Source organism: Polynucleobacter sp. AM-25C3 (assembly GCF_018882335.1).
In the GTDB taxonomy this organism is placed as follows: domain Bacteria; phylum Pseudomonadota; class Gammaproteobacteria; order Burkholderiales; family Burkholderiaceae; genus Polynucleobacter.
In genome coordinates, this window is sequence record NZ_JACVOS010000006.1 from 57,672 (window position 1) to 146,917 (window position 89,246).

The 89,246-nt window shown below is 46.5% G+C and carries 92 protein-coding genes, 1 tRNA gene and 1 pseudogene (1 of these 94 only partly in view); 43 read left to right on the forward strand and 51 right to left on the reverse strand.

Annotation, left to right across the window (positions count from 1 at the left end; genetic code table 11):
* On the forward strand, window positions 1-770 hold the 3' portion of the coding sequence (gene prmB, locus ICN12_RS05590; RefSeq protein ID WP_216271400.1) for a 50S ribosomal protein L3 N(5)-glutamine methyltransferase. It extends 127 nt beyond the left edge of the window; 770 of the gene's 897 nt are visible here — the last part of the coding sequence; its start codon lies beyond the left edge, outside the window; its stop codon occupies window positions 768-770.
* 33 nt (window positions 771-803) lie between these two features.
* On the opposite strand, the gene radA is transcribed toward prmB, so the two are convergent.
* Genes radA through ICN12_RS05605 form a run of 3 tightly spaced genes read right to left on the reverse strand, consistent with a single transcriptional unit; the run spans window position 804 to window position 4,561 of the window.
* Entirely contained in the window at window positions 804-2,165 is a 1,362-nt protein-coding gene (radA, locus tag ICN12_RS05595) for a DNA repair protein RadA (protein WP_216271402.1), read from the reverse strand.
* A 45-nt stretch (window positions 2,166-2,210) separates the two neighbouring features.
* Window positions 2,211-2,720, reverse strand: a complete 510-nt coding sequence (locus ICN12_RS05600) for a hypothetical protein (RefSeq protein ID WP_216271404.1) — start codon at window positions 2,718-2,720, stop codon at window positions 2,211-2,213.
* Window positions 2,717-4,561: a potassium transporter Kup gene (locus ICN12_RS05605; RefSeq protein WP_255537719.1), complete on the reverse strand. Its 1,845-nt coding sequence runs from the start codon at window positions 4,559-4,561 to the stop codon at window positions 2,717-2,719. The genes ICN12_RS05600 and ICN12_RS05605 overlap by 4 nt, the downstream gene beginning before the upstream one ends.
* Window positions 4,562-4,813: 252 nt before the next feature.
* Between ICN12_RS05605 and ICN12_RS05610 the strand changes: the two genes are divergently transcribed.
* The 4 genes from ICN12_RS05610 to ICN12_RS05625 all read left to right on the forward strand — a co-directional run bounded on the left by ICN12_RS05610 (window position 4,814) and on the right by ICN12_RS05625 (window position 6,965).
* Window positions 4,814-4,890: transfer RNA gene (locus ICN12_RS05610), tRNA-Met, on the forward strand.
* A gap of 181 nt (window positions 4,891-5,071) precedes the next feature.
* Window positions 5,072-6,040 carry a tripartite tricarboxylate transporter substrate binding protein BugE gene (locus tag ICN12_RS05615; RefSeq protein WP_216271407.1) on the forward strand — a complete coding sequence of 323 codons (969 nt, stop codon included), beginning with the start codon at window positions 5,072-5,074 and terminating at the stop codon, window positions 6,038-6,040.
* 70 nt (window positions 6,041-6,110) lie between these two features.
* Window positions 6,111-6,602 carry an acyl-CoA thioesterase gene (locus ICN12_RS05620; protein WP_216271409.1) on the forward strand — a complete coding sequence of 164 codons (492 nt, stop codon included), beginning with the start codon at window positions 6,111-6,113 and terminating at the stop codon, window positions 6,600-6,602.
* A gap of 144 nt (window positions 6,603-6,746) precedes the next feature.
* On the forward strand, window positions 6,747-6,965 hold the full coding sequence (locus ICN12_RS05625; protein WP_216271411.1) for a hypothetical protein: 219 nt from the start codon (window positions 6,747-6,749) through the stop codon (window positions 6,963-6,965).
* Window positions 6,966-7,014: 49 nt separating this feature from the next.
* On the opposite strand, the gene ICN12_RS05630 is transcribed toward ICN12_RS05625, so the two are convergent.
* The 8 genes from ICN12_RS05630 to ICN12_RS05665 are packed head-to-tail and all read right to left on the reverse strand — an operon-like array spanning window position 7,015 to window position 14,049.
* Complete coding sequence (locus ICN12_RS05630) at window positions 7,015-7,644, reverse strand: DUF6803 family protein (RefSeq protein ID WP_216271413.1); 630 nt, start codon at window positions 7,642-7,644, stop codon at window positions 7,015-7,017.
* Between the two features lie 58 nt (window positions 7,645-7,702).
* Entirely contained in the window at window positions 7,703-8,038 is a 336-nt protein-coding gene (locus tag ICN12_RS05635; RefSeq protein ID WP_216271416.1) for a hypothetical protein, read from the reverse strand.
* A 57-nt stretch (window positions 8,039-8,095) separates the two neighbouring features.
* Window positions 8,096-8,488 (reverse strand): type II toxin-antitoxin system HicB family antitoxin, encoded by a 393-nt coding sequence (locus ICN12_RS05640; RefSeq protein ID WP_216271417.1) that lies wholly within the window; start codon window positions 8,486-8,488, stop codon window positions 8,096-8,098.
* A complete protein-coding gene (locus tag ICN12_RS05645; RefSeq protein ID WP_216271419.1) occupies window positions 8,489-8,680 on the reverse strand; it encodes a type II toxin-antitoxin system HicA family toxin in 192 nt (63 codons plus the stop codon).
* Window positions 8,681-8,735: 55 nt separating this feature from the next.
* Entirely contained in the window at window positions 8,736-11,225 is a 2,490-nt protein-coding gene (locus ICN12_RS05650) for a DNA internalization-related competence protein ComEC/Rec2 (RefSeq protein ID WP_255537710.1), read from the reverse strand.
* Window positions 11,226-11,229: 4 nt separating this feature from the next.
* The gene (locus tag ICN12_RS05655; RefSeq protein WP_216271421.1) at window positions 11,230-12,090 is read right to left on the reverse strand and encodes a TatD family hydrolase; all 861 of its coding nucleotides are present in this window, start codon (window positions 12,088-12,090) and stop codon (window positions 11,230-11,232) included.
* The gene (gene lolD / locus ICN12_RS05660) at window positions 12,087-12,797 is read right to left on the reverse strand and encodes a lipoprotein-releasing ABC transporter ATP-binding protein LolD (RefSeq protein ID WP_216271423.1); all 711 of its coding nucleotides are present in this window, start codon (window positions 12,795-12,797) and stop codon (window positions 12,087-12,089) included. Before lolD ends, ICN12_RS05655 begins: the two co-directional genes overlap by 4 nt.
* The gene (locus ICN12_RS05665; RefSeq protein WP_216271533.1) at window positions 12,790-14,049 is read right to left on the reverse strand and encodes a lipoprotein-releasing ABC transporter permease subunit; all 1,260 of its coding nucleotides are present in this window, start codon (window positions 14,047-14,049) and stop codon (window positions 12,790-12,792) included. The genes lolD and ICN12_RS05665 overlap by 8 nt, the downstream gene beginning before the upstream one ends.
* A gap of 70 nt (window positions 14,050-14,119) precedes the next feature.
* On the opposite strand from ICN12_RS05665, the gene ICN12_RS05670 reads away from it, so the two are divergent.
* The 4 genes from ICN12_RS05670 to lysS all read left to right on the forward strand — a co-directional run bounded on the left by ICN12_RS05670 (window position 14,120) and on the right by lysS (window position 19,551).
* Window positions 14,120-15,079, forward strand: a complete 960-nt coding sequence (locus tag ICN12_RS05670) for a hypothetical protein (protein ID WP_255537711.1) — start codon at window positions 14,120-14,122, stop codon at window positions 15,077-15,079.
* Window positions 15,080-15,081: 2 nt separating this feature from the next.
* The gene (gene recJ, locus ICN12_RS05675; RefSeq protein WP_216271535.1) at window positions 15,082-16,827 is read left to right on the forward strand and encodes a single-stranded-DNA-specific exonuclease RecJ; all 1,746 of its coding nucleotides are present in this window, start codon (window positions 15,082-15,084) and stop codon (window positions 16,825-16,827) included.
* Between the two features lie 28 nt (window positions 16,828-16,855).
* Window positions 16,856-17,960 (forward strand): peptide chain release factor 2 gene (gene prfB / locus ICN12_RS05680; protein WP_216271428.1). Its coding sequence is split into 2 segments (ribosomal slippage): window positions 16,856-16,927 and window positions 16,929-17,960, totalling 1,104 coding nucleotides; the frame shifts between segments, so codons are not numbered across the junction.
* A 34-nt stretch (window positions 17,961-17,994) separates the two neighbouring features.
* Window positions 17,995-19,551: a lysine--tRNA ligase gene (gene lysS / locus ICN12_RS05685; protein ID WP_216271430.1), complete on the forward strand. Its 1,557-nt coding sequence runs from the start codon at window positions 17,995-17,997 to the stop codon at window positions 19,549-19,551.
* Window positions 19,552-19,628: 77 nt separating this feature from the next.
* On the opposite strand, the gene ICN12_RS05690 is transcribed toward lysS, so the two are convergent.
* The 3 genes from ICN12_RS05690 to cysK all read right to left on the reverse strand — a co-directional run bounded on the left by ICN12_RS05690 (window position 19,629) and on the right by cysK (window position 21,375).
* The gene (locus tag ICN12_RS05690; RefSeq protein ID WP_216271537.1) at window positions 19,629-19,754 is read right to left on the reverse strand and encodes a DUF3149 domain-containing protein; all 126 of its coding nucleotides are present in this window, start codon (window positions 19,752-19,754) and stop codon (window positions 19,629-19,631) included.
* 76 nt (window positions 19,755-19,830) lie between these two features.
* Window positions 19,831-20,283 carry an OsmC family protein gene (locus tag ICN12_RS05695; protein ID WP_216271432.1) on the reverse strand — a complete coding sequence of 151 codons (453 nt, stop codon included), beginning with the start codon at window positions 20,281-20,283 and terminating at the stop codon, window positions 19,831-19,833.
* A 117-nt stretch (window positions 20,284-20,400) separates the two neighbouring features.
* Window positions 20,401-21,375, reverse strand: coding sequence for a cysteine synthase A (gene cysK, locus ICN12_RS05700; RefSeq protein WP_216271434.1), 975 nt, complete (start codon window positions 21,373-21,375; stop codon window positions 20,401-20,403).
* Window positions 21,376-21,540: 165 nt separating this feature from the next.
* On the opposite strand from cysK, the gene ICN12_RS05705 reads away from it, so the two are divergent.
* Window positions 21,541-22,575 carry a sulfate ABC transporter substrate-binding protein gene (locus ICN12_RS05705; protein ID WP_216271436.1) on the forward strand — a complete coding sequence of 345 codons (1,035 nt, stop codon included), beginning with the start codon at window positions 21,541-21,543 and terminating at the stop codon, window positions 22,573-22,575.
* A gap of 19 nt (window positions 22,576-22,594) precedes the next feature.
* Window positions 22,595-23,443 (forward strand): EAL domain-containing protein, encoded by an 849-nt coding sequence (locus tag ICN12_RS05710; RefSeq protein ID WP_216271439.1) that lies wholly within the window; start codon window positions 22,595-22,597, stop codon window positions 23,441-23,443.
* 13 nt (window positions 23,444-23,456) lie between these two features.
* Here ICN12_RS05710 and ICN12_RS05715 read toward each other — a convergent pair whose 3' ends face one another.
* From ICN12_RS05715 to ICN12_RS05725, 3 genes are read right to left on the reverse strand one after another with little or no spacing between them, the layout of a single operon-like run.
* On the reverse strand, window positions 23,457-23,954 hold the full coding sequence (locus ICN12_RS05715) for a disulfide bond formation protein B (protein ID WP_216271440.1): 498 nt from the start codon (window positions 23,952-23,954) through the stop codon (window positions 23,457-23,459).
* Window positions 23,955-23,991: 37 nt separating this feature from the next.
* Window positions 23,992-24,477 carry a methyltransferase family protein gene (locus tag ICN12_RS05720; RefSeq protein ID WP_216271442.1) on the reverse strand — a complete coding sequence of 162 codons (486 nt, stop codon included), beginning with the start codon at window positions 24,475-24,477 and terminating at the stop codon, window positions 23,992-23,994.
* Window positions 24,478-24,517: 40 nt separating this feature from the next.
* Entirely contained in the window at window positions 24,518-24,790 is a 273-nt protein-coding gene (locus tag ICN12_RS05725) for a hypothetical protein (RefSeq protein ID WP_216271443.1), read from the reverse strand.
* Between the two features lie 150 nt (window positions 24,791-24,940).
* Here ICN12_RS05725 and ICN12_RS05730 point away from each other — a divergent pair, with 150 nt between their 5' ends.
* The gene (locus ICN12_RS05730; RefSeq protein ID WP_216271445.1) at window positions 24,941-25,717 is read left to right on the forward strand and encodes a ferredoxin--NADP reductase; all 777 of its coding nucleotides are present in this window, start codon (window positions 24,941-24,943) and stop codon (window positions 25,715-25,717) included.
* 10 nt (window positions 25,718-25,727) lie between these two features.
* Window positions 25,728-26,522 (forward strand): sulfite exporter TauE/SafE family protein, encoded by a 795-nt coding sequence (locus ICN12_RS05735; protein WP_216271447.1) that lies wholly within the window; start codon window positions 25,728-25,730, stop codon window positions 26,520-26,522.
* A 20-nt stretch (window positions 26,523-26,542) separates the two neighbouring features.
* On the opposite strand, the gene ICN12_RS05740 is transcribed toward ICN12_RS05735, so the two are convergent.
* Complete coding sequence (locus tag ICN12_RS05740) at window positions 26,543-26,806, reverse strand: hypothetical protein (RefSeq protein WP_216271449.1); 264 nt, start codon at window positions 26,804-26,806, stop codon at window positions 26,543-26,545.
* A gap of 210 nt (window positions 26,807-27,016) precedes the next feature.
* On the opposite strand from ICN12_RS05740, the gene ICN12_RS05745 reads away from it, so the two are divergent.
* Entirely contained in the window at window positions 27,017-27,181 is a 165-nt protein-coding gene (locus ICN12_RS05745; protein ID WP_216271561.1) for a hypothetical protein, read from the forward strand.
* Between the two features lie 83 nt (window positions 27,182-27,264).
* On the opposite strand, the gene ICN12_RS05750 is transcribed toward ICN12_RS05745, so the two are convergent.
* The 3 genes from ICN12_RS05750 to epsC are packed head-to-tail and all read right to left on the reverse strand — an operon-like array spanning window position 27,265 to window position 30,907.
* Entirely contained in the window at window positions 27,265-29,031 is a 1,767-nt protein-coding gene (locus tag ICN12_RS05750) for a family 2A encapsulin nanocompartment cargo protein cysteine desulfurase (protein WP_216271451.1), read from the reverse strand.
* Window positions 29,018-29,938 (reverse strand): family 2A encapsulin nanocompartment shell protein, encoded by a 921-nt coding sequence (locus ICN12_RS05755; protein WP_216271539.1) that lies wholly within the window; start codon window positions 29,936-29,938, stop codon window positions 29,018-29,020. Before ICN12_RS05755 ends, ICN12_RS05750 begins: the two co-directional genes overlap by 14 nt.
* 60 nt (window positions 29,939-29,998) lie before the next feature.
* Complete coding sequence (epsC, locus tag ICN12_RS05760; protein WP_216271453.1) at window positions 29,999-30,907, reverse strand: serine O-acetyltransferase EpsC; 909 nt, start codon at window positions 30,905-30,907, stop codon at window positions 29,999-30,001.
* A gap of 159 nt (window positions 30,908-31,066) precedes the next feature.
* Between epsC and ICN12_RS10895 the strand changes: the two are divergent.
* The 9 genes and pseudogenes from ICN12_RS10895 to ICN12_RS05810 all read left to right on the forward strand — a co-directional run bounded on the left by ICN12_RS10895 (window position 31,067) and on the right by ICN12_RS05810 (window position 39,930).
* A pseudogene (locus ICN12_RS10895) lies at window positions 31,067-31,729 on the forward strand (RBBP9/YdeN family alpha/beta hydrolase).
* A gap of 43 nt (window positions 31,730-31,772) precedes the next feature.
* A complete protein-coding gene (locus ICN12_RS05775) occupies window positions 31,773-32,780 on the forward strand; it encodes a sulfate ABC transporter substrate-binding protein (RefSeq protein ID WP_216271459.1) in 1,008 nt (335 codons plus the stop codon).
* Between the two features lie 154 nt (window positions 32,781-32,934).
* Window positions 32,935-33,771 carry a sulfate ABC transporter permease subunit CysT gene (cysT, locus tag ICN12_RS05780; protein ID WP_216271461.1) on the forward strand — a complete coding sequence of 279 codons (837 nt, stop codon included), beginning with the start codon at window positions 32,935-32,937 and terminating at the stop codon, window positions 33,769-33,771.
* Window positions 33,771-34,646 (forward strand): sulfate ABC transporter permease subunit CysW, encoded by an 876-nt coding sequence (cysW, locus tag ICN12_RS05785; protein ID WP_216271463.1) that lies wholly within the window; start codon window positions 33,771-33,773, stop codon window positions 34,644-34,646. The genes cysT and cysW overlap by 1 nt, the downstream gene beginning before the upstream one ends.
* Complete coding sequence (locus ICN12_RS05790) at window positions 34,643-35,728, forward strand: sulfate/molybdate ABC transporter ATP-binding protein (RefSeq protein WP_216271464.1); 1,086 nt, start codon at window positions 34,643-34,645, stop codon at window positions 35,726-35,728. The genes cysW and ICN12_RS05790 overlap by 4 nt, the downstream gene beginning before the upstream one ends.
* 27 nt (window positions 35,729-35,755) lie before the next feature.
* A complete protein-coding gene (locus ICN12_RS05795; protein ID WP_216271465.1) occupies window positions 35,756-36,697 on the forward strand; it encodes a CysB family HTH-type transcriptional regulator in 942 nt (313 codons plus the stop codon).
* A gap of 144 nt (window positions 36,698-36,841) precedes the next feature.
* Complete coding sequence (locus ICN12_RS05800) at window positions 36,842-37,597, forward strand: phosphoadenylyl-sulfate reductase (protein WP_216271466.1); 756 nt, start codon at window positions 36,842-36,844, stop codon at window positions 37,595-37,597.
* 48 nt (window positions 37,598-37,645) lie between these two features.
* Complete coding sequence (cysD, locus tag ICN12_RS05805; RefSeq protein ID WP_216271467.1) at window positions 37,646-38,569, forward strand: sulfate adenylyltransferase subunit CysD; 924 nt, start codon at window positions 37,646-37,648, stop codon at window positions 38,567-38,569.
* Window positions 38,569-39,930 carry a sulfate adenylyltransferase subunit 1 gene (locus tag ICN12_RS05810; RefSeq protein WP_216271468.1) on the forward strand — a complete coding sequence of 454 codons (1,362 nt, stop codon included), beginning with the start codon at window positions 38,569-38,571 and terminating at the stop codon, window positions 39,928-39,930. Before cysD ends, ICN12_RS05810 begins: the two co-directional genes overlap by 1 nt.
* A 223-nt stretch (window positions 39,931-40,153) precedes the next feature.
* Here the strand turns inward: ICN12_RS05810 and ICN12_RS05815 are convergent, their stop codons facing one another.
* The 10 genes from ICN12_RS05815 to uvrB all read right to left on the reverse strand — a co-directional run bounded on the left by ICN12_RS05815 (window position 40,154) and on the right by uvrB (window position 49,392).
* Entirely contained in the window at window positions 40,154-40,522 is a 369-nt protein-coding gene (locus ICN12_RS05815) for a Rap1a/Tai family immunity protein (protein WP_216271469.1), read from the reverse strand.
* 18 nt (window positions 40,523-40,540) lie between these two features.
* Window positions 40,541-41,656 (reverse strand): DUF3300 domain-containing protein, encoded by a 1,116-nt coding sequence (locus tag ICN12_RS05820; RefSeq protein WP_216271471.1) that lies wholly within the window; start codon window positions 41,654-41,656, stop codon window positions 40,541-40,543.
* Between the two features lie 49 nt (window positions 41,657-41,705).
* Window positions 41,706-42,044 carry an ISC system 2Fe-2S type ferredoxin gene (gene fdx, locus ICN12_RS05825; RefSeq protein ID WP_216271473.1) on the reverse strand — a complete coding sequence of 113 codons (339 nt, stop codon included), beginning with the start codon at window positions 42,042-42,044 and terminating at the stop codon, window positions 41,706-41,708.
* Between the two features lie 18 nt (window positions 42,045-42,062).
* The gene (gene hscA / locus ICN12_RS05830) at window positions 42,063-43,928 is read right to left on the reverse strand and encodes a Fe-S protein assembly chaperone HscA (protein WP_216271476.1); all 1,866 of its coding nucleotides are present in this window, start codon (window positions 43,926-43,928) and stop codon (window positions 42,063-42,065) included.
* An 18-nt stretch (window positions 43,929-43,946) separates the two neighbouring features.
* Entirely contained in the window at window positions 43,947-44,486 is a 540-nt protein-coding gene (gene hscB, locus ICN12_RS05835) for a Fe-S protein assembly co-chaperone HscB (RefSeq protein WP_216271478.1), read from the reverse strand.
* Window positions 44,452-44,775, reverse strand: coding sequence for an iron-sulfur cluster assembly protein IscA (iscA, locus tag ICN12_RS05840; RefSeq protein WP_216271480.1), 324 nt, complete (start codon window positions 44,773-44,775; stop codon window positions 44,452-44,454). Before iscA ends, hscB begins: the two co-directional genes overlap by 35 nt.
* Before the next feature lie 20 nt (window positions 44,776-44,795).
* Window positions 44,796-45,182, reverse strand: coding sequence for a Fe-S cluster assembly scaffold IscU (iscU, locus tag ICN12_RS05845; protein WP_216271482.1), 387 nt, complete (start codon window positions 45,180-45,182; stop codon window positions 44,796-44,798).
* 58 nt (window positions 45,183-45,240) lie between these two features.
* Window positions 45,241-46,500, reverse strand: a complete 1,260-nt coding sequence (locus ICN12_RS05850) for an IscS subfamily cysteine desulfurase (protein ID WP_370624950.1) — start codon at window positions 46,498-46,500, stop codon at window positions 45,241-45,243.
* A gap of 51 nt (window positions 46,501-46,551) precedes the next feature.
* Window positions 46,552-47,121 (reverse strand): Fe-S cluster assembly transcriptional regulator IscR, encoded by a 570-nt coding sequence (gene iscR / locus ICN12_RS05855; protein ID WP_216271485.1) that lies wholly within the window; start codon window positions 47,119-47,121, stop codon window positions 46,552-46,554.
* Window positions 47,122-47,238: 117 nt separating this feature from the next.
* A complete protein-coding gene (gene uvrB, locus ICN12_RS05860; RefSeq protein WP_255537713.1) occupies window positions 47,239-49,392 on the reverse strand; it encodes an excinuclease ABC subunit UvrB in 2,154 nt (717 codons plus the stop codon).
* 172 nt (window positions 49,393-49,564) lie between these two features.
* Here uvrB and ICN12_RS05865 point away from each other — a divergent pair, with 172 nt between their 5' ends.
* From ICN12_RS05865 to ICN12_RS05885, 5 genes are read left to right on the forward strand one after another with little or no spacing between them, the layout of a single operon-like run.
* Complete coding sequence (locus tag ICN12_RS05865) at window positions 49,565-50,764, forward strand: amino acid aminotransferase (protein ID WP_216271487.1); 1,200 nt, start codon at window positions 49,565-49,567, stop codon at window positions 50,762-50,764.
* Between the two features lie 42 nt (window positions 50,765-50,806).
* Entirely contained in the window at window positions 50,807-52,105 is a 1,299-nt protein-coding gene (locus ICN12_RS05870; RefSeq protein WP_216271489.1) for a polyhydroxyalkanoate depolymerase, read from the forward strand.
* Between the two features lie 54 nt (window positions 52,106-52,159).
* A complete protein-coding gene (gene rsxB / locus ICN12_RS05875; RefSeq protein ID WP_216271491.1) occupies window positions 52,160-52,852 on the forward strand; it encodes an electron transport complex subunit RsxB in 693 nt (230 codons plus the stop codon).
* Window positions 52,852-53,508, forward strand: a complete 657-nt coding sequence (nth, locus tag ICN12_RS05880) for an endonuclease III (RefSeq protein WP_216271545.1) — start codon at window positions 52,852-52,854, stop codon at window positions 53,506-53,508. Before rsxB ends, nth begins: the two co-directional genes overlap by 1 nt.
* Window positions 53,501-53,926, forward strand: a complete 426-nt coding sequence (locus ICN12_RS05885; protein ID WP_216271547.1) for a DUF1841 family protein — start codon at window positions 53,501-53,503, stop codon at window positions 53,924-53,926. The genes nth and ICN12_RS05885 overlap by 8 nt, the downstream gene beginning before the upstream one ends.
* A gap of 548 nt (window positions 53,927-54,474) precedes the next feature.
* Here the strand turns inward: ICN12_RS05885 and ICN12_RS05890 are convergent.
* From ICN12_RS05890 to clpB, 6 genes are all read right to left on the reverse strand, one after another.
* Window positions 54,475-55,278, reverse strand: coding sequence for a DUF2092 domain-containing protein (locus ICN12_RS05890; protein WP_216271493.1), 804 nt, complete (start codon window positions 55,276-55,278; stop codon window positions 54,475-54,477).
* Between the two features lie 105 nt (window positions 55,279-55,383).
* Window positions 55,384-56,031, reverse strand: coding sequence for a hypothetical protein (locus tag ICN12_RS05895; protein ID WP_216271495.1), 648 nt, complete (start codon window positions 56,029-56,031; stop codon window positions 55,384-55,386).
* Between the two features lie 381 nt (window positions 56,032-56,412).
* A complete protein-coding gene (locus ICN12_RS05900) occupies window positions 56,413-56,853 on the reverse strand; it encodes an HIT family protein (protein WP_216271497.1) in 441 nt (146 codons plus the stop codon).
* 105 nt (window positions 56,854-56,958) lie between these two features.
* Complete coding sequence (aceA, locus tag ICN12_RS05905) at window positions 56,959-58,257, reverse strand: isocitrate lyase (RefSeq protein WP_216271498.1); 1,299 nt, start codon at window positions 58,255-58,257, stop codon at window positions 56,959-56,961.
* Window positions 58,258-58,547: 290 nt separating this feature from the next.
* The gene (locus ICN12_RS05910; protein WP_216271499.1) at window positions 58,548-59,786 is read right to left on the reverse strand and encodes an MFS transporter; all 1,239 of its coding nucleotides are present in this window, start codon (window positions 59,784-59,786) and stop codon (window positions 58,548-58,550) included.
* Window positions 59,787-59,835: 49 nt separating this feature from the next.
* Entirely contained in the window at window positions 59,836-62,430 is a 2,595-nt protein-coding gene (clpB, locus tag ICN12_RS05915) for an ATP-dependent chaperone ClpB (RefSeq protein WP_216271500.1), read from the reverse strand.
* 94 nt (window positions 62,431-62,524) lie between these two features.
* Here clpB and ICN12_RS05920 point away from each other — a divergent pair, with 94 nt between their 5' ends.
* Complete coding sequence (locus tag ICN12_RS05920; RefSeq protein ID WP_255537714.1) at window positions 62,525-62,788, forward strand: GIY-YIG nuclease family protein; 264 nt, start codon at window positions 62,525-62,527, stop codon at window positions 62,786-62,788.
* 37 nt (window positions 62,789-62,825) lie between these two features.
* Here the strand turns inward: ICN12_RS05920 and ICN12_RS05925 are convergent, their stop codons facing one another.
* From ICN12_RS05925 to ICN12_RS05955, 7 genes are all read right to left on the reverse strand, one after another.
* On the reverse strand, window positions 62,826-63,467 hold the full coding sequence (locus tag ICN12_RS05925) for a hypothetical protein (RefSeq protein WP_216271501.1): 642 nt from the start codon (window positions 63,465-63,467) through the stop codon (window positions 62,826-62,828).
* Between the two features lie 78 nt (window positions 63,468-63,545).
* Window positions 63,546-64,010: a molybdopterin synthase catalytic subunit MoaE gene (gene moaE / locus ICN12_RS05930; RefSeq protein ID WP_216271502.1), complete on the reverse strand. Its 465-nt coding sequence runs from the start codon at window positions 64,008-64,010 to the stop codon at window positions 63,546-63,548.
* Window positions 64,011-64,268 (reverse strand): molybdopterin converting factor subunit 1, encoded by a 258-nt coding sequence (gene moaD / locus ICN12_RS05935; protein WP_216271503.1) that lies wholly within the window; start codon window positions 64,266-64,268, stop codon window positions 64,011-64,013. It abuts the gene before it with no gap.
* 18 nt (window positions 64,269-64,286) lie between these two features.
* Window positions 64,287-65,531, reverse strand: a complete 1,245-nt coding sequence (locus tag ICN12_RS05940; protein WP_216271551.1) for a molybdopterin molybdotransferase MoeA — start codon at window positions 65,529-65,531, stop codon at window positions 64,287-64,289.
* Window positions 65,532-65,568: 37 nt separating this feature from the next.
* Window positions 65,569-67,011, reverse strand: coding sequence for a threonine synthase (thrC, locus tag ICN12_RS05945; RefSeq protein ID WP_216271504.1), 1,443 nt, complete (start codon window positions 67,009-67,011; stop codon window positions 65,569-65,571).
* 6 nt (window positions 67,012-67,017) lie between these two features.
* Window positions 67,018-68,328 (reverse strand): homoserine dehydrogenase, encoded by a 1,311-nt coding sequence (locus ICN12_RS05950; protein ID WP_216271506.1) that lies wholly within the window; start codon window positions 68,326-68,328, stop codon window positions 67,018-67,020.
* The gene (locus ICN12_RS05955) at window positions 68,325-69,584 is read right to left on the reverse strand and encodes a pyridoxal phosphate-dependent aminotransferase (protein WP_216271508.1); all 1,260 of its coding nucleotides are present in this window, start codon (window positions 69,582-69,584) and stop codon (window positions 68,325-68,327) included. The genes ICN12_RS05950 and ICN12_RS05955 overlap by 4 nt, the downstream gene beginning before the upstream one ends.
* A 79-nt stretch (window positions 69,585-69,663) precedes the next feature.
* Between ICN12_RS05955 and ICN12_RS05960 the strand changes: the two genes are divergently transcribed.
* The 11 genes from ICN12_RS05960 (at window position 69,664) to ICN12_RS06010 (ending at window position 80,139) form a co-directional block, all read left to right on the forward strand.
* Complete coding sequence (locus tag ICN12_RS05960) at window positions 69,664-70,041, forward strand: Mth938-like domain-containing protein (RefSeq protein ID WP_216271510.1); 378 nt, start codon at window positions 69,664-69,666, stop codon at window positions 70,039-70,041.
* The gene (locus ICN12_RS05965) at window positions 70,041-71,735 is read left to right on the forward strand and encodes a glycosyltransferase family 39 protein (RefSeq protein ID WP_216271512.1); all 1,695 of its coding nucleotides are present in this window, start codon (window positions 70,041-70,043) and stop codon (window positions 71,733-71,735) included. The genes ICN12_RS05960 and ICN12_RS05965 overlap by 1 nt, the downstream gene beginning before the upstream one ends.
* A gap of 16 nt (window positions 71,736-71,751) precedes the next feature.
* Window positions 71,752-72,924 carry a DegT/DnrJ/EryC1/StrS family aminotransferase gene (locus tag ICN12_RS05970; RefSeq protein WP_216271513.1) on the forward strand — a complete coding sequence of 391 codons (1,173 nt, stop codon included), beginning with the start codon at window positions 71,752-71,754 and terminating at the stop codon, window positions 72,922-72,924.
* Window positions 72,925-72,955: 31 nt separating this feature from the next.
* Entirely contained in the window at window positions 72,956-73,927 is a 972-nt protein-coding gene (locus ICN12_RS05975; RefSeq protein ID WP_216271514.1) for a glycosyltransferase, read from the forward strand.
* Window positions 73,928-74,800, forward strand: coding sequence for a formyltransferase (locus ICN12_RS05980; RefSeq protein WP_216271515.1), 873 nt, complete (start codon window positions 73,928-73,930; stop codon window positions 74,798-74,800).
* Between the two features lie 21 nt (window positions 74,801-74,821).
* Complete coding sequence (locus ICN12_RS05985; protein ID WP_216271516.1) at window positions 74,822-75,868, forward strand: bifunctional UDP-4-keto-pentose/UDP-xylose synthase; 1,047 nt, start codon at window positions 74,822-74,824, stop codon at window positions 75,866-75,868.
* Window positions 75,869-75,890: 22 nt separating this feature from the next.
* Complete coding sequence (locus ICN12_RS05990; RefSeq protein ID WP_216271517.1) at window positions 75,891-76,808, forward strand: polysaccharide deacetylase family protein; 918 nt, start codon at window positions 75,891-75,893, stop codon at window positions 76,806-76,808.
* A gap of 64 nt (window positions 76,809-76,872) precedes the next feature.
* Window positions 76,873-77,340 carry a peroxiredoxin gene (locus tag ICN12_RS05995; RefSeq protein WP_216271518.1) on the forward strand — a complete coding sequence of 156 codons (468 nt, stop codon included), beginning with the start codon at window positions 76,873-76,875 and terminating at the stop codon, window positions 77,338-77,340.
* Window positions 77,341-77,576: 236 nt separating this feature from the next.
* A complete protein-coding gene (locus ICN12_RS06000; RefSeq protein ID WP_216271519.1) occupies window positions 77,577-79,253 on the forward strand; it encodes a PhoH family protein in 1,677 nt (558 codons plus the stop codon).
* Window positions 79,183-79,764 carry a C40 family peptidase gene (locus ICN12_RS06005; RefSeq protein ID WP_370624954.1) on the forward strand — a complete coding sequence of 194 codons (582 nt, stop codon included), beginning with the start codon at window positions 79,183-79,185 and terminating at the stop codon, window positions 79,762-79,764. Before ICN12_RS06000 ends, ICN12_RS06005 begins: the two co-directional genes overlap by 71 nt.
* Before the next feature lie 105 nt (window positions 79,765-79,869).
* On the forward strand, window positions 79,870-80,139 hold the full coding sequence (locus tag ICN12_RS06010; RefSeq protein WP_216271520.1) for a hypothetical protein: 270 nt from the start codon (window positions 79,870-79,872) through the stop codon (window positions 80,137-80,139).
* A gap of 86 nt (window positions 80,140-80,225) precedes the next feature.
* Here ICN12_RS06010 and dnaB read toward each other — a convergent pair whose 3' ends face one another.
* The 6 genes from dnaB to ICN12_RS06040 form a co-directional block, all read right to left on the reverse strand.
* Window positions 80,226-82,721: a replicative DNA helicase gene (dnaB, locus tag ICN12_RS06015; protein ID WP_370624955.1), complete on the reverse strand. Its 2,496-nt coding sequence runs from the start codon at window positions 82,719-82,721 to the stop codon at window positions 80,226-80,228.
* 35 nt (window positions 82,722-82,756) lie between these two features.
* Entirely contained in the window at window positions 82,757-83,209 is a 453-nt protein-coding gene (gene rplI, locus ICN12_RS06020; protein WP_015421571.1) for a 50S ribosomal protein L9, read from the reverse strand.
* A 13-nt stretch (window positions 83,210-83,222) separates the two neighbouring features.
* Entirely contained in the window at window positions 83,223-83,495 is a 273-nt protein-coding gene (gene rpsR / locus ICN12_RS06025; protein ID WP_011902267.1) for a 30S ribosomal protein S18, read from the reverse strand.
* A 13-nt stretch (window positions 83,496-83,508) separates the two neighbouring features.
* On the reverse strand, window positions 83,509-83,808 hold the full coding sequence (gene priB, locus ICN12_RS06030) for a primosomal replication protein N (RefSeq protein ID WP_255537716.1): 300 nt from the start codon (window positions 83,806-83,808) through the stop codon (window positions 83,509-83,511).
* A 53-nt stretch (window positions 83,809-83,861) separates the two neighbouring features.
* The gene (gene rpsF / locus ICN12_RS06035) at window positions 83,862-84,236 is read right to left on the reverse strand and encodes a 30S ribosomal protein S6 (protein ID WP_216271521.1); all 375 of its coding nucleotides are present in this window, start codon (window positions 84,234-84,236) and stop codon (window positions 83,862-83,864) included.
* A gap of 134 nt (window positions 84,237-84,370) precedes the next feature.
* On the reverse strand, window positions 84,371-85,447 hold the full coding sequence (locus tag ICN12_RS06040; protein ID WP_216271522.1) for an asparaginase: 1,077 nt from the start codon (window positions 85,445-85,447) through the stop codon (window positions 84,371-84,373).
* Between the two features lie 61 nt (window positions 85,448-85,508).
* Between ICN12_RS06040 and lexA the strand changes: the two genes are divergently transcribed.
* On the forward strand, window positions 85,509-86,228 hold the full coding sequence (gene lexA / locus ICN12_RS06045; RefSeq protein WP_216271523.1) for a transcriptional repressor LexA: 720 nt from the start codon (window positions 85,509-85,511) through the stop codon (window positions 86,226-86,228).
* Window positions 86,229-86,313: 85 nt separating this feature from the next.
* Here the strand turns inward: lexA and ICN12_RS06050 are convergent, their stop codons facing one another.
* A complete protein-coding gene (locus ICN12_RS06050; RefSeq protein WP_216271524.1) occupies window positions 86,314-86,772 on the reverse strand; it encodes a hypothetical protein in 459 nt (152 codons plus the stop codon).
* Window positions 86,773-87,049: 277 nt separating this feature from the next.
* On the opposite strand from ICN12_RS06050, the gene wecB reads away from it, so the two are divergent.
* Both wecB and ICN12_RS06060 read left to right on the forward strand, forming a co-directional pair.
* Complete coding sequence (gene wecB, locus ICN12_RS06055) at window positions 87,050-88,147, forward strand: non-hydrolyzing UDP-N-acetylglucosamine 2-epimerase (RefSeq protein ID WP_216271525.1); 1,098 nt, start codon at window positions 87,050-87,052, stop codon at window positions 88,145-88,147.
* A gap of 2 nt (window positions 88,148-88,149) precedes the next feature.
* Window positions 88,150-89,124: a glycosyltransferase family 2 protein gene (locus ICN12_RS06060; protein ID WP_216271526.1), complete on the forward strand. Its 975-nt coding sequence runs from the start codon at window positions 88,150-88,152 to the stop codon at window positions 89,122-89,124.
* Window positions 89,125-89,246 lie beyond the last annotated feature (122 nt).

Here is an 89,246-nt window from a genome sequence, read left to right on the forward strand (position 1 = left end):
TCGCCAGCAAACAACTGGATCTCAGCCCTACTGATGCGCTAGATCACCTAGACCAAACTATGGGTGCCCAGCAAATTGGCAAGGCATTTGAAATTACAGAAACCCGCATTTCCACTCGCAAGCCTTTAGCCTATATTTTGGGCGAAGCTTGGTTAATGGGTGTGCCTTTTTTCTCCAGCGAGCAAAGCATTGTTCCTCGCTCATGGATCGCTGAGTTAATTGTGGATGGCTCACTAGAGTCTTGGCTGCCTGCCGATGGCAAAGCGCTGGATCTGTGCACTGGCAATGGCTCTTTAGCCGTTTTACTGGCTATGACTTGCCCAGATATTCATGTGAGCGCCTGTGACATTAGTCTGCCGGCCCTAGCGGTAGCCGCACGCAATCTTGATCGCCATGGCCTGACTTCACAGATTGAGCTTTTTGAAGGTGACCTTTGGGAAGCGTTGCCAGAGCCGCATGATGACAATCGCTTTGATCTCATTATCTGTAACCCGCCTTACGTTAACGCCAACTCCATGAATGCATTGCCAGCTGAATATCATGCAGAGCCTGCTCTTGCATTAGCTGGTGGTGACGATGGTATGGATCTGATTCGCAAAATCATTGCCGGCGCCCCTGACTACCTCTCTGAGCGTGGCGCCATTCTGATTGAGATTGGCAATGAGTATGAGCACTTTAAAAAAGCGTTCCCCCAGATTCCAGCAATTTGGATGGAGGTCTCTGCTGGGGATGAGCAGGTGTTACTTATTCAAGCCGAGGACCTGCGCTAAGCAGCCATCTAAAGACTTAGGTCGGCAATTTACTCAGAGTTCCGCAGCCGCTGCAATTGCCTGATCAATCCGTTCGACCGGTATCACTCTTAATCCTGGAATCTTGGTCTTAGGCATATTCGCCTTGGGAATAATCGCCACAGTAAAGCCAAGCTTTGCGGCTTCTTTTAAGCGTTCTTGACCGCGCGGGCATGGACGAATTTCTCCAGCCAAACCAACCTCACCAAATACGATTAACTCTTTAGGTAAAGCCTTATTACGGATTGAGGATTGAATTGCTAAGAGCACAGCCAAGTCAGCCGCTGGCTCCGAAATCTTCACACCACCTACCGCGTTTAAGAAGACATCTTGATCAAAGCACGCTACGCCTGCATGGCGATGCAAAACCGCCAAGAGCATGGCTAAACGCGCTTGCTCTAAGCCAACCGCTAAACGGCGTGGGTTTGGAATATGTGCTGTATCCACCAGCGCCTGAATTTCTACCAAGAGAGGGCGACTACCCTCTTGCGTAACCAATACACAAGCACCGGGCACCATCTCCGCATGCTGCGATAAGAAAATAGCGGATGGATTGGCGACGCCACGTAGACCTTTTTCAGTCATGGCAAATACGCCCAACTCATTGACTGCGCCAAAACGGTTTTTAATCGAGCGCACCAATCTAAACGAAGAATGGGTGTCACCCTCAAAGTAGAGCACGGTATCGACAATGTGCTCAAGGACGCGAGGACCAGCTAAGTGACCGTCTTTAGTTACGTGACCCACCATCAATACACAGATACCGCTAGACTTTGCAGCCCTAGTTAACTGGGCCGCACACTCCCGCACTTGCGCAACCGATCCCGGGGCAGAACTCAATACTTCTGAATACAAGGTCTGAATAGAATCTACCACCAATACCTGGGGCCTTACCGTATCCATGATGGATAACAGTTTTTCTAACTGAATCTCAGCCAGCACTTCCAATTGAGGTGCGTCTAATGCAATACGTTTTGCTCGCAATGCAATCTGAGCGGCCGACTCTTCGCCGCTGCTGTAGAGGACATTCATACCTGCGGCACTCATCTCGGCAAGGGCTTGAAGCAACAGAGTAGATTTACCAATGCCTGGGTCACCACCCAACAAGACCACTCCACCAGGCACCAAGCCACCACCCAGTACGCGATCAAACTCTTCTACACCCGTACTGAATCGTGGCAGATCTTCTGCACTAATGGCGGAGAGTTTTTGGCGAGGCAACGATTGCGCTAAGCCCTGAAAACGGGTATTTGAGCTCACTTCAGGTAAGCCCTCTTCCAGCGTATTCCAGGCCTGACAAGATGGGCACTGTCCCTGCCATTTGGCAGAGGTACCGCCGCAGGACTGACAGATATAGATGGTTTTAATCTTGGCCAATGTATTACCTAGTAAATTAGTAAGTGAGTAAAGCAGTAAAAAAGATTAATCGAGCTGAGTGCCCGCTTTGTTTTCTTGAGCGCGCTTAGGCGCATCTTTGCGACGTTGCTCTAGATCTGCTGCACGAGCGGCGGCGGCTTTTTGTTTTTCTTCAAATTCTTTTTGATTGGCAGCACGCTCAGCAGCTTTTTCAGCTGAGGCACGCTCAGCAATCTTAGCCGCATCTCGTTGATCCTTAATGCTGGCACGCAACTTTCGTTGCACTTCATGCAACTCCACCTCTTGCTTGCGTATGGGATCAATCTCTTTGCGGTAATCGGCACGAGAGTCTTTCAGGCAGCTATTAACCCAATACTTTTGATAACACTCGGAGTTCGTTTTATCCCAACGGTATTTAGCCCAATCGCGCTGCAGCTCCAACTCTTGCTCAATCTTATCGAGCTGCTCCAACTGAGCCTCTTCGGCAGGCGTAGCAAGAACTAAACTGCTGAAGGAGCAAACCAGCAGGAAAGCACCTAATGAAACTAAGGAGCGCAAAGAAACTGGCTTTCTCAAATCTCAACCTTTGCACCCAGCTCAACCAAACGGTTAGCAGGAATCTTGAAGAAGTCAGATTGACGGCCGGCGTTCTGATACATCCAGCAGAACAGACGCTCACGCCACATTGCCATGCCTGGAATGGCGGATGGAACGATCGTATCGCGGGAGAGGAAGAATGAGGTATTCATTAAATCAAATTTCATGCCGAAGGTCTTCTCAATCAAATCAATGATGGAGCCCATATCTGGAGTTTCTTTAAATCCATAGATGGCACGAATAACATGGATATTGCCGCCAAGATCCCTCATGGTGAGGCGCTCAGCATCGCTGACATAGGGCACATCCCAAATACTGACCTTGAGGAAGAAAACCCGCTCATGTAGAACATGATTGTGCTTCAGATTATGCAAGAAAGAAACCGGCAAGTAATCTACGTGCGCAGTTAAGAATACGGCAGTACCCTCAACTCGATGCGGCGGATGCTTGAGCAAGGATTCAATAAAGCTTCCCAACTGAATACCCTCTTCCATAGCGCGCTTGCGCAAGATCTGACGACCCTTAAACCAAGTAATGAGGCAGGTGAAGCACAGCAAGCCGAGCGCCAATGGGTACCAACCACCATCTTTGATCTTAATTAAATTAGCAGTCCAGAAAGCAAAGTCAATAATTAAAAAGGAAATGGTGATGAACGCAACCAGTAAAAAATTCATCTTCCATTCACGGAACATAACCACTGCCAGTAGGATGGTTGTAATCAGCATGGTTGAAGTCACTGAAATGCCATAGGCTGCCGCCAAATTCAGGGATCCCTTAAATGCGATGACTGTTGCAACCACCATAAACAGTAACACCCAATTCACAATCGGAATATAGATCTGCCCCTGCTCTGAATCCGAGGTGTGCAAGATATTCATGCGAGGCATAAAGCCTAGCAAAATTGCCTGACTAACCAATGAGTAAGCGCCAGAGATCACAGCCTGAGAGGCAATTACTGTTGCTGCTGTGGCCAAGCCCACTGTTGGCCATAAAGCCCAATCAGGCACCATTAAATAGAATGGGTTTTTAATGGCTTCTGGATCTGAAAGCACCAAGGCGCCTTGACCCAAATAGTTAATTAATAAGCTCGGTAGAACCACAATCAACCATGCATAGCGAACTGGGGAGCGGCCAAAGTGACCCATGTCCAAATACAAAGCCTCAACTCCGGTCACTACAAGCACTACAGCTCCCATCACAATGTAAGCTGTTGTAGGGTGATCAATAACAAAATTAATGGCATACGCTGGGTTAAAGGCCCCAATGATTTGAGGAGCATCTCCAATATTGATTGCTCCCAATAAGGCAAGGACTAGAAACCAAACCAAAGTAATGGGGCCAAATAATTTACCAACCGTTGCAGTACCGTATTTCTGAATCAGAAATAAAGCCGCCAAAATAATCAGCGATATCGGAATAATGAATTTATGCAATGCTGGGGCTGCAATCTCAATGCCCTCAACCGCTGACAAAACAGAAATTGCAGGTGTGATGACAGACTCGCCCAACAACATGCAAGCGCCCAACATACCCAGGATCATGAAAAAGAAATAGCTCTTTGACTTGTTGTCGAAGGAGCGCAGCGCCAAGGCCATTAAAGACAGAACGCCGCCCTCACCTTTGTTATCTGCGCGCATCACAAACAATACGTATTTAATGGTAACAACCAAGATCAGCGCCCAGATCATCATAGAGATCACGCCAAAGAGCGCCTCTGGGGTGTATGCAATACCGTGATGCGGATCGAAACACTCTTTCAGCGCATAGAGTGGACTAGTACCGATATCACCAAAGACCACTCCAATTGCCGCGAGCATCATGACGCCGAGGCTTTTTTTATGCTCGCCGCCCGTTCCGTGAACCTCAACAGGGTTCAAAAGTGTGGAGCTGGAAAATTCTGGATTGCTAATGGACATCTCAAAACCTTAAGGTGATGTTGCACGGCAATATGTTACTCCTTATACAGGCTGACTTAAGGCTCATATTTACCCCTCAAAACCCCTTATTCCAGCTCTATTTAAAGGAATACCTCGACAGGGAGGCCTAAAAAATGGTAGAATTTCAGCTTCAGACGCGGGGTGGAGCAGTCTGGCAGCTCGTCGGGCTCATAACCCGAAGGTCGTAGGTTCAAATCCTGCCCCCGCAACCAAACAGTAGAAGGCTTCTAGGTCAATTGACTCAGAAGCCTTTTTGCTTTTCTGGAGGCCTGAGGTGTGATCTGCGCCCCAAATTAGGGAAAAGATCATTTTCAGTGCCCTAGGTCGTCTACTATTCTCAATACAGGGAGGAATCATCAATTCCCATGAATTGCCTATTTTGGAGATTAAGTAATGACATTAGTAAGCAAATTGATTGCGATAGCCTGCGGCTCTCTAATTGGCTTTGGTGCAATAGCCCAAACCTACCCTAGCAAACCCATCAAGATCATTGTGCCGTTTGCGCCTGGTGGTAGCACCGACATCATTGCGCGCAGTATGGCTGACCCTTTGAGCAAGCAACTAGGCCAATCCGTGATTGTGGAAAACAAAGCTGGCGGTGGTGGCTCTGTTGGTGCACTAGAAGTAATACGCGCGCCTAAAGATGGTTACACCTTAGGCATTGCAACAGTGTCTACTACGGCGTCCAATCCAGCGATTAATGCCAAGATTGGTTACGACCCGCTCAAGGATTTCACACCCATTACCAATATTGCCGCGACACCGAATGTCATTGTGGTGAACCCATCCTTTCCTGCGCGAGATTACAAAACCTTTATTGAAGTCATCAAAAAGAATCCCGGCAAATATTCTTATGCAAGTTCTGGCACCGGCGGCATTGGTCACATGCAAACAGAGCTCTTTAAGAGTCTGACTGGTACCTTTATTGTGCACATCCCATACCGCGGCGCAGGTCCTGGCCTCATTGATGTCGTAGCAGGTCAAGTTCCCATCATGTTTGATAACTTACCTTCTGCCCTCCCCTTTATTAAAGATGGCAGGCTTATTCCGATTGTGATCGCAGCGCCTAAGAGACTTGCGCAGTTACCAAACGTTCCGACATTTGCAGAGGTGGGCTTAGCGCCAGCTAACAGAATGGCTTACTACGGCCTACTAGGTCCAGCGGGCTTGCCTAAAGATGTTGTCGATAAGATTTATGCGGCAGCTCAAAAAGCTGTTTTAGATCCTGCCGTGAGAAAACGCATTGAAGATACTGGCTCGATCATTAACGTCAATGGCCCAGAAGCCTTCTCCAAAGAAATGGCTACAGAGTACGCAACCTATAAAGATGTAGTAACCAAACAAAAACTAGAGATAGAGTAATCGACTTGGTCGGTACTCAAATCCGAACTTAAATCAGTACTCAAGCTTGAATTATTCAAAAGGAACCTCGTTGAACTTACCAAATCATCAGCTCACCATGACCATCTTGATGACGCCTGATAAAACGAATTTCTTTGGCAACGTTCACGGGGGCGATGTTTTAAAGCTCCTAGATCAAGTAGCTTATGCCTGTGCCAGTCGATATGCTGGCAGGCATGTAGTTACCCTCAGCGTAGATCAGGTGACCTTTCGTCAACCGATTCATGTAGGTGAATTACTGACATTTTTAGCTTCTGTGAATTTCACAGGCAATACCTCGATTGAGGTTGGTATCAAAGTGATCGCAGAAGATATTCTGACTCAAGAAACTAGGCACGTGAATAGCTGCTTTCTGACGATGGTGGCAATGGATGAGAACCGCAAACCGGTTCATGTGCATACATTTATGCCATCTACTGCCGATGAAGTGCGACGCCACAAAGCCGCAGAACTCAGAAGAGAGATGCGTCGCCAGTTCGAAGAAAAGTTTACTCAAATCCGAAAAAGCGAAGCGGTTTTATAGCTAGCCATCAAAAGTTGTTTTCTGCCTTGCGTAAAATTGCGGGGTCTTCCCGCTCCCGGCCAACTAAATCCAAGTTGGTGCAGATACTCCGCGAAAGCGTGCAAGGAGTAATTTGATGCTAATTTTTAGTACTTAAGATACGGCATGCGCATCAAAATTACCAAAGGCTTAATACTTAGCGCCTACTCCACAACAAGAAACAATCTTGCAGAGATTTTATTTCCTGCGGGAGAGTATTTGGCAACACTCACCCCAGAAGGTCAAATTGAAATCCTCAACTCGGGTGCCAGCAAGGCACAGTTTTCTTTCTCTCAATTTAGAGAAAAACTTTCTCTTGGAGAGTTTGTTCTTTTAGAGGCTTAACAATAAAAAACCGCCCGAAAGCGGTGTAACAAATACTGTTGATCAATATTTAATGTGGATGGCCTTGTGAGTTCATCGGTATTTTCCCACCATTCATCATTTGCTGATGCATCTTTTCATGCATTGCCTTCATATCTCCATGCATTGCTGGATCGCAATATTCATGATTGGCTCCACCGCTAGCGCCACCCATCTGATGGGTATCAGCCCCTTTGTAACCGAGCAAAGAGGGGTCAAGCATGCCAGCAATCATCGCAATATGCCCAAACACCAGAAACAATGCAACGCAAATTGCATGAATCTTGAGCTTACCCATTTGGTCTAAGGCTTTATTCACAAAGCCAAACTCTTGCAAGGCGATCCAGATTAAAGGCAGGCCTCCAATTAGGTAGCTACCTACCGCAATCACATCAATAATTGTACGCCACTCATTGTTTTTGGTAATAGGCAGCACTGCAGTGGCCATCAAATAAGCAATGATGCCAATGAAATACAAGCCCACCGCGGTTCCCGCAAAGCGATTGAGATGATAGACAAAGCCATCAAACTTACGCGTAAAAAGGATATATAGCTCGGTGATTGCTAAAGTCTCGGCGAGCACCACCGGTATAGCCATAAAAATCAATAGGTTCCAAGGCTGATTGTCAGCCAACAACTGCATATAGTGAGTCATGTTCATTACGATTCTCCAAAACGGAAATTATCAAAAGGCATATAAATGCCACAATCAAAAGTGATTACAGATAATTTCTGGGAGGTTTGTAAATAGACTCGGCAATATTGGATAAAGGTATTGCAATATCGCTCAGCAAGTACACGTCCACTTGCGTGAATTGAGAGAAAGCTGGCGAAGTAATCAGAATCGCCACTACCGCACAGCAAGAGTGAATAGCATTAGTGCTAGCGCTTGATTTGCTGCTTTCATGATGGCTGACTGATGCGCCCTCTTGGCAATGGTCATGACCAGATGCCACGACCGAAATGCTCGCCTTGTTTAAATCCACGGGCATCGTCGCAGCATTGATTGTGCTGACAAAAAAACTTAGAAAGAGTAGTGCAGCGATCTTCTTCATACTTCCAGTTTACGCTGAATATCCCAGTTAAGAGCTATCAATGCTCAATTGAGGACTTCAGGCAGTTAAAGCCAAATGAGCAATAAATGCAGATCTGTTTTCTCCTGCTTTTTTTGCTTTTGCGTCCAATCTAGCTAACACTCTTTTTGGGAGGGTGATATTGATTCGCTCTATATCGTCCGATAACAAAGCTGGATCAACCTCAACAATTGCCCACACCCACCCTTTGTATTCTTTTTGCTTTTGCAACTCCTTTAAAGAACTTGGCTTCGGTATTTCCTGATCCCCATCTAAGGCCATCTCAATCCAAAGCTCTATAGCCTCTTTAGCTTTTTCTATGGCTTCATCCAAGCCGCTATCGGCAGCAGAAAAACAGCCGGGCAAGTCCGGAACAATTACACCCCATGCATTTTTCTCATTTCCTGGCTCTATAGCTATTGGATATTTCATTTAAGACCCCCTCTTTAAATCAGCATGTTTCAATATTTTTTCTACTAAACCTAGTCCCAAGTCTTTTCTTGGGTGCGGGATGGAGATGTGTCCAGACTTTGTTTTATGACTAAAAATATGATGTGATCCTTTAGTTCTGCTTAATGTCCATCCATCTCGCTTTAATAGCTCAATTAATTTTTTGCTTTGCATTGATCTCCTTTTAAATTATACATTTAATACACACCATACACACTTTTTAATGGGATCATGGGGGCCCTCGATTCCATAAGCGCTTGCTATGCCGTCGCCAAAAGAGCGGTTCACCCGCGCTAAGATCCGGTTTAGATAGAAATTCCCATATCTGCGCACCTGTAGCGGGGGTTTGATAAAAAGGGATATTCATAGCTTGATATCGAGCGCTGACGGTTGGATGTGGATGGCCATAGCGATTGCGATACCCATTTTGTGCAAAGGCTATATCTGGAGTTAAAGCTGATAAGAGTTCTTGGGATGAAGATGTTTTACTTCCATGGTGTGGCGCCATAAATATCAGACTCTTATCTCTTAAAACATCAAGGGATGCTTGAGTTAAGCGCTCTGTCATTTCAGCCTCACCCTGCTTTTCTACATCGCCCGTTAACCAGAATGCTGTTGTGTGATTGCGCACCTCAAGTACGCAACTCACTTCATTGGGCTTTCTGGGATGGTGATCCTCAAATACGGTGTGCTCATGAGGATGCCAAATATGAAATTCCACTCCATCCCATGACCATCGCTGACCAAAGCGACATGGAATGCTAGGCACCTGTCTTATCGCTAGGTTGCTCAATAGTGGGTTGGTACTTGCCAAAGACCCCATCATGGAATCAAAAGCAATTTCTTTAAGCAGAGTTGCGGCTCCGCCAATGTGATCGCTGTCACTATGACTGATCACCATGCGATCAATGTGGGTGATCCCTCTTCCCCTCAAATACGGCAGGATGATTCTTTGGCCAGCGTTATCTTTACCCTGTATAGGACCAGTGTCATAGAGCAATCTTTTTGTTTTGGTTTCAATCAGGACTGCCGTGCCTTGGCCAATGTCTAATACCGTTGCCCGAAATTCTCCATTGGCCAAATTCATAGTTGCAATTGGTTGAATAAATAGACCGCTACATAGGGCAAGCCCAGCTGTTCTAGATACCCAACTCTGTCGAATAGATCCAGGTCGAATCGCTATGACGATGCCGATAGCTGACAAAATTAGCGCCCACCATGCAGGTTGATTGGACCAAGCAATTGCCCATTTCCAGTTAGCCATCCAAGCAAGCATGATTGCTAGGTAGTCCATCGTGGCATGCGCTGGTACCAACAACCATTTACCAATGAAATCAGGCAACAAAGCACCAGCAATAGCCAGAGGCGTCACTATATAACTCACTACGGGGATAGCAACAGCATTGGCTAATGGAGAGACTATCGAGACTTGGTAGAACCAATATAAGGTCAATGGTAAAAGCGCGATAGTAACGACGGCTTGCACCCGACAAGCCTCACGAAGAGCATGAATGACCCTATGTCGCCAATCAAGCTCAAGCTCTCTACCAGTAGGGAGGCCAAGTAATCCATCCGAATCTTGCATCGCATATAAGATCGCTGCTACCGCTCCAAACGATAACCAGAACCCTGGCGTATAGGGCGCCATTGGATCAATCAATAGTACAAAGGCTAAAGCCCACCACCAAATGTCAAAAGATCGAGGGGTTCTGCCAGACCATAAAGCAAAGGCTACTACCCCCACCATATACATCGTTCTTTGGGCTGGTATCTGAAAGCCTGCCAACCAAGCGTAAACAAACGCTGTCAGAAAGCCAACCGCAGCAGCAACTTTGCCAACAGGTATAAAGAGTGGCAGTGAATTTCTGCGCCATAAAAATGCTGCAAGCATGGCACCAAACCCAGCCAGCATAGTGACATGGAGCCCTGATATAGAAATCAAATGCCCAATTCCGGTAGCATTAAATACGCGCCAGTCCTCTTGGTCAATCGCATTTTGATCGCCCATCACCAGAGCCGCTATCACCCCACCATAGCGCGCATCCTTTGGAAGTAAATACCGGATCTTCTCTCTTAACTTCCAGCGCTGATATTCCATTGCAAGAGAAAACTCAGTAAGACCAATATCTTTCTCAAGCAATAAGTCACCAGACCTCACAGACCCACTAGCGCCAAAGTCCTGATGAAACGACCAACGCTCGAAATCAAAGGTATGCGGGTTTAGTGATCCATATGGTCGCTTGATCTTGACTTTGAACTCCCAACGCTGACCTGGAATGACCTGCGGAATATCTTGAGGATTACGCCAAGCAGGTTGCCAACTCAAATACACCTGCTTAGGAAATGATTCAATTCTGTCGCGACCCAAAAAGGCATGATCTACTTCAAATGAAAATTTCGCGCCACTGGAAACGCTTTGCGGCAAAGCATTTACTCGACCCTCCAGCAAAAGATCTTTGCCCTCATATTCAACGGGCAAGATATTGTTTAGGCGGTTTTGTGCGTAATGCGCATTCCAAGCAAAACCAAGAACGAAAAACAACACCCCAATAGATATCTTGCTTGCATGAGGGTATTTAAGTACCCGCCAATTACAGTAGCCACCAAGAATACAAATCAATAAGAGAAATACGCAGATGCCTAGCCAGTCTTCTGGCACCGCAGGCAAAAATAAAAGGAGCGATCCCCCGGCGATGAACGCCGCAATATTGATGCGCAAGTTCTTAAGAGGCGGATTGTGGGTTTGAGTTATTGGCCATTAATGATGACCAACGGGGTAATACTTGCGGGGCATTTTCCCAAACCGCCTTTGAAAATGCCTCGTCACTCATGCCGCGAATATCCGCTAATTGCAGTGCAATTCTGGGAAGCAAGGCTGGCTCATTAAATGCACCGCCCTCCTCTTTGAGCCATGCCGGTGGGATATCGGGCGCATCCGTCTCAGTAACAATGCTATCGAGTGGCAGCTCTTTTAAAAGACGACGAATCTGCAGTGCTCGATCATAGGTTGCTGCGCCACCAAATCCTAGCTTGAAACCCAGTTCAATAAATTGCTCAGCTTGCTGATGACTACCATTAAAGGCGTGAGCTATTCCGCTGGGGACTTTTCTTTTTCGTAGAGCTTTGAGGATGGCATCTTGTGAACGGCGTACATGCAAAATTACTGGTAACTGATGTTGCTCAGCCAAATCTAATTGCGCATGAAAGAAATGCTCTTGAAGCTGGGGGTCAAGCCCTTCAACAAAGTAATCGAGACCAATCTCTCCAATACCAACAAAGCGAGGATCGCTCAAGGATTTCTCAATGTAGGATTTCAGAAGATCAATGTCGCTCTCTTGAGCTTGCTTGATATACAGCGGATGAATGCCTAGCGTGTAAACCAATCCGGGAATTTGCTTGCCGTACTGGTTTACCAAGCATTTGGCTTGTTCCCAATCAGCAGCTTGAACGGTAGGCAGCAAAATTGCTTTAACTCCCCTACCCACCGCTCTTGAAACGATCTCTGGAAGGATGTCTCCAAACTCTGGAGCATCTAAATGGCAGTGGGTATCAACCCAAGCGAGGCTTTTGCTAGCGTCGCTCATTGCGCAAAAGTCTTTAATACTCCGCGCTCTAAATGCAAAATCCGGTCACAACGTTTGGCGCGTATAGGATCATGAGTAACAATCACAAATGCAGTGCCTTGCTCACGAGCAATATCCAACATCAAGTCAAATACCCCATCCGCGGTTTCAGTATCGAGATTGCCTGTAGGCTCATCGGCTAATACACAAGAAGGATTACCTACTAGCGCACGCGCTACTGCAACACGCTGACGCTCACCGCCAGACAACTCGCCTGGTGTGTGCTGCACTCGTTTGCCCAAGCCAACTGCATGCAACATCGTGTTTGCACGCTCCATGGATTCATCATTGCTAAGTCCACGAATACGTAAAGGTAAGGCGACATTCTCAACAGCACTGAATTCATCTAAGAGATGATGGAACTGGTAAATAAAACCCAAGCTCTGATTGCGTAATTGATCCAACTTACCAACAGATAATTTATGGAGATTTTCTCCGGCCAGCATGACAGTGCCAGCACTTGGAGTATCTAAGCCACCCAATAGATGCAATAGGGTACTTTTACCTGAGCCAGAAGAACCGACAATCGCTACCTTCTCAGAGGCGCTGACCTCTAAATCAATTTCTTTCAGCACGTCGACCGCTGTTGGTCCTTTGCCGTAGGTCTTTGCAAGACCAGATGCACTCAGAATGACTGTATTAGCCAATGCATTGTTTAAATTATTCATAACGCAATGCCTCCGCAGGCTGAACTTGCGCTGCACGTCGACTTGGATACAGAGTTGCCAACACTGATAAACCGAAAGCCATCAAACCGACGGTGACGACATCAGATAGACGAACATCAGAAGGCAACTCACTAATGAAGTAGACATCCCGTGGCAAGAAGCGCACGCGAAAGATAGCCTCGATTGCCGGAACAATCACATCGATGTTTAAGGCAATCAGAAGACCTAAGCCGACACCAGCTAGAGAGCCTAGCAAACCAATCGCCAGCCCTTGCACTAGAAATATCCGTTGAATTAATCCTGGGCTCGCGCCCATCGTTCTTAAGATTGCTATATCAGCCTGTTTTTCATTGACGGTCATCACCAAAGTAGAGACCAAATTAAATGCAGCCACCGCAATAATGAGCGTCAAGATGATGAACATCATCTTTCTTTCGGTTTGCACGGCGGCAAACCAATTGCGGTTAGAGCGTGACCAGTCTGATACCCAAAGAGCTTGTGGAACTACCTGGGCTAGCTCAGAAGCAATCTCAGGCGCACGTTGCATGTCATCCACCTTCACACGCAAACCGGATGGGTCTTGTAAGCGCAATAGAGCCGCAGCATCTTTCCAATGCAGAATGGCAAGCGAGCTGTCGTATTCATAATGGCCACTATCCACAATCCCGACTACTTGCAAGGTTCGCATTCTGGGCATAGCACCTGCTGGAGTCAGATCACTCTCCGGCACGATGAGGTTAATGCGATCACCCACGCGTGCACCAACCATGTTTGCCAACTGGGCACCCAAGGCAACGCCAAAAGCACCCGGCTTGAGATCTTCAATACTGCCTGCGACAAATTGCTTGGGCAAATCCGAAACCTTGCCCTCTTCACTTGGCAAGACTCCACGAATCGCTACGCCACGCATGACATTCTCACGACTAAGTAAACCTTGCGAACTGACCATTGGAGCAACACCAACCACATGGGGCTGTGCAGCTACCTTGAGGGCAATCGGCTCCCAATTAGTCAAACCATCTGGGGCGGTGATTTCTATATGAGAAAGAACAGAAAGCATGCGATCGCGCACTTCCTTCTGAAAGCCATTCATGACAGAGAGCACTACAATGAGGGCGGCAACGCCTAGGGCGATGCCTGCGGTCGAGATTCCAGAAATAAAGGAGAGGAAGCCATCGCGCTTACCCACCGTCTTACGACGCTTGGATCGGGTGTAGCGCAGGCCAATTTCTAGCTCAATAGGAAGTCTCAACATAGCCACAGTTTAGTGAATTGCACGGGCAAACTGATGGATTCTGTAAATGCCACCTAAAATCAGGGGAATGACTGTCAATTCCACCCCCCAGCACAGCCCACTGCGGCGCTTTACCCTCATGCTGCCTGGGGAGGACAAATTTGACCCGGACCAAGATGAAAGCACCCCTCCCAAGGGGCTGCCCCAAGAGCGCTTCCTACTCGGAGATAAGTTACCGATTGCCCCCGTCTTATTGCTAGGCCAAAGTGGCTTGCCAGTAAACCCCAACGAGGTCATAGCCTGCCTTCAACCAGTTCACTTTCATGCCACTCGAGATCATCTGATTTTGATGGCCCAAAGTCAGATTGATCTGACTGCTGAAGAATCCACCAAATTACTCCAAGTTGCCCTTCCCTTTATTGAAGAGGATTTTGGCAACAAAGTCTTGTTTCAAGGACAGCGTGATTGGTTTATTCCAGCCGGACCCTTTGCTAACTTGGCAACACACTCAATAGATCAGGCCCATGGCCGTAATATCGACTGGTGGATGCCACGCGATACAAGCGAGTCGGGGATCGCTAAACTCTGGCGCAAACTCCAAAATGAAATTCAGATGCTGTGGCACATTGATCCCGTCAATGAAGCACGCGAGCAAAGCGGGCTACCGAGCATCAATTCGCTGTGGATTAGCGGTATCGGCAAACTAGAAGATATTCGGACGCCAGATTTATTCCAAAGCGTTACGCGGATCTATGGCGAACATCCCCTGCTATCCGGATTAGCAAAGCATCTCGGCATTCCCCAACAGGGTGAGATTGATTTTTCAAAATTAGTGGGCAGCTTTGCTTACCTAGATAGACCAGAGAACGCCTGGGATCGATTGAAGAATGCCTTACTGAATAAAGAGCTAGATGAGATTGAAGTCATCGACTTTCCCAAAGGTAAAGCACGCCACAGAATTTTCACAGCCAAAGACTTGTATAAAAAATCGTGGGTCTTCTGGAAAAAATCTGAGCCTTTGACTTGGAAAGAAATGATTGCATCATGACGATGAGCATATTTTCACAACGTCCTTTCTCTGATCGCACCGCCACCTGGTTGCAGCAAACTGGTTTACATCCATTGTTAGCAAGATTGTTTGCAGCCCGAGGTATCGACAAGCCAGATGAGCTCTCTTTAGATCTCAAGCAACTACTCTCACCAGTCGAGCTCAAAAATTGCATCAGCACTGCCGCTCTGCTGGCCGATATTCTGGAGCGCAAAGAGCCGATGCTGGTGGTAGCTGACTATGACTGTGATGGTGCTACTGCTTGTGCAGTTGCTCTGCGTGGCTTGAAGATGTTGGGCGGTCCGGAGACTGCCATTCAATTCTTGGTACCAAACCGCTTTACGATGGGTTACGGCTTAACGCCAGAGGTAGTGGAATTAGCCGCCCTACAAAACCCAAAACCTAAATACCTCATTACCGTTGATAACGGCATTGCCAGTGAAGCTGGTGTTGATCGAGCGCGAGAGTTAGGCATGGAAGTCATCGTGACTGACCATCACCTGCCAGGCGATCGGCTGCCAAAAGCCACTGCGATCGTAAATCCCAATCAACCCGGTTGCATCTTCCCAAGTAAGGCGCTTGCAGGCGTTGGTGTGATGTTCTATTTGCTTGTAGCGCTGCGCGCTGAGCTACGCAAACGCGGCAAATTTACCGCTGAGACCCAGCCTAAGATTGAGAACCTATTGGATCTCGTGGCTTTGGGGACGGTAGCAGATGTTGCGCAACTGGATCGCAATAACCGCATCTTGGTTTCGAATGGATTAAAGCGTATTCGTGCCGGGGTTTCGCAAGCCGGTATTCAAGCGCTCTTTCAGGCAGCTGTACGCGATCCACGCAAAGCCAATACCTTTGATCTAGGTTTTGCTATCGGCCCTCGCCTGAATGCAGCAGGCCGCCTCGCAGACATGACTTTGGGCATCCGCCTCCTACTCAGCGATAAGACGGATGAAGCTATTGAGTTGGCTTATGAACTTGATCGCATTAATCGAGAGCGACGTGTGATTGAGGGTGGAATGCAAGAGGCAGCGCTCGCCCACCTCGCTGAAGATCAACTTGCAGGCACTATGGCAGAACGCTCGAGTATCTGCCTTTGGAATCCAGAATGGCATCAAGGCGTTGTTGGCATTGTGGCCTCGCGCCTCAAAGAACGTTTTAATCGCCCTGCAATTGTATTTGCTCCCGCGGATGGCGCTACTGGAGAAGAATTGCGCGGCTCCGGCAGATCGCTTACTGGCTTTCATCTGCGCGATGCACTGGATATTGTTTCTAAACGTGAACCTGGCTTGATCCTCAAATTTGGCGGTCATGCGATGGCAGCTGGCCTGAGTATCAGAAAGGCCGATTTTGAGAAGTTTGATGCATTGTTTCAGCAGGTTGCCAATGAATTACTCAATGATGAACTGCTAGAGCGTCGCCATATTCACGATGGTTCTCTCGCCCTATCAGAATTCACAGCAGAAACTGGCGATCTGCTTGCCGAAGAAATCTGGGGCCAAGGCTTTCCCCAGCCGATTTTTTATGGAGAATTTGAGGTTGGCCAACAAAGCCTCATGAAAGAGAAGCATCTTCGTCTGCAGCTTCGCCCCATTGGGGATGGTCAACTGGCTAGCAAACCATTTACCGGGGTTTGGTTTAACCGGACCCAGCCATTACCAGCCAAGGCCAAGCTTGCCTACCGCTTGGTGACCGACCGCTTTCAGGGTCAGGCTCGCGTGCAACTCATGATTGAGGCCCACGACGAGGGCTGAGCAGTAATAACCCCCTTATAATCAGGGGATGGAAGCCGAACAACTCAATACTATTTCAAATACCCTCTCCGATCTGCTCACCCGTGAGCAAGCACTTCGGGGGTATCTTTGACTTCGAAGTAAAGTCACGCCGCCTTACTGAAGTTAACTCGATTCTTGAAGATCCCACCATCTGGGACGATCAAAAGAAAGCACAGGCCCTGGGCAAAGAAAAGAAATTGCTCGATGGTGTTGTTGCCACTCTCACTGATTTAAATAGCAATCTCACTGGTGCCCTCGAGTTATTCGATATGGCCAAAGAAGAAAGCGATTTTGAAACTATTAGCGCCATAGAACAAGATGTCGAGAGCTATAGCAAGATCATTCATGATCTCGAGTTCCGTCGCATGTTCCACAATGAGATGGATCCGTGTAGTTGCTTTATTGATATTCAAGCAGGTGCTGGTGGTACTGAAGCTTGCGATTGGGCCAGCATGCTCTATCGCCAATATTTAAAGTATTGCGAGCGCAAAGGCTACAAAACTGAAATTCTGGAAGAATCTGATGGTGACGTTGCTGGTATTAAGAGCGCCACTATCAAAGTCGATGGTGAATACGCTTACGGACACCTGCGCTCAGAGACAGGTGTACACCGCTTAGTGCGTAAATCACCATTTGACTCTTCCAATGGTCGCCATACTTCTTTCGCCAGTATCTATGTGTATCCAGAGATTGATGACTCGATTGAGATTGACGTTAATCCAGCCGATATCCGTACGGATACCTATCGCGCCTCTGGTGCGGGTGGTCAGCACATTAACAAAACTGACTCTGCCGTACGCTTAACCCATCTCCCAACCGGGATTGTGGTTCAGTGCCAAAACGATCGAAGTCAGCATCGCAATAGAGCAGAAGCGATGACGATGTTGAAGTCACGCCTGTATGAACACGAGATGCAAAAGCGTCGTGTGGAACAGGACAAATTAGAGGCCAGCAAAACGGATGTGGGCTGGGGTCACCAGATCCGCTCCTACGTGCTTGATCAGAGCCGCATTAAAGATTTACGTACGAACGTTGAGATCTCTAATACCCAAAAAGTGTTGGATGGTGATCTTGATGCCTTTATTGAAGCCAGCCTGAAGCAAGGCGTCTAATTCATTACCCCTATTCCAGTTATTAATACTCCATATGAACGATCAAGTGAACTCCAATCCTAGTCAAGCCTCCGTTACCGAAGTCGTTGATGAAAATCACATCATTGCCGAGCGCCGTGAAAAGTTAGCCAAGTTGCGTGAAGGTGGTGTGGCATTTCCGAATGATTTTGTACCGACTCACTTAGCTGCAGACTTACATACTCACTACGACAGCCTCACTAAAGAAGAAATGGCCGCCAAAAAGGTGCATGTCAAAGTAGCCGGTCGCATGGTGCTTAAGCGGGTGATGGGTAAAGCCAGCTTTGCAACCATTCAAGATCGCAGCGGTCAGATTCAGTTCTACATCAATGATGAAATCAGTGGTGCAGATATCCACGGTGCATTTAAACACTGGGACATGGGTGACTTTATCTCTGCTGAAGGCAATTTATTCAAGACCAATAAGGGCGAGCTCTCCGTTGAATGTAGCAATCTGCGCTTACTGAGCAAGTCTTTACGCCCGCTTCCAGATAAATTCCATGGCCTTTCTGATTTAGAGACCAAGTATCGTCAACGCTATGTTGATCTGATCGTCAATCCAGAAAGTCGCAATACCTTTAGAGCACGCAGCAATACGATCGCTTCTTTGCGTCGTCATATGCTTGATGCAGACTTTATGGAAGTCGAAACACCGATGCTCCATCCGATTCCAGGTGGCGCTACCGCTAAGCCATTTATTACGCACCACAATGCTTTGGATATGCAAATGTTCTTGCGCATTGCGCCAGAGTTGTACTTGAAGCGCTTAGTGGTAGGTGGCTTTGAGCGCGTCTTTGAAATTAACCGCAACTTCCGCAACGAAGGCGTTAGCCCGCGTCACAATCCAGAATTCACGATGATGGAGTTCTATGCAGCCTATACGGATTACCGTTGGTTGATGGACTTCACAGAAGGCTTGATTCGCGCAGCAGCAATGGATGCGCAAGGTACGGCCGTTCTGACGCACCAAGGCCGTGAACTCGATCTGAGCAAGCCTTTCCAACGCTTGACGATTACTGAAGCCATCCTGAAATACTGTGGTCAGTCTAATAAAACTTACGAGCTCGCTCAATTAGAAGATGCTGCATTCATTCGCGCTGAATTAAAAAAAGGTGGCGAGAATCCAGACTCCCCCGCTCTTAAGAACGCCGGCATTGGTGCGCTCCAATTGGCTTTATTTGAATTGGTTGCTGAAGCCCATCTTTGGGAGCCAACCTACATCATTGATTACCCAATTGAAGTTAGCCCCCTCGCCCGTGAATCCGATACGCGCCCTGGCATTACCGAGCGCTTTGAACTATTCATCACTGGTCGTGAAATTGCTAACGGCTTCTCCGAGTTAAACGATGCTGAAGATCAAGCCAATCGTTTCCGTAAACAAGTGGAGCAAAAAGAAGCGGGTGACGAAGAGGCAATGTACTTTGACCATGACTTCATTCGCGCGCTAGAGTACGGCATGCCTCCAACGGGTGGTTGCGGTATCGGCATCGATCGTTTAGTCATGTTACTCACCGATGCACCCAATATTCGTGATGTGATTTTGTTCCCACATCTGCGTCGCGAAGAAGAGTAAGCAAGCTCCACTCGCTAGAAATGAAAAAGCCGCAGACTCTGCGGCTTTTTCTTGGCTGGGCATTTCACTGAGAAAACCTACTCTCCAGCGGACATCTTCCTCAGGAAGAGTCGAGTAAAAAATATAGCCATACCGATAATAGTTACTATGACGGCTAAACTTAACTGGCCTTCAAATGTGCCAAATAGCTCTCTTAACATCATCTTCTCCTCTTGAATTTCCTCCCACCACTCTAGGCTTTTCAAGGATTGGGGATTTGACCGAAATCAAAAGAATGTGCTATTTCGCTGGGAAGAGTTGCGTATTTTCACTATCAATGACTGTCACATTCACCGGAATTCCAGCACTAACACTAGAAGAAACAGTACAGAAATCTTGGAACTGCGCCAATACGCGATCTAGATTCTCCAGAGTAGTGCCTGGAACACCAATACGGATCTCGACCTGAATTGCCAGAATGCGTAAACGGTTTTCTGCATTCCTACCAATCTCACAACTAGCCTTGGTTTCAATCGGCTCAGGATTTTGCTTAAATTTTCTTAAAGCAAATAGCAAAGAGTCGGAGAGGCAGTTGGCTACACCAGCCAATAAGAACTGAGAAGGAGTTGCGCCTTGCGATCTTCCAAGTGGTGGCGGTTCATCGCCATAAATGGGGTCTCGCTCTTCGTTGTAATAAATCGCAAATTGATAATCAGATTGCTGTACTAGTCGTACGGATGGCTCGCTACTCATATATCTCCTTATCCTGAGCGTTTGAAGGAAATATACCTGAAAATCATATAGAGAATAGCGGGATGCCCATAAAAAAAAGGCCCTGTAGGGCCTTATTGGGTTTGCCACTAATGGCACTTATGCGGGCAAACCTTGTTCATCAAATACACCTTCAAACAATGCTGAGCTTAAGTAACGCTCTGCGGCGTCCGGCAATACAACCACAATGGTCTTGCCGGCATACTCGGGTTTCTTGGCAAGACGAACCGCCACAGCAGCAGCAGCCCCGCAAGAGATACCCACTAGAATCCCCTCTTCTTTTGCAATGCGGCGTGCAAATTCAATGGCCTCCTCATTGCTAACAAGCTCAACCCTATCCACCACAGATAAATCTAAATTATCCGGAATGAATCCAGCGCCTATTCCTTGAATCTTGTGAGGGGCCGGTTTAATTTCTTCACCATTCAATTTTTGGGTAATAACTGGACTTGCAGTGGGTTCAACTGCTACCACCTCAATAGCTTTTTTCTTAGTATGTTTGATGTAACGGCCAACACCAGAAATCGTGCCACCCGTTCCAACACCGGCGACAAAGACATCAATCTTGCCGTCGGTGTCATCCCAAATTTCAGGACCAGTAGTCTTTTCATGAATGGCTGGATTCGAAGGATTACTAAACTGTTGGAGTAACACATACTTACTGGGATCGGATTCGGCAATCTCTTTTGCCTTGGCAATTGCGCCATTCATGCCTTTTGGACCTTCAGTCAAAACAATCTTGGCACCCAAAGCTGTTAATAATTTGCGTCGCTCCAAACTCATCGTTTCTGGCATGGTCAGAGTCAAAGGAATTCCACGCGCAGCAGCTACAAATGCCAGAGCAATGCCAGTATTGCCGCTAGTTGGCTCAACCAGCTCTTTGCCAGGACCAAGCAAACCCTTTTCTTGTGCATTGTTAATCATGGAAACCCCAATACGACATTTCACCGAATAAGCTGGATTACGTCCTTCAATCTTGGCCAGCACGGTTGCCTTCGCGCCATCTGTAACACGGTTTAAACGAACCAATGGTGTTCGGCCGATAGTTTGGGAGTTGTCAGTAAAGTAAGTCATGGTTATTCCTGCTGATGGTTTAAGAGTTAATTGATACCGACTATCTTAGGGCATGGGTATTGGCATGTAAAACAAACTCTGTGAATAAGCTTATCAACTAAAAGACTAATGAAAATCTTAGATTAGTCTAATATTTAGTGATTAATTTCACTTATAAGATCATCCATGAGATCCGCTCTATTTATACCCCTAATTTCCTCCGCCCTCGCCATCATCTCGGCAAATGCAGCTGCCCAGGCACAAAACCCAAACACCCTATTAAATGTCTCATACGATGTATCCCGGGAGCTTTATAAAGAAATTAATCCTGCCTTTGCAGCGGACTGGAAAGCGAAAACTGGAGTGCAGCCCACGATTAATCAATCCCACGGCGGATCCAGCAAACAGGCTGGCGCGATTATTGGCGGTCTGGAAGCTGACGTTGTCACAATGAACCAGTCCCCTGATATTGACATTCTGGTTGAACGCGGAAATCTCGTGAGCCCAAACTGGAAAAATGCATTTCCAAAACAAGCCTCACCATACTCATCAGTTACTGTTTTCTTGGTACGAAAAGGCAATCCAAAAAATATCAAAGACTGGTCTGACCTAGCCAAGCCAGGCACACAAGTCATCATCCCTAACCCAAAAACTTCTGGAAACGGCCGATACACTTATTTGGCAGCCTATGGATATGCCCTGCAAAAGACAAAGAGTGAAAAACAGGCAAAAGAATTTGTAACAGATATTTTCAAAAATGTTCCAATATTAGATGGTGGCGGACGCGGAGCAACTACCACCTTTAGTCAACGCGACATTGGCGATGTATTGATAACTTTTGAAAATGAAGCAGAATTAATTGGCAAAGAAGTTGGTCCTGGCAAATTTGAGGTCGTCTACCCATCCATTACGATCGAAGCTCCAGCACCCGTTGCAGTAGTTGATAAGTATGCTAAGAAGCATGGGACTGAAAAGCTTGCCAAGGCTTACCTAGATTACCTCTACACTGAAACTGCGCAAGATATTATTGCTAAGCATTACTTCAGACCGCGTAACCCAACGCCAGCTATCACCAAAAAATATGCAGCTAATTTCCCAGAAGTAAAAACATTCTCAGTCGATACAGTTTTCGGTGGCTGGAAGAAAGCTCAGAAAGAGCAATTTGATGATGGCGGCATCTATGATCAAGTCGTGATTGAAGCATTCAGCAAGAAACGTTAAGAATCTCAAAGGCCGCTAAATGGGTATCCCCAGTAAAACCCGTCTATTTATAGATAGCCTAAAAAGTGGCCCTAGCAATGGTAATCGCCCACTCTTTCTTAATGAAAAGGGGGCGATTGAGGCCAAATGGAATAACCTGACGCTGTCCAGCGTCTTTCAGCCCATATATAAATCTAATGAATTAACAAAGGCTTTTGCTTACGAGGCTTTTGTACGATGCGAACATGCAAACGGAAATCAAATTGGCGTTAATGACTTATTTTCCAAGAACGCAAACCAAGATGAGATTACCGGCCTAGATAGACTCTGCAGAACTCTGCACCTTTTAAACTTCACACTTCACGATGAGGAACATGCACTACTTTTTCTTAACGTAAACGAAGGATTAATCTCAGCGGTGGGCGAGAACCATGGTGCCGCCTTCAGAAAAGTGATTGATGCGCTAGGATTTTCACCAAGCCGTATCGTTATTGAGCTTCCAATTTCACTAGTGAAAGATAGTAAGCGACTTCACTTCGTATTACAAAACTATCGACTTAACTCTCTTGAGGTAGCGGTCAATATTGAAGCTAAAGATGATCTTGCTAGCCTTGCTGAAAGAGTGAATATTCGTTACATCAAAATTGCGAGATCCTCATTACAGACACACGGAAATCTCACCGAGGAACTTGAAAAAATTTCACAACTAAGTGATTCAGCAAATATCATAGTCACTAAAAATGATGCTCTACTTCAAGAGGCCGCCAATCCAAAAATATTACTTCAGGGCAATGCCTATCGAATTGCATCCGGATTTCAAGAAAATGCTTTGACTGACGCTAGCACTACCTCCCCAAGACTGTTCATATCATTGCATGTAGGCGGTTAATCACAGCTACAACTCAAGCCGATTCAGCACCCAGATTCCTCCTTGGAAAAAAGCTCACAAGCAAGGTTACCAAGATAATTGCAAACCAAACTAAAGACCACTCAGGCACTTGTAATCCCAGGATTGCCGGCAACTTTGCAGAACACATCCCGTCAGCTTTAAACAACCAGGGCAATCCTTTAGCTAATTGAAATTGATTGATCCAAGTTTCTAAGGGATCAATGCCGCAAGATGTTTCTGGATGTGAGACTAACCAGACTTGACGCCCTGCTATCGAAAGACCATAAGCCGCACAAAGCGCCGCCAATAAATGGAAAAGCTTTCTGAGAGGATTAAAGCCAGCAGCCAAAAAGCAAAATATGCTGATACCCAAGTATCCAATTCTCTGCAGAATGCAAAGTGGGCAAGGTAGAAAACTCACCCCTTGATATCCAACTTGTTGAAGTATGACGGCAAAGATCACCAGCCCGAGGCTTAGTAAAGAGAGATAAAAGTATTTGGCTTGGCTCATTTGGAAATGATAACCAAAGCGAAAAAGATTATGTTTTTTAATAAATGCATGGAATTAATTTGTTGACTCTACCCTGATAATCTCGGTAGGCTGGAAAGCGCTCTACCAGCCAAATCTCTTCGCGCCTTGCCTTAAAGTCAAACAAGAAAAATAATCCAATGACATATGCCAAAACATAAATGCCGGGAAATACAAATAACCATGCAAGCGCGGCTAGTAGTACTCCAAAATAGATGGGGTGTCGAACAAAACGATATAGCCCGGTCTGAACTAATTCAGCATCGTCTTTAGGGCAAGGTAAAGGCGTGAGATTTTTTCCGAGATTGATCACGGCAATCACCATAACCAAACAGGCTAGCAAGCCAATTGCAATGCCGCACGATTGAAGGATGGTTTTTAGTGGTCCCTCACTAACTAAAGAAGAGCCTTGAGGTCCAAACAGTATCAGACCAATTAGGACGGCCTGAACAACAACATACCATGCACCTCTATCAAAGATTGATCTATGGGGTGAGGGATTCATTATGTGGTCTCATAAGGATAAGACCACAGTCTAGCTTGCTTTAGTAGGTTAAAGCCTTATTAAAATGCTCGTCAATGCTAGCGCTATCTTGAGATAGAACGTGTTGGGCAATTAGGAACACTCCAGAAATAAAGCTAATGCAAACCAAAAGGCCAAACGCATGATATTGATTTAAGCCACTTTGATTCAAAACCTCAAGGTAGCGATTACTTTCAAGAGCAAGGTGTGTGGAGAGGCTCAATAGAGCTAAACCCAACAATATCTGGGTGATGGTCAGAAATAAGGGCTTTGCAACTGTAGTCTTTGTGGACATAAGTCCTCCTTGGAATAGGTATGGAGCGATCTTATGGGAGCCATGTCTACTTGTAAAAGACTCCTTTTTTATATGCTAAATACTTTTTTATCTATAGAACCCTGTCAAGAATGAGGATAATTGAGGTTTTCTCCCTACTATTAAGCACTTATGGCAGCCTATAACACTGAAACCGTCCTCACCGTTCATCACTGGAACGACACCCTCTTTAGCTTTACTACCACCAGAAACAAGGGCTTACGCTTCCGTAGCGGCCACTTTTTGATGATTGGCCTAGAGGTTGAAGGTAAGCCATTGGTAAGAGCTTATAGCGTTGCCAGTCCAAATTATGAAGAGCATTTAGAGTTTTTAAGCATCAAGGTTCAAGACGGCCCCCTTACCTCACGTCTTCAGAAGATTCAGGTTGGCGACCCGATCTTAGTGAGCGAGAAGTCTGTTGGCACATTAGTGATTGATGACTTAAATCCAGGAAAGCATCTCTACCTGTTCAGCACCGGTACTGGACTTGCCCCATTCATGAGTATCATTCGCGATCCGGATACGTATGAAAAGTTTGAGAAGGTTGTTCTTATTCACGGTGTACGCTTAGTCAGTGAATTAGCTTATGGCGATTACATCAAGAATGAATTAACTCAAGATGAATACATTGGCGAGATCATTCGTGAAAAATTGATCTACTACCCAACTGTGACACGTGAAGCGTTTACGCACACTGGTCGCTTAACCACCGCCATTGAATCTGGTCAGCTCTTTAAAGATATTGGCCTGCCTCCATTAGATCCGGCAGTCGATCGCGCCATGATTTGCGGTAGCCCGTCCATGCTGAAAGAAACTGCTGAGATGCTCGATGCCAAAGGCTTTAAAGTATCCCCAAGCCTTGGCCAACTAGGCGACTATGTCTTTGAACGTGCATTCGTAGAGAAATGATCTAAGTAGCATGTTGGATTTTTTTCTGGAGTCAGCACACTTCATTTTGTCTGGCGCTTTAGTAGGCATGCTCGTAGGACTTACAGGCGTGGGCGGTGGCTCTTTGATGACTCCGATCCTAACGCTAATCTTCGGCGTAGCTCCAACGACTGCGGTTGGAACCGATCTAGCCTTTGCTGCCATCACCAAAGGTATTGGTACGGCGGCCCATCGCTTACACGGTAATGTGAAATGGAATATTGTAGGTCTGCTTTGCGTGGGAAGTCTCACCACTGCAACGCTATCCATCCTTTTCCTGAAGCAAGTTGGACCACTCTCAAAGGAATGGACGCATTTCATCACCTTTTCGATTGGGGTATCAGTCCTACTCACAGCCCTCTCGCTAACGGTCAGAGCGAAGATTTTGCGTTGGGTTAAAGACAACCCACATCGCATGCTCCAAGGGACCCCTTTAAAAGTGGCTACCATTTTGATTGGTGGAGTCATCGGCATTTTGGTGACCATCTCCTCGATTGGCGCCGGGGCTATTGGGGCAACCTTAATTCTTCTACTCTACCCACACCTCAAAACTGCAGAAGTCGCAGGCACCGATATTGCTTATGCTGTTCCATTAACAGCCCTAGCAGGCCTAGGGCATTGGTGGCTTGGTAATGTTAACTTCAGCTTACTATTTGGGCTGCTCATTGGCTCCGTCCCGGCGATTTGGTTGGGCGCCAAGCTCTCCAGCACTCTGCCTGAAAAATTTACTCGCACCGCACTAGCTACCACCTTGTTACTAGTTGGCATCAAACTAGTAACTGCTTAAGCCAGCTCAGCAGCGATGCCCTAATAAGGGGGGTGTTCATAGAAATTTTCAGCCACACCCTCTTTCGCAAGATGCTTCCCAATCAAAACAATGCCGACCACAAAGCCTGCAAATATTAATCCGGCATATGCATAATCCTTAAAAGAGCCACCCTTAAGGAACAAGGTGGCTAAAAAATCACCCTTAGCCCCCAAATAGATCGAAAGGCATAGCAGTCCTAGGCCAAATATGGCGCTCAGCAATGAGACGGCAAACCCCGGTAACTTTTGATTTTGCTCTGACATAACCACCTCCATATTCAAGATGACTCCAGCATATGGGGGTTATTATTTTTTTAGAACCAAGAAAAAGTTCTATGTAAATACCGAGCATTGCTTAAGAAATTCCAGCTCTATATGCAAAATTAACATATCGATATCACAAAAGATTACTTGTAGTCAGTCTTAAGCCCCTGTACATTATTCCTAACGCACCTCAAAACCCAAGGAAAATTAATGTCACCCGTAAGAGAGCTCTACAACCCCGTAATTACCAAATTACTGCGTGAGCATGATCGGCTGGGTCACGACCAGGTTGAGGAGCGCAAAAGCTTTCAGCGTCGCATCTTATTCCTAATGAGCACTATTAAGTTCTCAGAGTATGAAGATTCTTTTGCATAATGCCAAATAACTAAAATTCAATAAGAAAGGCCGCTACATAGCGGCCTTTCTTATTACTACAGATACTTTAGATAATTAACGCATCAATGCTGTGAGCGAATGCGATGCAATACCGCGATCATCGCATCTACCTCTTGGCAGGTATTGTAAAAAGCCAGCGATGGTCGAACGGTGGTTTCCACCCCCATACGACGCAAAATAGGCTGTGCACAATGATGACCAGAACGCACTGCAATCCCCTCCTTATTCAAAGCTGCGCCAATATCTTCAGTTTTAATGCCTGGAATTACAAAAGATAAGACGCTAGCTTTATCTTTAGCAGTACCAATCAATCGAATACCTGGAACTTCTTTTAATGAGCGTGTAGCATAAAGGAGAAGTTGATGTTCATATTGATCAATCAGATCGATGCCAATTGAATTGACATAGTCCAAAGCCGCTCCAAGACCAACAGCATCTGCAATATTGCCTGTGCCGGCCTCAAATCGACCTGGAGCATCGTGGAACTGAGTATGCTCGAAAGTCACATCTTTGATCATGTTGCCACCACCCTGCCAAGGCTGCGTGGCGTTGAGCAAGTCTTCTTTACCGTATAGCGCTCCAATTCCAGTGGGTCCGAATACCTTATGCCCAGAAAATACAAACCAATCCGGGTTCAGGTCTTGTAGATCAACCCTCATGTGAGATATCGACTGCGCACCATCCAACAGCACCTTAACACCAGCGGCATGAGCTATTTCAATCACCTTCTTCGCGGGCGTAATAGTGCCCAAGGCATTTGAAACATGTGTAAAGCTCACAAGCTTAGTGCGATTGTTAAATAGCTTTTGATACTCATCCAAAAGTAATTGGCCATCGTCATCTACCGGAATCACGCGAATACGTAAGCCTTTTTCTTTGGCCAACAGCTGCCAAGGAACAATATTGGCATGGTGCTCTAAGTTACTGAGAATAATCTCATCACCCTCTTTGAGGTTTTGACGGCCCCAGCTTTGAGATACCAGGTTAATCGCTTCGGTTGTACCTCGCGCAAAGACAATCTCGTTAACCGACTTGGCATTGAGAAATGCCCTAACCTTTTCACGAGCACCTTCGTACGCATCGGTCGCACGAGCAGCTAATTCATGGGCAGCGCGATGAATATTTGAATTCTCGTGCTCATAAAAATAACTGATGCGATCAATGACGGACTGGGGCTTTTGGGTAGTGGCGGCATTATCAAACCAAATCAACTGACGGCCATTGACTCGCTCGAAGAGGATTGGAAAATCTTTGCGAACTAACAGCGGATCAAGCGTGGTGTTTTGCGTCTTAGCAACTAGGACCTCATTAAGAAAGACTTGATTAACTAAGGGATCATTACCTGGATTAGCTAAACTGCCCAACAAAGAGTTCGGAATAAATTGCTCGGCACCAAAACTTCTACCCAAAGATAGCGAGCTTGGATTTTGGGCAAGCGCATCATGATCAGCTTGTTGCTGCGCACCACCTAAAGCTTGTTGTGGTACAGCCGATACATCCAGCGAAGTTGGCGATTGAAATGAATGACTCGTCGCTCCAGTTAGCAAATTGCCACGCGGATCACCCAAACTGAGCGAGCTTGGGTTTTGTGCAAAGGAATCATGTCCAACTTTATGCTGAAAACTAGCAAGCACTTGCTGGGCAATAGCCGCTAAATCCAAAGATGCATTTGGTTGGAATGAATGGCTTGCTACTCCGCTTGGCAAATTGCCGCGTGGATCACCCAAGTTACTTGGCTGATGTTGAAAATCAGAAAAATTCTGATTTGCCAGATCGGCCAATACCTGAGGGTCTAATTGACCCGCTTGATATTGATTATTTGTACTCATGGTATTTACCAACCTCTACGCCATCGAGAACTGCAAGCGCATCATCAGTTAATACAGCTAAAGAGCAATACAAGGAAACCAAATAAGAAGCAATTGCCTTGTTATTAATGCCCATGAAGCGCACTGATAAACCTGGGCTTTGCTCACCTGGCAAGTTCGGTTGATATAAACCAACTACACCTTGCTTTTTCTCGCCACTACGAACCAAGATGATGGAGGATTTTCCGTCTTGAATCTTCACCTTGTCCGATGGAATCAGTGGTACGCCACGCCAAGTCAAGAACTGACTACCAAATAGACCGATAGTTGGCGGAGGAACACCGCGACGAGTACACTCACGACCAAATGCAGCGATGGTTTTGGGATGGGCCAAGAAGAATCCAGGCTCTTTCCAAACCTTAGTTAGCAACTCGTCTAAATCATCTGGTGTAGGTGCGCCAGTGCGGGTTTTGATGCGCTGATCTGGAGCAACACTTGCCAATAAGCCATACTCGGCGTTATTGATCAATTCACCTTCTTGACGCTCTTTAACAGTCTCGATGGTCAAACGCAATTGTTCGCTGATTTGATTGTATGGACTGCTATACAAATCAGAGATGCGTGTATGCACATCCAATACGGTATTTACAGCACTTAAAAAGTACTCTCTTGGGTTGGAATCATAGTCCACGAAGGTTTGTGGCAAGACACGCTCATCATCACGACTAGAGCAGTCTGTTAATACTTCGGAAGGATTGATTACCTTATTAAGGCGATAAATACCCGCCTCAACCGGAACCCAACCCAATAGTTGAGTTAACCAACGAGGAGAAATTGTCGATAACTGAGGTACCGTTTTGGTTGCGTTGGCTAATTGCCGCGCTGCTAAATCGCCTAATGCTGTTGGGCTTTGAATAACTTCTGCTATAACTACTCCTTTAGTGGTTGATAAAAAACTTGTAAATAAATAAGTTAACTACTGAATTACCTAGTGACCAAGCGTTTGTGCTTGAGAAATATTGCTATCTGATGTGACGCTTTTGGTTAGCCAAACATTGCCTCCAATAGTTGACCTAGCGCCAATCGTGATGCGCCCTAGAACCGTTGCGCCCGCATAAATAACGACATCGTCTTCTAAAATTGGATGGCGTTCAGCGCCTTTAATCAGGTTGCCATCATCATCTTCTGGAAAGCGCTTGGCTCCGAGGGTTACGGCCTGATACAGGCGAATGTTCTTCCCCAAAATGGCCGTCTGACCAATGACAACACCGGTACCATGATCAATAAAGAAGCCCTCGCCAATCTGAGCCCCTGGATGAATATCAACGCCTGTTTTTGAGTGTGCAATCTCAGAAATAAAACGCGCAAGCAAGGGGGATCCAAGCTTGTAAAGAGCGTGCGCTATCCGATAATGAATCGCCGCACTAACCCCGGGATAACACAACAGAATTTCTGAAACGCTGGTTGCTGCAGGGTCTCCACTGAGCGCTGCTCGAATATCACTCACTATTAAGGCTCGAATAGAGGAAAGCTCGGCTGCAAATTGACTGGTTAGATCATGTGCCAGAGCATCAAACTTAGCCTCTTGCTCTAAATCATTGCTAGAAGAAAAATATAAGCCCCGACGGATCTGCTCAGACAATTGATTCAGGGCAATACCTAAAGCATTCCCAACAAAATAATCAATGCTCTCATCAGTTAAATCTGATCGACCGTAATGCGTTGGAAATAGAGATGCGAATATTCCACCCAAGATTTCCTCAAGAGCATGCCTAGATGGAAGCTCTCGCACTCTACCGAGATGTCGGATTTTATGGGTCTCTTCTCGAGACTTTCGAAGATCTGCGACCACCTGCGGTAGTTGGTATGGATGGTTCTCGTATATTTTTGTAGTCATAAAGCATTTGAATCATGAATAAACATATCAAATTTATGACTAAACAATTCATAAATGAACCAAGAAAAATATCTAAGCATTCCTAGATATCGATAGCAGAATTTCTTATTTCTCAAGCAATAGGCTTGAGCCTACAGTTGCATCTCAAAGAGAAAAATCATGTCCAATACAAATACTTTAATCATCCCCGGATATCTTGGTAGCGAAGAGGCTCATTGGCAAACTTGGTTTGAAAATCAAATTCCAGGAGCGCAGCGCGTAGAACAGAATTGGGACCGCCCCGTTTTACAAGAGTGGGCCTATAACATTACTGCAGCCCTTAATGAGCTGAGCTCTCCAGCCTGGTTGGTTGCCCATAGCTTTGGATGCTTAGCCTCTATTTTGGCGGCGATTGAGTCCCCCGAAAAGGTAAATGGATTGATGTTAGTTGCACCAGCCGATCCAGAAAGGTTTGATGGATCAGGCATTAAACGCTAGCATGGGCATGGCGCATCTGAAAGCATCCGAGCTAATATTCCAGCTCATCCGCTGCCGGTGCCCAGCCTATTAATCGCCAGTGATAATGACCCTTGGATGCAATCCTCAAAAGCGCGCCTTTGGGGTGACTGCTGGGGCAGTCAAACCCTGACCCTGCATGCGGCCGGCCACATCAATACGTCTTCTGGATTTGGTCCTTGGCCGGATGGATTGAAACTTTTTAATCACTTCCGCTCACTACCGCACACCCCAGAAACTCCTTTAGAAACAATTAGATCTGAAGGAAGTAATCCGTTAATTCAATTTAGAGATAAACAAAGCACTTTTTCTTGCTTCTCAGCCTAAAGCTTAGCCAATACAGTAAACCCATTAACAAAAAGGATATTCAATGAAACTCATTAAATTAAGCAAATTAGTCGCATGGCTCCTTCTAGGAATAGGCCTCGCATCAACGAGCTTTGCACAGCAGACTACTATTCTCAACGTCTCTTACGATCCAACTCGCGAGTTGTATCAAGACTTTAATAAAGCATTTGGCGCCGAATGGAAGAAAAAAACCGGTGAGGATCTCTCTGTTAAGCAATCGCATGGCGGCTCCGGTAAACAAGCGCGTGCAGTATTAGATGGCTTAGATGCCGACGTCGTCACTCTCGCATTAGCATACGACATCGACATCTTGGCTGAAAAAGGCTTAATTCCGAATGATTGGCAAAAACGTCTTAAGCACAATTCCTCTCCATACACTTCAACCATTGTGTTCTTAGTGCGCAAGGGCAATCCAAAAGGCATCAAAGACTGGAATGACCTTGTAAAACCTGGTATTGAGGTCATCACACCTAACCCCAAAACCTCTGGCGGCGCACGCTGGAATTACCTCGCAGCCTGGGCTTATGCCTTGAAGCAACCCGGTGGCAATGAGGCTAGCGCAAAAGAGTTTGTAAAAAAACTGTTTGGTAACGTGAAAGTACTTGACTCTGGTGCACGCGGATCAACCACTACTTTTACAGAACGCGGTATCGGTGATGTTTTGCTTGCTTGGGAAAATGAAGCTTTCTTGGCTGTAAAAGAGTTGGGTCCAGATAAGTTTGAAATCGTGACTCCATCCCTCTCCATTCTTGCAGAACCACCAGTGACTGTAGTTGATAAAGTGGTTGATAAAAAAGGAACTAGAAAAGTAGCTACCGCCTATCTTGAGTATCTCTATACCCCAGAAGGGCAAGATATTGCTGGTAAACATTACTATCGCCCAATTGATCCAAAAGTAGCGGCTAAATATAGCAACCAATTCTCCAAAGTAAAATTAGTCACTATTGACAATACTTTTGGTGGCTGGCAAAAAGCCCAAAAGACCCATTTCAGTGATGGTGGTACTTTTGATGAAATTATTGTGAAGTAATAGCCATATTCGTTTGATGCATTAACCCAAAACAGCCCAGACATCAGACTCTGGGCTGTTTTTCCTTCATCTCCGGCTCTTATATGCATTTTGCATATAAGTTAATGATCTTTTCTTGTTTCCCTTTTATGGTGCTAACCCCTAGACTCTTTTGATGTCTACCGCAAAGAAAAATAGTATCTTCCCTGGTTTTGGCTTGTCGCTTGGTTACACCATTGTCTATCTGTCCATCATCGTCTTAATTCCGCTCTCAGCAGTCATCTTCAAAACCACCGACCTCACCTTCGGTGAATTCATTGATGCAGTCACCGCCCCAAGAGTAATGGCCTCGTATCGCCTCAGCTTTGGCATGGCCTTATTTGCTGGCCTGATCAATACTTTTTTTGGACTTTTGCTGGCCTGGTCTTTGGTTCGCTATACCTTCATCGGAAAAAATTTGGTGGATGCTTTGGTCGATTTGCCGTTTGCATTACCTACCGCCGTCACCGGCATTGCACTCGCAGCCCTGTATTCAAAAAATGGCTGGATCGGAAAATACCTTGAGCCCTTGGGTATCAAGATTGCATTTACCCCATGGGGTGTATTGGTTGCTCTTATTTTTATCGGACTGCCATTTGTAGTCCGAACGGTGCAACCCATCCTCGAAGAAATCGAACTAGAACTAGAAGAGGCTTCGGCGAGTCTAGGCGCTAGCCGCTGGCAAACCTTCAGAAGAGTTGTTCTTCCGATTCTCTTCCCGGCCCTGTTAACAGGCTTTGCTTTGGCGTTTGCAAGAGCAGTTGGCGAGTATGGCTCGGTAATTTTTATTGCTGGCAATATTCCAATGGTTTCAGAAATTACCCCCCTCATGATTATTACCAAGCTTGAACAGTATGACTACGCAGGTGCTACAGCAATTGCGTCTGTCATGTTGGCGATCTCCCTAATCTGCCTTCTGGCAATCAATGGGCTTCAAGCATGGACTGCCAAACGCACTGGGAGGACACGCTAATGACTAGCATGACCCGCTTTGAGCGCAGTGGAGCGACGAGAGATTCTGTGCTCGTTAAATCTGTTGTTCTGATTTTATCTTTGGGCTTCTTTGGCATCTTCTTACTATTGCCATTGTTTTCAGTATTTGCTGAAGCACTACATAAGGGTTGGGTATATTACTTCAATGCTCTCACTGAACCCGATACATGGTCCGCAATCAAGCTGACTTTGCTGGCCGCAGGTATTTCCGTGCCTTTAAATCTCGTCTTTGGCGTTGCAGCCTCATGGGCAATTGCGAAATTTGATTTCAGGGGTAAGCATTTGCTCATCACCTTAATAGATATCCCATTCTCAGTATCTCCGGTTATTGCTGGTTTGATTTATGTATTGATCTTTGGTGCCCAAGGCTGGTTTGGATCTTACTTAAGTGATCATGACATCAAGATCATTTTTGCAGTGCCTGGCATTGTGTTGGCAACCATCTTTGTGACCTTCCCCTTTGTAGCGCGCGAACTCATTCCTTTAATGGAAGCACAGGGTCGCGAAGAAGAAGAGGCAGCCACAGTACTTGGTGCCAACGGTTGGCAAACTTTCTGGTATGTCACATTACCCAACATTAAGTGGGGCTTGTTATATGGAGTGATTCTGTGTAATGCGCGCGCCATGGGAGAGTTCGGTGCCGTATCCGTGGTCTCAGGCCACATTCGGGGCTATACCAACACCATCCCATTGCAAGTCGAGATTCTATACAACGAATACAACTTCGTTGCCGCCTTCGCAGTAGCATCATTGCTTGCTCTCTTAGCTCTTCTTACCTTAGCTGCCAAAACGTATGTTGAATGGCGCCTTAAATCCGAAACAAACGCTCCACCCGCAATTGAAGGACCACTATGAGTATCGAAGTCAAAAATATTAATAAATCGTTTGGGAACTTTGTTGCCCTAAATAATGTCTCGCTCGATTTTCCTTCTGGTGAATTAGTCGCCTTGCTTGGCCCTTCTGGCTGCGGTAAAACAACTTTATTGCGCATCATTGCTGGACTTGAAACGCCTGATAGCGGAACCGTGATTTTGGATGGTCTTGATACCTCAACCACTTCAGTTCGCGATCGCCAGGTTGGCTTTGTGTTTCAACATTACGCACTCTTCAAACACATGACTGTGTTTGATAATGTGGCCTTTGGTCTAAATGTGAAGAATCGTAAAGAGCGTCCTAGCAAAGATGAGATTGCACATAAGGTGCATGAACTTCTGAAGCTAGTGCAATTAGATTGGTTACATGATCGCTTTCCTGCGCAATTGTCTGGCGGGCAACGTCAACGCATCGCCCTGGCTAGAGCTTTGGCTGTTGAACCAAAAGTTTTACTACTTGATGAACCCTTCGGTGCGCTAGATGCCAAAGTACGCAAAGAATTGCGTCGTTGGTTACGAAAATTACATGATGAACTCCACATTACCTCCATCTTTGTCACCCATGACCAGGAAGAGGCTCTTGAAGTGGCAGACCGCATTGTCCTCATGAATCAAGGCAATGTTGAACAAATTGGCAGCCCAGATGAAGTCTATGATCACCCCGCTACCCCCTTTGTCTATGGCTTTCTAGGCAATGTGAATCTATTTCACGGGCGCGTAGAAGGCGAAGGCATTCAAGTTGGTAAAGACAAACTCAATCACAATCAATCGGATTCTATTTCACAAGGCGCTTCTGTTTTGGCATTCGCTCGCCCACATGAACTCGACATCGTGGCAGAGAATCAAAGCACGGATGGCGTGCTCGCAAAAATCGATCGCATTCTCTCTTTTGGACTTAATTCTCGAATTGAGTTATCCGCCCTCTCAACTGCAGATGGTGGCAATGCCCATCAGTTCTATGAGGTTGAACTGCCTAGACTTGAGGTGGCAAAACGCGATTTAGCCGAAGGTCAGCAAGTTCGCATCATTCCTTCTCAGTTGCGCGTATTTGAAAACAATCACTAATTTAGATTTTTGAGCAGATAATTCAGTATGAACTTCCAACAACTCCGCATCATCCGTGAAACCGTTCGCCGCAACTTCAATCTCACTGAAGTCGGAAATGCCTTGGCTACATCACAGTCGGGTGTGAGTAAACATATCCTCGATCTAGAGGATGAGCTAGGAATCGAGCTCTTTGTACGAAAAGGAAAAAGGCTTCTGGGCCTTACAGAGCCTGGCAAAGAGCTGTTAACTATTGTTGAGCGCATGTTGCTTGATGCAAAAAATATTAAGCAATTGGGTGAACAATTTAGCCAAAGCGATAAAGGCCAATTAACGATTGCCACTACCCACACGCAAGCACGTTATGCACTACCCAATGTGGTGAGCCAATTTAAGCAACGTTTTCCGAAAGTTCATCTAGCACTCCATCAAGGCAGTCCACAAGAAATCGTGGAGCTATTGCTAGAAGGCCGCGCAGATATTGGAATTGCTACTGAGGCTTTAGAAGGCATTCCTGAGTTGGTGACTTTCCCCTACTACTCCTGGCACCACACTGTTGTTGTTCCAAAAGGCCATCCGCTTGAGAGCAGGGAAAAGTTAACGATTGAAGACATCGCCGAATATCCTATCGTCACTTATCACGAAGGATTTACGGGTCGCAAATCCGTAGATCAAACATTCGCTAAAGCTGGCATTACTCCAGACATCGTCATGTCTGCCCTTGATGCCGACGTGATCAAAACCTATGTCGAGCTGGGCCTTGGTATTGGCATCATTGCCTCGATGGCTTATCAAGCGGATCGCGATACCAAACTGAGCTTATTGGATGTTGGTGACCTTTTTGAAACCAATACAACCCGCATTGCCTTACGAAAAGGCTACTTTTTACGTGGGTTTGCTTATGAGTTTATTGAGCTATGCTCACACAAGCTAGATGAGGCTAAGGTGAAGTCTGCCTTAAAACCTGAATCCCACCTTGATTTAGACTAGTCCTTTTGCCCGCCTGGAGCTAAAAGTCATTACTTTTGCATCTAAAGAGATGACTTATATATATTTGTAAGTAATAAGAATAGCCAATAAACTGCTGAGTCTAGCTTGGGAGTGCATATTTGCACCCAAGCCTAAAAAATCAAAATGACTCTGCAAATTATCCAAAATCCCCTCGAAAAACCCACTTTTTGGTCCATTCCAGAAAGCAGCCTTACTGCCTCTCAATTGGCCGACAAGACAGCCACCCTCAAGCAACGTTTACTTGATATCACTGCGCGCTTTTCCGATGTTCGCTTTGCTACAAGTTTGGCTGCAGAAGACATGGTAATTACCGATGCGATTGCCCAATCCAAAACCAACATTCAATTATTTACCTTGGCCACCGGTCGACTTCATCAAGAAACCGTGGATATGGCCAAGACCACTGAAGATCATTACGGGCTTCCGATCCAAAAAGTTTATCCAGAAGATGCTGATGTGGAAGCCTTTATCGATCAATACGGCATGAATGGCTTTTACGATGGTGAAGTAGCCAAGAAAGCCTGCTGTGGGGCTCGCAAGATTAAGCCCTTGAATGCCGCCCTGCTTGGTGCCGATGCTTGGCTTACTGGCCAGAGACGCGAACAATCAACCACTCGGGTTGAGCTTAACTTTGAAGAACATGATGGCGCACGCGGTATTACTAAATTCAATCCCTTGTTTGATTGGACTGAAGCGGATATCTGGGCTTATATCAAGCAAGAGAATGCCCCCATTCATCCGCTGCATTTAAAGGGTTACCCCAGCATTGGCTGCGAGCCTTGCACGCGTCAAGTCAAAAAAGGCGAAGACATTCGTGCGGGTCGCTGGTGGTGGTTGCAGAGCGACAGCAAAGAATGCGGCCTCCACATCAACAAATAATTATTTAATTAATTCAGTAGCAAAACTTAGTAAAGAACGAATTACAGAATGCAAGAACAAAAATTATTAGATGACCATTTGGATTGGCTTGAAGCTGAGTCGATCTACATCATTCGTGAAGTGGTAGCACAGTGCGCCAATCCCGCCATGCTTTTCTCGGGCGGAAAAGATTCAATCGTCATGTTTCACTTGGCTCGCAAAGCGTTTCAGTTTGGCGATCGCCCAGTCAAATTGCCTTTCCCTATTCTGCACATCGATACTGGCCACAACTACCCCGAGGTGATTGCGTATCGTGACGCCGTAGTTGAAAAAACCGGTGTAAAACTGATTGTTGGTCACGTTGAAGATTCCATCAAAAAAGGCACTGTACGTCTGCGCAAAGAAACCGATTCTCGTAATGCTGCTCAAGCAGTCACTTTGCTTGAGGCAATTGCTGAATACGAGTTCGACGCCCTCATGGGGGGCGCACGCCGAGATGAAGAAAAAGCGCGGGCTAAAGAACGCATCTTCTCTTTCCGAGATGAATTCGGTCAATGGGACCCTAAAGCGCAACGTCCAGAACTCTGGAATCTCTATAACGCTCGCATTGCCAAAGGTGAAAACATGCGCGTGTTCCCAATTTCCAATTGGACTGAACTTGATATCTGGCAATACATCGCTCGTGAGAAATTAGAACTACCCAGCATTTACTACACTCATCAACGTGAAGTGGTGAAGAAAAACAGTCTCTTAGTTCCCGTTACCAATATCACCCCTAAAGCACCTGGTGATATCAGCGAAGTATTGAGTGTGCGTTTTCGTACCGTGGGCGATATTAGCTGTACCTGCCCAGTACTCAGTACCGCCGTAACCCCTATCGACATCATTGCTGAAACTGCCATTACTGAAATCACTGAACGTGGCGCAACGCGCATGGATGATCAAACCAATGAGGCCTCAATGGAGCGCCGCAAGAAAGAAGGTTACTTCTGATGACTACTAATCAAACGCATTCTGAAAATTCGCACCAAAACGTAGTGCGATTCATCACAGCGGGTAGCGTAGATGACGGTAAGAGCACCCTCATTGGCCGCTTACTCTACGACACCAAATCCATTTTGGTAGATCAGCTTGAGTCATTATCGAAAACCAAGCATGCACGCGTCACTTCATCAGATGCAGGCGTGGACTTAGCGCTATTAACCGATGGACTAGAGGCAGAGCGTGAGCAAGGCATCACCATTGATGTTGCTTATCGCTACTTCTCCACCCCAAAACGCAAGTTCATCGTAGCCGACGCTCCGGGTCATGAGCAATACACGCGCAATCTGGTGACAGGTGCATCACAATCGGATGTCGCAGTCATTCTGGTAGACGCTACTCGAGTTGATCTCAACTCTAGCCCCGCTACCTTATTGGCGCAAACTAAGCGCCATGCTGCAATTGTCCATTTGCTCGGCCTACGCCATGTTGTCTTTGCTGTAAACAAAATGGACTTACTCAATTTTGATGAGAAGGTATTCAACACCATCAAAACAGCAATTGAAGACTTAACGAAAAAAATTGGCTTGCCTGCGCCGACTTTAATCCCCATGTCAGCGCTCTTAGGTGCAAACGTGGTCACCGCCAGTAAAGATACGCCTTGGTACCAGGGTCCTACATTACTGCAGTGGTTAGAGAGTCTAGATACCAGCCCGCAGTCAGAGAAAACTGCTTTACGCTTTCCGGTTCAGTATGTTGCCCGTCAAGATGGCAGCGCTTCCGATGACTTGCGTGCTTACCTTGGTCAAATTGAGTCCGGAAGTATTCGTGTAGGTCAAAAAATTAAAGTACTTCCTGAGAATCGCGAAGCTACTGTTGCCAAAATCTATTTAGGCAATCGTTCTAATCGCGATCAAGCCAATACCAATAATGAAGTTGAGTCTGCTCAAACAGGTGAAGCTGTAGCGATTAGCCTGGCTGAAGATATCGATGTTTCTAGAGGTTGCTTGTTTATTAGTGCCGAGGACGCTACGCCACCAACGCTGAGCAAACAAATTTCTGCTGATCTTTGCTGGCTAGATATCGAGCCGCTATCTTTGAGTCGGAAGTACGCTTTACGTCACACGACTAGTACCATTGGCGCAAAGGTTAAGGGCATCCAGCAAGTGCTGGATGTACAAACGCTATCCCATGCTTTAGAAACACACCCTCTCAATGCCAATGAAATTGGTCGCGTAGATTTTGTGTTGCAAAAACCCATTGCCGCTGATTTATTTAGCCAGTCTCAGAAAACCGGCGCCTTCATCTTGATTGATGAAGCTACCAATCATACGGTTGCCGCAGGTATGATTCGGGAAGCGGTAGCTCAGTAAGCCCACCTTCTTCACCGTTAAGGCCTCGCTTTGCGGGGCCTTATCTTTTGGAGGAAAGAAAAAAGCCACCCCGAAGGATGGCTTAAAAGAAAATCTATGGAGGTACTACTAAAGAATGAACAACAACTTCATCGTATTCCTTTAGAAGCCACCCCTAAGGCGATATTGCCTACTTAATGTGCTAAATGCCTCATATTGGTGCATTGTCTATGCTGGCCTTAGCCTATTTGCAAGGGTACTTTGCCTCAAAGAATCGGACCAGGGTCTTAGCGGCACGCTCCTGATTGAACTGGGGATTACTTTGATTCCAAATCAGAAACTCTTGGAGGATTGCTTCTCTTGTGCCAGTTTCGGATGAGAAGCAAATACTGGATTTACGTTTTGGATTTTGGCCAGCCAAATAGGCCTGGTATACACCTTCACCAAATCCAAAGCAAAAGTTCTGGCCATCAACATCATTGAGGTTTTTGCATAACTCAACCAATGCAGCAGTAGATGAGTCATTCTTGGGTAAGTTAACCTGAGAAAAAGCATTTGTCTGTAACAGCAAAGTTGCGCTAATAACTAACAGGGTTGAGTGAAATAATTTCATAGTGATCTTCTTTATAGATTAGCGTCTAAATCCACCCATACGTCCAGCACCAAAACCGCCACGCCCACCAAATCGGTCATCACTCATTCGGTCGTTACGCGCCTGCTCTCGCATAGCATTTTCTTGAGCTGCCTCACGATATGTATTTGGATTGGTGCGGTCCTGTTGGTAATCATTTCTGGCTTCCTGATTTAGGCGGTCAGCTTGAGCGCGCTCTTGTGGCGTAGCATTTTTCTGAAAGGCGTTATCTGCTCGTTGCCCCGCCGCTCTTGCCGCCTGTCGATCTTGCGGGGTCGCATTATTTTTCCAATCATTGAGAAGGCGCTGTTGATTCTGAATACTGCTTGGACCAATTAGCCCCCTAGTCGATCTTCCAGAAGAATTCGTATTGTTCACATTAATCGTACCGTCAGACCAGCTAGGTGTGGACCAAAATGCACCGCCTACTGCCATCCCAAGACCAAATGACATCATCCCCCAAGCAGGGTTATAGGCAGGATATGGCGGGTAATCTGGGTATGGCCAGGCTCCATAAACAACAGTGGGGTTATAACTCGGTACATAGACCACTTGAGTATTAGCGGGGCCAATTAACACATTCGCGTTGGCATCGGTAGTCACAGTAATTTGCTGATTTGACTTAAGGGTTCCGGCCTGAACGGCACGCTTGCGTAAAGCCTGTACCGCCTTCATCGTATCTGCTGGTTGCAACTTGTAAGCATTACCAAGATTTTGGGTCCACTGCAATTTACTGCCCATCATATTAAATGCTTGCGGGAATGGAATGAGTGACTTCACACTATCGTTCCATGATTGCGCCTTGAGAGCATCTTGCAATGCGGCACCACTAAGACTGGAATTACTATTGCGCCAGTTATAGGCTTCAGCAACTTCTAGCGGATAAGTAGATGCCAATAGCATTAATGACAGCAAGGAATCTGGATACAGTGCAATCGGGGAAACCAAGGACTGCAATTGCTCAGATGAAATTAACTGCGGTGAATTGTTATAGCCACCACTTTGGGTATAGGACTGTGGATAGGCCGTATTTTGATAGGGATCGGCATTATTTGAGCAGGCACTCAAGAGCGCCGCAAATCCAATCAAGTACCCTGCTTTATGTTGAATATTCATACACTCATTAATCCTCTTGTATTCCTAGAGTTTAATACTGTGCTGGGAATTAGTGATTTTCTTTGGCGTGATTAATAGAATACTTTGGAATCTCAATCACCAAATCCTCGCGAGCCACAATGGCCTGGCAAGATAAACGCGACTTTGGATTCAGGCCCCATGCGCGATCTAGCAAGTCCTCTTCATTCTCATCAGGGGCATTGAGACTTTGATAGCCCTCTTTTACGATGACGTGGCAAGTAGTGCAAGCGCACACCATATCGCAGGCATGCTCAATAGGAATATTGTTTTCTAGCAAAGCTTCACAAATAGAAGTTCCGGGAGAAACTTCAACTACCGCACCCTCCGGGCAATATTCACTATGAGGTAGAACAACGATCTGAGTCATCTTGGTAATTTTCTTTTCTTAAATTTCAGCGACATTCTTGCCAGCCAAAGCCTTCTGAATACTGGCATTCATCCGCTTTTGAGCAAACTCATCGGTTGCTTTAGCAGCATGATCAACTGCTTTTCTTAAAGTGGCGCTATCGGCTTCTTCTTTGAGGATTTTTTGTAAAGTCGCCATCTCTGCATCGACTATTACCTGCTCCTCAGCACTCAACAAGTTGCGGTCTGAATCTAAGGCAGTTTGAACGGCATCTAATAAACGTTGTGCATTGACCTGCTCTTCACGCAAGGATCTCGCCAACAGATCGACTTTTGCAGAGGCAAAACCATCTTGCAACATCCGAGCGATCTCAGCATCGGTCAGACCATAGGATGGCTTGATATCAATCGAGGCTTGCACGCCAGAGCCTTGCTCCATCGCACTTACTGAAAGCAATCCATCCGCATCTACCTGGAAGGTCACCCGAATGCGAGCAGCACCAGCAGCCATTGGCGGGATACCGCGCAACTCAAATTTACCTAAAGAGCGACAGTCTTGCGCTAGCTCGCGCTCACCCTGCACCACCTGAATGGCCAAAGCAGTTTGCCCATCTTTAAAGGTTGTGAAATCTTGTGCACGAGCCACTGGGATTGGCGTGTTACGCGGAATAATTTTTTCAACTAAACCGCCCATGGTTTCAATACCGAGGGAAAGCGGAATGACATCCAATAAGAGCCACTCATCATCCTTACTTTGATTACCAGCAAGTAAGTCGGCTTGCATTGCGGCACCTAAAGCTACCACTTGATCTGGATTGAGGTTGTTTAAGGGCTTAGTGCCAAAGAGCTCACCAACCGCCCGCTGTACATGGGGCATACGGGTTGCACCACCTACCATCACTACACCCTTGACTTCATCTGCTTTAAGGCCTGCATCGCGCAAGGCCTTCTTCACAGCAACGAGTGTTTTGTTGATCAGGTTCTGAGTAATCTCAAAGAATTGGGCCTGACTAATACCGACATTAACAACAGTGCCGTCGGTGAGCGTTTCATGAACGCGTGCTAAGGGGTTATGACTGAGTAGCTCTTTAGCATGTTTACAAGAGAGCAATAGTTTGCGGTGATCCTGAATCGAGAGCGGCGGAAGCTTGGCCTGTTCAATCACCCAGCAATAGAGGCGATGATCAAAGTCATCCCCACCCAATGCGGAATCGCCACCAGTAGAGAGGACCTCAAATACACCTCTACTCATTCGTAAAATAGAGATGTCAAAGGTGCCGCCACCCAAATCGTAAACAGCGTAAATGCCTTCGGAGCCATTATCCAAGCCGTAAGCAATTGCAGCGGCAGTAGGCTCATTAAGCAAACGCAATACTTCAATGCCCGCTAATTTAGCTGCATCTTTTGTGGCTTGGCGCTGAGCATCATCAAAATAGGCCGGCACGGTGATCACCGCACCAACGATATCGTCATTGACTGAGTCTTCCGCCAATTGACGCAAACGTGCCAGAATTTCTGCAGAAACTTCAATTGGACTCTTATCACCAGCAACGGTTCTGAGCTTCAACATACCAGGCTCATCGACAAAGTCGTATGGCGTACTTTCAATATTTTCTACATCGACGATGCCACGACCCATGAATCGCTTTACAGAAACAATGGTGTTCTTAGGGTCGGAAACAATACTTTCAATGGCCTCAAAGCCGGCTTGAGTTCTACCGTTTGGCAGATAGCGGACTACTGAAGGGAGTAATTCTCGTCCTTCTGAATCTGGGAGCACCTTAGGTAAAGCATCTCGCACAATCGCTACCAAAGAGTTGGTAGTGCCCAGATCAATACCAACAGCTATCCGGCGTTGATGCGGAGCTAGTGATTTACCGGGTTCGGAGATTTGTAATAAGGCCATGGGGACTAGAGTTTAAAGCTATACCAGGACTGAGATAGCATCATCTAGCTCTAGTGCAAATTTATCGATAAAAAGCAAACCTCTGAGTAGCTCAGCTGCACGCTCATAGTTCTTTGCCCCGTCTACTGCCAAGGCAATTTCGGAGAGAGTGTCTTTTTTGGAGACGGCTACTTCTTCAGCGAGTGATTCAAGTGCGGCCAAATCCTCTTCCCGCTCTTCCAGGCTTTCACGCCATTCCATCTGCTTCATTAAGAAAGCTGCTGGCATAGCGGTATTGGTCTCTAGGCGAGCATCCACACCATGAAGCTGGCAAAGATATAAACCGCGTTGGACGGGATTCTTCAGCGTCTGAAAGGCCGTATTAGCCAGCGTAGCCATTTGCATAGCTAACCTTTGCTCGGTATCGCTACCGCGAGCATGTCGATCAGGATGCACTTCTTTTTGAATTGCTAGATACGCCTGCTCTAATGCAGACAAATCCAGATTGAATTGCTGCTCTAAACCAAAGAAACGGAAGTAATCGTCAGACGCGGAAGGATTCGCCACAACCACACTCATCTTTTACGTTCGGGTTCTGAAACTTAAAGCCTTCATTCAGGCCTTCGCGTACGAAATCTAATTCGGTGCCATCTAAATAAGCCAGACTCTTGGGATCAACAAAGATGGTGATGCCGTTGGATTCAAACTTCGTATCTTCTGGGGCGGCTTCATCTACGTACTCAAGTTGATAAGCCAAGCCTGAACAACCTGTAGTGCGAACACCCAAGCGCAAGCCACAACCCTTCCCGCGCTTGTCTAAATTGCGCTGTACGTGTTTCGCTGCTTTGTCAGTTAAGGTAATTGCCATGATGGACAGTCTCTTTATCTTTACTTAGCTGGATGCTTTTCTTTGTAATCCGCTACTGCTGCCTTAATGGCATCTTCAGCCAAGATGGAGCAGTGAATTTTCACTGGGGGTAAAGCCAGCTCTTCAGCAATCAAGGAGTTCTTGATCTCTAAAGCCTGATCCAAGGTTTTACCTTTAACCCACTCGGTTACTAAAGAGGAGGATGCAATCGCAGAACCACAACCGTAGGTCTTGAACTTAGCATCTTCAATCACGCCTTGATCGTTTACACGGATCTGCAATTTCATCACGTCACCGCAGGCAGGTGCGCCAACCATGCCGGTACCAACATGATCATCACCCTTTTCAAAAGAGCCAACGTTGCGGGGGTTTTCGTAATGGTCGATTACTTTGTCGCTATATGCCATGATATTTCCTCGTTATTTCTTTTGTCTTTTATCTTACTTTTAATATTTTCAAAACTGCTTAGTGTGCGGCCCACTGGATAGTACTGAGATCAATACCATCTTTAAACATTTCCCAAAGCGGCGAAAGCTCACGCAACTTGGCAATCTTCTCTTTTACCAACTTGATTGTGAAATCCACTTCTTCTTCAGTAGTAAAGCGACCCAAGGTAAAACGAATCGAGCTATGGGCCAATTCATCATTACGACCCAGTGCGCGCAATACATACGAAGGCTCTAAAGAAGCTGATGTACATGCGGAACCAGAAGAGATGGCCAAATCTTTTAAGGCCATCAACATCGATTCACCTTCAACATAGTTAAAGCTGATGTTCAGGTTATGGGGAACGCGATGATCCATGTCGCCATTGACATAGACTTCTTCGATATCTTTCAAGCCAGTCAGCAGGCGATCGCGCAAAGCACGGATGCGGGCATTCTCTTCAACCATTTCGATACGGGCAATGCGGAATGCTTCACCCATACCAACGATTTGGTGAACGGCTAGAGTGCCTGAACGCATGCCGCGCTCGTGACCACCACCATGAATCTGTGCCTCAATTCGAATGCGGGGCTTACGACGCACAAACAAAGCACCAATTCCTTTTGGACCATAAGTCTTGTGAGCAGAAAAACTCATTAAATCCACTTTGATTTTCTCTAAGTCGATTTCTACTTTGCCAGTGGCTTGCGCAGCATCCACATGCAAAATCACACCACGGGAACGGCACAATTCACCAATGCGGGGAATGTCTTGCACTACGCCAATTTCATTATTCACATACATCACTGAAGCCAAGATAGTGCCAGGTTTCATCGCTGCTTCGAGTTGAGCGAAATCAATTAAGCCATCAGGCAATACATCTAAGTAAGTAACCTCATAACCTTCACGCTCAAGCTCACGGCAGGTATCTAGAGTCGCCTTGTGCTCGGTCTTCACAGTAATGATGTGATTGCCGCGATCTTTATAAAAATGCGCAGCACCCTTCAATGCCAAATTAATACTTTCAGTTGCGCCACTAGTAAACACGATCTCTCTTGGATCAGCATGAACCAACTGCGCTACTTCTGAACGCGCCCACTCAACTGCCTCTTCAGCAGCCCAACCATAGGCATGACTACGAGATGCCGCATTACCGAACTGCTCACGCAGATAAGGCAACATTTTGTCCACAACACGTGGATCTATCGGTGTCGTAGCTGAGTAGTCCATATACACCGGGAAGTGTTTAGGACTAAACATGGGGACTGGTTGCTTAGGAATGTCTTGTGGTGCGTTCATGTTTTGCTTATCGATTAATTGGCTAAGTAGCTCAGTAACTATTCTCTTGAGTTAACTTTGCTGAGCCAGGTTAAAAACGGAATTCACGAGAGGTCGCTTGGGGGCAACTTCTTTTGCTGCTGCAACTGCTGATGCTGGCTTTTCTACCTTGACACCTTCAGTTTTAATTTTTTTGGGACGTAAATCATGTAATACGATGCCGCGCCCCTCCTGTTGATGGACGAGATCTTTTAAAGAAACTGAGCTGAGGTACTCCACCATTTTGGAATTTAAATTAGTCCAAAGATCATGGGTCATACAACGGCCATGATTTTCTTCATCGGTATGACAATTGCCTTTGCCGCCACATTGGGTGGCATCCAAGGGCTCATCTACAGCAACGATGATGTCAGCCACACTAATTTCTTCAGACTTGCGTGCCAGGGTGTATCCACCGCCGGGGCCGCGAGTGCTCTCCACGATGTTGAAACGGCGCAATTTGCCGAACAACTGCTCTAAATAAGAAAGGGAAATCTTCTGTCTTTGGCTGATTCCAGCCAAAGTTACAGGCCCGTGCGTTTCACGCAGGGCTAAATCGATCATTGCGGTTACTGCAAAACGGCCTTTAGTGGTAAGTCTCATATGTCACCTTGGTAATGGATTGTTATGGACAGCTAACAGTCGGGCGGGTAATACCCGACCATTCCACTCAACTTTACCATATACCCCACCATTCCGCTCGGGAATTAACCCCAAATTCTAAACGGCGTCGCGAGAGCGAGCCCCAAAGGCCATTTCCTTGACCTTAGTGAGGCGGTCACGTGTGGCGGCTGCCTTTTCAAACTCCAGATTCTTGGCCTCGGAGTTCATTTGCTTCTCCAGACGCTTGATTTCGCCTGCCAGGTCCTTTTCGCTCATATCTTCATAGCGAGCCCGCTCTTGCTCCACCTGCATCTCTGAACGCTTCTCTTTGACATCGTAGACACCATCAATAATATCTTTAATCCGCTTTTTCACACCACGGGGCTCAATACCGTTTGCCTTGTTAAAAGCAATTTGCTTAGTGCGGCGGCGCTCGGTCTCCCCCATCGCCCGCTTCATAGAATCAGTGATGCGATCAGCATACAAAATCGCCTTGCCTCGAACGTTTCGGGCTGCCCTACCAATCGTCTGAATTAAGCTGCGTTCTGAACGCAAGAAGCCCTCTTTATCCGCATCCAAAATAGCAACCAGTGAAACCTCAGGAATATCCAAGCCCTCACGCAATAAATTAATGCCCACAAGAACATCGAAGACGCCTAAGCGTAGATCGCGCAAAATTTCTACACGCTCTACCGTATCGATATCCGAATGCACATAACGCACCTTCACGCCGTGATCCGATAAGTAATCGGTGAGTTGTTCGGCCATTCGCTTTGTTAGTACTGTCACCAGCACGCGCTCATGCACTTTGACACGCTCATGAATCTGACTCAACAAATCATCAACCTGTGAACTGGCTGGTAATACTTCAATTTCGGGATCGACCAATCCTGTCGGTCTAGCTACTTGCTCAACGACTTGTCCAGTATGGGTATTCTCATAATCAGCCGGCGTTGCAGAAACGAATATGGTTTGACGCATCTTGGTTTCAAACTCGGTGAACTTGAGCGGTCGGTTATCCATCGCTGAAGGTAAACGGAATCCAAACTCGACCAAGGTATGTTTGCGAGATTTATCACCGTTGTACATCGCATTGAGCTGTCCAATGAGAACATGACTCTCATCCAAGAACATCAGCGCATCATTAGGCATATAGTCCACCAAGGTAGGCGGAGCTTCCCCCGGCATCGCGCCAGAGAGGTGGCGTGAGTAGTTTTCAATACCCTTACAGAAACCCAATTCATTAAGCATCTCTAAATCAAAGCGGGTACGCTGCTCTAGGCGTTGCGCTTCAACTAACTTACCATCCTTAACAAACTCATCAAGGCGTGTACGTAACTCAGTCTTAATTGTTTCAATGGCCTTGAGGACAGTGTCCCGTGGCGTCACATAGTGTGAGCTTGGATAGACTGTGAAGCGCGGAATCTTTTGACGAATTCTTCCGGTGAGCGGATCAAAAAATTGCAAGCTCTCGATGACGTCATCAAATAATTCAACTCGTACTGCGAGCTCATTATGTTCTGCTGGGAAGATATCAATCGTGTCGCCGCGTACACGGAAAACACCGCGCTTGAAATCGGTTTCATTGCGGTCATACTGCATCGCAATTAAGCGCATCAAAATATCGCGCTGACTCATCTTGTCGCCAGGACGTAAAGTCATCACCATGCTGTGATAGTCACCAGGATTACCAATACCGTAAATTGCAGATACTGTTGCCACGATGATGACATCACGACGCTCTAATAAACTCTTAGTCGCTGAGAGTCGCATCTGCTCAATATGTTCATTGATGGATGAGTCTTTTTCAATAAACAAATCGCGCGTAGGGACATATGCCTCTGGCTGGTAATAATCGTAGTAACTCACGAAATACTCCACTGCATTTTTAGGAAAAAACTCTCTAAATTCGCTATAGAGCTGGGCGGCTAAAGTCTTATTGGGAGCAAAAATGATGGCGGGACGACCCGTTCTGGCGATCACATTGGCCATCGTGAAGGTCTTGCCCGAGCCAGTCACCCCTAAAAGCGTCTGAAAGGTCAATCCATCCTCAATTCCGGCCACTAGAGCATCAATTGCGGCTGGTTGATCGCCTGCCGGCGGAAATGGCTGATAGAGGTGAAATGGGGAATCGGGGAAAGAAACAAACTTTGCCGGATCCAGGTCGTGACCTACCTCACCCAAAGGATCAGCTACAGGGCTTTTCTTACTTTCGGCAACTTGGGTATTTGAGGAACTTTTAGGCAACTTAGGGGGCATCTCGGATATCATTTCACCTGTACGTTTTTAGTGCACAGCGAATTTTGTACAAACATTGATTTTGCCGTTTTTATTTGGAAATAGCCAAATCTAAGCCCAAAAACAGCCATTTAAAGCAAATTTAACTGAATTTAACGTCAATTAATCCTAAAACACCACTTTAACCGCTCCTTTTGACCCTCAAATGAACCTTTTTACTTCAGTCCAACTAGCCCCTAAAGACCCTATTTTTGGCCTCACAGAAGCCTATGTCGCCGATCAACGCGCAGACAAGGTCAATCTAGGAGTTGGTGTTTACTACACTGACGAAGGCAAAGTACCTCTTTTGAAGGCCGTCATTAAGGCAGAAGAAGCGATTGTTGCGAAGCACTCTCCACGTAGCTACATTCCAATCGAAGGTCCAAACCCCTACAACAGCGCTGTGCAGAACCTCTTGTTTGGCGCAGACTCTACCCTCATTAAAGATGGCCGCGTAGTGACTGCTGAGTGCCTTGGCGGCACTGGTGCATTACGTGTTGGTGCCGACTTTATTAAACGTCTGAACTTAAATGCAACTTGCGCAATCAGCAACCCGACCTGGGAAAACCACCGCGGCATTTTTGAATCCGCTGGATTTGAAGTAATTGAGTACACCTACTTTGATGGCAAAACACGTGGCGTTGATTTTGACGGCATGGTGAAGTCTTTGGAGTCTTTCCCTAAGTTCACTACTGTATTGCTGCACGCTTGCTGTCACAACCCAACTGGCGCTGACATTACTGAAGCGCAATGGCGTCAAGTAATCGATATCTGCAAGACAAAAGAATTGATTCCATTCCTGGATATGGCTTACCAAGGCTTTGCGGCTGGCATTGAGCAAGATGGTGTGGCTGTTCGTTTGTTTGCTGAATCCGGAATGTCTTTCTTTGTATCAAGCTCATTCTCAAAATCTTTCTCACTCTACGGTGAGCGCGTTGGCGCATTGTCTATCGTGACCCAAAGTAAAGATGAGTCCACTCGCGTGCTATCTCAATTAAAGCGTGTGATTCGTACAAACTATTCCAATCCTCCAACACACGGTGCAGCGATTGCAGCTGCCGTTCTGAACTCACCAGAGCTCAGAAAACTTTGGGAAGATGAATTAGCTGAGATGCGTGATCGCATTAAAGCAATGCGTCATGGGTTGGTTGAAAAACTCGCCGCTGCTGGTGTGAAGCAAGACTTTGCTTTTATTGAAGCACAGCGCGGCATGTTCTCTTACTCGGGCCTTACTGTCGAGCAAGTTGAGCGTTTACAAAAGGAAGATGGCATTTATGCCCTCTCCACAGGCCGTATTTGTGTGGCTGCCCTCAATACCAAAAATATTGATAAAGTAGCCAAAGCAATCGCCCGCGTATTGGCATAACAACGCGTAATAAGCGGTTACACTGCATTATCAGGAGGCACCATGCTATATCAGTTACATGAATTTCAAAAAGCTCTACTTCAACCCGTTAGTTCTTGGGCTCGCGCAGCTTCTGAGGCGTTTATCAATGCCTCAAATCCAGCCTCCAAGGTACCGGGTTCAGATCGTTTAGCTGCTAGCTATGAACTCCTCTATCGCCTAGGTAAAAATTATAAGAAGCCAGAGTTTGGCATTCGCTCTGTGCAAGCCCATGGTCGCGAAGTAGCGATTCATGAAAGAACCATTGTTGCCAAACCATTTTGTAATTTAATTCGCTTCAAGCGTTTTTCTGATGATGTTGAAGTCATCAAAAAATTAAAAGATGATCCAGTGGTGTTAGTAGTGGCGCCGCTCTCAGGACATCACTCCACATTGCTACGTGATACTGTCCGCACCTTATTACAAGATCACAAGGTTTACATTACCGACTGGATTGATGCTCGCATTGTTCCGGCTGAAGATGGCAGCTTTAGCTTGGATGACTACGTTCACTACATACAAGACTTCATCCGCGCGATTGGCGCAGATGATTTGCATGTGATCTCCGTATGCCAACCAACTGTTCCTACATTAGGTGCAATCTCATTGATGGCCTCTGCTGGTGAAAAAACACCAGCATCTATGATCATGATGGGCGGTCCAATTGATGCACGCAAGTCACCAACTGCTGTTAACAACCTGGCTGATCAAAAGTCCTACGACTGGTTTGAAAGTCATGTAATTTACAAAGTACCGCCAAGCTATCCAGGCGCTGGCCGCAAGGTTTATCCGGGCTTCTTGCAACACACTGGCTTTATTGCCATGAACCCACAAAATCACCTGCAGTCACATTGGGATTACTTCCAAAACTTAGTGCGTGGCGATGAACAAGATGCTGAGTCACATATTCGTTTCTATGACGAATACAACGCAGTTCTCGATATGGATGCGCAGTTTTACTTAGACACCATTAAGACCGTGTTCCAAGACTACTCACTACCAAACGGTACATGGGAAGTCGCTGGTGAATTAGTTAAGCCACAAGATATTAAGAAAACTGCTCTTCTCACGGTTGAAGGCGAGTTGGATGATATCTCTGGTAGCGGACAGACTCGCTCAGCGCATGCGCTGTGTGCAGGCATTCCAGCAACTAACAAAGATCATTACGAAGTGGCAGGCGCCGGTCACTATGGCATCTTCTCTGGTCGTCGCTGGCGTGACAAGGTTTACCCAAAAATTAAATCCTTTATTCGGGAACACCAAACTGCTCAGAAGAAAACAAGAGCTAGACCTCCAAAACTAGAAGGCTCAAAGTCTGCATAAAACAGCAGCGCGACTTTCGGGTCGCGCTTCTCGTTTTAGGACGCGTTAATTGCAATGAACATCAAGCAGACGAAAGAACTTGCTGATCGTCTCGAGGATCTCCTCCCTCAAACCCAATGCACCAAATGTAGCTACCCTGATTGCCGGGCCTATGCAGAGGCTTTAGCCTCTGGCGAAACTCTGCCTAATCGCTGCCCTCCTGGAGGCGTAGAGGGCATTCAAAGGCTCAGCGCCATCCTTGCGCCCATCTATCCTCAGGACGCCTTTGAGCTACACCCCAGGATCGATCCTGAATGCGGCCTAGAGCGTCCTAGGCCAGTGGCATTCATTGATCCCAATACTTGCATCGGCTGCACGCTGTGTATTCAGGCATGTCCTGTAGATGCGATTGTGGGCGCCTCGAAGCAAATGCATGTGGTCTTAGGTGATTGGTGCACGGGTTGTGATCTTTGTATCCCTCCCTGCCCCGTGGATTGCATCACGATGATTGATGTCACCGACAAGCAAATGGGTTGGGATGCTTGGTCTACCGAATTAGCGCAAATTGCACGTACACGATATGAAGTGCGTGATGTTCGACTGGATCGAGAGCAACGCGATAATGATGAGCGCCTGGCCAAGAAAGCCGCCGCCAAGTTAGAGGCGGTCAACGCTGAGAATCCAGAATCAGAAGAAGCTAAAAAAGAGCAAGAAAGAAAGCGCGCCATTATTGCCGCTGCGATCGCTAGAGCACAACAAAAGCTATGATGAATCTCGAAAAGCGCCAAGCCTTCTTTGAGTTACTCAGGGAAAACAATCCCCACCCAGAAACCGAGCTGGAATACAGCTCACCATTTGAGTTGCTCATTGCCGTATTGCTTTCAGCACAAGCAACAGACGTGTCCGTAAACAAGGGTACCCGCAAGCTATTTAAGATTGCCAATACGCCGCAAGCGCTTCTTGATCTGGGTGAGGAAGGTGTAAAGCCTTACATTCAACATATTGGTTTATTTAACTCTAAAGGCAGGCACATCCAAGAGACCTGTCGACTCCTATTGGATAAACATGGTGGTGAGGTGCCACAAAATCGAGAAGAACTGGAAGCCCTTCCTGGTGTTGGCAGAAAAACAGCAAACGTGATTCTGAATACCGCCTTTGGACAAGCTACTATGGCGGTTGATACCCATATCTTCAGAGTCTCTAATCGAACTGGCTTGGCGCCCGGCAAAGATGTCGTGAAGGTCGAAGAGCAATTACTTAAACGTGTGCCAAAAGAGTTTTTACAAGACGCCCATCATTGGCTTATTCTGCATGGCAGATATACCTGCAAAGCTCGCAACCCTGACTGTGAGCAATGTATTGTTGAACCACTCTGTAGCTTTAAACAAAAAACCGGTAAAGGAAAAGTCCGTGGCGATATTTAACCCCACCCGTGAAGAAGTAAGGCGGTTTTTCTGTGATACGTGGAAGAAGAAAACTGCGGATCATATTCTGACGCCGATGGAAACGCTTGCTAGCGATTGGATGGTGCAACATCCGGAATATCACAATCTCTTGACGGATCCCGAAGGCGCGGTTGCTCAAGACTACACACCAGAGCGCGGCGAAACCAATCCCTTTCTACATCTATCCATGCACCTATCTATCAGCGAACAGATTTCGATTGATCAGCCGCCCGGAATCAAAGCCATTGCAGAAAAACTCTCCAAGAAATTAGGTTCTGAACACGAAGCGCAACACGCCATGATGGAATGTTTAGGGCAAGTCATGTGGGAAGCGCAGCGCGAAGGTCAAGCACTCAGCCCCGAGAAGTATCTAGAGGCCTTGAAGAGGCTGAATTGAAAAAACTTCATTAACTCCTCAGGCCCAAGAGGCAACTTTTGGGGGTCAGTTCAGTAGGCGGCTTTTATCATCCAGGAACAACACGATAGTAAAAGGCATTTCCACCATAGAGAGGTCTCATTCTGAAGCCCTGGCATTGATAGAAATTAATACCATTTCTTGGAGCTAGAAAGCATCCGGGCAATAGATTAGGAAAAGTCGAGCCAATTGGCGGAATCGAATACCCAACAGGAGCAGACGGTCCAGGAGCAACCACTACCGGTGAGGGTTGCTGAACATAAACAGGGGTCGGAGCTTGCTCGACCACCACTTGTGGGGATGTGGAGCCCTCGACAACCTCAGTACCAGCTACAACTGTCGCAGGCCCCGCCCAACCAGGCCCGCAACGCCAACAGCCGCCACCCCAACCTGGGCCTCTCCAGCCCCCCCCCCCCCCCCCCGATAACCATGCCAATACGCCTGAGCATCAGTCGTAGCTGTTAAGGTTATTAAACCAACTAACCCCAATAAAACATAGGCAAAAATTTTCATATCAGTCCCCAATACTTCTATTTAAGTGGTGCATCTGGCTGCGCAAATTCAATGGTGAGTGCCTTAGAGAATCGGCTAGCATCAAAGCGGGCTTCAGGAATACTTGTATTGAGCTTCCAATTTTTATATTGAAGTGTTGTTCGAGGCAAAGACTTATCGCCAAGGTAAATCCAAGATGCCATGTAAGGAAGATTATCTTTGACGCCAATCCAAATTTGACCCTGTAATTCTCGGCCAGCCATCACAATGACATTGGTCTCTACGCCACCAACCAGCTTAGTCTTTCCTACAATAAATGCATCCGTTAGGCCTTGGGTTAAATGCGCATAAGGATTCGAGAGAATGAGATCATCGCCGGGGAAAAATAGGCCAGCCTTTTCATATGCAAATTTTGCTGCTTCATCAATCGTATCGGGGCAATCACTAACGGCAACGAGATTCTTTTCAGGGCTATAGGCAAACAACTTCTTCCCATTAAATAGCACTTCACTTGATGGCCCATCGCCCCAGACAACCACATCAAACTTATTAGGGCGCTGAAGCGCTACTTTTGCAGCGGTTGAATAAATTACTGGAAGACCATCAATTGATGGGAACTCAGATAGAACTAAAGCCTCAAATTGCATCGACTTGGCAGCAGACAACTTATCCGTCATTGCTTTTAATAGATCTAGGGCAGCTGGCTCAATTGCCGTCATGCCCTTTGGCAACTGAGGTCTTTTTGGCGCCTCGGGCCGATTACCACCCCCGGACTGAGCACTTGCAATGCTAAAAATCAAGCACGAAATCAGCGCTGCGGCGATCTTGCTAAGCGAATACATAAATAGCCTTCGGATTTAGTAAATGTATGAGAAATTTTATTTCAATAGCGATTGAAATCAGCATCAAAAAAAGCGGGCAAACCCTTATAGAGAGAAATTCTGCGCTTACTGACCAGCGCCTTTAATGTATAAATTCTCAATATCAGAAACCAACTTACTCAGACGCTCTTTATCGGCAATGCTCAGGGCTTGATCATTCTTTTGGGATTGCAGTGAAACCTCGGCATCCTCAAGATCTAGAACCACTTCAATTGCGCGCTTACTTTTATCTTTGTCAGCCCCATCGATTAGCTGGTACAAATTAAAATAAAGAGCAGATAAACTTTGATTTTCTAAGGCGGGGCTTAAAGGAAACTTACTTTTAAATACGCTAGATAAAGCAGACTTAGCGTCGCCGACTGTTTTCGCATGCCGTAAAAAGTACTTCATATTCTGGATGCGATTACCGATCTCAAATTGGTAATCGATTAGCTGTGCTTTATTTTTTTGCTCAGCTTCATACTGATGCTGAATTTGCTGAAGCGCAGCAGCGCCACCGGTAATAACTACGGATGATAAAAACCACATTCCCACAGAAGAGTTAAGAAACTCCATGAGTTTGGCCGAGAACTTTTTCTCAACCTGCTTGACCTCTTCTTCTAGGTGATTGAGGCCTGATTTCAAGCCTGCAGCCTCCGCCTCTAGCTTCACCTTTAGCTCATGACGGAATCGCTCTTCAGCCTCAATTATGGTTTTTCTATCTTCACTCAACATGTAGCGCTACCTATTCAATGGATTCAAATAGTACTATAGCGTTAATAAGATGTGCATTCATTTCCCTGGAATTGCGCCTGTATGACCACATTATTTTGAATTGAAAAAATAGTAGAGCAATATAAGGGGGTAATAGTCCTGCCCCAATAGCCACCCTGTACATACGTGCCGTCATTTCGTGCGTAAGTCAGGTATCTAGTTGGACCGCTGATCACAATAGATGATGGAATGCCCCAACTAGCCTCTAAGGCCTGCTCGGATTGACCGACCCAGGTCTGAAGGTTTGCTTGATAGTTAGCCACTGTTGAGCAGCCAACCAACATTATTGCGGCATACAAATAAATCTGTTTTAAAAATTTCATGGATATCTTTACTGGATGATTAGAAAAGCGCTGCTATTGCAGACTTAATAGCCCTAGGCAACTCTTGAGCCAATTGTTTTCTTACCTCTAAATTTGCTACTGGGGCTTGCTGAATCTTTTGCGACCAAGCTGACCCCGGAAAGAAGGCATCATCTTTATATCTGGGGATCACATGCCAATGAATATGCGGCACCATATTACCTAAGGCGGCGATATTCACCTTATCTGGATGCATCACATGTCGCACCGCTTCCTCGACCGCAAAGACTAATGACATTAAGTGTTCGCGCTCGCCATAAGTCAGATCAGTCATCTCGGCAATATGCCGATTCCAGATCACGCGGCAAAAGCCAGGAAGATCGGGATCGTTCACGAGGATGACGCGGCAATCATCGCCACGCCAAATCAATTGCCCCTCTTCAGGCCTAGCTTCGTCTTTACAGAGTGCGCAATTAATCATTGTAGTTAATATAATTGAAAACGGCATCTAAGTCACCCTTGTGGGGTAATTTAGATGCCGCAACAGTAAGGGTATTACTGCTACTACGTACTACTTAGGGATTTCTTAGTGGAACTGCTCTTCTTCTGTAGAACCAGTCAATGCTGTTACTGAAGACTTGCCACCTTGAATCACGGTAGTCACGTCGTCGAAGTAACCAGTACCAACTTCTTGCTGATGCGACACAAATGTGTAACCACGATCACGAGCAGCAAATTCAGGCTCTTGTACTTTCTCGATGTAGGCAGTCATACCGCGCTGCATGTAGTCTTGAGCCAAGTCGAACATGTTGTACCACATAGAGTGAATACCAGCGAGGGTAATAAATTGATACTTGTAACCCATTGCACCTAATTCGCGTTGGAACTTCGCAATAGTTGCGTCATCCAAGTTCTTCTTCCAGTTGAATGATGGTGAGCAGTTGTAAGCCAACATCTTTCCTGGGAACTTCGCACGAATTGCTTCAGCGAACTGACGAGCAAATTCCAAATCAGGAGTGCCTGTTTCACACCAAACCATATCAGCGTAAGCAGCGTATGCCAAACCACGGGAGATCGCTTGATCCAAGCCCTTACGTGTTTTGTAGAAGCCTTCTGGAGTACGCTCGCCTGTCAAGAATGGCTTGTCATTTTCATCGTAATCAGATGTCAACAAGTCAGCAGCTTCAGCGTCGGTACGAGCCAAAATAATGGTTGAAACACCCATAACGTCAGCAGCTAAACGTGCAGAAATCAACTTCTGTACTGACTCAGCTGTAGGCAACAATACTTTGCCACCTAAGTGACCGCACTTCTTAACAGAAGACAATTGATCTTCGAAGTGAACGCCAGCTGCGCCCTGCTTGATCAATGCTTTGCTTAATTCAAATGCATTCAATACACCACCGAAACCAGCTTCAGCATCAGCAACGATTGGAGCGAAATACTCGATATAACCAGCGTCGCCTTTGTAGATACCTTTAGCAGTTTGAATTTCATCAGCACGTTGGAATGAGTTGTTAATACGCTCAACCATTTTAGGAACTGAATCTACTGGATACAAAGATTGGTCTGGGTACATCGCTGCGTATGAGTTACCGTCAGCAGCAACTTGCCAACCTGACAAGTAGATTGCTTGTACGCCAGCTTTAACTTGTTGCATTGCTTGACCACCAGTCAAAGCACCTAAACAGTTAACGTAAGCTTCGCTGTTAACCAAGTCCCAGAGACGCTCTGCGCCATGCTTAGCTAATGTGTGCTCAATCTTCAATGAGCCACGAAGACGTACAACGTCTTCAGCTGTATAGCCACGGGTAATACCCTTCCAACGTGGGTTGGTATCCCAATCTTTTTGTAGTGCTGCGATTTCTGCTTTGCGATCTGACATGTTTTTCTCCCTAAGTTAAACAAGTACTGCTAATTACGAATATTGAGACACAAAATTAAGACAATGAAGTCTTATGTCTTATATAAGAGTTTAAGGATCTGGGAAAAGCATGCAAGAAATATTTCAGTATTTACTTAAAATATTTAATCCATTAAATTCAATGACTTAAATTATATTTTTTACTATATGAAATGACTATCCACGCCATGGAAGAATTTCCTAAATGAAATGTTGCACTGCATTTTGCGTATGGAAATGCCTTTTCACATTGTGAAATAAAAGGACAGGGTTTAGGAAGTTTTGGCTGCAGTGATGGTGGCTACCTTAAATCCAGTCAAGATAATCATCAACTGCAGTAAAGCAACGCCAATAAATAAGAGCTTAGGTAATCCAACATCTAAGAAGATGCCGAAGACTAGCGGACTTAGAGCGGCACCTAAATCGATTCCGGAATACACAATGCCGTACACCCTCCCCGAGGAGCCGGATGGTGTCGCAGAGCGAATCATCAAATCACGGGAAGGTGCTGCAATGCCCAAGCCAAGACCAATGACAATGAAGGCAAGCACAATTAACTCTATGGGCACTAGACCAGTAGCTAATAAAAGACCCATCACGATATTGACGGTAAAGCAGATCGTAATGATGCGCTCAGGCACCTTCAATTTCGTAGCTAAATACCCACCCAATAACATTCCTCCAGCACCACCCATAGACATGAGGGTGAGATAGTAATTTCCAGAGCTCACTGCAATCTCATAAATTTCAAAGAGTGCTGTAGGGGCGAATGATTGCAGGCCAGTAGTAGCTGCCATGCTAAAGAAAAAGAAAATCCAGCACAGCCAAACTAATGGTAATTTTAGAAACCCAAAAGTACTTAATGGTGCAGCACCAGGATTGTTTTCAGCATGGCTACTTTGCGACTCCTCTCGCCTCGCTTGAACGTCGTCTACTAAACGTGCACGACCAATCCACAACGTCAGCAGAATCAGCATCTCCAAAACTGCCGCTGAAAAGAAGGCTGTACGCCAATCTGTCAGGCTTGCAACTCCCACCATAAAGGCAGGTGCAGCGGCCCAACCAAGATAGCCAGTCACCCCATGAATGGAATAGGCATAAGGCAGATTGGGTGGGGAAATTTTATGATTAATCAGCGTGTAATCAACCGGGTGGAAGATGCCGTTACCGCATCCCGCAATCACCGCACCCATCACCAACACCGCATAACCATTGCTTTGTGAATAAATTAGCGCCGCTAAAGCAAGCAAACCCACTCCCGCAAATAAGACGGGGCGAGCGCCAATGCGATCAACCAGGAAACCAGAAGCAGCCTGAACAATGCAGGAGACCACAAAGAAAATGGTCATGAGCAAACCAAGCTCAGCGTAATTAAAGCCGAATTCAGCCTTCAACCATGGAAACATGGGAGGTAAGATTAAATGGAAAAAATGGGAGCTGCCGTGAGCCAGGCTAATAAGACCAACAACCCGGACATCACTGGCGCGCCTACTTTGTAGTGCATCAGTCATGTGCCGAGTTTACTGGCGCAGGAAGATTCCTGCTGATATTGCCCTTGTCTTACTTGGTGAAGCTGAAGTCGCCATTTTTATCAATATCCACAGGAACTGTATCTTTAGGACCAAACTTGCCTTCCAAGATCATCTTGGAAACAGGGTTCTCGATATATTGTTGAATAGCGCGCTTCAGCGGTCTAGCTCCAAATACCGGATCAAAGCCCACTTCTGCAATCTTATTGAGGGCAGCATCACTCACCTCCAGTTGCATATCAATCTTAGCCAAGCGATCAGACAAGTTCTTGAGCAAGATCTTGGCGATATTGGCAATATTGCCTTTATCAAGACCGTGGAAAACCACAATCTCATCAATACGATTCAAGAACTCAGGGCGGAAGTGACTCTTTAGCTCTTCAAATACCGCTTCTTTTATTTCTAGCTGCTTCTTACCAACCATCGACTGAATGAGATGCGAACCAATATTGCTGGTCATCACAATCACCGTGTTCTTAAAGTCCACAGTACGTCCTTGTCCATCCGTTAAGCGACCATCATCCAATACTTGCAACAGGACATTAAAGACATCTGGGTGAGCCTTCTCAATCTCGTCAAACAAAATCACGCTATAAGGGTGGCGACGCACTTGTTCAGTTAAGTAACCGCCCTCTTCGTAACCGACATAACCTGGAGGCGCGCCGATGAGGCGAGCAACACTGTGCTTCTCCATGAACTCACTCATATCAATACGAATTAAGTGATCTTCACTATCGAATAAGAAACCCGCCAAGGCTTTGCAAAGCTCTGTTTTACCAACACCAGTAGGACCTAAAAATAAGAATGAACCATAAGGGCGATGCTCTTCAGCAAGACCAGCGCGGGAACGACGGATCGCATCAGACACTGCACGAATAGCCTCCTCTTGACCCACTACGCGCTTATGCAACAACTTTTCCATCTTGAGTAACTTATCGCGCTCGCCCTGCATCATCTTCGATACCGGAATACCTGTAGCACGAGAAACCACTTCAGCGATTTCTTCTGCGCCCACCTGAGTACGCAAGAGCTTGTTCTTGACAACACCGTCTTTATCGCCCTTTGCTTCAGCGGCGGCAGCGGATTTGAGCTTCGCTTCCAGCTCAGGTAATTTACCGTATTGCAACTCAGCGACCTGCTCCAGCTTACCTTCGCGCTGCAACTTATTGATATCTGCACGCACCTTTTCAATCTCTTCTTTGAGATGAGCAGCGCCCAGTACAGCGCCTTTTTCTGCCTTCCAGATTTCTTCTAGGTCAGCGTACTCAGCACCTAAGCGCTTGATCTCATCTTCAATCAAGCCAAGACGTTTTTGCGATGCTTCATCTTTTTCTTTTTTGACGGCCTCACGCTCAATCTTGAGCTGAATCAGGCGACGCTCTAACTTATCCATCACCTCTGGCTTGGAATCAATCTCCATCCGGATGCGAGAGCCAGCCTCATCAATTAAATCAATGGCCTTATCTGGTAAGAAACGATCAGTAATATAACGATGAGATAACTCGGCCGCTGCAACAATTGCAGGATCAGTAATCTCAATACCATGGTGAAGCTCATAACGTTCTTGCAATCCACGCAAGATCGCAATAGTAGCTTCCACGCTAGGCTCTTCTACCATTACTTTTTGGAAGCGACGCTCAAGTGCAGCATCCTTCTCAATGTATTTACGGTACTCATCCAAAGTCGTTGCGCCGATGCAATGTAACTCGCCACGCGCTAAAGCAGGCTTGAGCATATTGCCCGCATCCATTGCGCCATCGCCCTTACCAGCACCGACCATCGTATGAATCTCATCGATAAAGATGATGGTTTGACCTTCGTCTTTAGCGACATCGCTCAGAACAGCCTTGAGGCGCTCTTCAAATTCACCGCGGTACTTAGCGCCAGCCAATAACAAGGCCATATCCAACACCAGGACGCGCTTGTTTTTGAGTGTTTCAGGAACTTCGCCATTGACGATACGCTGGGCTAAACCCTCTACGATGGCAGTCTTACCTACACCTGGCTCACCAATAAGTACTGGATTATTTTTGCCGCGACGTTGCAAGATTTGAATGGTGCGACGAATCTCATCATCACGACCAATTACAGGATCGAGCTTGCCCATGCGAGCACGTTCAGTTAAATCGATGGTGTATTTCTTTAAGGCTTCACGTTGACCTTCAGCATCTGCACTATTCACTGATTCTCCTCCGCGCACTAAATCAATAGCCGCTTCTAACGATTTACGATTTAAACCATTCTCACGAGCAATCTTGCCGAGCTCGCCCTTATCATCAGCCACTACCAGCAAGAACAACTCGCCAGCAATAAATTGATCGTTACGCTTATTGGCTTCTTTTTCGCATAAGTTGAGCCAGTTGCTTAGATCTCGGCCAACCTGAACTTCGCCACTAGTGCCTTGCACTTCAGGCAAATTGCTAATGAGCTTCTCAGCACCTTTTTCTAAGCCAGGCACATTGACGCCTGCGCGAGTCAACAAGCTCTTGGCGCCGCCATCTGAATCGCGCAGCATCGCCAATAGCAAATGGGCTGGCTCGATATATTGATTATCTTTTGCCAAAGCAAGGCTTTGAGCTTCGCTTAAGGCTTCTTGAAACTTTGTAGTTAATTTATCTATTCTCATTTTCTAAGTCCTATCAACTCCGGCTATTTTGATTTATATCTATCTATAGAATATAGGGGCATTCTTCACAATTTCAAGTGTTTTAGACCCCTTTTTGAGCGAATTTATCCCTAATTTGACCTGGCTTGTTTACCTCCTAGAGTGCGCCGATGGTAGCTATTACGCAGGCATCACCAACCGCCTAGAACATCGTTTGGCAGCCCATAACTTAGGGGAAGGTGCTCGCTATACAAGAGCGCGTAGGCCAGTCATCCTCTTGGCAACCCAAGAGCACCCCGACCGATCTGAAGCCTCTAAAGCCGAGGCTCGACTGAAAAAATTACCGAGAGCTGAAAAGCTGGGGTTTTTTAAGGCTTAGGTAAACTTTTCTGAACCATCGTGCACCAGACCGCCCATTAAATTGCATTGAGTTTTAAGGCTCGAATTGATTGAATCAGTTTATTAAAGCGGATCTTTTCTTGTTCACCTACAACTTTTTCATTGGGCTCTGACTGAAGCAAGTACTCGGCATCTTCCATCTCGCGAATAAAGTCGATCGCCGCTTTTGCTTTTTGCTGTTGTGTGCCAGGTACAAGCTCATAGATATTCAAATACAAGGATCCCAGGCTTCTATTTTGTAATTCAGGAGTCAAGGGAAATTTACTCTTAAATAATCTATCGAGGGCATCCTTTGCATCACCCACTGTTTTAGCGCGACGTAAGGCGTATTCCATGTTATCGAGGCGATTTTCAATCTCAAATTTATACGTAACTAATTGAGCCTGATTTTTTTGCTCAGTTTCATATTTATGCTGTATTTGCTGGAACACCGCTGCTCCACCCGTAATCACGACTGAAGATAGAAACCACATCCCCACAGAGCTATTGAGGAAGCCCATGATCTGCGCGCCTAGCCTGGCTTTCTCAACTTTCAACTCTGAAACAACTTCATCTACGACTTTAGAAATCGATCCACCTTCCGCTTCTAGCGATTTCTTTAACTCATGGCGGTATCGCTCTTCAAGCTCAATAAGCTTCTTTTTCTCATCTGTAAGCATTTCTAAATCCTTTTAAAAGCTAGCTTGAAGTTTGTTTTGATCGAATTAAACCGCGCAAACCGATATCAGACTGGGTATTTACTTATTTTTCCAGCGCGCCATTGCAGCATCGTCGTTCACACGAGCATCAACCCATCTACCGCCTTCTGGGGTCTCTTCTTTTTTCCAGAATGGGGCTGCAGTCTTTAGATAATCCATGATGAACTCACAGGCAGCAAATGCTTCACCTCTGTGAGCGCTGGTGACCGCCACCAAAACGATTTGATCTTCAGGCAGTAATGGGCCCACACGATGAATCACTAGAGTTTTATAAATGTCCCAACGACCTCTGGCTTGCGTGATGATTTCTTCTAGGGCTTTTTCTGTCATGCCGGGATAGTGCTCTAGCGTCATGCCTTTGACTTGACTGCCATCATTCATATCCCGCACAGTGCCAACGAACGTGACTACTGCACCTACGCGCGAATCATCCTTGCGAAGTAATTTAACCTCGGTTGATAAATCGAAGTCTGCCTCCTGAATGCGGATGAAATCAGGTTGCATCTAGCCACCAGTAACCGGGGGGAAGAATGCGACTTCAGCACCTTCTACCAAAGGAGTGGACTCATTGACCATTTCTTGATTTAGGGCGCAACGAATGACTTTACCGCTAGCCAATACCTCTGCCCAAGGATTTCCGCGTTGGATGAGATGAGCCCTTAACTCGGCAATCGTTTTAACTTCAGCTGGAGCAGCAATACTCTCGCCAGAAAGCCCAAGACCTTCTCGTAATGAGGCAAAGAATCGTAATTCGAGTTTCATATGAGAATCCTAATACGATTAGGAAAGAAGCGCATTAAATGGAATGTACTTAACCAGCTCACCTGCTTTGAAGGTATGCCCTGGAGGGCAATCCACTAAGCCATCACCCCATGAGGCACTGGTAAGCACCCCAGAACTTTGATTTGGGAACAGATCTAAACCACCTTGGGCATTGATCTTGACGCGCAGGAACTCATTGCGGCGATCGGCTTTGAGCCAATCAAAATCCGCGCGCATAGGATAAGACTGAACATGCCCTTCATCTCGGCCTTGAAGTTTGAGAATGAACGGCCGCACGAATAGCAAGAAGGTGACAAAGCTAGAAACAGGATTGCCAGGCAGGCCGATAAACCAAGCTTCAGCTTGAGCTCCACCCTCACCATCTTTTACATTTTCTGATTTACGAACGGCACCAAACGCTAAGGGCTTGCCGGGCTTGATCGCAATTTGCCAAAGATCCAACCTGCCTTCAGCGGTGACCGCAGGTTTAATGTGATCCTCTTCGCCCACTGAAACACCACCAGAGGTAATGATGAGGTCGTGGTCTTTGCTGGCTTTGCGCAAAGCTTCTCTTGTGGCATTGAGGTTATCGGGGACTATGCCTAAATCAGTGGCCTCACAACCCAGAGATTTAATACACGCCAATAAAGTGTCGCGATTGGAGTTGTAGATACCACCCAGTTTAAGTGGCTCACCAGGAAGAGATAACTCGTCTCCAGTGAAGAATGCTGCCACCTTGACTCTGCGCTTGACGTTCAAATGCGTTAAGCCAGCAGAAGCAGCAACACCCAACTCTTGTGGGCGTAAAAAAGTGCCTGCCGTAAGTGCTGTCTTGCCAGTCCTTAGATCTTCACCCCGCTTACGTATCCACTGACCTACTGCTGGGGCAATATTGACCTGCACCTGATCTGTAGATCCCTCTGGGGTGGTGCAATCCTCTTGCATGACAACCGCATCTGCGCCGGGGGGAACTGGAGCTCCAGTAAATATTCTGGCGGCAGTGCCAGGCTCAAGTTGCGTACCAATGGATCCTGCCGGAATGCGTTGCGCAATCGTCAGAATGCTGCCTGGATTTTGGGTGTCAACAGTACGTACCGCATAACCATCCATGGAGGTGTTATCCAGGGGTGGAACGTCTACCAAACTATTGACGTTCTCGGCTAGTACGCGCCCTAAGGCGGCTTGCATTGCGACCATCTCACTATCGCCTACAGGCCTTGCATTTGAGAGCAGATGATCTAAAGCCTGCTGAGCAGTCAACATCGGAGACTTAGTCATGGCGTTTTATTGATTAACTTAGTTAGTTAAGGTGAGCGGTAATAAAATTTTTAACTTGATTGACATCCGCATCCATATTTTCAACACGCTGCGGCAAAGACTTAATGTCTTTAAATGCTGGTGGACATTCTGCTGGCCGGCCTAGCGCCACTTCAATCGTTTCTTCAAACTTAATGGGTAGTGCAGTCTCAAGCACCAGCATCGGAATGCCTGCTTGCAAATGCTCACGTGCTACCTTCACACCATCTGCAGTATGGGTATCAATCATCACACCATATTGTTGATCGATATCACGAATGGTCTCTAAACGATTTTGGTGGGCGCTACGGCCAGACTGGAAGCCATACTTAGCCATCTCTTTGAAGACGGCATCTTTAGAAATATCAAAACCACCTGCTTCGTCTACTTGCTTAAACATGCCAGCAGTTACATTGCCATCTTGCCCCATGAGATCAAATACAAAACGCTCAAAATTACTGGCTTTAGAGATATCCATGGAGGGACTGGAGGTGTGTAGTGTCTCGGCAGATTTACGCGCACGATAAATGCCAGTGCGGAAGAACTCATCGAGAACATCGTTCTCATTGGTAGCAGCTACTAAATGCGCGATGGGCAATCCCATCATGCGGGCAATATGGCCAGCACAAATATTGCCAAAGTTGCCAGATGGTACGGTAAAGGAAACTTTTTCAGAGCTAGACTTCGTTGCCAGCAAATACCCTTGGAAGTAATACACCACCTGGGCAACTACCCGACCCCAGTTAATGGAGTTCACGGTTCCAATTTGATGATCCGCCTTAAAGCGATGGTCGTTGCTAACTGCCTTGACAATATCTTGGCAGTCATCAAATACACCGGCAACTGCCAAGTTAAAAATATTGGGGTCTTGCAAGGAATACATTTGGGCAGACTGGAAAGCGCTCATCTTGCCGCGTGGTGAGAGCATAAATACCTTCACGCCTTCTTTGCCGCGCATGGCGTATTCAGCAGCGCTGCCAGTATCACCAGAGGTCGCGCCCAAAATATTAAGCTTCTGACCTTTTTTCTTTAAGGCATATTCAAAGAGGTTGCCGAGCAATTGCATCGCCATGTCTTTGAAAGCCAATGTAGGTCCATTAGACAAACTGAGTAAGCCAATGCGTGTGCCCTGCTCTTCTCCCAGCCAATGTAATGGTGTGATGTCTTTAGCGTTATCTTCAGCACGACCATTGCAATAGACCTGCTCTGTATACGTCTTACGCAATAAAGCACGTAAATCCGCTTCAGGGATATCGTCGCAATACAGACTCAAGACTTCATAAGCAAGATCGGCATAAGACAAACCACGCCAAGAATCCAACTGCTCTATAGTGACCTTTGGATACTCGGTCGGCAGATATAAACCACCATCTGGCGCTAAACCGCCAAGCAAGATTTCTAGAAAGGATTGCTGTGGGCTATTGCCCCGAGTCGATTGGTAACGCATGTTGGATTAGGATAGATTTTCTAAACGGATCTTCACCACTTCGCCAGCAACAGTCTTCAGATTCTGAATTTCCTGAATCGCTGCGAGCATATGCTTTTCTTTGGTCTCGTGGGTCAGTGCAACCAAGTCAGTTTGACTCTCGCCCTCATCCGCCTCTTTTTGCAAGAGCGCATCAATCGAGATGCCATGAGCAGCCAAGATCTTCGTAATGTCTGCCAACACGCCGGCTTGGTCCGCTACGCGCAAACGTAGGTAATAACTGGTGGTGATTTCGCCCATGGGCAGTACGGTGATATCACGCACTGCATCTGGCTGGAATGCCAAGTAGGGAACACGATTCTCTGGGCTCGCGCCCAATAAACGGGTGATATCCACCAAGTCAGCAATCACAGCAGAAGCTGTTGGCTCGGAGCCAGCACCTTTACCGTAGTAAAGCGTAGTACCTACTGCATCACCAAATACCTGCACAGCATTCATGGCACCTTCAACGTTTGCAATTAAACGCTTAGTCGGAATTAATGTCGGGTGAACACGCAACTCAATACCCGTTGTTGTCTTCTTAGCAATACCGAGCAACTTAATGCGATAGCCTAATTGCTCAGCGTACTTAATATCAATAGCATCTAACTTAGTGATGCCTTCGACGTGTGCTTTTTCAAATTGCATTGGAATACCAAATGCAATCGCACTCATGATGGTTGCCTTATGAGCAGCATCCACACCTTCAATATCGAAAGTCGGATCAGCTTCTGCATAACCTAAGCGTTGCGCCTCTTTCAAGACCGTCGCAAAGTCCAAACCTTTATCGCGCATCTCAGAAAGAATGAAGTTGGTTGTGCCATTAATGATGCCGGCGATCCACTCAATGCGGTTGGCAGTCAAGCCTTCACGTAATGCCTTAATAATTGGAATGCCACCTGCAACTGCGGCCTCAAATGCCACCATCACACCCTTTTCATGGGCGGCTTTAAAAATCTCATTACCGTGCACTGCGATCAAAGCCTTATTGGCGGTGACCACATGCTTACCAGCAGCAATTGCTTCAAGTACCAAGTCTTTCGCAACACCGTAGCCACCAATTAACTCAACAACGATATCAATCTCAGGATTATTAATAACAGCACGCGCATCACTCACCACTTGCGCATGATCTTTCACCAATTCCTTGGCACGCTCTACATTGAGATCGGCAACGGTATTAATTCGGATGCCGCGACCAGCACGACGCAAAATTTCGTCTTGGTTACGTTCGAGAACAGTGAATACGCCACCACCTACGGTGCCAATGCCTAATAGACCAACTTGAATCGGTTTCATGATGCCTTTGTTGCTGTTGAATTAGCCGCTTTACGACTATTTTTTTGACGATAACGCTCGAGAAAACGTGCAAGGCGACTAATCGCCTCTGTGAGCACATCTTCATGAGGTAAGAACACTACACGGAAATGGTCTGGCTTGACCCAGTTAAAACCAGAGCCCTGAACCAGCAACACTTTTTCTTCTTTCAGAAGATCAGCTACAAATTGCTGATCATCTTCGATCGGGTACATCTCTGGATCGAGCCTTGGAAATAGATACAAAGCAGACTTTGGCTTGACACAAGTCACGCCAGGAATCGCTGTAATGAGTTTCCAGGCGAGATCACGTTGTTTCGCTAAGCGACCACCCTCTGCGACCAAATCATTAATACTTTGATAACCGCCCAAAGCGGTTTGAATGGCGTACTGACCTGGCACGTTGGCGCACAGGCGCATCGAGGACAGCATATTGAGGCCTTCAATGTAATCTCGAATCATCTCTTTATCACCTGAAACTATCATCCAGCCGGCGCGGTAGCCGCAAGAGCGGTAGTTCTTAGATAAGCCATTAAAGGTGATCGTCACTACATCAGTCGACAAAGATGCCAAGGAGATGTGCTTCTCTTGGTCGTACAACATCTTGTCGTAGATTTCATCGGCAAACAGAATCAAACCGTGCTCACGCGCGATTGAAGTTAACTCCATTAACACTTCTTTGGAGTAGATTGCGCCTGTTGGATTGTTGGGGTTAATCACCACAATCGCTTTAGTGCGAGGCGTAATCTTTTTACGCAAATCTGCCAGATCAGGCGCCCATTCTTTAGATTCATCACATAAGTAATGCACTGGAGTGCCACCAGACAAGCTCACTGCGGCTGTCCACAATGGGTAGTCAGGCGCTGGAACCAAGACTTCATCGCCATTATTGAGCAATGCATTCATGGCAATCACGATCAGCTCGGATACGCCGTTACCGGTATAAATATCATCCAAAGTAACACCCTGAATGCCTTTTTCCTGGCAATACTGCATGATTGCCTTACGCGCCGCAAAGATCCCCTTGGAATCGGAGTAGGCTGAGGCATTACCCAAATTGCGGATCATATCCAACTGAATCTCTTCTGGAGGGTCAAAGCCAAAAACACCCACATTACCGATGTTTAATTTGATGATTTTGTGGCCCTCTTCCTCCATGCGCTGAGCGAGCTCCAGCACGGGTCCACGAATGTCGTAGCAGACGTGATTGAGTTTTTCGGACTTTAGGATCGGTTTCACAATAAATTAAAGGGTAAGTTCTTGAAATCTAGGAAAAAACAGCTGGCTATAATCCTCATAATTATGACAGAGAGTCCATGTGAAGCTTCAATCTGACCCCCATTCCGGAGCCAATACGATCACCGGTTACGGCGATGGCTACGTAGAGATCAATAAGACTCCCTATAGCCACGCCGTTTTATTGAGTTCAGATGGTGAAATCCAGGAGTGGCCTGTTCAATCTTTTGACGAACTGAGTGAGGCAGATTTCAGTCAAATGGCTGCTCTCAAGCCTGAATTAATCATTATTGGCACCGGCAAGCGCCAACGTTTTCCAAAGCCCGAGTTATTAAAAACCCTCATCGAGGCCAAGATTGGCTTTGAAGTTATGGATTCACAAGCGGCCTGCCGCACCTACAACATTCTGGTTGGCGAAGGTCGTCAAGTCTTGTTGGCCTTGATCGTGGAAGCCATCTAATGCAATTTAGTCAAATTCGGCAGTCAAGCGCCCTAAACCCAGTCTCTATTTTGATTTTGGTATTGGTCTATGCATTGCTGTGGTTTGGCACTCTCAACTACCGCCATCTCATTCCATCTGACGAAGGTCGTTACGCTGAGATTGCCCGTGAGATGTTAGTGACGGGCGATTGGGTTACCCCACGCTACAACGGTTATAAGTATTTTGAAAAACCCCCTTTACAAATTTGGGCCACTGCCACAGCCTTCAATATTTTTGGCATTGGCGATTGGCAAGCGCGCTTATGGACTGCGCTCACTGGATTTCTGACGATTGTGTTTATTGGATTTACTGGTGCGCGAATCTATAGTGCCCGCGCAGGCTGGCTAGCCGCTATCGCACTTGCATCAAGCCCCATGTGGGTCATTGGTGGTCACATCAACTCACTGGATATGGGACTGTCTGCATTTTTAGTGGCAGCACTTTGCAGTCTTTTATTGGCACAGACTTCTCGCAATTCGAGCGGCACCAGAAAGTGGATGTGGGCCTGCTGGGCTTTCATGGCACTAGCGACGCTATCTAAAGGTGTCATCGGCGTGGTTATCCCGGGTATGGTGTTTATTGTTTATTCCATCACCGCTTGGGACTGGAAGATCTGGAAACGCCTGCACATCATTAGTGGCACCATTTTATTTTTAGCCATTACCGCACCTTGGTTTGTGCTGGTCGCGCAACGCAATCCAGAGTTCCTCGAGTTCTTTTTTATTCACGAGCATTTGCAACGCTTTACGCAAACAGCACACAGCAGAACGGGGCCCATCTATTACTTCCTACCCCTACTGCTTCTGGGCTTCTTGCCATGGATAGCGCAAATCCCTGGGGCGATTGCCCTAAGCTGGCGAGAGCGTAATCGCGATTTCTCAAGTGGCTGGTTGCTCACTTGCTGGTTTGCAGTGATCTTGGGATTCTTTAGCGTTTCACAATCGAAGTTACCCGGTTACATCATCCCCATCTTCCCAGCGCTGGCAGTGATCGTAGGGCATCGTTTAGATCGCAATTTAGGGTTCAGTAATTCACTCGTCCTGCCTTGGAAATTACAAGCGCTTTTCTTTGCAATTTTAGGCGGCATTGGATTCCTCTTCTTAGGAGAAGTCGGCAAGCAAGCAAGGCCCGATGAAATTGAATCCTATGCACAATATACCTACTGGATAGTTGCAGCACTCATTGTATTGATTGCATGTAGTCTGCTTGCATTCTTACAAAGTAAACGCAATGGCCTAGCCAGCATAACAAGCTTTGCTAGTGGCTTTTTTCTCTGTGCGCTGATTGCAGGCACAGGGCACGAAACTCTGGGACGTGCGGTATCTGGCATTGATTTAGTAGAGCAAGTCAAAGCGGGTATTCCTGAGAAGACCAACTTCTATTCCGTGCGCATCTTAGATCACACCGTGCCCTTCTATTTAGGCAGAACCATGACTATGGTGGAATTTCCAGATGAGCTAGAGTTTGGCGTTCGGCAGCAACCTGAATTATGGCTTCCTACTTTGGATGCATTTATTGAGCGCTGGAAAGAAGATCAAACAGCTTATGCGCTAATGGTTCCAGAGCAATATATTGAATTACAAAAATTAAATGTTCCCATGCAGGAAGTCGGCAGAGATTCTAGGCGTGTGATTGTTAAACATCCTGAATCTGCAAGCACTTCACCACAATAAGGTCTTAAGCTTAATTATGTCGACCAACGAAAACGCCCTACCCTTTATTCCTTTCACGCGCCCTCACTTCAATCAAGAAACCATTGATGCAGTTGCTGAAGTATTGCGTTCCGGCTGGGTCACCTCGGGACCCAAGTTGGCTGAATTTGAATCTACATTAAGCGAGTATTTTGGCGGTCGTCCCGTGCGTTGTTTTGCCAACGGTACTGCCACTATGAAAATCGCTCTGCAGGTTGCCGGTATTGGACCTGGCGATGAAATCATTACTACCCCGATCTCTTGGGTAGCCACTTCTAATGTCATTTTGAGTGTGGGTGCAACGCCAGTCTTTGTAGACATTGATCCCGTCACTCGTAATATCGACTTGAGTAAAGTTGCCGCAGCCATTACACCCAAAACCCGCGCCATCATGCCCGTATATTTGGCTGGCCTGCCGGTTGATATGGATGAGCTGTATGCACTGGCAAAGCAACATCAACTACGCGTGATTGAAGATGCAGCACAGGCATTTGGCTCGCAATGGAAAGGTCAAAAGATCGGTAGTTTCGGAGACCTTGTGAGCTTTAGTTTCCAGGCAAATAAAAACTTATCCACCGTTGAAGGTGGCTGTCTTGTATTAAACAATGCTGATGAGGCCAAGCTGGCAGAGAAGCTTCGTTTGCAAGGTGTGACACGCCAAGGCATGGATAGCATGGATGTTGACGTGCTTGGTGGCAAAGATAATTTGACTGATGTGAACGCAGTGATTGGCTTGCATCAACTCAAACAATTGCCCGCGTTTCAAACGCGCAGAAGCGCATTGGCTAGGCAGTATTTTGATGTCATCCGCACTGAGATGAGGTCTGCTGGCTTAGACAACCTCAATTTAGAGCTGCCAGTAGAAAACTTTAGCGATAGCAACTGGCATATGTTCCAAGTGATCCTACCCCTTGAGCAATTAAACATAGACCGTGCTCAGGTAATGACAGAGTTGAAAGATCTAGGTATTGGTACAGGCGTCCATTACCCCATCATCACTGGATTTACGCTTTACCAAAAGCTGGGCTACAAAACCGAGGCCACTCCAGTTGCACAACGGATTGGGCGCTCTATTTTGACTCTCCCCCTCTTTCCAGGCATGGCGGATGAAGATATTGGCCGTATAGCTAGTGCTTTAACTGGAATCCTCAAGAAACACAGTAAAAAGTAGTCTTACAGGCAGAATCAGGCAAAATTGCAGCATGACTGCAAATTTAGCTACGCAAGCCTGCAATCCCACACTCAGTATCGTCATCCCCGTTTATAACGAGGAAGATGGCCTCCAAGCCCTCTTTGACCGCTTATATCCTTCGCTAGATGCGTTGGCTAGCAAGCGCAACATTGCATATGAAGTGGTGTTTGTGAATGACGGCAGTAAAGATCGTTCCGCCGGCATCTTGGCCAAGCAAGTGGAATTGCGCCCTGACGTGACCCGTGCCGTACTGTTTCATAGCAACTTTGGCCAGCACATGGCGATCATGGCTGGCTTTGAATACTCCCGTGGTGAATACATCATTACCCTGGATGCCGACTTACAGAATCCTCCCGAAGAAATTGATGCTCTGACTAATGAGTTACTCAAAGGTCATGACTACGTCGGTACCATTCGTGCGAATCGGCGCGATAGTTTTTTTAGAAAATTTGCTTCCCGCGCCATGAATCACTTGCGCCAGAAAATCACACGCATCACGATGACTGATCAAGGATGTATGTTGCGTGGTTACAGTCGTCGCATCGTTGACCTCGTGCGTCAGTGCGATGAGAGCAATACTTTTATTCCGGCGCTGGCCTATACCTTTGCTGCGAACCCTACTGAAATCAGCGTCAAACACGAAGAGCGTTTTGCTGGTGAATCCAAATACAGTCTTTATCAACTCATTCGTCTGAACTTTGATTTGGTCACCGGCTTCTCTGTCATGCCTTTGCAGATCTTCTCCATTCTCGGAATGCTTCTAGCAATGGCGGCTGGCAGTTTGTTTATCTACCTCTTGGTCCGTCGCTTTGTTTTAGGTGCTGAGGTTGAAGGGGTTTTCACCCTCTTCGCTCTGACCTTCTTCTTGATTGGCGTGATGCTGTTCGGTCTCGGTCTACTCGGTGAATACATTGGTCGCATCTACCAACAAGTCAGAGAGCGTCCACGCTATGTTGTGCAAACCGTTTTAGAGAAAAAATAATTGCACGCAGTCGTCTTTGCTTATCACGATGTGGGCGTCAATTGCCTTCAGGCATTGCTCAATGCCGGCATTGAGGTTGACCTGGTAATTACCCATCAAGATGATCCCAACGAGAATGTGTGGTTTGGCAGTGTTGCCAAACTCTGCGATGAAAAAAAGATTCCTTACATCACACCCAATGCCAATCAGCTAATCGAGCTCGTGCCGCGGATTCAAAAACTAGCGCCTGACTACCTTTTCTCTTTTTACTACCGCCACATGATTCCGGCTGAACTCTTGGCCTGCGCAAAGATTGCCGCCCTCAATATGCATGGCTCACTACTGCCAAAGTATCGTGGCCGCGCTCCAGTCAATTGGGCCATTCTTCACGGAGAAACCGAAACTGGCGCCACTTTGCATGTCATGGAAGTCAAACCAGATGCCGGCGATATCGTGGGGCAATCTGCAGTCTCCATTGGCCCCGATGAAACCGCTACCGAAGTCTTTGGCAAAGTCAGTCAGGCGGCTGTAGCAGTAATGAATCAGGTGCTACCGGAGCTTGTTCAGGGTCACATCCCCAAAAAACCCAATAATCTGGCTCAAGGCAGCTATTTTGGGGGTCGCAAGCCTGCAGATGGGCAAATTCTGTGGCACCAGACTGCCCAGCAGGTTCACAACCTCGTGAGAGCGGTTGCACCCCCTTATCCCGGGGCTTTTACGGACTGGCAAGGTCAACACATGATTGTGGCTCGCACGAGCCTAGAGGGACCGTTTCCGGCTCAACTGGATCTTCAGGCTCCTGGTATCCAAGTGGTTGATAATCAGGTATTCGGCGTTTGCGGCGATCAAAGAGCGGTAGCGATACTGGACTGGTTCCCAGCAAAAACACATTAGATTAAAAACGAGGCAGTAAAGATGAAAAAAGTACTCATTCTTGGCGTAAACGGCTTTATTGGTCACCACCTTTCAAAGCGCATCCTAGAGACAACCGATTGGGACGTCTATGGCATGGACATGCAAAACGATCGCCTTGGTGATTTAGTGAATCATCCCCGCATGCACTTTTTTGAAGGTGACATCACCATTAATAAAGAATGGGTGGAATATCACATTCGCAAATGCGACGTGATTCTGCCTTTGGTGGCGATTGCCACACCAGCAACTTATGTACAACAACCATTAAAAGTATTTGAGCTGGACTTTGAAGCAAACTTACCAATCGTACGTTCTGCCGTTAAGTACAAAAAGCATTTGGTATTTCCATCCACCTCTGAAGTCTATGGCATGTGTGAAGATGGTGAATTTGATCCTGCTAAATCCAATATGGTTTACGGTCCGATCAACAAACCACGTTGGATTTACGCTTGCTCCAAGCAATTGATGGATCGCGTCATCTGGGGTTACGGCATGGAAGGTTTGCGCTTTACCCTCTTCCGCCCATTTAACTGGATCGGCCCTGGCCTTGATAGCATCTACACACCAAAAGAAGGCTCTTCCCGTGTAGTGACTCAGTTCTTGGGTCATATTGTTCGTGGCGAACCCATCAATGTTGTTGATGGTGGTGCCCAGAAACGCGCCTTTACTTATGTTGACGATGGCATCGATGCCTTAATGCGCATCATCGATAACAAAGATGGTATTGCTAATGGCAAGATCTACAACATCGGTAATCCAAAGAATAATCACTCTATTCGCGAACTGGCTAATCAGATGTTAGAGATTGCTCGTAGCATTCCAGAATACGCCAAGACAGCCAATGAAGTGAAGATCGTGGAAACTACTTCTGGCGCTTACTACGGCGAAGGCTATCAAGATGTTCAGAACCGTGTCCCCGCCATTGACAACACGATGAGTGAGTTAGGCTGGAAGCCTACTACTGATATGAGTGATGCGCTGAAGAATATCTTTGAAGCCTATCGCGAAGATGTAGAAAAAGCACGTCATTTGGTTGATAACGAGTAAGCAAAAGTAAGTTTAAGGGTTCATGGCTAAGATTGCTCTCAAGGTAGACGTTGATACCTTACGCGGCACTAAAGAAGGTGTACCCAATCTAGCGCGCACGCTTGAACGCTTTGGCCTCAAAGCCACCTTTCTGTTTAGCTTGGGTCCCGACCATACTGGTTGGGCACTCAAGCGCGTATTTAAGCCAGGCTTCCTGAAGAAGGTCAGTCGCACCTCCGTTGTTGAGCATTACGGCATTAAAACTCTCCTCTACGGCGTTCTTCTGCCTGGTCCTGACATTGGCAAAAAAGCTGCCGCTGAAATGCGTGCGATTGATGCTGCCGGCCATGAGACGGGTATCCATACTTGGGACCATGTAGCCTGGCAAGATGCTGTGCGTAATCGCGATCCCCAGTGGACTAAAACGCAGATGCAAAAAAGCTGGGATCGTTTTGTGGAGATTTTTGGTCACCCGCCAGTCACTTATGGTGCCGCTGGTTGGCAAATGAATGAAGCGGCTTTTGAGCAACTTGATCAATGGGGAATCAAATACTCCTCAGATGGCAGGGCACAGCCTAATCTGATGCCCTACCGTTTTGCTCTTCCTTCTGGCAAAGCAAAGCACGTCCAATATCCAACAACCCTGCCAACTTTTGATGAGTTGATTGGCATTGATGATGCGGATGAGTTTGGCGCAGTGAAGAAACTCCTTGAAATCACTCAAAGCAATCCCAATGATCAGGTGTTTACATTGCATGCGGAACTAGAAGGTCAAAAGCTACTCCCTGCCTTTGAGCAATTGCTGACTGGCTGGTTAAATCAGGGTCATGACTTAGTCACTATGGGCGAACTGCATCAATCCTGGGAAGCCACCAAACAACTCGATAAAATAGCGATACAGCCGGTTACCTGGGGAGAGATCCCCAATCGTAGCGGCGAGCTGATTTTGCAAACAGTCTAAGTAGCACTAAAGTAACTAGCACCCAGAATCAGCAGCGCGGAAAAATTAAACAAGAGAGACCGTCATGACAGTAGAAATTGGTAAGCCAATGCCCCAGTGCGCAATCCCAGCAACTTCCGGATTAACCTTTGCCCCAGACTCAGCTCAGGGCAAAAAACTAGTAATTTACTTTTATCCAAAAGATATGACCCCAGGGTGTACTGCAGAGTCCGGTGAATTTCGGGACAACATCGATGCATTCACCAAAGCCAATACCTTGATCGTTGGCGTATCTCGGGATAGCCTGAAATCTCATGATAATTTCCGGAGCAAACTCGAGCTGCCTTTTGAATTGGTGGCCGATACCGAAGAAACCCTATGCCAACTCTTTGGTGTGATGAAGCTGAAGAATATGTATGGCAAGCAGGTCCGCGGTGTTGAGCGCAGCACCTTCCTCTTTGACTCCTCAGGCAAGCTCGTTAAAGAGTGGCGTGGCCTTAAGGTTCCAGGACATGTGACAGAGGTATTACAAGCAGCCCAAGAAACCCATTAATTTTTTTAATTAATTTGATGGGGGACGCTTGCAAAGCTCTCAATTTGGGGTAAAGTAAAGTCATATGCACCGTAAACGACGGGAAAGTCTGACAATCCGTTTGACACATCAGCCTGAATATTTAAGAACAGGCTCGGCAAACAACCCCCTTCGTTTTCTACCCCATACTTCAATCAGTTTCGTAATAGACCGTCATAGCAATTCGCTTGACGGTTTTTTCTTTTAGGAGAGTCTGCATGCCATTGCCCCCAATCCCAACTCAAATTGCTGGCCAAGTAAAAATTAGTACTAAGGACACTCCTAATTTAAAGAAGCGTCCCGCTCCAGCAAAACCTGTTGTGATGGAAAGCCATGCTCCTGCTTGGGCAACAGATGCCGAAGAAGATCTCTCAGCCGCAGAAGTGGCGCTTGAGAAAATTAAAAGTGATCGTCGTCCGGTTGCCGCATCTCATGAGCGCAGCCAGAACAAAGTCACTATCGTCCCAGAAAAACCAAAACGTATTATTCGCACTGGGCCTCCAAGCCTATTTGTCTTAGATACCAATGTATTGATGCATGACCCGAGCTCACTGTTCCGCTTTTCTGAACATGACCTCTTCCTACCAATGACCACTCTTGAGGAATTGGATAATCACAAGAAAGGGATGACTGAGGTCGCACGTAATGCTCGTACAGTCAGCCGCTCTTTAGATCAACTTGTCGCCGGCACTAGCGGCACCTTGGATGACGGTATTCCACTCAATAAATTAGGTAATCAAGATGTATCTGGTCGCCTATTTTTCCAAACCAAGCTAACCACTCAGGCTTTGCCAGAGGGCCTGCCTGAAGGCAAAGGTGACAACCTGATCCTAGCTGTTGTCAGCGAGCTGCAAAAGACTCGCAAAGGCCAGGAAGTAGTACTGGTATCCAAAGATATCAATATGCGTATTAAGGCTCGCGCTCTAGGCTTACCTGCTGAAGACTACTTCAATGATCAGGTATTAGAAGATCGCGACTTGATGTACTCCGGCGTCATGGCGTTACCTGCAGACTTCTGGCCAAAGCATGGTAAGGCTATGGAGAGCTGGTCCGATGGTAAATCTGGCACGATGTTTTATCGCGTCACCGGCCCTTCGGTACCAAGTATGCTGGTAAATCAGTTTGTCTATCAAGAAAATCCCGATGGCTCGACACCGTTCTACGCTCAAGTAAAAGAGATTAACGGCAAGACCGCCCTCTTGCAGACCTTAAGAGACTTCTCTCATCAGAAAAATAATGTGTGGAGTGTTACTGCGCGCAATCGCGAACAAAACTTCGCCATGAATTTACTCATGAATCCTGATGTAGATTTCATCACCTTGCTAGGTCAAGCGGGAACCGGAAAAACCTTGCTAGCATTGGCTGCCGGGCTTGAGCAGGTCTTAGATAGCAAGCGCTATAACGAGATCATCATTACTCGCGCTACCGTGCCTGTTGGTGAAGATATCGGCTTCCTACCAGGTACAGAAGAAGAAAAGATGCAGCCTTGGATGGGTGCGTTTGATGACAACCTTGAGGTGCTTCAGCGTAATGAAGATGGAGGCGCCGGTGAATGGGGTCGGGCCGCAACACAGGAATTAATTCGCTCACGCATTAAAGTGAAGAGCATGAACTTCATGCGCGGTAGAACATTCGTTAGTAAGTTTGTGATCATCGATGAAGCGCAAAACTTGACTCCTAAACAAATGAAGACTCTGGTAACCCGTGCTGGCCCAGGAACGAAAATTATTTGCTTGGGTAATATTGCTCAAATTGATACGCCTTACTTAACCGAAGGTTCTTCAGGGCTCACTTATGTGGTAGATCGCTTTAAAGGCTGGCGTCATGGCGGACATGTCACGCTGGCCCGTGGAGAGCGTTCACGTCTTGCGGACCATGCTGCTGACGCACTCTAAGCAAACTGCCTCATGCCGCACGCTTGTAGGGTGCGGCATTTTTATTTGCGCCCTACTTACGCTATCTGGCTGCAGTATCTTTGGGAGCAAATCAAGCGCATCTAAGGTTTCCCAATTTAAGCAAGACACTAGCGTTGGCACAGAAGATATCTCCATAGCCGCCATTGGATTGGTGGGCATCCCATATCGTTATGGTGGAAATAACCCCAAAGGGGGCTTTGATTGCAGCGGCCTGATTGGCTACGTGTATTACAAGTCAGCCAATATCAAACTACCCCGCACCATTCAAGACATGAGCAGCAAAGGTCAGAGTGTTGAGAACCAACCTCCCGCCCCAGGTGATCTGGTCTTTTTCAACACCACCGGAGAGAAGTATTCCCATGCGGGGATTTATGTTGGGCAAGGCAGATTTGTACATGCTCCAAGCGCAGGAGGAACTGTACGCTTAGAGTACGTCACCACCCCATACTGGGCAGCTAGGTTTACTGAGGCCAGAAGATTGACACCCTGAATATTGCCCTTAGAGCGAATACTCTATTCACAAGAATGCGAATATTGTTTACATTTGATGGCGGAACAATAAGCTCTTTAAATTATCTACATAGGAGCGTCTAGCATGAAAAAAATCATCATCGCTTTAAGTATTGCCTTGAGTTTTGCAGTCCCCACTTACGCTTTTGCAGATCAAGCAGCATGCGAAGCTAAAGCCGTTAGCAAAGAAGGCAAGCCTTTGTATGGCGCAGCCAAAGATGCTTCTATTAAAAAATGTATGGGCAGCGCACCAGCAGATTCTGGTTGTGAAGCTAAAGCAGTAAGCAAGGATGGCAAGCCACTGTATGGCGCTGCTAAAGCTGCATCGATTAAGAAGTGTGAAGGCGGTAAATAATTTAATTTTTTTCAAGAGCTAAAAAGCCTCGCAGTTTTAAATTGCGAGGCTTTTTTATTCCTGAAATGAATTGGCTTTAGTTCAATTTAGAACGGCTCATACCCGCCTGAAGAATACCCAACCGAGCCCATCGCCAAGTTGTCAAACTTGGTATACGGGCCTTGCCAACTTAGGCGCACTGTACCAATTGGACCGTTACGCTGCTTACCGATAATGATCTCAGCCATACCTTTATCAGTCGTCGTATCTGGGTGATAAACCTCATCACGATAGATAAACATAATTAAGTCGGCATCTTGCTCGATCGCGCCTGACTCACGCAAGTCAGACATGATTGGACGCTTGTTAGGACGTTGCTCAAGACCACGATTTAACTGCGATAGAGCCACTACGGGGCACTGCAATTCTTTTGCAAGTGACTTAAGCGAACGTGAAATTTCAGAAATCTCGGTCGCGCGGTTCTCGGAACCAGAGCCACTCATCAACTGCAAGTAATCAATCACCACAAGGCCAAGTGTTCCGCCAAAGTTACGAGCGATACGGCGTGCGCGTGCACGCAACTCTAAACTGGATAGAGCGCCGGTCTCATCAATCAAAATTTGGGTATTACTTAAGCGCGCAATTGCATCGGTAACACGTGGCCACTCATCATCTTGCAACTTTCCGGTACGCATTCGACTTTGATCAACACGTCCCACTGAACCCAACAAACGGGATGCTAGTTGCTCACCCGACATTTCCATAGAGAAGACGACTACCGGCAATCCTTCGGCCAGCGCTACGTTCTCTGCAATATTGAGAGCAAATGCAGTGTTATGAGTCACCACGTAATCATTGGTGACGTAGGTTCTATCTGGGTGACTAACGGAGATACATTGCGCCTCAGAAACTCTAGATGGCTCAATGCTCTTAAATGAAAGTCTCCGTTGACGATCCCAGTCTGCCCTTAATCTTTCCTTCTTTTCAGGCAAAGTAAATGCTTGAAAGCCGGGACCAAAACTCATATTCAAAACATAAGCTAAGCGACCCTGCTTCTTCTCACCCTGATAGGTATAACTCGTCTGTTTGTGCGCTATTGAGCAAAATCCACCCAATGATCTAGCCAAAGAGGCAACGTCTTCTGACAATTGCTTGCTTGCAGTACAAAAACGAATGGAGCCCCACTTCTCAATCCAGCCATCGGTGTCCATTAGACCCTGGAACAAAGCAAGACGAGAAGTCTTATTCGCCTCAAGATAGGTAGTGGGAATGTATTTATCAAAGCTTCTGCAGCCGAGAACACCTAAATCTTGTAAGGCAGAGCGGAAATAATTTGTTGGCACAGACTGACGTTGGCCATTGGCAGCAATTCTGGCTTTGGAGACTAATCTCCAGTCATATGCGTTAGCATGAACTAACTCCATCTCATAGCCGGCAAGCGCGTTCATGCGCTCTACAAGCTCGGGGGATTTAGTTGAGAACATGACGCTGCCATGAGACAAAGCTAAAGTGCCATCGCCCAATAAAGCGCCAAATACCCAAGGGTTTATTGGCAATGTATTTGAGTGACCAAAATCACCCGAAACAGGATCAATCCACAGACGATTCTTGTAGCGAACACAAGAGAGCATTTCCATTAAACGCGCAGTGCTAATGACTTTAGGTGCATCCCAATCGCGATACATGACGCGCCATAGATGCTCATCGCAGCACTCGGCTTCACGACCATCAGAGAAGGTGACTTTGTATATCTGCTTAATGCCTTGTGGATAAATGCCGGTAACCATGGAGTGCTGACCATCGACAGAGGCAAGGCGATCACCGAAACGCAAATCGCCCATCAACTTCCAACCATCAACCGTTTTCACTTTTGCGTCCATGGGCTGTGCTTTACCCATCGAAGGTCTTCCGGCAACAATCACTAAGTCGCCTTTTTGTAGGCCGCTGGTTTGTTTATCCAGATCAATAAATCCAGTTGCAATACCGGTGATATCACTTCCGCCTTGGCGATTGTAGAGCTCATCAATACGAGCAACAACGGTTCTGAGCAATGGCTCAATCTCAAGGTAATCGGCTTTGCGACTACCCTCTTCACCGATTTGTAAAATGCGTGACTCCGCCTCATCCAAAAGCGTTCTCACTGAACGGCCTTCAGGAACAAAAGCAGAGTTCACAATGTTGTCAGAGACTTCAATCAAGCGACGCAGAATGCTGCGATCACGAACAATGTCGGCATAGCCTTTAATATTCGCCGCGCTAGGAGTGCTTTGCGCTAATGAATTGAGGTAATCAATCCCAACTAAATCACCACCCTGCTCAGACTTAACAGCCTCATGAACGGTAATGACGTCAGCAGGATGATTGTCGCCAACTAAGCGCTGAATGACCTTATAGATCAGAGCATGTTCAGGACGATAGAAATCTTTATCAGTTAACATTCCACCCAGGCGATCCCAGGCTGTGTTATCGATCAGTAGACCGCCGAGCAAAGATTGCTCGGCTTCTACAGAATGCGGCGGTACTTTTAAAGCCTGCAAGGCTGCATCCCCAGAACCCATCATGCCGGGACTTGGCATAAGGGAACGTGAGCGGGATTCAGCCATGAGGCTAGTGTTTTAATAAACCTAAGATCTAAAACTTATGCTTGCTCGCCAACGACACGGATAGTGATATCAGCCACTACGTCGGTATGAACAGCTACCGCTACAGGGTGATCACCAACCATCTTCAATGGGCCAGTAGGCATACGTACAGAAGCTTTTTCAATTACAAAGCCCTTGGCTTTTAATGCATCAGCGATGTCATGGTTGGTTACAGAACCAAACAAACGACCGTCAACACCCGCTTTTTGACCGATTTCGAGAACCAAGTCTTTGAGCTTTGCGCCAACCGCTTCAGCAGCAGCCAATTTCTCAGCAGCCAATTTTTCCAACTCGGCACGGCGAACAGCGAAGTCAGCGATTGCTGTTTCAGTTGCACGACGAGCTTTGCGTTGTGGGATCAGGAAATTACGAGCGTAACCGTCTTTAACGCGAACGATGTCGCCGAGGTTGCCCAGGTTAATTACTTTTTCTAAAAGAATGATTTGCATTGAGGGCTCCTAATTATTTCTTGTGTTGATCGGAGAATGGCAACAAAGCCAAATAACGAGCACGCTTAATAGCAGTGTCTAACTGACGCTGATATTTAGCTTTTGTGCCTGTCAAACGTGCAGGAGTGATCTTGGCATTTTCGCCAATGAAGTCCTTCAATGTATCCACATCTTTGTAGTCAATCTGTTCTACGCCAGCAACAGTGAAACGGCAATAACGCTTACGCTTGAACAATGGGTTCTGAGCTGGTTTCTTTTTGAAATCGGGTTTCTTTCCAAACGCCATGATGATTTCCTCTTTAATTTTTCAATTGAATATGGGTAATATGGAAAACAAGTCTTTGATTACGTAGAGTCTTCGGTGCTAAGAATCCTTCAAACACTGCCTCGGCGCCTAAATCCATTTGCTCCAAGCCCTTTTGTATCGGGCCGATTGCTATGGCTTCAACACTCATCTGAATTTTCCTAGCTGCTCCTACCTCGCTTACTTCGCCGCTATGTTCTAGCTGGCAATGCATCACCGGTATTCCCGCTGGTGTAAATCGAATCGCGTCTTTAGATACCAAGAATGCAGTTAGGGTGAAATGATTCAACGCCAATCCGTCACTCTGATACGTTTTCTAGTCTGTGTATTCCTCTTCAAATTTCTAACTTAAGCCGCTACTGCAGGAGCTTCGGTTTGAGCGGATTTACGCGCTTCTTCACGTTGCACTTCTTTCATCATGATGGAAGGCTCTGTTTCAGCTTTCTTAGTCTTGATGATGAGGTGACGCAAAACTGCATCGTTAAATTTGAACGCATGCTCAAGCTCGTCCAGAGTTTTCTGGTCGCACTCAATGTTCATGCAAACGTAGTGGGCTTTAGCAAGTTTGTCGATCATGTAAGCCATCTGACGACGACCCCAATCTTCCATACGATGAATTTTGCCGCCAGCAGCAGCTAAGGTCGCTTTGTAGCGATCGATCATCGCAGGCACTTGCTCGCTTTGGTCCGGATGGACGATAAAGACGATTTCATAATGACGCATCTAACACTCCTTAAGGATAAAGTCACCTGGGCGTCTTGCTAACTTCCGATGGTTTTAAAGTTAGCGCCAGTGTGACAAGGTAGTAACAAATTGTAGGTAAAACTAACTACACATATTTACTGCTTTTTAAGTCCCTACCTAATTTCAGGTAAGTCCGCTATTCTAGCAAAAAAATCCTGCCAAGTCAGGGGTTTACCAGCTAAATTTGCCTGCTTTGCCGCATTCAGAGCCAACTGAAGCGCAATTCTCGCTCTTGGTGCAGTTAAGGAGCCAGAAGCACGGCATCCAGGGGCATCTGCCTCAGGAATATTGGGCCAAGTACTGCCAGCACCGGTTCTGGTGGTTCTTACCAGGGCAATGCCTTGAGCCATTGCCTTATCCAAAGGCTCTACCCACGCATCATGAAAGCCACCCAACCCTGAGCCAGCAAGGACTAGTCCCTGAATATCGCTTTTGAGCCATTGCGCCACTGTTTCAGCGCGAGCACCTGCATGACTAGTCAAAATCTCAACCCAAGGCCATTCACCCTCCCGGGGAATAGGTAAATCCTCATTCCAAGCAGCCTGTACGGCCTTTACACACGATAGCCAGGAAGGATTGATCAATCCGACTGAGCTTGATGGCGAGTTCTGTAATGGGGCATTTAAAGCAGTAGCATGGCGTTTTGCCAAGTCCATCGCCATGCACCCACGGCCATCCATGACCGCATAGATACCGCCTGGGCAGTTATCAATCGCCGTGGAGGCCCAGCGCAGGGCATCTAAAAGATTTGAGGGTCCATCGGCTCCAGGCGCATTACTCGGAAGCATGGCCCCAGTCAGAATAACCCTCTTAGACTGAGTCAGAGCTAACTTTCCACAAGTTGCCTGTAGAAATAAACCCGTTTCTTCAATCGTATCGGTGCCGTGGGTAACCACAACCCCCTTCACCGCCGCGTCCAGCAACGCCTCTCTAACTGCAATCCCTAGGGCGTTCAGATGCGCGTCAGTCAGATTTCGGCTATTGATATTGGCTAACTGATGCGAAACCAGTTTGACGCCCTCAGGAACTGCCGACTGAATATGGCCAACCAATGCCTCAACCCCAACTTGGCCAGCTTGATACTGCAGCGGGCTACCCTCGGGATTCAAGGCGAGACCAGCGATTGTGCCGCCCATACCTAAAACCAAAATATGGGGAGAATTTTCAGGAATATTAGTAATTGAGCTCATATATTCATTATCTACCTTCAAATTGATTGAATATTCAAATAGTGCTGTATACAATCCCAGTATGGACATAAATACAGTCGATTTTATAGAGGAGCTGACTGCCCTCCCCAAGCTCACTGCACGTCAGAGTGAGATTTTGGAATTGATTACTAAAGCCATCGAGGAAAGTGGTTCACCCCCCACTCGCGCAGAAATTGCGACGCAACTTGGGTTTGCATCCGCCAACGCTGCTGAAGAGCACTTGCGCGCCTTAGCAAAAAAAGGCTATATCGAACTAACGCCTGGAACCTCTCGTGGCATTCGTATTCCACAACGATTTAACCAAACACACAATCCCAATAAATATCGTCAGATGTCTTTACCTTCTGGCGCGCTTCAGCAACTTACGCTGCCACTTATTGGCCGCGTTGCTGCGGGCTCTCCCATCATGGCAGTTGAGCATATTGAAAAACAAGTTCCGATTGATCCGAGTTTGTTTAGCAAGGGTGCAGATTATCTATTAAAGGTGGTTGGTATGAGCATGCGCGATGCGGGCATTTTGGATGGTGACTACTTAGCCGTTCGAAAAACTACAGAAGTACGCAACGGCGACATCGTGGTTGCACGCTTAGATGATGAAGTTACCGTGAAGCGCTGGAACCAAAAGAACACTGCTGATGGCATGGTGATTGAATTACAAGCCGAGAACCCAGACTTCAAAAATATTTTGGTAGATGGGCGTCAACAGAACTTTGCAGTTGAAGGACAGGCAGTTGGCCTCATCAGGGCTGGCGGGCTCTAAGCGCTGCCCCACAAAGCAAAAGGCCTCGTAAGAGGCCTTTTTTAATTGCGGATGTTCACTTCGCCGCTTAGGTTTTTTTGATTACTTATTTTTTACTAGGTGCAACTACGTTTGCATTCTTTGGTGATGCGGTAATCGTGATGAGCGTTTTTGGACCACCAAGTGAACCTTCATTTAATTCTACTGTTGAAGTGCGATCACCTTTAGTGAAAACCAAAATACTCGTTTTAGATTTCACAGCGCTCACAGTAGTCCATCCAGCCTTAGGATATTCGGCTTGGAAAAAGGCATAAATATCTGTTGAAGTTTGCACACCAGATAAAACCACTCGACCAACCCAGTTATCACCACGACCAATGATTAATGAATCAGAGCCAATGATCTTGGATGCTGCCGGCAATGGCATATCACCCAAGAGTTGGGATTGAATTTCTTGAACTTCGCTAGGGGTGCCTGTAGGAGAGTCTCCAGAGGAGGCGCATGCAGCCAATAGCAAAGCCAGGGAGACAGCTAAAGCATGCCTAAAAAGTAAAAATTGATTCATTATTTTCGTCCAACCAGCCAAAAGGAGGATATTACAGTAGGCTAGCTCGATTCAATATAGCACTCAAAACTAGTACGAATCAACCATTTACTTTATGCGTCAAAAGAAAGTAAAAAGCAGATATATAAAAGAGAAAATTGATTTAAAAATTGATGCGTATCAGTGAACTTGCTCCATTCATTTTCTGGCGGCTCAAAAAATAAGTTACTCCCATTACAAAAATGACTAAAAAACTGAATTTCCCCTTAATTGGTATAGCTCTTCCTAGGGCGTTCTTTTGCTGACCCCAACAAAGATCCTAATTATTTGTGGCACGCGTCCAGAGATTATTAAATTAGCGCCTGTATATCATTTTTTACGAACTCAATCATGGTGCGAAGTTCAGTGGCTACATACTGGACAACACCAAGAAATGGCAGAGCAAATTTTGACCTGCTTTGATATCACCCCCGATATAGTGTTGAGCAGGATGGGAAGTTCTCTATCTGAATTCAGTATTGGATGCCGGCAGCAATTAGATGCCGTAATGGTGTCAACTAAGTGGGATGCCGTCATTGTTCAGGGTGATACTGAAAGCGCTTTTCTTGGGGGCTTATCTGCTTTTTATGAACGCATCCCGATTGCCCATGTAGAGGCAGGTCTCAGAACATACGATCTAACTAGACCATTCCCAGAAGAAGGTCTAAGGCAAATGCTTTCTCGCATCACTCACTTTCACTTTCCACCAACTGAGGGCGGTAAGAATGTATTAATGAATGAGGCCATACCTTTAAAGAATATCCATGTCACTGGTAATACTGTAGTGGATGCTCAAAAGTGGGTTATTAAAAAATACAACATCCACAAAGCAATCACTTCCGGTCGAAATATATTAGTAACTATGCACCGACGAGAAAATTGGGGCAATGATATCGAGGAAGCTTGCATGGCAATTGCTAGCCTAGCCAAAGCCCATTCAGACTTGAATGTGCTATTTCCGGTGCACCTTAATCCGATCGTTCAAAAATCGGTAGATCCCATTCTGGGAGGTCTGGCTAATGTCACCTTAACCCACCCACTGGGATACCTTGAAATGCAGCAAGCCATTGCGAATGCATGGCTTATCTTGACTGATTCAGGTGGAATACAAGAGGAGGCTCCCACCTTCCATGTTCCCGTATTGGTTCTGAGAAGAGAAACAGAAAGGCCTGAGGCCGTGCAAGCTGGATGCGCCAAGATTATTGGCACCAGTGGTGCCGCAATAATTAATGAGGTCAACACCTTATGGGGAGATGCCGGGCTATATGAGTCGATGAAGCCCAGCATCAATCCCTTTGGAGATGGGCACGCGAGTGAGCGGATTAGCGAGGTTCTCAAGAACCAGTTAAGTCACTAGTCATGTATCTGATTGATATTGCAGCAAGCTTTCTTTTTGTACTCAAATACATTGCGATAGCGATTGCAATCATCATCTCTATTAGTAGCATTGATGATTTGTTCATTGATATTGTTTACTGGGTTCGTCGTTTTATTCGGGCCATTACCGTGTATCGACAACATCCAAAAATGCAGTATTCCACGCTATTTTCCGTTCCAGAAAAGCCACTTGCCATCATGGTTCCCGCATGGCATGAGACGGGCGTCATTGGAAAAATGGCAGAGTTAGCCGCGATCACGATTGATTACGAAAATTACCATATCTTTGTAGGGACCTATCCCAACGACCCCGAAACTCAGCTAGATGTCGATAGGGTCTGCGCTGTTTTTCCAAATGTACATAAAGTTGTATGTGCTAGACCAGGACCAACCAGTAAAGCGGATTGCTTAAATAATGTACTAGATGCGATATTGCAATTTGAGTTACAGGCCAGTCTCGAGTTCTCCGGATTTATCTTGCATGATTCTGAAGATGTCGTTTCGCCATTAGAGTTACGGTTATTTAATTTCCTACTTCCCAAAAAAGATCTTATTCAGATACCGGTGTACCCCTTTGAGAAGGGGTGGATGAGTTTCACCTCCATGCATTATTTGGATGAGTTTGCAGAACTGCATGGTAAGGATGTCGTAGTTCGAGAGGCCCTATCTGGACAGGTGCCCAGCGCCGGCGTTGGAACCTGCTTTAGTCGCAAAGCCGTCTTAGCCCTTTTGGAGGATGGTGATGGCATTGCATTCGATGCACAAAGCCTGACCGAGGACTATGACATTGGATTCCGCTTAAAAGCAAAAGGCTTGAAAGAAGTGTTTGTTCGTTTTCCCGTGATTTTTGATGGCTCCAAAGAGGCAAGAAAAAAACTGTTACGGGGTCAAAGTATTCGAGACTCAAATGTGATTTGCGTGCGAGAGTATTTCCCAGATACGCTCGCCACTGGGTAATCCCCCCATTTTTAACTTAAGCTAAAAGTAGAAGCTGGTACTGCAAGTGCTAGTTTTTGCTTTGGTGTAATTCCACCTAAGCCCATGTTCGGTCTTTCATGATTGTATGTCCACATCCAATC

Coding starts and splice junctions, on each gene's coding strand:
- ICN12_RS05605 (WP_255537719.1), bottom strand. CDS start 4,561: ATGATGCTCGCGGCAATTGGAGTGGTCTTTGGTGATATCGGTACTAGT.
- ICN12_RS05615 (WP_216271407.1), top strand. CDS start 5,072: ATGACATTAGTAAGCAAATTGATTGCGATAGCCTGCGGCTCTCTAATT.
- ICN12_RS05625 (WP_216271411.1), top strand. CDS start 6,747: ATGCGCATCAAAATTACCAAAGGCTTAATACTTAGCGCCTACTCCACA.
- ICN12_RS05630 (WP_216271413.1), bottom strand. CDS start 7,644: ATGAACATGACTCACTATATGCAGTTGTTGGCTGACAATCAGCCTTGG.
- ICN12_RS05635 (WP_216271416.1), bottom strand. CDS start 8,038: ATGAAGAAGATCGCTGCACTACTCTTTCTAAGTTTTTTTGTCAGCACA.
- ICN12_RS05640 (WP_216271417.1), bottom strand. CDS start 8,488: ATGAAATATCCAATAGCTATAGAGCCAGGAAATGAGAAAAATGCATGG.
- ICN12_RS05645 (WP_216271419.1), bottom strand. CDS start 8,680: ATGCAAAGCAAAAAATTAATTGAGCTATTAAAGCGAGATGGATGGACA.
- ICN12_RS05655 (WP_216271421.1), bottom strand. CDS start 12,090: ATGAGCGACGCTAGCAAAAGCCTCGCTTGGGTTGATACCCACTGCCAT.
- lolD (WP_216271423.1), bottom strand. CDS start 12,797: ATGAATAATTTAAACAATGCATTGGCTAATACAGTCATTCTGAGTGCA.
- ICN12_RS05670 (WP_255537711.1), top strand. CDS start 14,120: ATGACTGTCAATTCCACCCCCCAGCACAGCCCACTGCGGCGCTTTACC.
- recJ (WP_216271535.1), top strand. CDS start 15,082: ATGAGCATATTTTCACAACGTCCTTTCTCTGATCGCACCGCCACCTGG.
- lysS (WP_216271430.1), top strand. CDS start 17,995: ATGAACGATCAAGTGAACTCCAATCCTAGTCAAGCCTCCGTTACCGAA.
- ICN12_RS05690 (WP_216271537.1), bottom strand. CDS start 19,754: ATGATGTTAAGAGAGCTATTTGGCACATTTGAAGGCCAGTTAAGTTTA.
- ICN12_RS05695 (WP_216271432.1), bottom strand. CDS start 20,283: ATGAGTAGCGAGCCATCCGTACGACTAGTACAGCAATCTGATTATCAA.
- cysK (WP_216271434.1), bottom strand. CDS start 21,375: ATGACTTACTTTACTGACAACTCCCAAACTATCGGCCGAACACCATTG.
- ICN12_RS05705 (WP_216271436.1), top strand. CDS start 21,541: ATGAGATCCGCTCTATTTATACCCCTAATTTCCTCCGCCCTCGCCATC.
- ICN12_RS05710 (WP_216271439.1), top strand. CDS start 22,595: ATGGGTATCCCCAGTAAAACCCGTCTATTTATAGATAGCCTAAAAAGT.
- ICN12_RS05715 (WP_216271440.1), bottom strand. CDS start 23,954: ATGAGCCAAGCCAAATACTTTTATCTCTCTTTACTAAGCCTCGGGCTG.
- ICN12_RS05720 (WP_216271442.1), bottom strand. CDS start 24,477: ATGAATCCCTCACCCCATAGATCAATCTTTGATAGAGGTGCATGGTAT.
- ICN12_RS05725 (WP_216271443.1), bottom strand. CDS start 24,790: ATGTCCACAAAGACTACAGTTGCAAAGCCCTTATTTCTGACCATCACC.
- ICN12_RS05730 (WP_216271445.1), top strand. CDS start 24,941: ATGGCAGCCTATAACACTGAAACCGTCCTCACCGTTCATCACTGGAAC.
- ICN12_RS05735 (WP_216271447.1), top strand. CDS start 25,728: ATGTTGGATTTTTTTCTGGAGTCAGCACACTTCATTTTGTCTGGCGCT.
- ICN12_RS05740 (WP_216271449.1), bottom strand. CDS start 26,806: ATGTCAGAGCAAAATCAAAAGTTACCGGGGTTTGCCGTCTCATTGCTG.
- ICN12_RS05745 (WP_216271561.1), top strand. CDS start 27,017: ATGTCACCCGTAAGAGAGCTCTACAACCCCGTAATTACCAAATTACTG.
- ICN12_RS05750 (WP_216271451.1), bottom strand. CDS start 29,031: ATGAGTACAAATAATCAATATCAAGCGGGTCAATTAGACCCTCAGGTA.
- epsC (WP_216271453.1), bottom strand. CDS start 30,907: ATGACTACAAAAATATACGAGAACCATCCATACCAACTACCGCAGGTG.
- ICN12_RS05775 (WP_216271459.1), top strand. CDS start 31,773: ATGAAACTCATTAAATTAAGCAAATTAGTCGCATGGCTCCTTCTAGGA.
- cysT (WP_216271461.1), top strand. CDS start 32,935: ATGTCTACCGCAAAGAAAAATAGTATCTTCCCTGGTTTTGGCTTGTCG.
- cysW (WP_216271463.1), top strand. CDS start 33,771: ATGACTAGCATGACCCGCTTTGAGCGCAGTGGAGCGACGAGAGATTCT.
- ICN12_RS05790 (WP_216271464.1), top strand. CDS start 34,643: ATGAGTATCGAAGTCAAAAATATTAATAAATCGTTTGGGAACTTTGTT.
- ICN12_RS05795 (WP_216271465.1), top strand. CDS start 35,756: ATGAACTTCCAACAACTCCGCATCATCCGTGAAACCGTTCGCCGCAAC.
- ICN12_RS05800 (WP_216271466.1), top strand. CDS start 36,842: ATGACTCTGCAAATTATCCAAAATCCCCTCGAAAAACCCACTTTTTGG.
- cysD (WP_216271467.1), top strand. CDS start 37,646: ATGCAAGAACAAAAATTATTAGATGACCATTTGGATTGGCTTGAAGCT.
- ICN12_RS05810 (WP_216271468.1), top strand. CDS start 38,569: ATGACTACTAATCAAACGCATTCTGAAAATTCGCACCAAAACGTAGTG.
- ICN12_RS05815 (WP_216271469.1), bottom strand. CDS start 40,522: ATGAAATTATTTCACTCAACCCTGTTAGTTATTAGCGCAACTTTGCTG.
- ICN12_RS05820 (WP_216271471.1), bottom strand. CDS start 41,656: ATGAATATTCAACATAAAGCAGGGTACTTGATTGGATTTGCGGCGCTC.
- fdx (WP_216271473.1), bottom strand. CDS start 42,044: ATGACTCAGATCGTTGTTCTACCTCATAGTGAATATTGCCCGGAGGGT.
- hscA (WP_216271476.1), bottom strand. CDS start 43,928: ATGGCCTTATTACAAATCTCCGAACCCGGTAAATCACTAGCTCCGCAT.
- hscB (WP_216271478.1), bottom strand. CDS start 44,486: ATGAGTGTGGTTGTGGCGAATCCTTCCGCGTCTGACGATTACTTCCGT.
- iscA (WP_216271480.1), bottom strand. CDS start 44,775: ATGGCAATTACCTTAACTGACAAAGCAGCGAAACACGTACAGCGCAAT.
- iscU (WP_216271482.1), bottom strand. CDS start 45,182: ATGGCATATAGCGACAAAGTAATCGACCATTACGAAAACCCCCGCAAC.
- ICN12_RS05850 (WP_370624950.1), bottom strand. CDS start 46,500: ATGAACGCACCACAAGACATTCCTAAGCAACCAGTCCCCATGTTTAGT.
- iscR (WP_216271485.1), bottom strand. CDS start 47,121: ATGAGACTTACCACTAAAGGCCGTTTTGCAGTAACCGCAATGATCGAT.
- uvrB (WP_255537713.1), bottom strand. CDS start 49,392: ATGATATCCGAGATGCCCCCTAAGTTGCCTAAAAGTTCCTCAAATACC.
- ICN12_RS05865 (WP_216271487.1), top strand. CDS start 49,565: ATGAACCTTTTTACTTCAGTCCAACTAGCCCCTAAAGACCCTATTTTT.
- ICN12_RS05870 (WP_216271489.1), top strand. CDS start 50,807: ATGCTATATCAGTTACATGAATTTCAAAAAGCTCTACTTCAACCCGTT.
- rsxB (WP_216271491.1), top strand. CDS start 52,160: ATGAACATCAAGCAGACGAAAGAACTTGCTGATCGTCTCGAGGATCTC.
- nth (WP_216271545.1), top strand. CDS start 52,852: ATGAATCTCGAAAAGCGCCAAGCCTTCTTTGAGTTACTCAGGGAAAAC.
- ICN12_RS05890 (WP_216271493.1), bottom strand. CDS start 55,278: ATGTATTCGCTTAGCAAGATCGCCGCAGCGCTGATTTCGTGCTTGATT.
- ICN12_RS05895 (WP_216271495.1), bottom strand. CDS start 56,031: ATGTTGAGTGAAGATAGAAAAACCATAATTGAGGCTGAAGAGCGATTC.
- ICN12_RS05900 (WP_216271497.1), bottom strand. CDS start 56,853: ATGATTAATTGCGCACTCTGTAAAGACGAAGCTAGGCCTGAAGAGGGG.
- aceA (WP_216271498.1), bottom strand. CDS start 58,257: ATGTCAGATCGCAAAGCAGAAATCGCAGCACTACAAAAAGATTGGGAT.
- ICN12_RS05910 (WP_216271499.1), bottom strand. CDS start 59,786: ATGACTGATGCACTACAAAGTAGGCGCGCCAGTGATGTCCGGGTTGTT.
- clpB (WP_216271500.1), bottom strand. CDS start 62,430: ATGAGAATAGATAAATTAACTACAAAGTTTCAAGAAGCCTTAAGCGAA.
- ICN12_RS05925 (WP_216271501.1), bottom strand. CDS start 63,467: ATGCTTACAGATGAGAAAAAGAAGCTTATTGAGCTTGAAGAGCGATAC.
- moaE (WP_216271502.1), bottom strand. CDS start 64,010: ATGCAACCTGATTTCATCCGCATTCAGGAGGCAGACTTCGATTTATCA.
- moaD (WP_216271503.1), bottom strand. CDS start 64,268: ATGAAACTCGAATTACGATTCTTTGCCTCATTACGAGAAGGTCTTGGG.
- ICN12_RS05940 (WP_216271551.1), bottom strand. CDS start 65,531: ATGTTGACTGCTCAGCAGGCTTTAGATCATCTGCTCTCAAATGCAAGG.
- thrC (WP_216271504.1), bottom strand. CDS start 67,011: ATGCGTTACCAATCGACTCGGGGCAATAGCCCACAGCAATCCTTTCTA.
- ICN12_RS05950 (WP_216271506.1), bottom strand. CDS start 68,328: ATGAAACCGATTCAAGTTGGTCTATTAGGCATTGGCACCGTAGGTGGT.
- ICN12_RS05965 (WP_216271512.1), top strand. CDS start 70,041: ATGCAATTTAGTCAAATTCGGCAGTCAAGCGCCCTAAACCCAGTCTCT.
- ICN12_RS05970 (WP_216271513.1), top strand. CDS start 71,752: ATGTCGACCAACGAAAACGCCCTACCCTTTATTCCTTTCACGCGCCCT.
- ICN12_RS05975 (WP_216271514.1), top strand. CDS start 72,956: ATGACTGCAAATTTAGCTACGCAAGCCTGCAATCCCACACTCAGTATC.
- ICN12_RS05985 (WP_216271516.1), top strand. CDS start 74,822: ATGAAAAAAGTACTCATTCTTGGCGTAAACGGCTTTATTGGTCACCAC.
- ICN12_RS05990 (WP_216271517.1), top strand. CDS start 75,891: ATGGCTAAGATTGCTCTCAAGGTAGACGTTGATACCTTACGCGGCACT.
- ICN12_RS05995 (WP_216271518.1), top strand. CDS start 76,873: ATGACAGTAGAAATTGGTAAGCCAATGCCCCAGTGCGCAATCCCAGCA.
- ICN12_RS06000 (WP_216271519.1), top strand. CDS start 77,577: ATGCCATTGCCCCCAATCCCAACTCAAATTGCTGGCCAAGTAAAAATT.
- ICN12_RS06005 (WP_370624954.1), top strand. CDS start 79,183: ATGGCGGACATGTCACGCTGGCCCGTGGAGAGCGTTCACGTCTTGCGG.
- ICN12_RS06010 (WP_216271520.1), top strand. CDS start 79,870: ATGAAAAAAATCATCATCGCTTTAAGTATTGCCTTGAGTTTTGCAGTC.
- dnaB (WP_370624955.1), bottom strand. CDS start 82,721: ATGGCTGAATCCCGCTCACGTTCCCTTATGCCAAGTCCCGGCATGATG.
- rplI (WP_015421571.1), bottom strand. CDS start 83,209: ATGCAAATCATTCTTTTAGAAAAAGTAATTAACCTGGGCAACCTCGGC.
- rpsR (WP_011902267.1), bottom strand. CDS start 83,495: ATGGCGTTTGGAAAGAAACCCGATTTCAAAAAGAAACCAGCTCAGAAC.
- rpsF (WP_216271521.1), bottom strand. CDS start 84,236: ATGCGTCATTATGAAATCGTCTTTATCGTCCATCCGGACCAAAGCGAG.
- ICN12_RS06040 (WP_216271522.1), bottom strand. CDS start 85,447: ATGAGCTCAATTACTAATATTCCTGAAAATTCTCCCCATATTTTGGTT.
- lexA (WP_216271523.1), top strand. CDS start 85,509: ATGGACATAAATACAGTCGATTTTATAGAGGAGCTGACTGCCCTCCCC.
- ICN12_RS06050 (WP_216271524.1), bottom strand. CDS start 86,772: ATGAATCAATTTTTACTTTTTAGGCATGCTTTAGCTGTCTCCCTGGCT.
- ICN12_RS06060 (WP_216271526.1), top strand. CDS start 88,150: ATGTATCTGATTGATATTGCAGCAAGCTTTCTTTTTGTACTCAAATAC.